The 108,338-nt window shown below is 64.0% G+C and carries 118 protein-coding genes, 5 tRNA genes and 2 pseudogenes (2 of these 125 cut by a window edge); 64 read left to right on the forward strand and 61 right to left on the reverse strand.

Annotation, left to right across the window (positions count from 1 at the left end; all coding sequences use genetic code 11):
- The 5 genes from NDI54_RS00600 to NDI54_RS00620 form a co-directional block, all read left to right on the forward strand.
- Positions 1-297, forward strand: the end of a protein-coding gene (locus NDI54_RS00600) for an ABC transporter ATP-binding protein (protein WP_310894559.1). 2,370 nt of this gene lie to the left of the window's left edge; the window shows 297 of its 2,667 coding nt (coding positions 2,371-2,667); its start codon lies beyond the left edge, outside the window; the stop codon is at positions 295-297.
- A 97-nt stretch (positions 298-394) separates the two neighbouring features.
- Complete coding sequence (locus NDI54_RS00605; RefSeq protein WP_310894560.1) at positions 395-2,134, forward strand: ABC transporter substrate-binding protein; 1,740 nt, start codon at positions 395-397, stop codon at positions 2,132-2,134.
- Between the two features lie 16 nt (positions 2,135-2,150).
- Positions 2,151-3,233: an ABC transporter permease gene (locus tag NDI54_RS00610; RefSeq protein ID WP_310894561.1), complete on the forward strand. Its 1,083-nt coding sequence runs from the start codon at positions 2,151-2,153 to the stop codon at positions 3,231-3,233.
- The gene (locus tag NDI54_RS00615; RefSeq protein WP_310894562.1) at positions 3,230-4,159 is read left to right on the forward strand and encodes an ABC transporter permease; all 930 of its coding nucleotides are present in this window, start codon (positions 3,230-3,232) and stop codon (positions 4,157-4,159) included. The genes NDI54_RS00610 and NDI54_RS00615 overlap by 4 nt, the downstream gene beginning before the upstream one ends.
- Positions 4,159-4,524 (forward strand): DUF7268 family protein, encoded by a 366-nt coding sequence (locus tag NDI54_RS00620; protein ID WP_310894563.1) that lies wholly within the window; start codon positions 4,159-4,161, stop codon positions 4,522-4,524. The genes NDI54_RS00615 and NDI54_RS00620 overlap by 1 nt, the downstream gene beginning before the upstream one ends.
- Here NDI54_RS00620 and NDI54_RS00625 read toward each other — a convergent pair.
- Together NDI54_RS00625 and NDI54_RS00630 are read right to left on the reverse strand one after the other, a co-directional pair.
- On the reverse strand, positions 4,516-5,847 hold the full coding sequence (locus NDI54_RS00625; RefSeq protein WP_310894564.1) for a dihydroorotase: 1,332 nt from the start codon (positions 5,845-5,847) through the stop codon (positions 4,516-4,518). The two genes, NDI54_RS00620 and NDI54_RS00625, sit on opposite strands and share 9 nt — an antisense overlap.
- A gap of 24 nt (positions 5,848-5,871) precedes the next feature.
- The gene (locus NDI54_RS00630) at positions 5,872-6,555 is read right to left on the reverse strand and encodes a lipoate--protein ligase family protein (protein ID WP_310894565.1); all 684 of its coding nucleotides are present in this window, start codon (positions 6,553-6,555) and stop codon (positions 5,872-5,874) included.
- A 227-nt stretch (positions 6,556-6,782) separates the two neighbouring features.
- Between NDI54_RS00630 and NDI54_RS00635 the strand changes: the two genes are divergently transcribed.
- Positions 6,783-7,640, forward strand: coding sequence for a hypothetical protein (locus NDI54_RS00635; RefSeq protein ID WP_310894566.1), 858 nt, complete (start codon positions 6,783-6,785; stop codon positions 7,638-7,640).
- A 103-nt stretch (positions 7,641-7,743) separates the two neighbouring features.
- Here NDI54_RS00635 and NDI54_RS00640 read toward each other — a convergent pair whose 3' ends face one another.
- A complete protein-coding gene (locus tag NDI54_RS00640; RefSeq protein ID WP_310894567.1) occupies positions 7,744-8,316 on the reverse strand; it encodes a cysteine hydrolase family protein in 573 nt (190 codons plus the stop codon).
- 76 nt (positions 8,317-8,392) lie between these two features.
- On the opposite strand from NDI54_RS00640, the gene NDI54_RS00645 reads away from it, so the two are divergent.
- Positions 8,393-9,850, forward strand: a complete 1,458-nt coding sequence (locus tag NDI54_RS00645) for an Hvo_1808 family surface protein (RefSeq protein ID WP_310894568.1) — start codon at positions 8,393-8,395, stop codon at positions 9,848-9,850.
- Entirely contained in the window at positions 9,843-11,198 is a 1,356-nt protein-coding gene (locus NDI54_RS00650; RefSeq protein WP_310894569.1) for an Hvo_1808 family surface protein, read from the forward strand. The genes NDI54_RS00645 and NDI54_RS00650 overlap by 8 nt, the downstream gene beginning before the upstream one ends.
- A 27-nt stretch (positions 11,199-11,225) precedes the next feature.
- On the opposite strand, the gene NDI54_RS00655 is transcribed toward NDI54_RS00650, so the two are convergent.
- Positions 11,226-11,978: a DUF3592 domain-containing protein gene (locus tag NDI54_RS00655; RefSeq protein WP_310894570.1), complete on the reverse strand. Its 753-nt coding sequence runs from the start codon at positions 11,976-11,978 to the stop codon at positions 11,226-11,228.
- Positions 11,979-12,151: 173 nt separating this feature from the next.
- On the opposite strand from NDI54_RS00655, the gene NDI54_RS00660 reads away from it, so the two are divergent.
- The 3 genes from NDI54_RS00660 to NDI54_RS00670 all read left to right on the forward strand — a co-directional run bounded on the left by NDI54_RS00660 (position 12,152) and on the right by NDI54_RS00670 (position 14,009).
- Entirely contained in the window at positions 12,152-13,315 is a 1,164-nt protein-coding gene (locus tag NDI54_RS00660; RefSeq protein ID WP_310894571.1) for a nicotinate phosphoribosyltransferase, read from the forward strand.
- A 34-nt stretch (positions 13,316-13,349) separates the two neighbouring features.
- Positions 13,350-13,634 carry a DUF6360 family protein gene (locus tag NDI54_RS00665; RefSeq protein WP_004590818.1) on the forward strand — a complete coding sequence of 95 codons (285 nt, stop codon included), beginning with the start codon at positions 13,350-13,352 and terminating at the stop codon, positions 13,632-13,634.
- A 75-nt stretch (positions 13,635-13,709) separates the two neighbouring features.
- The gene (locus NDI54_RS00670) at positions 13,710-14,009 is read left to right on the forward strand and encodes a CPCC family cysteine-rich protein (RefSeq protein ID WP_310894572.1); all 300 of its coding nucleotides are present in this window, start codon (positions 13,710-13,712) and stop codon (positions 14,007-14,009) included.
- Between the two features lie 13 nt (positions 14,010-14,022).
- Here NDI54_RS00670 and NDI54_RS00675 read toward each other — a convergent pair whose 3' ends face one another.
- Positions 14,023-14,877 (reverse strand): ZIP family metal transporter, encoded by an 855-nt coding sequence (locus NDI54_RS00675; RefSeq protein WP_310894573.1) that lies wholly within the window; start codon positions 14,875-14,877, stop codon positions 14,023-14,025.
- Between the two features lie 61 nt (positions 14,878-14,938).
- Entirely contained in the window at positions 14,939-16,075 is a 1,137-nt protein-coding gene (locus NDI54_RS00680) for a site-2 protease family protein (RefSeq protein WP_310894574.1), read from the reverse strand.
- Between the two features lie 97 nt (positions 16,076-16,172).
- Between NDI54_RS00680 and NDI54_RS00685 the strand changes: the two genes are divergently transcribed.
- Entirely contained in the window at positions 16,173-16,919 is a 747-nt protein-coding gene (locus tag NDI54_RS00685) for an MBL fold metallo-hydrolase (protein ID WP_310894575.1), read from the forward strand.
- Between the two features lie 41 nt (positions 16,920-16,960).
- Here the strand turns inward: NDI54_RS00685 and NDI54_RS00690 are convergent, their stop codons facing one another.
- From NDI54_RS00690 to NDI54_RS00705, 4 genes are all read right to left on the reverse strand, one after another.
- The gene (locus NDI54_RS00690; RefSeq protein ID WP_310894576.1) at positions 16,961-18,256 is read right to left on the reverse strand and encodes an NUDIX domain-containing protein; all 1,296 of its coding nucleotides are present in this window, start codon (positions 18,254-18,256) and stop codon (positions 16,961-16,963) included.
- 50 nt (positions 18,257-18,306) lie between these two features.
- Positions 18,307-19,410 carry an aminotransferase class V-fold PLP-dependent enzyme gene (locus NDI54_RS00695; RefSeq protein WP_310894577.1) on the reverse strand — a complete coding sequence of 368 codons (1,104 nt, stop codon included), beginning with the start codon at positions 19,408-19,410 and terminating at the stop codon, positions 18,307-18,309.
- A gap of 217 nt (positions 19,411-19,627) precedes the next feature.
- Complete coding sequence (gene rdfA / locus NDI54_RS00700; protein WP_310894578.1) at positions 19,628-20,245, reverse strand: rod-determining factor RdfA; 618 nt, start codon at positions 20,243-20,245, stop codon at positions 19,628-19,630.
- A 45-nt stretch (positions 20,246-20,290) separates the two neighbouring features.
- Positions 20,291-22,252: an archaea-specific SMC-related protein gene (locus NDI54_RS00705; RefSeq protein WP_310894579.1), complete on the reverse strand. Its 1,962-nt coding sequence runs from the start codon at positions 22,250-22,252 to the stop codon at positions 20,291-20,293.
- Between the two features lie 300 nt (positions 22,253-22,552).
- Here NDI54_RS00705 and NDI54_RS00710 point away from each other — a divergent pair, with 300 nt between their 5' ends.
- From NDI54_RS00710 to crcB, 3 genes are read left to right on the forward strand one after another with little or no spacing between them, the layout of a single operon-like run.
- Entirely contained in the window at positions 22,553-22,900 is a 348-nt protein-coding gene (locus NDI54_RS00710; protein WP_310894580.1) for a hypothetical protein, read from the forward strand.
- A gap of 3 nt (positions 22,901-22,903) precedes the next feature.
- Positions 22,904-23,287, forward strand: a complete 384-nt coding sequence (locus NDI54_RS00715) for a fluoride efflux transporter FluC (protein WP_310894581.1) — start codon at positions 22,904-22,906, stop codon at positions 23,285-23,287.
- The gene (gene crcB / locus NDI54_RS00720; protein ID WP_310894582.1) at positions 23,287-23,646 is read left to right on the forward strand and encodes a fluoride efflux transporter CrcB; all 360 of its coding nucleotides are present in this window, start codon (positions 23,287-23,289) and stop codon (positions 23,644-23,646) included. The genes NDI54_RS00715 and crcB overlap by 1 nt, the downstream gene beginning before the upstream one ends.
- On the opposite strand, the gene NDI54_RS00725 is transcribed toward crcB, so the two are convergent.
- Entirely contained in the window at positions 23,643-24,728 is a 1,086-nt protein-coding gene (locus tag NDI54_RS00725) for an ATP-binding protein (protein ID WP_310894583.1), read from the reverse strand. The two genes, crcB and NDI54_RS00725, sit on opposite strands and share 4 nt — an antisense overlap.
- A gap of 75 nt (positions 24,729-24,803) precedes the next feature.
- On the opposite strand from NDI54_RS00725, the gene NDI54_RS00730 reads away from it, so the two are divergent.
- A complete protein-coding gene (locus NDI54_RS00730; RefSeq protein ID WP_310894584.1) occupies positions 24,804-25,250 on the forward strand; it encodes a DUF7382 domain-containing protein in 447 nt (148 codons plus the stop codon).
- On the opposite strand, the gene NDI54_RS00735 is transcribed toward NDI54_RS00730, so the two are convergent.
- From NDI54_RS00735 to NDI54_RS00745, 3 genes are all read right to left on the reverse strand, one after another.
- Positions 25,247-25,978 (reverse strand): protein-L-isoaspartate O-methyltransferase family protein, encoded by a 732-nt coding sequence (locus NDI54_RS00735; RefSeq protein WP_310894585.1) that lies wholly within the window; start codon positions 25,976-25,978, stop codon positions 25,247-25,249. The genes NDI54_RS00730 and NDI54_RS00735 overlap by 4 nt on opposite strands.
- 61 nt (positions 25,979-26,039) lie before the next feature.
- On the reverse strand, positions 26,040-26,663 hold the full coding sequence (locus tag NDI54_RS00740) for a protein-L-isoaspartate(D-aspartate) O-methyltransferase (RefSeq protein WP_310894586.1): 624 nt from the start codon (positions 26,661-26,663) through the stop codon (positions 26,040-26,042).
- Position 26,664: 1 nt separating this feature from the next.
- A complete protein-coding gene (locus NDI54_RS00745; protein ID WP_310894587.1) occupies positions 26,665-27,318 on the reverse strand; it encodes an HVO_0476 family zinc finger protein in 654 nt (217 codons plus the stop codon).
- Between the two features lie 111 nt (positions 27,319-27,429).
- On the opposite strand from NDI54_RS00745, the gene NDI54_RS00750 reads away from it, so the two are divergent.
- The gene (locus NDI54_RS00750) at positions 27,430-27,834 is read left to right on the forward strand and encodes a DUF1648 domain-containing protein (protein ID WP_310894588.1); all 405 of its coding nucleotides are present in this window, start codon (positions 27,430-27,432) and stop codon (positions 27,832-27,834) included.
- A 74-nt stretch (positions 27,835-27,908) separates the two neighbouring features.
- On the opposite strand, the gene NDI54_RS00755 is transcribed toward NDI54_RS00750, so the two are convergent.
- The gene (locus tag NDI54_RS00755; protein WP_310894589.1) at positions 27,909-28,868 is read right to left on the reverse strand and encodes an aminopeptidase; all 960 of its coding nucleotides are present in this window, start codon (positions 28,866-28,868) and stop codon (positions 27,909-27,911) included.
- A gap of 179 nt (positions 28,869-29,047) precedes the next feature.
- On the opposite strand from NDI54_RS00755, the gene NDI54_RS00760 reads away from it, so the two are divergent.
- Entirely contained in the window at positions 29,048-30,112 is a 1,065-nt protein-coding gene (locus NDI54_RS00760) for a type II glyceraldehyde-3-phosphate dehydrogenase (protein ID WP_310894590.1), read from the forward strand.
- 3 nt (positions 30,113-30,115) lie between these two features.
- On the opposite strand, the gene NDI54_RS00765 is transcribed toward NDI54_RS00760, so the two are convergent.
- On the reverse strand, positions 30,116-30,607 hold the full coding sequence (locus NDI54_RS00765) for a metallophosphoesterase (protein ID WP_310894591.1): 492 nt from the start codon (positions 30,605-30,607) through the stop codon (positions 30,116-30,118).
- A gap of 108 nt (positions 30,608-30,715) precedes the next feature.
- On the opposite strand from NDI54_RS00765, the gene NDI54_RS00770 reads away from it, so the two are divergent.
- Complete coding sequence (locus NDI54_RS00770; RefSeq protein ID WP_310894592.1) at positions 30,716-30,967, forward strand: DUF7533 family protein; 252 nt, start codon at positions 30,716-30,718, stop codon at positions 30,965-30,967.
- Here the strand turns inward: NDI54_RS00770 and NDI54_RS00775 are convergent.
- Entirely contained in the window at positions 30,964-31,638 is a 675-nt protein-coding gene (locus tag NDI54_RS00775) for an RNA ligase partner protein (protein ID WP_310894593.1), read from the reverse strand. The two genes, NDI54_RS00770 and NDI54_RS00775, sit on opposite strands and share 4 nt — an antisense overlap.
- Before the next feature lie 96 nt (positions 31,639-31,734).
- Between NDI54_RS00775 and NDI54_RS00780 the strand changes: the two genes are divergently transcribed.
- Positions 31,735-32,847 (forward strand): RNA ligase, encoded by a 1,113-nt coding sequence (locus tag NDI54_RS00780; RefSeq protein ID WP_310894594.1) that lies wholly within the window; start codon positions 31,735-31,737, stop codon positions 32,845-32,847.
- Between the two features lie 21 nt (positions 32,848-32,868).
- Here the strand turns inward: NDI54_RS00780 and NDI54_RS00785 are convergent, their stop codons facing one another.
- The 3 genes from NDI54_RS00785 to NDI54_RS00795 all read right to left on the reverse strand — a co-directional run bounded on the left by NDI54_RS00785 (position 32,869) and on the right by NDI54_RS00795 (position 35,470).
- On the reverse strand, positions 32,869-34,710 hold the full coding sequence (locus NDI54_RS00785) for an ATP-dependent helicase (protein ID WP_310894595.1): 1,842 nt from the start codon (positions 34,708-34,710) through the stop codon (positions 32,869-32,871).
- Positions 34,711-34,791: 81 nt separating this feature from the next.
- Positions 34,792-35,091: a DUF7521 family protein gene (locus NDI54_RS00790; RefSeq protein ID WP_310894596.1), complete on the reverse strand. Its 300-nt coding sequence runs from the start codon at positions 35,089-35,091 to the stop codon at positions 34,792-34,794.
- A 28-nt stretch (positions 35,092-35,119) separates the two neighbouring features.
- Complete coding sequence (locus NDI54_RS00795) at positions 35,120-35,470, reverse strand: winged helix-turn-helix domain-containing protein (protein ID WP_310894597.1); 351 nt, start codon at positions 35,468-35,470, stop codon at positions 35,120-35,122.
- A gap of 132 nt (positions 35,471-35,602) precedes the next feature.
- On the opposite strand from NDI54_RS00795, the gene NDI54_RS00800 reads away from it, so the two are divergent.
- The gene (locus tag NDI54_RS00800; RefSeq protein WP_310894598.1) at positions 35,603-36,100 is read left to right on the forward strand and encodes a PadR family transcriptional regulator; all 498 of its coding nucleotides are present in this window, start codon (positions 35,603-35,605) and stop codon (positions 36,098-36,100) included.
- A gap of 269 nt (positions 36,101-36,369) precedes the next feature.
- Here NDI54_RS00800 and NDI54_RS00805 read toward each other — a convergent pair whose 3' ends face one another.
- Complete coding sequence (locus NDI54_RS00805; RefSeq protein ID WP_310894599.1) at positions 36,370-36,549, reverse strand: HVO_0416 family zinc finger protein; 180 nt, start codon at positions 36,547-36,549, stop codon at positions 36,370-36,372.
- 209 nt (positions 36,550-36,758) lie between these two features.
- Positions 36,759-37,331 (reverse strand): YbhB/YbcL family Raf kinase inhibitor-like protein, encoded by a 573-nt coding sequence (locus NDI54_RS00810; protein ID WP_310894600.1) that lies wholly within the window; start codon positions 37,329-37,331, stop codon positions 36,759-36,761.
- Positions 37,332-37,506: 175 nt separating this feature from the next.
- Between NDI54_RS00810 and NDI54_RS00815 the strand changes: the two genes are divergently transcribed.
- Complete coding sequence (locus tag NDI54_RS00815) at positions 37,507-39,789, forward strand: nitric-oxide reductase large subunit (RefSeq protein ID WP_310894601.1); 2,283 nt, start codon at positions 37,507-37,509, stop codon at positions 39,787-39,789.
- Between the two features lie 42 nt (positions 39,790-39,831).
- On the opposite strand, the gene NDI54_RS00820 is transcribed toward NDI54_RS00815, so the two are convergent.
- Complete coding sequence (locus NDI54_RS00820) at positions 39,832-40,203, reverse strand: hypothetical protein (protein WP_310894602.1); 372 nt, start codon at positions 40,201-40,203, stop codon at positions 39,832-39,834.
- 81 nt (positions 40,204-40,284) lie between these two features.
- Entirely contained in the window at positions 40,285-41,274 is a 990-nt protein-coding gene (locus NDI54_RS00825) for a ring-cleaving dioxygenase (protein ID WP_310894603.1), read from the reverse strand.
- Between the two features lie 129 nt (positions 41,275-41,403).
- Here NDI54_RS00825 and NDI54_RS00830 point away from each other — a divergent pair, with 129 nt between their 5' ends.
- Complete coding sequence (locus NDI54_RS00830; RefSeq protein ID WP_310894604.1) at positions 41,404-41,931, forward strand: phosphopantetheine adenylyltransferase; 528 nt, start codon at positions 41,404-41,406, stop codon at positions 41,929-41,931.
- 43 nt (positions 41,932-41,974) lie between these two features.
- Here NDI54_RS00830 and NDI54_RS00835 read toward each other — a convergent pair whose 3' ends face one another.
- From NDI54_RS00835 to NDI54_RS00850, 4 genes are read right to left on the reverse strand one after another with little or no spacing between them, the layout of a single operon-like run.
- Positions 41,975-42,787, reverse strand: a complete 813-nt coding sequence (locus NDI54_RS00835) for an energy-coupling factor ABC transporter ATP-binding protein (RefSeq protein WP_310894605.1) — start codon at positions 42,785-42,787, stop codon at positions 41,975-41,977.
- Complete coding sequence (gene cbiQ / locus NDI54_RS00840; RefSeq protein ID WP_310894606.1) at positions 42,784-43,575, reverse strand: cobalt ECF transporter T component CbiQ; 792 nt, start codon at positions 43,573-43,575, stop codon at positions 42,784-42,786. The genes NDI54_RS00835 and cbiQ overlap by 4 nt, the downstream gene beginning before the upstream one ends.
- A gap of 3 nt (positions 43,576-43,578) precedes the next feature.
- Positions 43,579-43,893, reverse strand: a complete 315-nt coding sequence (locus NDI54_RS00845) for a PDGLE domain-containing protein (RefSeq protein ID WP_310894607.1) — start codon at positions 43,891-43,893, stop codon at positions 43,579-43,581.
- The gene (locus NDI54_RS00850) at positions 43,893-44,531 is read right to left on the reverse strand and encodes an energy-coupling factor ABC transporter permease (protein WP_310894608.1); all 639 of its coding nucleotides are present in this window, start codon (positions 44,529-44,531) and stop codon (positions 43,893-43,895) included. The genes NDI54_RS00845 and NDI54_RS00850 overlap by 1 nt, the downstream gene beginning before the upstream one ends.
- A gap of 120 nt (positions 44,532-44,651) precedes the next feature.
- On the opposite strand from NDI54_RS00850, the gene nikR reads away from it, so the two are divergent.
- Positions 44,652-45,062, forward strand: a complete 411-nt coding sequence (nikR, locus tag NDI54_RS00855; protein WP_310894609.1) for a nickel-responsive transcriptional regulator NikR — start codon at positions 44,652-44,654, stop codon at positions 45,060-45,062.
- Positions 45,063-45,291: 229 nt separating this feature from the next.
- On the opposite strand, the gene NDI54_RS00860 is transcribed toward nikR, so the two are convergent.
- On the reverse strand, positions 45,292-45,735 hold the full coding sequence (locus NDI54_RS00860) for a hypothetical protein (protein WP_310894610.1): 444 nt from the start codon (positions 45,733-45,735) through the stop codon (positions 45,292-45,294).
- A gap of 3 nt (positions 45,736-45,738) precedes the next feature.
- Positions 45,739-46,260: a DUF7342 family protein gene (locus tag NDI54_RS00865; RefSeq protein ID WP_310894611.1), complete on the reverse strand. Its 522-nt coding sequence runs from the start codon at positions 46,258-46,260 to the stop codon at positions 45,739-45,741.
- Between the two features lie 440 nt (positions 46,261-46,700).
- On the opposite strand from NDI54_RS00865, the gene NDI54_RS00870 reads away from it, so the two are divergent.
- Positions 46,701-47,081, forward strand: coding sequence for a hypothetical protein (locus NDI54_RS00870; RefSeq protein WP_310894612.1), 381 nt, complete (start codon positions 46,701-46,703; stop codon positions 47,079-47,081).
- Between the two features lie 94 nt (positions 47,082-47,175).
- Complete coding sequence (locus NDI54_RS00875; RefSeq protein ID WP_310894613.1) at positions 47,176-49,026, forward strand: AAA family ATPase; 1,851 nt, start codon at positions 47,176-47,178, stop codon at positions 49,024-49,026.
- A gap of 311 nt (positions 49,027-49,337) precedes the next feature.
- Here NDI54_RS00875 and NDI54_RS00880 read toward each other — a convergent pair.
- The 3 genes and pseudogenes from NDI54_RS00880 to NDI54_RS00890 form a co-directional block, all read right to left on the reverse strand.
- Positions 49,338-49,469: pseudogene (locus tag NDI54_RS00880) on the reverse strand (sigma-70 family RNA polymerase sigma factor); the annotation flags it as partial.
- A gap of 399 nt (positions 49,470-49,868) precedes the next feature.
- A tRNA-Ile gene (locus tag NDI54_RS00885) sits at positions 49,869-49,943 on the reverse strand.
- A 133-nt stretch (positions 49,944-50,076) separates the two neighbouring features.
- A tRNA-Asn gene (locus NDI54_RS00890) sits at positions 50,077-50,149 on the reverse strand.
- Positions 50,150-50,244: 95 nt separating this feature from the next.
- Here NDI54_RS00890 and cca point away from each other — a divergent pair.
- On the forward strand, positions 50,245-51,696 hold the full coding sequence (gene cca, locus NDI54_RS00895; RefSeq protein ID WP_310894614.1) for a CCA tRNA nucleotidyltransferase: 1,452 nt from the start codon (positions 50,245-50,247) through the stop codon (positions 51,694-51,696).
- Here the strand turns inward: cca and NDI54_RS00900 are convergent.
- Genes NDI54_RS00900 through NDI54_RS00910 form a run of 3 tightly spaced genes read right to left on the reverse strand, consistent with a single transcriptional unit; the run spans position 51,675 to position 54,639 of the window.
- Positions 51,675-52,682 (reverse strand): histone deacetylase family protein, encoded by a 1,008-nt coding sequence (locus NDI54_RS00900; protein ID WP_310894615.1) that lies wholly within the window; start codon positions 52,680-52,682, stop codon positions 51,675-51,677. The genes cca and NDI54_RS00900 overlap by 22 nt on opposite strands.
- Positions 52,683-53,120: a histone gene (locus NDI54_RS00905; RefSeq protein WP_310894616.1), complete on the reverse strand. Its 438-nt coding sequence runs from the start codon at positions 53,118-53,120 to the stop codon at positions 52,683-52,685.
- 55 nt (positions 53,121-53,175) lie between these two features.
- The gene (locus NDI54_RS00910; protein ID WP_310894617.1) at positions 53,176-54,639 is read right to left on the reverse strand and encodes a single-stranded DNA binding protein; all 1,464 of its coding nucleotides are present in this window, start codon (positions 54,637-54,639) and stop codon (positions 53,176-53,178) included.
- A gap of 362 nt (positions 54,640-55,001) precedes the next feature.
- Between NDI54_RS00910 and NDI54_RS00915 the strand changes: the two genes are divergently transcribed.
- Positions 55,002-55,074 (forward strand) — tRNA-Arg (locus NDI54_RS00915).
- A gap of 123 nt (positions 55,075-55,197) precedes the next feature.
- Here the strand turns inward: NDI54_RS00915 and NDI54_RS00920 are convergent.
- On the reverse strand, positions 55,198-55,569 hold the full coding sequence (locus NDI54_RS00920) for a hypothetical protein (RefSeq protein WP_310894618.1): 372 nt from the start codon (positions 55,567-55,569) through the stop codon (positions 55,198-55,200).
- A gap of 84 nt (positions 55,570-55,653) precedes the next feature.
- Here NDI54_RS00920 and NDI54_RS00925 point away from each other — a divergent pair, with 84 nt between their 5' ends.
- Positions 55,654-56,265 carry a DUF309 domain-containing protein gene (locus NDI54_RS00925; protein ID WP_310894619.1) on the forward strand — a complete coding sequence of 204 codons (612 nt, stop codon included), beginning with the start codon at positions 55,654-55,656 and terminating at the stop codon, positions 56,263-56,265.
- 104 nt (positions 56,266-56,369) lie between these two features.
- Complete coding sequence (locus NDI54_RS00930; RefSeq protein WP_310894620.1) at positions 56,370-56,933, forward strand: diadenylate cyclase; 564 nt, start codon at positions 56,370-56,372, stop codon at positions 56,931-56,933.
- Between the two features lie 21 nt (positions 56,934-56,954).
- On the opposite strand, the gene azf is transcribed toward NDI54_RS00930, so the two are convergent.
- Positions 56,955-57,728, reverse strand: coding sequence for an NAD-dependent glucose-6-phosphate dehydrogenase Azf (gene azf / locus NDI54_RS00935; protein ID WP_310894621.1), 774 nt, complete (start codon positions 57,726-57,728; stop codon positions 56,955-56,957).
- A 74-nt stretch (positions 57,729-57,802) separates the two neighbouring features.
- On the opposite strand from azf, the gene NDI54_RS00940 reads away from it, so the two are divergent.
- The 4 genes from NDI54_RS00940 (at position 57,803) to NDI54_RS00955 (ending at position 60,929) form a co-directional block, all read left to right on the forward strand.
- Complete coding sequence (locus NDI54_RS00940) at positions 57,803-58,150, forward strand: dihydroneopterin aldolase family protein (protein WP_310894622.1); 348 nt, start codon at positions 57,803-57,805, stop codon at positions 58,148-58,150.
- 73 nt (positions 58,151-58,223) lie between these two features.
- The gene (locus NDI54_RS00945; protein ID WP_310894623.1) at positions 58,224-59,330 is read left to right on the forward strand and encodes a DUF7544 domain-containing protein; all 1,107 of its coding nucleotides are present in this window, start codon (positions 58,224-58,226) and stop codon (positions 59,328-59,330) included.
- Positions 59,331-59,435: 105 nt separating this feature from the next.
- The gene (locus NDI54_RS00950) at positions 59,436-59,882 is read left to right on the forward strand and encodes a DUF5790 family protein (protein ID WP_310894624.1); all 447 of its coding nucleotides are present in this window, start codon (positions 59,436-59,438) and stop codon (positions 59,880-59,882) included.
- 195 nt (positions 59,883-60,077) lie between these two features.
- Positions 60,078-60,929, forward strand: coding sequence for a DUF4399 domain-containing protein (locus tag NDI54_RS00955; RefSeq protein WP_310894625.1), 852 nt, complete (start codon positions 60,078-60,080; stop codon positions 60,927-60,929).
- 27 nt (positions 60,930-60,956) lie between these two features.
- On the opposite strand, the gene NDI54_RS00960 is transcribed toward NDI54_RS00955, so the two are convergent.
- The gene (locus tag NDI54_RS00960; RefSeq protein WP_310894626.1) at positions 60,957-61,481 is read right to left on the reverse strand and encodes a DUF6789 family protein; all 525 of its coding nucleotides are present in this window, start codon (positions 61,479-61,481) and stop codon (positions 60,957-60,959) included.
- 117 nt (positions 61,482-61,598) lie between these two features.
- Between NDI54_RS00960 and coxB the strand changes: the two genes are divergently transcribed.
- From coxB to NDI54_RS00975, 3 genes are read left to right on the forward strand one after another with little or no spacing between them, the layout of a single operon-like run.
- Entirely contained in the window at positions 61,599-62,399 is an 801-nt protein-coding gene (gene coxB, locus NDI54_RS00965; protein WP_310894627.1) for a cytochrome c oxidase subunit II, read from the forward strand.
- On the forward strand, positions 62,396-64,966 hold the full coding sequence (locus NDI54_RS00970; protein ID WP_310894628.1) for a cbb3-type cytochrome c oxidase subunit I: 2,571 nt from the start codon (positions 62,396-62,398) through the stop codon (positions 64,964-64,966). The genes coxB and NDI54_RS00970 overlap by 4 nt, the downstream gene beginning before the upstream one ends.
- 4 nt (positions 64,967-64,970) lie before the next feature.
- Complete coding sequence (locus tag NDI54_RS00975) at positions 64,971-65,237, forward strand: cytochrome C oxidase subunit IV family protein (RefSeq protein WP_310894629.1); 267 nt, start codon at positions 64,971-64,973, stop codon at positions 65,235-65,237.
- 28 nt (positions 65,238-65,265) lie between these two features.
- Here the strand turns inward: NDI54_RS00975 and NDI54_RS00980 are convergent, their stop codons facing one another.
- Positions 65,266-65,706: a hypothetical protein gene (locus tag NDI54_RS00980; RefSeq protein WP_310894630.1), complete on the reverse strand. Its 441-nt coding sequence runs from the start codon at positions 65,704-65,706 to the stop codon at positions 65,266-65,268.
- A 176-nt stretch (positions 65,707-65,882) separates the two neighbouring features.
- On the opposite strand from NDI54_RS00980, the gene NDI54_RS00985 reads away from it, so the two are divergent.
- Positions 65,883-66,314, forward strand: a complete 432-nt coding sequence (locus tag NDI54_RS00985) for a DUF7534 family protein (RefSeq protein WP_310894631.1) — start codon at positions 65,883-65,885, stop codon at positions 66,312-66,314.
- 244 nt (positions 66,315-66,558) lie between these two features.
- Here the strand turns inward: NDI54_RS00985 and NDI54_RS00990 are convergent, their stop codons facing one another.
- Both NDI54_RS00990 and NDI54_RS00995 read right to left on the reverse strand, forming a co-directional pair.
- On the reverse strand, positions 66,559-68,481 hold the full coding sequence (locus tag NDI54_RS00990) for an ABC transporter ATP-binding protein (RefSeq protein ID WP_310894632.1): 1,923 nt from the start codon (positions 68,479-68,481) through the stop codon (positions 66,559-66,561).
- 39 nt (positions 68,482-68,520) lie between these two features.
- Positions 68,521-69,090, reverse strand: coding sequence for a DUF192 domain-containing protein (locus NDI54_RS00995; RefSeq protein WP_310894633.1), 570 nt, complete (start codon positions 69,088-69,090; stop codon positions 68,521-68,523).
- Positions 69,091-69,187: 97 nt separating this feature from the next.
- Here NDI54_RS00995 and NDI54_RS01000 point away from each other — a divergent pair.
- The 6 genes from NDI54_RS01000 (at position 69,188) to NDI54_RS01025 (ending at position 73,241) form a co-directional block, all read left to right on the forward strand.
- Positions 69,188-69,261, forward strand: a tRNA-Val gene (locus tag NDI54_RS01000).
- 589 nt (positions 69,262-69,850) lie between these two features.
- A tRNA-Phe gene (locus NDI54_RS01005) sits at positions 69,851-69,924 on the forward strand.
- Positions 69,925-70,544: 620 nt separating this feature from the next.
- Positions 70,545-71,123 (forward strand): hypothetical protein, encoded by a 579-nt coding sequence (locus NDI54_RS01010; RefSeq protein ID WP_310894634.1) that lies wholly within the window; start codon positions 70,545-70,547, stop codon positions 71,121-71,123.
- Positions 71,120-71,917, forward strand: a complete 798-nt coding sequence (locus NDI54_RS01015) for a DUF6517 family protein (protein WP_310894635.1) — start codon at positions 71,120-71,122, stop codon at positions 71,915-71,917. Before NDI54_RS01010 ends, NDI54_RS01015 begins: the two co-directional genes overlap by 4 nt.
- Positions 71,918-72,324: 407 nt before the next feature.
- The gene (locus tag NDI54_RS01020) at positions 72,325-72,894 is read left to right on the forward strand and encodes a hypothetical protein (protein WP_310894636.1); all 570 of its coding nucleotides are present in this window, start codon (positions 72,325-72,327) and stop codon (positions 72,892-72,894) included.
- 101 nt (positions 72,895-72,995) lie between these two features.
- Entirely contained in the window at positions 72,996-73,241 is a 246-nt protein-coding gene (locus tag NDI54_RS01025) for a hypothetical protein (protein ID WP_310894637.1), read from the forward strand.
- On the opposite strand, the gene NDI54_RS01030 is transcribed toward NDI54_RS01025, so the two are convergent.
- Together NDI54_RS01030 and NDI54_RS01035 are read right to left on the reverse strand one after the other, a co-directional pair.
- A complete protein-coding gene (locus NDI54_RS01030) occupies positions 73,242-73,916 on the reverse strand; it encodes a class I SAM-dependent methyltransferase (protein ID WP_310894638.1) in 675 nt (224 codons plus the stop codon). It lies immediately after the preceding gene.
- Between the two features lie 137 nt (positions 73,917-74,053).
- Positions 74,054-74,566: an Hsp20/alpha crystallin family protein gene (locus NDI54_RS01035; RefSeq protein ID WP_310894639.1), complete on the reverse strand. Its 513-nt coding sequence runs from the start codon at positions 74,564-74,566 to the stop codon at positions 74,054-74,056.
- Positions 74,567-74,789: 223 nt separating this feature from the next.
- On the opposite strand from NDI54_RS01035, the gene NDI54_RS01040 reads away from it, so the two are divergent.
- Positions 74,790-77,855, forward strand: coding sequence for an FAD-binding and (Fe-S)-binding domain-containing protein (locus tag NDI54_RS01040; RefSeq protein WP_310894640.1), 3,066 nt, complete (start codon positions 74,790-74,792; stop codon positions 77,853-77,855).
- Here the strand turns inward: NDI54_RS01040 and NDI54_RS01045 are convergent.
- Both NDI54_RS01045 and NDI54_RS01050 read right to left on the reverse strand, forming a co-directional pair.
- Positions 77,847-78,374, reverse strand: a complete 528-nt coding sequence (locus NDI54_RS01045) for a hypothetical protein (RefSeq protein WP_310894641.1) — start codon at positions 78,372-78,374, stop codon at positions 77,847-77,849. The two genes, NDI54_RS01040 and NDI54_RS01045, sit on opposite strands and share 9 nt — an antisense overlap.
- Positions 78,375-78,411: 37 nt before the next feature.
- A complete protein-coding gene (locus NDI54_RS01050) occupies positions 78,412-79,620 on the reverse strand; it encodes an ATP-binding protein (RefSeq protein WP_310894642.1) in 1,209 nt (402 codons plus the stop codon).
- 225 nt (positions 79,621-79,845) lie between these two features.
- Between NDI54_RS01050 and NDI54_RS01055 the strand changes: the two genes are divergently transcribed.
- The gene (locus NDI54_RS01055; RefSeq protein WP_004515390.1) at positions 79,846-80,040 is read left to right on the forward strand and encodes a cold-shock protein; all 195 of its coding nucleotides are present in this window, start codon (positions 79,846-79,848) and stop codon (positions 80,038-80,040) included.
- A gap of 2 nt (positions 80,041-80,042) precedes the next feature.
- Complete coding sequence (locus NDI54_RS01060) at positions 80,043-80,237, forward strand: cold-shock protein (RefSeq protein WP_004515391.1); 195 nt, start codon at positions 80,043-80,045, stop codon at positions 80,235-80,237.
- 126 nt (positions 80,238-80,363) lie between these two features.
- On the opposite strand, the gene NDI54_RS01065 is transcribed toward NDI54_RS01060, so the two are convergent.
- Complete coding sequence (locus NDI54_RS01065) at positions 80,364-81,104, reverse strand: DUF429 domain-containing protein (protein WP_310894643.1); 741 nt, start codon at positions 81,102-81,104, stop codon at positions 80,364-80,366.
- A 120-nt stretch (positions 81,105-81,224) separates the two neighbouring features.
- On the opposite strand from NDI54_RS01065, the gene NDI54_RS01070 reads away from it, so the two are divergent.
- Complete coding sequence (locus NDI54_RS01070) at positions 81,225-81,581, forward strand: hypothetical protein (RefSeq protein ID WP_310894644.1); 357 nt, start codon at positions 81,225-81,227, stop codon at positions 81,579-81,581.
- On the opposite strand, the gene NDI54_RS01075 is transcribed toward NDI54_RS01070, so the two are convergent.
- Positions 81,582-81,767 (reverse strand): hypothetical protein, encoded by a 186-nt coding sequence (locus NDI54_RS01075; protein WP_310894645.1) that lies wholly within the window; start codon positions 81,765-81,767, stop codon positions 81,582-81,584.
- A gap of 1 nt (position 81,768) precedes the next feature.
- Complete coding sequence (locus NDI54_RS01080; RefSeq protein ID WP_310895153.1) at positions 81,769-81,966, reverse strand: hypothetical protein; 198 nt, start codon at positions 81,964-81,966, stop codon at positions 81,769-81,771.
- Positions 81,967-82,040: 74 nt separating this feature from the next.
- Between NDI54_RS01080 and NDI54_RS01085 the strand changes: the two genes are divergently transcribed.
- Both NDI54_RS01085 and NDI54_RS01090 read left to right on the forward strand, forming a co-directional pair.
- On the forward strand, positions 82,041-82,763 hold the full coding sequence (locus NDI54_RS01085) for a nucleotidyltransferase family protein (protein WP_310894646.1): 723 nt from the start codon (positions 82,041-82,043) through the stop codon (positions 82,761-82,763).
- A 64-nt stretch (positions 82,764-82,827) separates the two neighbouring features.
- Positions 82,828-83,430 (forward strand): DUF4864 domain-containing protein, encoded by a 603-nt coding sequence (locus NDI54_RS01090; protein ID WP_310894647.1) that lies wholly within the window; start codon positions 82,828-82,830, stop codon positions 83,428-83,430.
- Here NDI54_RS01090 and NDI54_RS01095 read toward each other — a convergent pair.
- A pseudogene (locus NDI54_RS01095) lies at positions 83,427-83,548 on the reverse strand (sugar ABC transporter permease); the annotation flags it as partial. The gene NDI54_RS01090 and the pseudogene NDI54_RS01095 overlap by 4 nt on opposite strands.
- A 94-nt stretch (positions 83,549-83,642) precedes the next feature.
- Between NDI54_RS01095 and NDI54_RS01100 the strand changes: the two are divergent.
- Complete coding sequence (locus NDI54_RS01100) at positions 83,643-85,736, forward strand: alpha-amylase family glycosyl hydrolase (RefSeq protein WP_310894648.1); 2,094 nt, start codon at positions 83,643-83,645, stop codon at positions 85,734-85,736.
- 35 nt (positions 85,737-85,771) lie between these two features.
- Here NDI54_RS01100 and NDI54_RS01105 read toward each other — a convergent pair whose 3' ends face one another.
- Entirely contained in the window at positions 85,772-87,790 is a 2,019-nt protein-coding gene (locus tag NDI54_RS01105) for a glycoside hydrolase family 15 protein (RefSeq protein WP_310894649.1), read from the reverse strand.
- A 175-nt stretch (positions 87,791-87,965) separates the two neighbouring features.
- Here NDI54_RS01105 and NDI54_RS01110 point away from each other — a divergent pair, with 175 nt between their 5' ends.
- Positions 87,966-89,018, forward strand: a complete 1,053-nt coding sequence (locus NDI54_RS01110) for a TrmB family transcriptional regulator (protein WP_310894650.1) — start codon at positions 87,966-87,968, stop codon at positions 89,016-89,018.
- Between the two features lie 43 nt (positions 89,019-89,061).
- On the opposite strand, the gene NDI54_RS01115 is transcribed toward NDI54_RS01110, so the two are convergent.
- Both NDI54_RS01115 and NDI54_RS01120 read right to left on the reverse strand, forming a co-directional pair.
- On the reverse strand, positions 89,062-89,565 hold the full coding sequence (locus NDI54_RS01115; RefSeq protein ID WP_310894651.1) for a type IV pilin N-terminal domain-containing protein: 504 nt from the start codon (positions 89,563-89,565) through the stop codon (positions 89,062-89,064).
- 75 nt (positions 89,566-89,640) lie between these two features.
- On the reverse strand, positions 89,641-90,639 hold the full coding sequence (locus NDI54_RS01120) for a glutathione S-transferase family protein (RefSeq protein ID WP_310894652.1): 999 nt from the start codon (positions 90,637-90,639) through the stop codon (positions 89,641-89,643).
- Between the two features lie 218 nt (positions 90,640-90,857).
- Between NDI54_RS01120 and NDI54_RS01125 the strand changes: the two genes are divergently transcribed.
- Entirely contained in the window at positions 90,858-91,391 is a 534-nt protein-coding gene (locus NDI54_RS01125) for a 50S ribosomal protein L16 (RefSeq protein ID WP_310894653.1), read from the forward strand.
- Positions 91,392-91,499: 108 nt separating this feature from the next.
- Here NDI54_RS01125 and NDI54_RS01130 read toward each other — a convergent pair whose 3' ends face one another.
- A complete protein-coding gene (locus NDI54_RS01130; protein WP_310894654.1) occupies positions 91,500-91,934 on the reverse strand; it encodes a universal stress protein in 435 nt (144 codons plus the stop codon).
- Between the two features lie 180 nt (positions 91,935-92,114).
- Between NDI54_RS01130 and NDI54_RS01135 the strand changes: the two genes are divergently transcribed.
- Positions 92,115-92,987 carry an ATP-grasp domain-containing protein gene (locus tag NDI54_RS01135; protein ID WP_310894655.1) on the forward strand — a complete coding sequence of 291 codons (873 nt, stop codon included), beginning with the start codon at positions 92,115-92,117 and terminating at the stop codon, positions 92,985-92,987.
- A gap of 39 nt (positions 92,988-93,026) precedes the next feature.
- Here the strand turns inward: NDI54_RS01135 and NDI54_RS01140 are convergent, their stop codons facing one another.
- A complete protein-coding gene (locus tag NDI54_RS01140) occupies positions 93,027-93,413 on the reverse strand; it encodes an Hsp20/alpha crystallin family protein (protein ID WP_310894656.1) in 387 nt (128 codons plus the stop codon).
- A gap of 190 nt (positions 93,414-93,603) precedes the next feature.
- Between NDI54_RS01140 and gap the strand changes: the two genes are divergently transcribed.
- Positions 93,604-94,608, forward strand: a complete 1,005-nt coding sequence (gene gap / locus NDI54_RS01145) for a type I glyceraldehyde-3-phosphate dehydrogenase (RefSeq protein ID WP_310894657.1) — start codon at positions 93,604-93,606, stop codon at positions 94,606-94,608.
- Between the two features lie 318 nt (positions 94,609-94,926).
- Positions 94,927-96,132 carry a phosphoglycerate kinase gene (locus NDI54_RS01150; protein WP_310894658.1) on the forward strand — a complete coding sequence of 402 codons (1,206 nt, stop codon included), beginning with the start codon at positions 94,927-94,929 and terminating at the stop codon, positions 96,130-96,132.
- Here the strand turns inward: NDI54_RS01150 and NDI54_RS01155 are convergent.
- Positions 96,129-96,278, reverse strand: a complete 150-nt coding sequence (locus NDI54_RS01155) for a hypothetical protein (RefSeq protein ID WP_310894659.1) — start codon at positions 96,276-96,278, stop codon at positions 96,129-96,131. The genes NDI54_RS01150 and NDI54_RS01155 overlap by 4 nt on opposite strands.
- A gap of 129 nt (positions 96,279-96,407) precedes the next feature.
- Between NDI54_RS01155 and NDI54_RS01160 the strand changes: the two genes are divergently transcribed.
- Positions 96,408-96,986: a riboflavin synthase gene (locus NDI54_RS01160; protein ID WP_310894660.1), complete on the forward strand. Its 579-nt coding sequence runs from the start codon at positions 96,408-96,410 to the stop codon at positions 96,984-96,986.
- On the opposite strand, the gene NDI54_RS01165 is transcribed toward NDI54_RS01160, so the two are convergent.
- Complete coding sequence (locus NDI54_RS01165) at positions 96,983-98,017, reverse strand: PrsW family intramembrane metalloprotease (RefSeq protein WP_310894661.1); 1,035 nt, start codon at positions 98,015-98,017, stop codon at positions 96,983-96,985. The two genes, NDI54_RS01160 and NDI54_RS01165, sit on opposite strands and share 4 nt — an antisense overlap.
- A 114-nt stretch (positions 98,018-98,131) precedes the next feature.
- Here NDI54_RS01165 and pdxT point away from each other — a divergent pair, with 114 nt between their 5' ends.
- From pdxT to NDI54_RS01180, 3 genes are all read left to right on the forward strand, one after another.
- The gene (pdxT, locus tag NDI54_RS01170; protein ID WP_310894662.1) at positions 98,132-98,725 is read left to right on the forward strand and encodes a pyridoxal 5'-phosphate synthase glutaminase subunit PdxT; all 594 of its coding nucleotides are present in this window, start codon (positions 98,132-98,134) and stop codon (positions 98,723-98,725) included.
- 36 nt (positions 98,726-98,761) lie between these two features.
- A complete protein-coding gene (hisE, locus tag NDI54_RS01175) occupies positions 98,762-99,058 on the forward strand; it encodes a phosphoribosyl-ATP diphosphatase (protein WP_310894663.1) in 297 nt (98 codons plus the stop codon).
- Between the two features lie 66 nt (positions 99,059-99,124).
- Positions 99,125-101,059 (forward strand): response regulator, encoded by a 1,935-nt coding sequence (locus NDI54_RS01180; protein WP_310894664.1) that lies wholly within the window; start codon positions 99,125-99,127, stop codon positions 101,057-101,059.
- A 5-nt stretch (positions 101,060-101,064) separates the two neighbouring features.
- Here the strand turns inward: NDI54_RS01180 and NDI54_RS01185 are convergent, their stop codons facing one another.
- Positions 101,065-101,190 carry a hypothetical protein gene (locus NDI54_RS01185; protein ID WP_310894665.1) on the reverse strand — a complete coding sequence of 42 codons (126 nt, stop codon included), beginning with the start codon at positions 101,188-101,190 and terminating at the stop codon, positions 101,065-101,067.
- Positions 101,191-101,291: 101 nt separating this feature from the next.
- Entirely contained in the window at positions 101,292-101,609 is a 318-nt protein-coding gene (locus tag NDI54_RS01190; protein ID WP_310894666.1) for an ASCH domain-containing protein, read from the reverse strand.
- A 94-nt stretch (positions 101,610-101,703) separates the two neighbouring features.
- On the opposite strand from NDI54_RS01190, the gene NDI54_RS01195 reads away from it, so the two are divergent.
- Positions 101,704-102,699, forward strand: a complete 996-nt coding sequence (locus NDI54_RS01195; protein ID WP_310894667.1) for an NOG1 family protein — start codon at positions 101,704-101,706, stop codon at positions 102,697-102,699.
- A gap of 414 nt (positions 102,700-103,113) precedes the next feature.
- Here NDI54_RS01195 and NDI54_RS01200 read toward each other — a convergent pair whose 3' ends face one another.
- Both NDI54_RS01200 and NDI54_RS01205 read right to left on the reverse strand, forming a co-directional pair.
- Positions 103,114-103,827: an SIMPL domain-containing protein gene (locus NDI54_RS01200; protein ID WP_310894668.1), complete on the reverse strand. Its 714-nt coding sequence runs from the start codon at positions 103,825-103,827 to the stop codon at positions 103,114-103,116.
- Between the two features lie 61 nt (positions 103,828-103,888).
- A complete protein-coding gene (locus NDI54_RS01205; protein WP_310894669.1) occupies positions 103,889-105,169 on the reverse strand; it encodes a TIGR00341 family protein in 1,281 nt (426 codons plus the stop codon).
- A gap of 132 nt (positions 105,170-105,301) precedes the next feature.
- Here NDI54_RS01205 and engB point away from each other — a divergent pair, with 132 nt between their 5' ends.
- From engB to NDI54_RS01220, 3 genes are all read left to right on the forward strand, one after another.
- Complete coding sequence (gene engB / locus NDI54_RS01210; RefSeq protein ID WP_310894670.1) at positions 105,302-105,919, forward strand: GTP-binding protein EngB; 618 nt, start codon at positions 105,302-105,304, stop codon at positions 105,917-105,919.
- A gap of 246 nt (positions 105,920-106,165) precedes the next feature.
- The gene (locus NDI54_RS01215) at positions 106,166-107,302 is read left to right on the forward strand and encodes a hypothetical protein (protein ID WP_310894671.1); all 1,137 of its coding nucleotides are present in this window, start codon (positions 106,166-106,168) and stop codon (positions 107,300-107,302) included.
- A 341-nt stretch (positions 107,303-107,643) separates the two neighbouring features.
- Positions 107,644-108,338: the start of a DNRLRE domain-containing protein gene (locus NDI54_RS01220; RefSeq protein WP_310894672.1), read on the forward strand. The gene runs 1,147 nt beyond the window's last position; only the first 695 of its 1,842 coding nucleotides appear in the window; it begins with the start codon at positions 107,644-107,646; the stop codon falls past the right edge of the window.

The raw sequence follows: 108,338 nt of genomic DNA on the forward strand, positions 1-108,338 counted from the left end.
GCAGCAGCGACCGACGGCGGGGCGGACCTCACCGAGCCGACCGATGACGCGGTGGCGGTGTCGGTCTTCGTCGACGCGATGTTCGACCGGTTCTTCGAGACGAACCCGACCGGTACGAACCGACGCGTCATCGAGGACTCGTTCGAACGCCTGGCAGCGTCCGACTGGGAGGGCGCGGCCGAACTCCTCCGGGAGCGGTTCGAAAGTGTCTGCGAGCGACGCCATCCCGAACTGCAGTCGAGTCCGCATCCGGCGGCGTGTCACCTCTACGGGCAGCCGAACAGTGACCGCGAGTAGGGAGTATTACTCAGCTGCACACCCTCCGTATTCAGTATAATGTATATTTATCTACCTGTCCAGTACTGTTATATTCAGTCTGGTTGAATGGTACCGTATGTCATCCGACAGGCAGATAGACAGGCGGAGTTTCCTCACGGCGGCGGGCGGTGCCGCGGCGGCCGCAACGCTTGCGGGCTGTTCCGGTGACGGTGGCGACGGGACCGACGGCGACGGTAATGGCGAGAGCGGCGGCAACGGCACTGATACAGGCGAAAGCGGCGGTGACGGAGCGAGCGATCAAACGCTCGTGTACGCCCGCGGCGACCACCCCGAGAACTACGACCCACAGCAGACGACCAGCGGTGAAGTCGCGAAGGTCACGAACCAGATATTCGACACGCTCATCCAGTTCGCTCCGGGAAGCGGCGGCCAACTGGAGGACGCGCTGGCGACCGACTACTCCCTCGACGGCACCACGGCGACGCTGACGCTCCGGGAAGGCGTAACCTTCCACAACGGGGAGGAGTTCACGGCGTCGGACTTCAAGGCGACCTGGCAGCGGTTCACCCAGAGCGGCTACCAGTACTATCTCGGCGACGAGACGCGGTCGGGGTACGGCCCGTTCACGCTGGGCGACTGGATCGAGAGCGTCGACGCGAGCCAGGACTACGAACTGTCAATCGAACTCACACAGCGGTACGCGCCGTTCCTGCGGAACCTCGCGATGTTCGCCGCGGCCGTCCTCTCGGAGGCCCAGATCGAGGCAATGGGCGACAATCAGGCGGACCTCGGAACCGAGCCCGTCGGGACCGGTCCCTTCCAGTTCGACACGCTGGACAACCCGAACGAACGCATCCGGCTGACGGCCAACGGCGACTTCTGGGGCGACGGGCCGAACGTCGGGACGGTCATCTTCAAGACCATCACCGAGAACAGCACCCGAGTACAGGACGTTATCAACGGGGCCTCACACATCACGGACAACCTCGACTCGTCGGGCTTCCAGCGCGCCGAGGAGAGCGGGACGGCGACGCTGTTGCGGAAGAACGGCATCAACCACGGCTACATGGCGATGAACATGGCCCGGTTCGAGCCGTTCCGGAACCGGACGGTCCGGCGAGCCATCGCCCACGCCGTCAACACCGAAGCCATCGTCAACCAGATTTACCAGGGCTTTGCCACGCAGGCCTCCCAGCCGCTCCCGCCGGACGTGCTCGGCCACAACGACGACCTCGACCCGTATCCGACGGACAAGGACCAGGCCCGGTCGATGCTCGAAGAGGCCGGCTACGGCGACGGCTTCGAGTTCGAACTCGCGATGTTCTCGAACCCCCGTGGGTACAACCCCAGCCCGGTTCAGACGGCGAACCAGGTCAAATCCGACCTGGAGGACATCGGCCTGACGGTCAACATCAACCAGTTCTCCAACTTCGGGCCGTACCTGGACTACACGTCCGCCGGGCGACACGACGCCTGCTTCCTCGGCTGGTACACCGACAACGCCGACCCGGACAACTTCATGTACGTCCTGCTGGACCCGAAAGTGTCGATGGACGCCGTCCCCGACGGGCAAGACTGGGTCAGCTTCGACACGGAGGGGTACTCGACGCTCAACGTCTCCGGGTGGGCCAACAGCGAGTACATGGAACTCGTCCGGGAAGCCCAGCGGACGTACACCGAAAGCGACCGCGAGACGATGTATCAGGAGGCCGCCCAGATCGCTCACGACGAGTCCCCGTGGGTGTTCATCGACTACGCCGAGACGCTCCGGGCAGTCAACGAGGCCGTCGTCGCGGATTCCTACACCGTGAGCTCCGTTGGCGGTCCCTACCTCAACACGGTCGAACTACAGTAGCGTCACCTGCCCCCGAATGAACCCGACACAGTTTCTCTTCAGGCTGGTCGAACCGGTGGTGCCGCCCCGGTTCGTCATCAAGCGGCTGCTGTTGCTCGTCCCGGTGCTGTTCGGCGTGGCGTCGGTCGTGTTCGCGATTCTCCACCTGGCCCCGGGGGACCCCGCCATCGTCATCGCCGGCCAGCGGGCCTCGACCGAGCAACTGGAACAGATACGGCAGGAACTCGGGCTGCGACGGCCGCTGTGGGAGCAGTACCTGAGCTTCCTGTGGGACGCGGCGCGGTTCGACTTCGGCCAGTCCTACAGCATCAGCCGCGGGAACTCCGTCCGGTCGGTCATCTCAGACCGGCTCCCAATCACGCTCGAACTCGCAATTTACGGCCAGGCAGCAGGCATCCTGCTCGGGCTGCCGCTGGGCATTATCTCCGCAGTCAAGCAGGATTCACTGACGGACCACATCACCCGAATCGGGGCGCTGACCGGTATCTCGGTCCCGATCTTCTGGTCCGGGCCGCTCCTCATCCTGCTGTTCTCGACGTATCTCGACGTGTTCCCGACCAGTGGCCGCATCAAATCGACGCTATTCCTGCCCGACACCTGGACGCTGTTGGGCCGTGAACTGCCTCTGACTGGGATGATAACCGTCGACACTATTCTGCTCGGGAACACCGAAGCGTTCCTCTCGGCGATCCATCACCTGTTCCTGCCGGCAGTGGTCATCGGCGTCTACTCGACGGCACTCATCTCCCGGATGATGCGCTCCTCGATGCTCGAAGTCATCCGGCAGGACTACATCCGGACCGCGCGGGCGAAAGGCCAGGGCGCGAAGATCACGTTGATGAAACACGGCTTCCGGAACGCGCTGATTCCGGTCGTCACCGTCATCGGCATCCAGTTCGGGACGCTGCTGGGTGGGGCAGTCCTGACCGAAACCGTGTTCGGCATCAACGGGATGGGACTGACCATCGTCACAGCCATCGGCGTCTCCGACTACCCGGTGGTCCAGGGGACGGTGCTCACCTTCGCGCTGCTGTTCACGCTTGTCAACCTCTTCGTCGATGTCACCTACAGCTACCTCGACCCACGGATTCAACAATGAGTACGGACACCGAGACGCGGGGCGCACTGGGACGCCTGCGGGCGTCCCCGTTCCTCGCCGACCTGCTGTCGAACCGCCTGGCCGTCGTCGGGCTGACCATAATCCTCGGCATGGCCGCAATCGCCGTCTACGCCCGCGTGACCTACGACTTCGGCGCGCTCGCGAGCTCACAGCTCGGGACCGATATCGTCGACCGCGCGCCGCCCGGCTGGCTCGGTCCCGCGCCCGCGACCCAGCAGCTGTTCGGCACGGATGCGGCGGCCCGGGACATCTACAAACGGTGCCTGTACGGCGCGTGGCTGGCCCTGAAGTTCGGGACGATTACGGTCGGCACCTCGACCACCGTGGGTGTCGGTCTGGGCATCATCGCGGCCTACTACGGCGATGTGACCGACAACGTCATCATGCGGACGATGGACGTGCTACTCGCGTTCCCGCCCCTGTTGCTCGCGCTCGCGCTGGTCGCCATCTTCCCGCGGGACCTGGGGCTCTGGCGAGCGGTGGTGGCGCTCGTGCTCGTGTACACGCCGCGGTTCGCCCGCGTCGTCCGCGGGGCCGCGCTCAAGGTGCTCGAAGACGAGTACGTCGACGCCACGGTGGCGCTGGGTGCGACCGACCCCCGGATTCTCGTCCGGCATATCCTGCCGAACACGCTCGCGCCGATCACCGTCCAGTCCACACTGAACTTCGGTCTCGCCATCATCGACCTCGCGGCGCTGTCGTTCCTCGGGTTTGGTGCGCAGGCAGGGACGCCGTCGTGGGGCCTGATGCTCTCTCGCGGCGTCGAGAACGGCCTCCTGACGGGGGAGTGGTGGCTCTCCTTCTTCCCGGGGCTGTTCCTCGCTATCACCGTGCTGGGGTTCAACCTGCTCGGTGACGGGATGCGCGACGCGCTCGATCCGCGGATGCGCGAAGCGGTCGACTGATGGCCCAGAGCGGTGAGCCACCTCGGCTCCGGCAGTACGTCGCGGCCCGGGCGCGACTGGTTGGGAGCGGGCTGGTCGTCGGCCTCCTGCTTGGCGGTCTCGGCATGGCGGGCTGGACGCTCTACACCGGTGATGCGCGGTCGAGCGAAGCGACTGTGTTCGCGCTCGGGGCACTGGTGTTCGGCGTTGGCCTGCTAGGCTGGTCGGGGTCGATACTCGCCGGCAACGGCATCGAGGCCATGCAAGAGCACATGGGCACGCGAAGCGACTGGACCGAGCGGGATTCGCGGCGCGCGATGGCCCGACTCTGTGGCGGCGGTGGCGGAATAATGGTCGGCACGTCCGTCGTCGCGGCGTTACTCTAACCGTTCGCTGTCCGCGCCGCGGACGTTCTCGCCCTGATGGTCGTAGAACACGTCCTCCTGCGGGGTTGCGTCGTCGGCATCCAGTGCCTCGCCGCGCTCGTAGACGACCGTCCCCCGGACCATCGTCCACTCGGGGAACACCGCGTCGCGGCCCTCGAATGGCGTCCAGTCGCATTTCGAATGCAGCCTCTCACCGGTAATCTCGGTCGTCTCGGTCGTGTCGACGAGCACGAGGTCGGCGTCCGTGCCGGCCTCGATGGCCCCCTTCTGTGGCAGGCCAAACACGTCGGCGGGGTTGCGTGCGGTGAGGTCCCGAACGCGCTCATAGGTGAGGGCGCTGTCCGGGTCCCGGGCTTCCGCCAGCAGGAGCGGGAGGACCGTCTCGACGCCGGGGACGCCCGACGGCGCGTCCCAGATGCTGGCGTCCTTCTCCTCGCGTGTGTGTGGCGCGTGGTCGGTCGCGATCATGTCGACGGTGCCGTCAACGACCCGCTCGTAGAGTTTCTGGCGGCGCTTCTCGCGGCGCAGGGGCGGGTTCATTCGCCCGAACGTCCCCAGTTCCGAGAGATCGCGCCGGGAGAGCAGCAGGTGGTGTGGCGTCACTTCGGTTGTCATTCCGGCCTCGCTCGCGATATCGACTCCTTCCGGCGTGGAGGTGTGCGCGATGTGAATGGTCGTGTCGTGTTCCTGGGCGACCGCACAGGCCCGCTCGACGGCCTTTGCTTCGGCTTTCGCGGTCCGGAACGCGCTCCAGGCGTCGGCGTCGTCGCGAGCCTTAGCGTCGTCATTGAAGTAATCGGCGTCCTCGGCGTGGACGGTGACCGGCACGTCGTTGTCGGCGGCGGCCTCCAGCGCGTCGGCGAACAGGTCAGCCTCGATGCCCATGTCGCCGGTCGAGTCCGCGAGAAACACCTCGCCGAGCGCGAACAGGCGACGGCGCAGGAGGACGTTCGGAATCCAGTCGGCCGTGACGCCGCCGTTGATGCCCCAGTCGACGACTGAGTCGGCGGCGAAATCGGCCTTCTGGTCGAACGCCTCACCGTCGATGGTCGGCGGGTCGGTGTTGGGCTGGTCGACGACGGTCGTGACGCCGCCGGCTGCCGCGGCCCGTGAGCCGGTTTCCCACGTCTCCTTGTGGGGATAGCCGGGCTGTCGGAAGTGGACGTGGGCGTCGACCATGCCCGGAAAGAGGCGTTTGCCGGTCGCTTCGATGACGTGCTGGTCAGTCGCATCAAGGTCGCGGCCGACCTCAGCGATGGACTCGCCACGCACCCGGACATCGCGTTGGTCGCCGTCCGGCAGCGTCGCGTTACGGATGAGCATACGCCCAGTCGGCCGGGCGCATCCCTAAGTCTCTCGGATAGCACTCACCGACACGTCACGGCCGTCGGCCAGCGCCCGCTCCAGCGCCGCGATGACCCTGTCGTGGTCGTCGTCCCCTCCAGCGTTGGCGACGCTCCCGACACTCTGTGGGTCGAACGGAACGTCGAGCGCCTCGTAGATGGGTGCCAGCACCCCGGCGATGGCCTCGTGGTCCCGAACGACGATGATGCCGCCGATGACAGCGACGGACTGGCGGACCCGCTGTGCGAGTCCGGCGATTTTACCCCCGGCTTGGAGCGAGTGGCTCCCCGGACAGAAGGAGGCGTCCGGTTCGCCCGTCTGAGCGATGATACCGCAATCGTCTAGCGCACGCTTCACAGCCGCTGTGGCCCATTCGTAGCGGGCATCGATGGTCTCACGGGGGCTCTCGGTCGGCTCCGCGAGGGCAAACGAGACGGTCGATCCTGTGTAGGCGACGGCTCGGCCTCCCACGGCACGTTCAATAACGGTGTACCCCCGGTCGCGGGCGGCCTGACGTGCTTGGTCGTAGCCGTCGCTGTTGGCGTCACGGCGGCCGAAGGCGACCTGTCTGTGCGGTCGCCAGACTCGCAGGGCCGTTTCGCGGTCCTCGGCGACGCGGTCCGCCATCCGGCGGGTCCGCTCGAAGTCGGTTTCGGGATCGACGGCGCGGCCCCGTAGCAGGCGCATAGTCGTGCAGTAGGGGTCGCAGGGCTAAAACGGTCCGCCGGGCCGGCGAATGGCACCCCCTCAGCGAAGGATAGCGAACAGGCGACACACAGCTATCGCGACGGGACGTGTCGCGCTCCCGCTGCCCCCGCCGCGGTCGTCGTCAGCGCACGCGAAGCGATGGCCCCATCACCGGACTTGAACCCTCGGACGACAGAGCCATACCGGTACACCCCTAATCGCCGCCGATGGCCGTCACGATACCGCGAGACGTACTCTTCCAGTACTATCGGTTCTCCCTGTACAACTCGCCGTTCGACGCCCACGACGAGGGGCGTGCCATCGACCTCTATCCCGACGGTGAGCGTGCGCCGTCGCCAGTCGCCGGAGAAGTGCTGGACACGAAAACGGTCCGGGCCCCGCCGAAGGCCTACGCCGCCGAGCACGACCACCTCATTCTGGTCGATACTGGCGACACTGTGGCACGGATGCTCCACGTCGACCCCGCGGTAGAACCCGGCGAGACGGTGGCCGTCGGCGACGACCTCGGGGAACTGGTCCGCGCGGGCTTTTTCGCGCCGTGGGTCCCGAACCACATCCATCTCGGGTTCCGCGACCCCGACGCGAACCCGTATCGGGCCTCGGGGTCGCTCCCGGTCGACGTGTCGGTGGACGTGACCCCGGTGTCGTGGGACGGCACCGGGACGGTCGCGGAAGCCGGCGAGACCTGGGTTCGGCTGGACGAGCCTGCACATCCGCAACTCGGTGGCTCCTTCGTCGGTATCGCCAACGATGTCGACGGCGACAGTTCGGGCGTTCTCGACGGCGGCTTGCCGCACTACTCGGGCGGTGGGCTGCTTGGCGGTGACGGAACCGACGCCGCGGTCCTCGCGGGCCAGCGTGTCGGGACAGCCGACGGTCGCACAGTCGCGTGGGACGACCTGACCGTGCTGGCAAACGGCGAGCGGATAACCGGCATCGCGCTGTTTTGTGGCCGCGAGCGCTTCGGCGCGAAACTCGTCGGTGAGGGTATCGACTTCGCTGTCGGCGACGAGGTTCGCGTGACTATCGAGCGGGCCGCGGTCGGTGACGAGGCGTCGCTGTAACTACAATGTCCCGTATCACTCGGGATACTCGCAGAAATCCAGGTCGTACTCGGGACCGTCCTCGACCTCCGGCACGTCGCCGCGAACGGGGTCGATCCTCATCTCAGGCGAACGCGATTTCGTCGCGGTCGGTCACCTCACCGAACAGCCAGTCGGCGTGCTCCAGGGCGTACTCGCGGTGGTCGTCCTCGATGTAGCCGACTGCGTCTTCGACAAGAATCGGGCGGTAGTCCCGCAGGCCGGCGCTGGAGGCAGTATGGAGCACGCAGACGTTTGCGAGCGTCCCACAGATGGCGAGGTCCTTGATCCCGTGGGCGTCGAGCCACCCTTCCAGTTCCGTCTGGTAGAAGGCGTCGTAAGTGTGCTTTTCGACGACCAAGTCCTCCTCCTGGGGGTCGAGGCCGTCGACGAGTTCGGTCTCCCAGGACCCCTCGACGACGTGTTCGCCCCAGCGGTCGAACTCGTCGTAGTAGTGGTTTCCGTCGAACTGTTCGGGCGGGTGGACATCGCGGGTGAACACCACGCTCGCGCCGGCCTCGCGGGCGCGGTCGACCAGTTCGGCACAGGGCTCGACGGCCGCTTCGCTGTCCGGTGCGTAGAGGCTCCCGTCGGGGTGACAGAAACCGTTCTGCATGTCGACGACGACCAGGGCGGTCTGTGCTGGGTCGAGTTCCATGAGCGAGCGTTGGGTTGGGTCGACTACGAAAGTTACCCCGTGTGACTTTTCACTGTGGTGCCCTACCCTCTGGTAGATGCGCCGCCCGTTCGCCCTCACTGTTCTCTGTGTCGCCGTGCTGTTGCTGGCAGGCTGTCAAGCGCCCGGTTCGCCGGTCGCCCAGACAGAGTCCGGTAGCGACGACCTGACGCCCGACGGTTCCCCGGTCGACTACGGGAACGACGGCTCCGCTCCACCGGCACCCGACGAAGATCGACTGGGCTACGAGAACGGCTACTGGTACAACGAGTCGCTGTCCGTCACGACTGACGACGGACTGAACGAGACGGAGCGGGACGCCGTCGTCGCCCGGACGATGGCCCGCGTCGAGCGGATCCGCGGCCTTGAGTTCGAAGAGACGGTCCCCGTCTCCGTCATTTCCCGGGCAGAGTACCGCAACAACACGGCCGGCAGCGAAGCCGGCGAGTCGCTGCGCCGGTTCGACAACGCGAAGTTCGAGGCGCTGTTTTTCATCGGCGAGAACCGCGACTCCATCGCCGTCCAGAACAGCAACCGAGGCGAAAGCGTCCTTGGCTACTACAGCAGCCGACGCGGCGAGATCGTCATCGTCAGCGACTCCGAGACGCCGACGATAAGCCGGGGGACGCTGGCCCACGAACTCGTCCACGCCCTGCAGGACCAGCAGTTCGGGCTGGCGAGCGACGCGCGAACGCGGGACGAAGTGCAGGGCCGGAACGGCCTCGTCGAGGGTGACGCCGTCGCGGTCACGCAATCGTACACTGGACGCTGTGGCGCGGAGTGGGACTGTATCGACAGGCCAGACACATCGAGCGGTGGCGGCGACCGCCACTTCGGCATCAACTTCATGCAGTATTTCCCCTACAGCGACGGTCCCGGGCTAATTTCGGAGCTCCGGGAGCGCGAGGACTGGAGCGCCGTCAACGGTGCTTACGACGACTATCCCGACGGAGCCACCGAAGTGATCTATCCCGAACGGTACCCGGAATGGGAACCCGAGTCCGTTTCACTTGCAGACCGGTCCAGCGACGACTGGGAGCGGGTCAGACCCTCGACCGACCGCGACCGACCCGACTACGCCGTCGTGGGACCGTCGGCCATCGCCGGATCGATGGCATACACCCTCGCCGACGATTACAACGAGTCGAGTGTCGTCCAGACTCGGGACGTGATCAACTACGAGGACGGATCGCTTGACAGCGACGACCCGTACAACTATGACCTCCCGGCGACCGACGGCTGGGCGGGCGGCCGAATGCACGTCTACGGGAACAGCGAGGAGACGGCCTACGTCTGGAAAACGACCTGGGACAGTGAGGCCGACGCCCGCGAGTTCGCCGACGCCTGGGAGGCGGTGATCGCTCACTGGGGCGGCACCAGAACCGCAGAGGGCCAGTGGGTCATCGAGGAGGACAGTCCCTACGCCGACGCCATCGCCGTCAGGGTCGACGGGGAGACGGTCACCGTCGTGAACGCGCCGACGGCCGACGAACTCGACGAGGTCCACGATGCGTAAGGAACTACTCCTCGCCGTTGCGATCGTCTTAGCGGGCTGTACGGTCCCGTCGTTCGGCGGCAGCGACCACCCCGAAACACCGGCCGGCGAGGACGCCATCGGCTACGAGAACGGCTACTGGTACGATGACTCGGTGTCGGTGACGACCGACGACGGCCTGAACGAGACGGAACGGGAGGCCGTCGTCGCCCGGACGATGGCCCGCGTCGAGCAGATACGGGACCGGGAGTTCAAGCAGACGGTCCCGGTGTCGGTCATCTCCCGGGCGGAGTACCAGAACCGCTCGCGGGGCAACGGCAGCGGCGGCGGTCCGCCGGAGGACCCCTGGAACGACCAGGTGTGGGAATCGCTCCTGCTGATCGGCGAGGATTCGGGCAGCAGCGAGGAGATAGACGACACGCTCTCGACGACGGTCCAGGGGTACTACTCGCCGAGCAACGACGAAATCGTCATCGTCAGTCCGACGGAGACGCCACAGATCGACCGGCGGACGTTGTCCCACGAACTCGTCCACGCCCTGCAGGACCAGCACTTCGGCCTGAACGGCTCCGCGAAGACCCAGGACACCCAGCTGTCCCGGCAGGGCGTCACCGAGGGGGAGGCCAACTACGTCCGCATCCTCTACGAGCGCCGCTGTGGCGACGGCTGGGGCTGTATCGCACTTCCAGACCGGACCAGCGACGACGGCGGAAGCAGCGACGACGGGGACACCAGCCAGGAGCCCAGCTACAACGAGGGGCTGTTCACTGTCCTCTACCAGCCCTACGTCACCGGCCCGCGGTTCGTCGACCAGATCCGCTCGGACGGCGGCTGGGACGCCGTCGACGCGCTACATGAGGACTTCCCAGACAGCACCGAACAGGTTCTTCACCCCGAGAAATATCCCGACGAGAAGCCTGTGAACGTCAGCGTCGCGGACCGCTCGTCCGACGAGTGGAGCCGCTTCGACCACGACCCGGTCGGCGATACGGTCGGGGAGACCTCGATTTACGCGACGATGTACCACAACGGGCAGACGGAGGGCGACCGCTACAGCTACGAGAGCGAGATTTCGGCGGGCTGGGGCGGTGACCTGGTCGTACCCTACCGCAACGGTTCGGGCGGCTACGGCTACGTCTGGGAGACCCGCTGGGACACCGAGGACGACGCCAGAGAGTTCGAACAGGCCTACCGGGCGGCGCTGACCGAGGAACACGACGCCGTCCAGCCCCGGACGAACGTCTACGTCGTCCCTGAAGACGACCAGTTCAACGACGCCTTCCGCGTGGTCCGCTCGGGCAAGACCGTCCGCATCGTCAACGGGCCAAAAACCGGCGACCTGGACGAGATTCACCAGGCAGCCGGCTGAGTGTGGCGTAGCGAGAAGCGGTGTTGCCTAATCGAGTGCATGACGATACGCGAAGCGGCCGAATCCGATGACAGTGACGATAGCTGTCGCGTAGGCCGTCAGGTCATGGGGTGGCCGCGAAACGGCGAGATAGACGGTGACCGTCCCGAGCGCGGCGAGGCCACAGACGGCCCAGAGGGTGACGGCCAAGCGACCACGGACCGGTGCGTCGGCGTCTGTCGTGGCGTCCTCGTGCTCGCCGTCAGCGGTATCCTGATCGAGAATCCGCGTCGGGTCGTCCGGAACGCCATCGCCGGACTCTGACGGTGAAAACGGGTCGTGCTCGTCCCGGTTCAACGGAATCCTCGAGAGGACGAAGCGGAGCCACCGCGTTCGCGGCGTCAGTGCGTCGCCGAGCAACAGGAGACCCAGCGCGATCAGAACGCCGGCCGGGAAGAAGTCGAAGCGCTGGACGAGGTAGGCATCTCGGGGGCTGTCCGGATCGTAGTAGACGGGAACCGACGCTCCCGTATCATAGTTCGACAGCACCCGTGCGGCCCGGTCCCGCCGGTTCGTGTCGACATCGGACCCGAAAGCGATGTCGTGGCCCGTGTAGGTCCGGTCGGCGACCCGATAGGTGTAGGTGACGTTGGGCCGGTAGTACTGGTTGCCACCCAGCTTCAGCCGTCCGATTTCAGTGTACGTGTCCATCTCGGCGGTCTGAACCGTGCCCGTCGTCGTGTCGTAGCCGGTCCCGGTACTGCGAGACGCCGAGAGCGGTGCCGGTCGCGAGCAGTGCAAGCGCTAACAGGAGGGCGACAGAGCGGCGGGGACTGAGCACGCCCGCGGCTACCTGCGGTACCGTAGAAAGCGTTACGAGTGTGAATCCCCGGAAAACCGCGACGTGCTGAAAACGGCGTCTCGCGGCCGCCAATCGGACCGCTTTTTCAGGCCCCCGCTCCTACGACTACCCAATGACCGAGCAGTTCGACATCGTCTCTCCGGAGGCGATTCGGGAGGGGCGGGCGACCGACGCCTACTTCGACCGGACGATGGAGGCGCTGGAACACGCAGGAAAGAACCCGGACGTGGTCGCCGAGGTGACGGCAAACCAGTTCGCGACGGGCCGGTGGAAGGTGCTGGCGGGGCTGAAAGACGCCGCCGCGTTGCTGGAGGGGCGACCCGTCGACGTGGACGCGCTCCCCGAGGGCCAACTGTTCGACGGCGGTCCGGTGATGCGTATCGAAGGTTCGTACCGGGAGTTCTGTCGGCTGGAGACGGCGCTGCTTGGCTTTCTCTCGCATCCGACCGGTATCGCAACGCGGGCGCTGGAAGCGCGCTACGCCGCACCGGAGTCGACAGTGCTGTCCTTCGGCTCGCGCCACGTCCACCCGTCAATCGGTGCGATGGTTGAGCGCTCGGCCTTACTGGGCGGGCTCGACGGTATCTCGAACGTCGCCGCGGGGGAACTCATCGGCCACGAGGCCGGCGGGACGATGCCGCACGCGCTGATGATCTGCTTCGGCCGTGGCAATCAGGAGAAAGCGTGGCAGGCCTTCGACGCCGCCGTTCCCGAGGAGACGCCCCGAATCGCGCTGACAGACACCTACAGCGATGAGACCGACGAAGCGCTCCGCGCGGCGGAAGCCATCGACGATCTCGCTGGCGTCCGACTGGACACGACCGGGTCCCGCCGCGGGGACTTCCGTCACATCGTTCGGGAAGTGCGCTGGACGCTGGATGCCTACGGCCACGAGGACGTGGACCTGTTCCTCTCGGGGGGACTCACTCCGACAACGCTCCGAGAGCTTCGTGACGTGGCCGACGGCTTCGGCGTCGGGAGCTACGTCGCCAACGCCGACCCGCTGGACTTCGCGCTAGATATCGTCGAACTGGACGGCGAACCGGCGGCCAAGCGGGGGAAGCTCACCGGCACGAAGTCGGTGTACCGCACCGCCGACGGCGGCCACCACGTCGGCCTGGCCGACCGCGACGGGCCGGCCGATGCCGAGTCGCTGCTGGAGCCACTGATTCGTGACGGAGAAATCGTCCGGGAGTTCGACCTCGACGCAGCCATCGACAACGCGGCGGCCGACGCCGAGCGGGTCGGCTACGAGGGCGTGACTGGCGAGGAGTAACGGGCGTTAAGTCGCCGGCCCGCGAACACGGGGTATGGTCGACCGCATCATGAAGGTCAACGCGTACACGACCTTCGACCTGCTCGACGGTGAGGTAGAGGGCCACGGCTTCGAGGAGGAGGCCCTGGCCGTGCTGAACGTGACCGCGCCGCGCAAGAACCCGGACCACGTCGAACTCCAGCTGGAGATGGACAACACCGACCTCGACGCGGTGAAGCCACACGCGGACTCGGTGACGCTGTCGGCGGCCCAGGCCCGTGAACTCGCCGCCGAACTGGAGGAGTACGCGGGGAAGGTCGAGGACGCACAATCGGAGTAGTCCGTCAGTCTCAGTGACAGTAATTCGTCACTACTGTCCGATAATTCTATGGTGTGAAGCCACATACCACGAAACATGTCGACCGAGACGCCCGGTAACCCAGCCGCACGGGAACTCGGCTACTGCCCGTGCTGTGGCTACCAGACGCTCCCGGAGGGCCGGCCGGGGTCCTACGAGATGTGCCCGGTATGTCACTGGCTCGACGATCCGATCCAGTTCGGCGACGCGGAATTCGTCAGCGATACCAACCACGTATCACTGACGGAAGCGAGAGGAAATTTCCGCGAACACGGAGCGTGTTGCCCCGATGAGGCCGGGGACTGCGAAGAGCCGACGGGCCTCGACCGCGACCCGAACTGGCCCTACGAAGAGTGACGGGCAGACGGCCTCAGGCCGCGAGCGCAATATCGAGGTACAGCATGACGATGACGCCGGCCATCAGTCCCAGCGTCGCAATCCGCTCGTAGCCGCGCTGGTGCGTCTCGGGAATTATCTCGTCGGAAATCACGAACAGCATCGCGCCCGCCGCAAAGCCCATCGCATAGGGCAGGAGCGGTTCGACAGTTACCACGGCGACAGCACCGAGCACCGCAAGCGGGATCTCCACGACGCCAGAGCGGATTCCGGTGAAAACAGCATACAGTCGCCGGTCCAGGCCCGCGTTGATCGCGGCGACGGAGACGGCCAGTCCCTCCGGGATGTTCTGGATGCCAATAGCGAGCATCAGCGAGAGCGCGCCCCCGATCTGGGCCGGGTTGCCGGCAGCCGCGCCGAAGCCGACACCGACGGCCAGCCCCTCCGGGATGTTGTGCAGCGTGATAGCGAGGATGAACAGAATGACCCCCGTCAGTTTGGAGTCGTCGACCGAGAGGTCCTGACTGGGGTTGGCCGCGTCGGACCGCCGACTGCCCGTCAGCAGGTAGTGAGCGTGCGGGACCAGTCCGTCCGCGCGGTCGAGAAAGAGCGCTCCGAGCGCGACGCCGACGAGCGTCGGAATCGGGTTCCCGCCCGAGTATTCCTCGATCCCGGGGATGATGAGGCTCGTGAACGCGGCGGCCAGCATCACGCCGGCGGCAAAGCCAAGTGCCGTATCCAGCGCCCGCTCCGAGGGGTTGCGCCAGACAAGCACGAGCGACGCACCAAAGAGGTTCATCGTGGCGATGATGACCCCGCCGACGAGGCCGTTTATCAGCGGGTCTGTTCCGACGAGGTCGACGAACAGGTCGACGAACCCGGATTGCATTATCCAGTAGTGTACGTCGCCCCCTCTTGGGTGTACCGACAGTCAATTGCGTCGTGTCCAGCTAGAACGGCTCCGGCGACCCGACCAGTCGCCGCATCTCCATCGCGCTGGAGAAGTCTTCCCGGGAGACAACACGAGTCCCCTCGGGACCGTCGACGAACGCAGCGGTGGCTCTGACGGTGTCGAGTTCGACGAGCGCGTCGAAGGCAGCCATAGTCGAGACGAATCGCGGGAGGTCTGTCTCCATCAGGTCGGCGACAGTGTCGGCCTCGCGTTCGGCCTTCGAGAGGGCCTTGAAATCGCCGACGGTGACGACGCCGACCACGTCGCCGTTGCGCGTGACCGCGAACTCCGTCCGGCGGTCGGCGAACATCCGGTCGACGAGGTCCTCGACGCTGGCGTTGGCCTCGATTGTCGCGTCGAGCGGGTTGGCGACATCGTCGACGGTCATCCCTTCCAGCAGCGCCGCCAGCGCAACTGTGCGGGACTCACTGGATGCGGCGGCGTAGACGAACAGCGCGAGCAACAGGAGCATCGGGGCGAAGAAGATGATACCGATGGCGGCGAACGCGATTGCGAACGCGGTGCCGATTCGGGCGGCGATACGTGTCGCCTGGGCGTAGGGTCGTTTCCGCGCGAGCAGCGCCCGGAGGACGCGGCCGCCGTCCATCGGGAACGCCGGCAGCATGTTGAACACGGCGAGAAAGAGGTTCGTGACGGCCAGCCAGCCGACGATAAACAGCGTCACCTGCGCGCTCGCGGGGAGGGCAAACAGCGCGGCGTAGCAGGCGAGGCCGGTCAGCACGCTCACCGCCGGACCGGCCAGCGCGATGACGAGTTCCCGGTCCCACTCCTTGGGCATGGATTCGAGGCTAGCGAGGCCGCCGAGAATCCAGAGCGTGATGGATTCGACTCGGAGCCCGTAGCGCATCGCCGCCCAGGCGTGGCCCAGCTCGTGGAGAGCGACGCTGGCGAACAGGCCCACCGCCGCGACGGTCCCGATGACCCATGGTGTCTGGCCCGCGGTCAGTACCGTCAGGTTGAGTGTCACGCCCGAGAGGGCGCTCACGATACCCGCGTACACGCCGATCTGTGCCCCGCTACCGATAATCCAGGCCAGCACCGGCAGGAAAATCAGCAGCGAGATGTTGACCCGTATCGGAATTCCCCAGACCGTCGTGATGTGGAAGTTTCGCACGGGCAAGCAAACGGACAGAGGCCGGGTATATCTTCTGACTGGGAGCGACGCCGGCGAGTAGCGGACTTATTCAGGGTGTAGCGTGTACGGATATCTAATGACAGTTCGACACGACGGACTGACCGTCGACTGGCTGGGGTACGCCACGCTCCGCTTTGCCGGCGATGATACTGTGGTGTACGTCGACCCGGGCCGATACGGCGTGCTCACCGGCGAGTGGGAGCCCCACAAAGACGGTATCGGCCATCCGCCGAGCAGCGACTATCGACCGGAAGACGGCGACGTGGTGTGTGTGACCCACGTCCACCACTACGACCCCGACGGGATCGAGCGCGTCGCGAGCGAGGACGCGACAATCGTCGCCTACGAAGGCATCGACGAGCGTGTCGGCGACCGTGACCTCCCGCCGCTGTCCTCGCTTCCATACGACGTGGTCGAGGTCGGCATGAAATCGCAAACGACAGTCAAGGACGTGCCGATCTGGTCGACGCCGGCGTACAACGAACCGGACGGCCCACACACGCTGCCGGACGGAACGCCCTACCACCCGGAGGGCTTTGGCTGTGGCTTCATGGTCGCCGTCGAGGGCACCAGGGCGTTCTATCCCGGCGATTCGGACGTGTTACCGGGCCATCGGACGCTGGAGGTATCGCTCCTGTGTCCGCCCATCGGCCCGCGGGCGACGATGGACCGCCACGAAGCCGCCTCGCTGGCCGCGACCATCGACCCGGACCTCGTGTTGCCGGTCCACTACAACACCTTCTCCAACCTCGAAGCTGATTCCCGCGAGTTCGCCGCCGACGTGGCCGAAGCCGGTGTGCCGGTCGTGCTAGACGAGCAGTGAGCAAACACCTGGGCAGCAGATGAACGACCGAAATCTCGCCATTAGCCACCGTCAGCCCATTCGCTCCGCTGTCGGTGTGCGTCAGCTATCTCCCCGATTTCGTCAGTATCCACCACGCCGCGTTCGGTGACGACCGTCACTGCCGACGCCGGGGTCAGGTCGAAGGTGGGATTCTCGACGGCTATGTCGGCACCACCGTCGTACACCTCCTGTGAGTCGCGTTCCTCGCAATCCCACTCGGAACGGGGCGCAATCTTGTCGGTGGCACAGACGGCGTAACAATCCGCGCCCGCGGCGGCCGCCGACAGCGCCGCCGAGCGGGTCCCGGCTTTGTTGACCACGCGCCCGTCCGGGAGGACACGGTCGGCTCCGACGACGAGCGCGTCGGCGTTCCATGCATCCAGTTCGTACCCAAAGGCCGCGTCGGTGGTCAGCGTCACCGCTGTGCTGTCGGCGAGCGCTTCGGCGACGCCGACACCCTCGCCGCCGGGCCGGGATTCGGTGACGAGCACGGCCTCGGGCGCGGCGGCGTCGACCACCGCACGGACCGTTCCAGAGCGCGACAGCGTGGCGAGGCGGTCCCCGACGCGCTCGGCGGCGACGGCGGCGGCGACCCGGTCGGCAGTCACCGCGTGAGTCAGCGCCTCGGTCGCGGCCCGCTCGACGGCCGCCGGCGACTCGTCGGTGACGGCGGCCATCGCTCGGTTGAGACGGTTGGCGACGACGACCATCGAGGGACGCGCATCGCGGATTTCGGCGGCGAGGGCGGCGAGCGCGTCCCAATCGTCGCTGTCCCGCTCGGCCGTCTCCAGGTCGTCAGTCCGTCCGGCATCGGCCAGGGTGGCTTCGTCACGCAGCACCTCCAGCGCCCGGAGCGAGAGCCATGCCGAGCCGTGGGTCCGGTCTTCGTGGACGGTGGCGACCCGCGGCCGAACGCGGTCCCAAGCGGTCCACAGCCGCGGGACCGTCTCGCGGGATAGTATCTCAGGCGGGTGGAGCCACGCTGTCTCAGTCGTCTCCTCGTTGGTCGTGACGCCGCGACCGTCGCAATCGAACAGGAACGGGTGGACGACCCATCGGACGCCCTGGTCGGCGTCGGCCACCCGAAACGAATCACCTCGCCGGACCAGCGTAACCGCGTCGTTCAGTCCGGTCTCCTCGCTGATTTCGGCCCGTGCGGCCGTCTCCGGGTTCCGGTCCCGTCCGGCGTCGTCGGCGACGTGTCCCGCGACCCCACCCCACTGGCCTCGGTACGAGCCGACAGCATCGCTCCGGCGCAACAGCAACACCGCACCCTCACTGCGCAGGAAGCACGTCACGACGGGACGGGTCTCCATGCGAAAATGAACGACCGGGCAGGGCAAGAAAGTCCGGGCGTGGGGGAGAGCTACAGCGCGTCGAGCAGCCGGTCGATGTCGTCGGCGGTGTTGAACGCGTGGACCGACGCACGGACCGCCTCGGGGTGGGGGAGGGACCTGATGACGATCCCCTCTGCCGCGAGCCGCTCAACGGTCACCTCGGGGTCGTTGGCAGTGAACGTCACCAGTCCCGACTCGTATTCGCGGGGGCTCAACAGCCGGTCGCCGAGGCCGTCCTTGAGCCGGTCGGTCAGCCGCTCGACGCGGGTCTGGATCGTATCCAGTCCGACGGCTTCGACCGTTTCGATGGCGTTCGCAAGTCCGACGTAGGGCACCGGCGAAGTAGTGCCGACTTCGAAGCGGCGCGCACCCGGGTAGTATTCGTACCCGTCCGCGCCAGGGTCCTCGATGCTGCGGTAGCCGATGCGGGTCTGGCGCAGTCGGTCGTAGGCGTCAGGGTCGACGTAGAGGAACCCGCCGCCCCAGATGCCCAGCAGCCACTTGTGGCCCGCCGCGGCGACGAAATCCGCGCCCCATTCGGTCACATCGACGGGATGTTGCCCGACGGACTGGACGGCGTCGACAAGCACCTGCGCGCCGGCATCGTGGGCCACGTCGACGACATCGGCGACCGGGAGTCGCGTCCCGTGGGTCCAGGTGAGCGAACTCAGCGACACCAGTCTGGCGTCGGCGACGGCGTCTTTCACATCGGCCATGTCGAGCCGACCGGCGTCGGTTTCCAGCACGCGGACCTCGATATCGTGGGTGTCGGCCAGCCGATCCCAGGGAAGTGTCCCGGCGGGGTGTTCGAGGTCGGTTCGGACCACTACATCGCCGGGCTGCCAGTCGATAGCCCCGGCAACCATGTTGACCCCGTCGGCGGTGCTGCGGGTGAACGCGACGTTGGCGGCGTCGGTTCCGATGTGACTGGCGACGATCTCGCGGGCCGCCGCGATAGCGTCCCACGCGACCGCGTAGGGGCCGTCGCCGGCCGGTGCGTCGAAGGCGTGGCGTTCGAGAAACGACGTTGCGGCGTCGACCACGGGGCGGGGTGTCGGTCCGCTCGCGCCCGTGTTGAAGTACGTACACCGTTCGAGCGCCGGAATCGACGCACGCAGTTCGGTCGGATTCATATCCCTGTCCACGAGCGCCGGAGGCTTCAGCCCTGTGTGACAGTTCAAACAGAGGGCGGCAGTGGTTTCAGGGACAGCTTCGGGTCTCTCCAATCGTGCCGACAGTAAATCCCCTCAGATTGTATTTCATTACGTTTCACAACCTCATTCGCTTGTATTGTATCGTATTACAGTTGGCTACGCCGCTACAGTCGAATCGAACTGTCCGAAAACCGACTCAGTCCTGCTGGCACTCACAGCCGCCCTGCTCAAAGAACTCCGCGACAGCGTACTGGCTGCCACAGGACTGACACAGCACCTGCGCGTCCAGGAACACCTCGAAGTCCTCGATGTCGATGCGGCCCGTGTCGCGCAGTTTCTCGATGCGCTGGTCGGTGACCGACAGCGTCCGCGTCAGCAGGCGCTGAATGCTTTCGAGGTCCTTCTCGATCTTCTCATCGTCGGATAGTCCCTGGTACTCCGCGCCGCGCCACTCTTTCAAATACGACCGAATAGCCTGGTACGTGACGAAATCCGTGTCGAGGCTATCCACGTCGATGCCGTTGCGTTCGAGTCGGTTGACGGTGTCCGTCCGAACACCTGTGCTGATGTCGTCGCCGGTGAGGTTCTCGTAGGTCGATTCTACGTCGCTTTCGAGCGCGCTCAGGCCGGCATCGACCAGCGCGCGTTCGAGGAGGCGCTTGTTGAAAAACTCCGCGAGGTCCCGGAGGCTCATGCGCTCTTCGCCGTCACCGGTCCAGCGAGCCTCCATCTCCGCACCGAGTCCGTCGAGTTCATACTCGTCGATGAGTCGAGCGACCTTGCTCGACGGGCGGCCGTCTGTCGTATTCGCCATTTGTTGTTCGCACGTACGGTAACCGGGAGTAAAAGACTACTGGGGTTAGATCGAGGTGATGCGGTTGAAGTCGTCGTCGAGCGCCTGGGCGTCCTCCGGCAGGAGTGCGACGACCAGATGCTCGGCGTAGTCGGCGAAGTACTCGACGAGTTCGGCGATCCGTGCCGAGTCGATGGCCTCCAGCGAGTCAAGCAGCATGAACGGGACGCTCTCGTGGAGGTCGTGGACGAGATAGCCCGCGAGCGCGAAGATGAGTCCAGTCACTTCGCGTTCGCTCTCGCTGAGGTGCTCGATGGTGTCCTCGTAGGCCGCGCCGTTCTCCGTGGTCCGAACGATGTGGAGTTCGAACACCGTTTTGTCGACCTTTTGGCGTCCCTCCCGGACGGTCTGCTCGACGCGCTCGATCCAGATGCGTTCGAGGTTCTCGTACTCCAGGATACCGAGAATCGCGTCCATGTGCTCGTTGAACTGGTCGACGGCGTTGCCCTCGATCTGGTCGATCTTCGTCCGCTTGTCGGTGAGCTCATCAACCAGTGCGTCACGCTCCTCACGGAGGTCGTCGGCCTGCTCGACCAGCTCCTCGATCTCCTCGATTTCGTCGCTCACGTCGTCGAGGTCGGACTCCAGGCTGTCGATCTCGAACTCCAGTTGGTTCGCCTCCCGGTGCAGCGAGAGGATCTCGTCGAAGTCTTCGGATTCGAGGTTGTCGACCTCGTCTTCCAGCGACTCGACCGTCTCTGTCAGCTCCTCACGTCGGTCCTTCAGGGAGGTGATCTGCTCGTCGCGGCGCTCGATCTCCGTTTCGGTCTCCTGGATCTTTCGCTCAACGTTCTCGCGGCGGCGCTGCTTTTTCTCGGCCTCCCGCTGATCGGCTTTGAGATCGTCGAGTTCCGATTTGATATCGTTGAGGTCCTCGACCTTCTGTCGGCGGAGGTCCTGGAGGCGGTCGACAGTGTCTTCGATCTGCTCGCGGTTGACTGTCGAACCACACGTCCAGCAGACGACGGATTCGCCGTCCTCGTCTTCGAGGAGTTGCTCCGTGACATCGCCGTCGGAGCCCTCCGGCGCGTCTTCCAGCGACTGGATGACATCGTAGTCCTCCTCTTCGAGCCGTTCCTCGTTGTACTGGATGAGGCTCTGGAGGTCGGATATCTCGCTGTTGAGCAGTTGGCGCTGGTCGCGCAGGGTTGCGATCTCGTCTTCGAGATGCTGCTGGTCGCCCATCGGCGTCTCCGGCAGTTCGTCCAGTTCGTCCTTGAGGTCGGATCGTTCGCGTTTCAGCGAGGCGATGCTCTCCTCCTGGGCCTCGATGTCCCGACGGACGGATTCGAGGTCCGACCGCGTCGAGCGCAGTTCGTCGAGCTTCTCTTCGAGAACGTCCTGTTCCTGGCGGCTTTCCTCGATGTCCCGGCTGCTGTTGTCGATCTCCTCCTCGCGTTCGGCCAGTTCCTCGCGTTTCTCTTCGATCTGCTCGCGAAGCTCGGTCCGGCGCTGTTCGAGGTCCGGGAGGTCGCGCTGGCGGGACTCGATGGTGGCGAGTTCGTCGTTGATGTCGCCTTTCTCCGCTTCCAGCTGTTCGACCTCCGACCGGATCGCGTCGATGTCGACCGGGCGCATGATGATCTCGCGGAGGTCGTCGCCGCGAGCCACGGACCGGCGCGCCTCGTTGGTTTCGAGCAGGAACGCGAACAGGTCGGCGACTTCGGGGTCATCGAGATACCCGTCACCGTCGAACTGGACGGCGTCCCCCGCTCGTGTGAGCGTCCGCTCGTATATTTCGTCCCCGTAAGTGAGGGAAACACTCCCCTCGTCGGCATCACCTTTCAGCGTCGCCTGTGTGCTCCCCATCGCTGCCATGATAGACTGCAGAAACGATGTCCGGTTTGTGGCGTTCTTGCCCGTCAGGACCGTTACCCCCGGTGGAATATCGACGGCTGTCTCGTCGATCCCACCGATATTGGTCACTTCGAAGTGGGCGACACTAGATTCTTGCTTTGATTCTGCCATTGGACTGGTGTTGTCGGAGTGGATATAAAAATAATTTCATTGCCGAAAGAACCGCTCGCCACCCCGAACGTGGGTCGACACACCGGATACACCAGCAGTATCGGTCGACGGCCAACGCAGAAACCGCCGGTCGGCAGAGGAATAACACCTGTACCAATATTATTCCGCCACTGGGACTGACAAGCGGATCAGCGGCGTTTCTCGCTGATATTGCTAGTCAGTTGTGTTTCGTAATATCTATCGCTTGTGAGGAGTATCAAAATATCAATCTATAAGTCACAGTGCTCGGAACCACGAGATATGACCAGGTACGAAACGCTGCTGGAAGTCGAGCTGGACGAGTGGGACAGTGGATACGGCGTCTTGCAGATCGTCGAGCCGGACAACAGCGACACCGCCGAGCTACGGTTCTGTTACTTCAACGAGAACGGGAAATTCACGAACCGGCCGCTAACGCTACGTCCCGGCGAGGAGACGCTGGACCGCACGACGCGGATGGTGGAGAACCTCGGCTACGTCGCCCGGACGTTCGACCCCGAGGAGATCCGCGAACTGGTCGACACGCTGGGCGAAGAGCGGGTCATCGAACTCGCACAGCTCGTCGACACGCTCGGCGAGGCGCGGCTGGCGGAGATACTCGGAGACTGACCGATGGGAGGGCGTCACCCGCTTGCAGCAATTGAAACCATTGTCCTCGTTGGTGTCGGGGGCTTCGCCGGCTCGAACCTCCGGTACTTCGTCGGCCTCTTTTTTCCGGGGTTGCAGGGGACGCTGCTTGTCAACGTCCTCGGCAGTTTCGCGCTCGGCGTCCTGGTTTACGAGGGGCTGCAAGTCGGTGCGCTGGCCAGCGAGACGAAACTGGCCGCTTCGACCGGCTTCATCTCGTCGTTTACCACCTACAGCACGTTCGCGGTGGAGACGGTGCTGACACCCGAGTGGGCCATCGCGAACGTCGTCGGCAGCTACGCCCTGGGCTTTGCCGGCGTCCTTGTGGGACGTGAGGCCGTTCGTCTGTTCGCCGGAGGTGAGCACTGATGGTCGCTATCGAGGCGGCACATCTGGTCGGAACCGGCGGGGCACTCGGTGCGCTCTGTCGCCACTATCTGACCCAAGCGGTCCAGCGAGAGACGTTTCCGCTCGGGACGCTGACGGTGAACACTCTCGGCAGTTTCGTCCTCGGGCTGCTGACGTTCGCCGGCGTCACCGGCGACGCGGCGCTGCTGGTCGGGGTGGGTGCGTGCGGGTCGTTCACGACGTTTTCCTCGTTTTCGGTCGAGACAGTACGACTGTGGGAGGACGGCTACGTGGCGCTTGCGGTGGGCAACGCCGTCGGGAATCTCGTCTGTGCGCTGGCCGCGATTGGGTTGGCCTGGGGCATCGTACAGGTCGTTTAATTCCCCGTCCACTCTCGGGTTTCAGACTCCCCGTTAACACGGGCTTTGGATCCCCTATCTCCCCCGAGGTCGCTGGCCCGTGGCGTCTCGCCACCGTGGGGCGTCCGCCGCTCGCGGACGGTCACGTGATGGACGAATTCGGTGCCGTCGTCGACGACGAGTGCGTCACCGGTCGCTTCGGGTAGCCGGGTCGCGAAATCACCGTCGAGATACGTCGGCTGGGCTGCCTGTAGCGCGTCGATGTCGGCCGTGCTCGTCAGTCTGTGGGCGACGAGCAAGTCAGTCTGTGAGACGGCCGTCGACGGAACGGCACTGGGTCGCTGGGTCGCCAGCACGCAACTCACGCCGGGCTGGCGGCCCCGGGTGACGAGCCGCCGGAGTGGACGCTGGGCGACCCCATCGGTGAACGCGTGGGCCTCGTCGACCAGTAGCCACGGTAGACGGCTCGTCCGGTCGGCCAGCCGAGCATCGTAGAGCGCGGTCGCAACGGCAGCGAGAACCGCACCGGCCGGCCGCGAAGCGAGTCCAGACAGATCGAGCACGGTCAGACCGTCGCTGCACAGCGTTCCCGTCTCGATACCCGCAGGGTCGAACACGTCCCAGGATGCAGCGAGCGCGAGGTGGTTCGCCGCCGCTCGGCCGGTGCTCGCCGCTGCATCCGCATCAGTCACCCACGAACGCATCTCGTCAAGCGTCGCGCATTCGCTCGCCGCACGCCACACGAGCGCGCCCGCGCCCTGCTCCGGGTCGAGTCCGAGCACCGTGCACCACTGACGTGGGTCGAGCGCGTCCGCGCGAACGCTGGGATCGACCACCGTCGCCGACACGTCCGCAGTATCCAGCGGCGTGAACGCCCCCATCGGATCGGCGACGACTGGCGCGACGCCCTCGGCGTCAAGTAGTCCTTCGGCCAGGACGCCGAGCGTGTACGTCTTCCCCGACCCGCGTTTCCCGACGACGAGGCCGACGTGTGGCCGGTCGACATCGAGGTCGACCGCAGCGCCGCAGCTCCCGTCGCGGGCCCGGTAGTGGCCCAACCGCGTCGTCGCTCTGTCCCCTCCGTCGCGTCCGATAACCACCATGCCGGCGGTTGTTCCGCTCTGGTATTTGAACGTTCGTCCGAGAGTTCAAGTGCGAAGCAGTGACCATCCCTGCCCATGTCAGATTCGCTGTGGCGTGACGAACGTGCTATCGAGGGGCTCCCGATCCGCCTGGTCATCGCACTGGTGGTCGGCGTCGCCTGCCTCTCCGTAATGATGAGCACCATTTCCGGCATCGAGACGCTGCAAGTGACAGAAGTCGACGTAGAGCCACATCCTGAAGTGACTGACCCGGGAACGCAGGACGTGGTCGTCACCGTCGTCGATTCGAAGGGGTCGCCCGTCTCCGGCGCAACGGTGGTCGCGAAAAGCGGCACGGCAACGCTCGCATCGGTCACGACGGGGGAGACAGACGGCGCGGGGAACGTGACCCTCTCGCTGTCGCCGTCGCTCGGGCCGAATCAACAGGACGGAACCGTCGTCTTCGAGGTGAAACCACCGGCGGGTAGTAACTACGAGGACGCCCGCTCGAACACAGATATGCTGGTCGTCGAGTCGCCCTAGCCCTCCCAGTCGATCCACTCCTGCTCCCACCCGGCGCGGGACTGGGCTGCCCGCCGAGCGTGTTCGCGGTCCTCGCGGTGGGTCCGATTGCGCTCGACGGTGTCGGCTTGCTCGCCCTCGACGAGCATCGGCTGGAACGCGACTGTCCCGTGTCGCTGGACCGAGCCGTCGGCTTCCACGACAGCGAGGGACTGCTCGCCGGTGCCGAGTGGCATCACCAGCCGTCCGTCCTCGGTCAGTTGCTGGAGGAGCGCCCGAGGCGGATCGATTGCGGCGGCTTCCAAGAGGATTCGGTCGTAGGGCGCGTACTCGGGGAGGCCGTCCGCCCCGTCACGGCGGTCCACGAGCACGGCGTCGTAGCCCGCTTTCGCAAGGTTCTGGCGGGCCTCGATGACTAACCGGCGCGTGATGTCGATTGCCTGCACGTTGGCCGCACCGACGTGTTCTGCCAGCACCGCGGCCGTGTAGCCGACACCGGCACCGACCACAAGCACGTCGTCGTCCTCGTCAGGAGCCAGCGCTTCGAGCACCCGACCGACGGTACTTGGCGAAAGCACGCGCGTACCGAGACGTTCGAACGGGCGGTCGGAGTAGGCCTGCTGCTCGCCGACGAAGGCCTCTCGGGGAACGGCACGCATCGCTGTCGACAGCCACGCACTCCGGACGACACCCTTGCTCTCGTGTTGCAGGCTGTCGACCATGTCGTCCCGTAGTACCGCCGGGTCCATATCGAATTATTCGGCCGGAGCTATATCAATGGCGCGACAACGGCCACGTCTGTCGAAAGCCCTACTGTAGCGGCACGAAGCGGACGCCGCCGTGGTCGGCTCTATCGAGCGTTCCGTCGGCCCGTTTTTCCGCCCGGATAAGTCGCTGTTGCCCGTCACCGATGGGTGCGAGGAGAATGCCACCGCTCCGGGTCTGGTCGACGAGCGGGGCGGGGAAATCCGGCGCGGCACAGGTCAGATACGTCCGGTCGTATGGTGCGTGCTCGGGCCACCCCTTCTTGCCGTCGCCGGTTCGGACGGAAACGTCGCCGTAGCCGGTTGCGTCCAGCGTCTCCCGTGCCTCGGCGGCCAGCGACGCGTGATACTCTACGCTGTAGACGTTCTCGGGACCGACAAGTTCAGCGGTCACCGCGGCGTGGTAGCCACAGCCCGTCCCGATTTCCAGTACCCGATCCCCCGGCGAGAGGTCCAGTAACTCGGCCATGATTGCGACCATGTGCGGGGCCGAAATCGTCTGGCCCGCGCCGATGGGAAGCGGACGGTCGGCGTAGGCGTCGTGGCGCTTATCGTCCGGGACGAACTTATGCCGGGGAACCGACGCTATTGCCGCGAGAACGGGCTCGGTGGAGACGCGAGAGCGGAGGTGGTCGGCCAGCCGTGACCGCTTTCGGTCCCAGTCAGCCATCCTACCACGCCGACCACGCCGTGGTCGACTCGTCTCTGACGTACAGTCGGTTGATGTCTTTCGCGATGCCCATGTCGCCGTCGTGGTCCATGTTCTCGTGGTCGTAGCCGTGGGCGTCGTCGCGGACGTGAATCCCCTCGACGGTGAACTCCTCCTCGCCGAACTCCTCGGTTTCGCCGACGACGAACTCGTAGTCGCCGGGGACGTGAAGCTTGAAGCTCTCGGTCTCGTCGTGGGTCCCGTCTTTCGGATGCATCGTGACGTTGACCGAGACGTTCCCGACGGCGCGGGACCAGATTGTCTCGACGGCCTCGGCGGCCGCGTCGTCCTCGCGGCCGTCTTCGGTCTCCAGACTGGTGATACGCGCCGTCACGACGGCCTCCTCGGTCTCCAGCAGGAACTCCTCGCCGACGGACAGTTCTTCCTCGGCCGGCACGTTGACCTGTGCGGTGAAGGAGTCCCCATCCTGCGAGACGACAACGCTGCGCTCCAGCGTCTCGTCCTCGGGCAATTGCTCCTTGTGCACGTGGTCACAGTCCGTACAGCGAACCGTCACGTGGCCGCCCGGCTTCAGCACCTCGTGGACCGTTTCCAGGTCCGGCGAACAGGCCGGACACGGGAGGGCGATGCGGTCGCCCGGTGTAGCGTCTGTCATATGTCGGATTTGACCGCCCACCCCTAAATGGTCGTCGCCACGGCGCTGCTCGTGGTTCTGTTTCGCACGGCAGGGGAGCGTTTATTGAGTTGCCGAAACGAAACGCCAACAATGGCCCTCCGTCGGAACCAAGCCGACATCGCGAGCGGTGTCCTCATCGGCCTGACAGCCCTGGCCGGCGTGGCGGTCTGGTCGCAACTCCCGGCCGAGGTCGCGATACATTTCTCCGCGTCGGGCACACCCGATAACTACGTCTCGAAACCCGTCGGCGTCGTGCTACTGCCAGCGCTAATGCTCGGTACGCTCCTCATTCTGAAGGGTGCGTTCCGATACGACCCCCCGGAGACGCCGCAGGTGGCTGCTGCCATCACCGTCGCAACGATGGCGTTCATGGGCGCGATTCACGGGCTCGTGCTTGCGTGGAATCTCGGCTATCCCGTCCCGTTCGACCTCGTCCTCGGCGGATCGCTCGTCTGGGCGGTTTTCATCGTCGTGTACGCCAGGCAAGCGGCGTAGCTGTCGCAGTTCAGGGTTTCGACACTCACTCAACGCGAGGAAGTTCCACTTCCTCGCCGTCCTCACGGCTCCCGTCAGTCGCCGTTCGTCTTTGGGAGATCTACGATCTCCCCATCCGCATACACGGTCGGTTCCGTCAGAATCCCGTCAAGGTGAATCGGTGCATGCACGTCGCCGCCCATCGCGTGGTCGTCGCCGATGGCGATGTGGACCGTGCCGCCGGCCTTCTCGTCAAGTAGAACGGAGCCGACGAGTTCGGTCACGGCGACGTTCGTCCCGATGCCGAGTTCGGCGAGGTTGTACGCATCTCGGCCGACCTCCTCGGCGGCGTCCTCGACCTCCGCGCGGATGTCGGGGTCGTCGATGTCCGTGACATAGCCGTCCTCGACCTCGAACGTGAGGCGTTTGCCGTCGAGTTTGCCGTGGGGGCGCATTGTCCCGTCAACGACGAACGTGCCGTCGGCCGTCTCTGGGGCGAGGAACACCTCGCCGGCGGGGAGGTTCGACATCTCGCCGGGTTCGTGGACGATACCGGTGTCCATGTGCCACTCACGGGTCCCGATGCCGAACGTGATGTCGGTCCCCTGGGGCGAGGTGACCCGGATTTCGTCGGCGTCCTCGACCTGTGCCAATACGTCCTCGCAGTGCTGTTTGATGCGCTGGTAGTCGGTGTCTAACCCCATCAGGAACACGCCCTCGCTGATGCCGGGCAGCGTCGCCACGCGAGCGCCGGCGTCGTTGGCGTCGGTCCGGGCCTCGGTGTGGCTCAGGCTCTTTGTCGTCGGCGCGAGCACGACATCAGCGGTTCGCATCGCACCGGCGACCGGCGCGGGCGGCTCCGCGCCGTGTTGCTCGCCCGGCGGGTAGCGCACGAAAACTGTATCTTCGGAAATCTCTGCGGCGACGCGGTACAGCGCCTCACCGATTGACTTCCGCTGGTCGTCGGTGATTATCGCACACGACTCGTCGGGCTGGAGATTCAGGCACTGTCTGACGGCGGTCTCTGCGGGCGCACGAAGCGACGAATTGTCCATACGAACGGTTCCGTCCTCCGGCTGAATAACTCTTGATGGACCGTCGAAACACGATATATCTCAGTGTTTTTCGCAAATTTATGCGAAAAGTTCACATTCGCCAGTGGTACAACGATCTGAGTTAATTTCTCCAAATTTTAATCACAAAGAATATACTCTCCCCGGAGGTACAGTCGTGTATGCTCCACGTGGGCATCAACGGCTTCGGCACCATCGGGAAACGCGTCGCTGACGCGGTGCGTGTCCAGCCAGATATGACAGTTGCGGGCGTCGCGAAGCGCTCGCCGAATTTCGAGGCAACTATCGCAGACGACCGCGGCTACGACCTCTACGCCGCGGACGGCCGCGAACCGTTCGACGAAGCTGAGCTCGCGACGGCCGGCACAGTCCATGACCTCATTGAAACGAGTGACGTGGTCGTCGACACGACGCCGGGTGGGGTCGGCGAGGCCAACGCGCCACTGTACGCCGAACATGACACGCCTGCCATCTTCCAGGGTGGGGAAGACGCCGACCTAGCGGACGTGAGTTTCAACGCTCGCGCCAACTACGAGAAGGCGGTCGGCGCGGACACCGCCCGCGTCGTCTCCTGTAATACGACCGGACTCTCGCGCCTGCTCGCCCCACTCAAGGAATCCTACGGCGTCGAGAAATCGCGCGTGACACTGGTCCGGCGCGGTGCCGACCCCGGCCAGACCGGTCGCGGCCCGATCAACGACACGCTTCCCGACCCCGTCGAAATCCCCTCTCATCACGGCCCCGACGTACAGACGATTTTCCCCGACCTCGACATCGACACGATGGGGATGAAAGTCCCGACGACGCAGATGCACACCCACAGCGTCAACGTCACGCTGGAGAGCGAGCCCACGACGGAAGAAGTCACGTCCCTGCTCGCCGATGAGTCGCGTCTGTTCCTCATCCCTGAGACGCTGGGCATCGACGGCGCGGGAAAGCTCAAAGAGTACACCCGTGACGCCGGCCGCCCGCGCGGTGACGTGTGGGAGAACTGTATCTGGGCCGAATCTATCACGGTCGAGGGCCGGGATCTCTACCTGTTCCAGGCCATCCACCAGGAAGCCGACGTGGTGCCGGAGAACATCGACGCCGTTCGCGCACTGTCCGGACGAACCGCAAGCGCCGAGAAGAGCATCCGCCGGACCGACGAAGCACTCGGTGTCGGCCGCGGACTCGTCGAACACGACGGTAGCCCACAGCGCGTCGACGGCCACGCCGACGACTGATTCTCACCCGAGTTCGTGGAACTTCACTTCGCCGGTGTCCGTCGAGAGCGTCGCAACGGAGAACGGCTCGGGCGCGGGCGGGATCGAGATGCCGCCGGGATTGATTCGGTCCGTACCCTCGCGCTTCTCGTGACCACGTTCGTGCGTATGCCCGTGAAAAACGTAGTCGTAGGTCCCGCACTCGACCAGTGCGTCGACGATCTCCCCGCTAGTCCCGTGATACACCGCGATGGCGTGTCCATCGATGGTCAGCTCACCCATTTCACCGACGTACGTACCGAACTCCTCGACAGTAGACTGGACTGCCCACTCGCCGTCGTTGTTGCCGCGGACGGCGTAAAACGACCAGTCGCCGTCGAACGGCGTCACCGAGAACGGGGCGACAAAGTCGCCACAGTGGACGACCGTCTCACAACCCAGATCTGCGAACGTCTCGACCGCGGCTTCGACCTGCGCGGCGTTGTCGTGCGTGTCAGAGACAATACCGATTTGCATATCAGCGACGTTCAGTTGGCAGCGACTTGAACGTGTGTCCTCGACCTGTGGGGACGCGGTCATCAGGCAGGCGCGATACTTTTGTTTAGTCACCGCCTACGACGGCCGATGGCACGGGGACTCATCGGGACAATCGAGCTGATGGTCGCGGTCGTACTCGCCGCACGGGTCACCCTCCTTGGGGTCGACAATCTCGCTCGCGGCCAGACGGCGATTGGCGCGGTCTTTCTCGGGTTAGCCGCCGCCTTACTCGTCATCGAGTGGGTCGCTCCCTCCCCGACGGACATTCCCGGCGCACTCGCCGGCCGGGCGCGCAGCGCGCTCCCCGGCGGGAAGCCGTCGGACGGCGACGACGACTAGGTCTCGTCGCGCCAGCGGTCCGGGTCGTCGGCGGCGAGATACTCCCTGAGCAGCGGTGGGAAGTTCCGCCCCTTGAGATACCGCAGTCCGAAATCCTCCGCCCAGTTGATGATTCCCTGGTCCTCCGTGACGACGCCGGCGTCCAGTTCCTGTGCGAGTATCAGGAGGTCGAAGTCCTCGCGGGAGTCGAGCACGCCCTGTCGGAGCGTGTCCCGGTACTCGTCGCGCAGGTCCGAGATGACCTTGTCCACCTCCGTCATGTGGTCGTGTTCCTCGACGGTTTCGGCCCGTGACTCCTCGGCTTTCCGGACGGCTTTCTCCGAGACGCGCAGACCGCGGTCGACCCGCTCTGACATTTCGTCGATGAACTCGTACACCAGATCCGCCGGAATCCGCACCTCGTGGTGGGCCGGGGACTTCGTAATGACCCACGTGTCCAGTTTCGTCAGCACATCGTCGCTGATGGCCCGATCCTCCAGCATCGTCGTCAATTCGGCCTGTATCGACGGCGGCATGTAACAGGAGATGTTGTGGACCAGTTTCGCCTCCGAAATGAGGTCGAGCAGTTCCAGACAGGCCGCCTCCAGGTCCTCGTCGTCGCTTCTGATTTCCGGGGTGAGAAACAGCGACGTGTCGAGGACGAACCGTTGCTTGAGCGGGCGGTCGACCATACTGTTGCTACGATAGCCTGCCACTAATGCGCTCTGACGGGTGCGGCGGTGTCACGCGCCAGCAGAATTTTAGTGTCATGTCAACAAGGGCCACATATGTCGAGAGACTGGGGGTCGCTGTTCGACGTGGACACCGACCCCGAGGACCTGCTGGAACATTTCGATACCGAGTGGTTCCGGGGACAGCGATACCGGCATCTCAGCGACGAGCGCCACGGCATCGAACGCGGGACGGCGGTCGTCGGCGACACGGTCGTCCGGGGCTATCCGTCGATGCCGCGCGCGCTCGTTCTCGAACCGGCGATCCGGAAGACATTCGACGGCCCCGTCGCCATCGAGGAGAAGCTCAACGGCTACAACGTCAGGGTCGCGCGGATCGATGGCGACCTCCTGGCGTTCACCCGGAGCGGGTTCGTCTGTCCGTACACCACGCGGAAGGTCGAGGCGCTACTGGACGCGGATGCGTTCTTCGACGACCACCCCGAGCAGATGCTGTGTGGCGAACTCGTCGGTCCGGAGAACCCCTACACCGACCACGATTACAGCGAGGTCGAGGGGGTCGGCTTCTACGTGTTCGGCATCCGCCACCGCGAGAGCGGGACGCCGATGGGCGTGGAACGGCGGCTCGACCAGTGTGCGACTTACGGGCTCGACAGCGTCGACCACTACGGGACGTATACCCCGGGCGCAGCCGTCGACGCCGCCCGCGAGCGGATCGACGACCTGAACGCCCGTGGTCGGGAGGGCGTGGTCCTGAAATCGACAGACGGGGAGACGGCACTGAAGTACACGACGAGCGCCATCCACCGCGCCGACCTCGAACACGCGTTCGAACTGCCCTTCGACTACGGCCGGGACTTCGTCTTCACGCGCGTCATACGAGAGGCCTTCCAGGCCGTCGAGCGCGACGCATCGCCGGAGTCCGTCAGCGAGCGGGCACAGGAACTCGGCGAGGCCATTCTCGAACCCGCAGTCGAAACGATACGGGCGGTGGACGCGGGCGAGCCGGTCGGCGAAACGCACACCGTTCGCGGCGACCCGCAAGTCCTCGACGACCTGCTGTCGTACTTCCGCGAACAGGGGCTGGAACTCCACGTCGAACGCGACGACACCGACGGGGACCAGGGGGTCGTCACGTTCACCAAGATCGCACAGTCGACGCGGGACAAGACCCGGTACTACCTCGAAGGCGGGACGCTCGACGAATAAGGAGAACGGGAGCCGACTGCGTCAGTCAGCCGCGATGGTCTCGCTGGCGTCGTCGAGCAGTTGCTCGATGGAGCGGTCGCTCGGCTCGTTTTCCAGCAACACATCGATGGGTAGCGTCGGCGCACCGTCTACCAGGTTCTCAAGCAGGACGAGCCGTTCGCGGGCACGGGACATGCCGACGTAGAACACGCGCCGTTCGTTGTCGGTCAGCGTCGGTACGGGACTGGTGTGTTTGGTGAACTCCTCGACGCCGGGCACCTCGATGCCCTGCTGGTCGACGGTCGCGGCCATCTGCTCGACGACCTTCTCCGTGAGGTCGGTCGCCACGAACACGTGGTCGGCCTCGCGACCTTTGGCGGAGTGGATAGTCCCCACGCGGACGCGGTCGGCGTCCATCCCGGTGTAGTCGCCGGTGAAGTACGCATCGACGGTCCGTTCCTGGAAGTTGGTCACCTTCCGGAGCATGTCGCCCGCCGAGGCCGCGTCCGGGAGGAACGGCACGTGGTCGCGGACCACATCGGGGTCGATTTCGATGTCGGCGATGTCTTTGTCCTCGTGTGATTCGTCGATTTCTTCGAGTGCATCGAAGAGTTCGTCGCGCTCGCCCGTTCCGAAGGCGGAGTCGACGAGCATGTCGGCGAGTCGGCGCGCTTCCAGCACCGTGAGCGGTTCGTCGGCTTCGACGGCTTCGAGCCCGTTGACGTACTGAGTGAGCCGGTCGGTCCACATCCGCTGGTCGGTGAGACAGGAGAAGGGAATCCCGTTGTCGATGAACTCGTCGATGAACTGGAACATCTGGTACCGGGCCCGAAACAGCACCATCACCGTCTCATCGGACTGCTCGATTGTCCGCGTGACGTTCCGGGAGAGGTCGAACATCGAGGGGTTCTGAACCGCCTCGACGCGGCCGCCCTCCTTGCGTGGATTGAGATCTTTCTCCTGGCGCTTCTCGATGTGGCGCACCTCGCGGTTGACGACGTTGAGGATGCGCGAGGGGAGCCGGTAAGAGTTGGGCAGCACCTCGTCCTGAGTGACGACTTCCTCAAGCAGGAGGTCGGGATCCGCGCCCTGCCAGGCGTAGACGACCTGGTCGTCGTCGCCGGCGATGAGCACCCGGTCCATGTGGGGCTTCCACTCGTCGTACACGTCGTACTGCAGCGTCGTGATGTCCTGAAACTCGTCGATGATGAGGTAATCGACGTTCGGCAGCAGCGAGCGCTGGGCGACCCGTTCGAGCATGTCCGCGAAGCCAGTCAGGTCGTTCTCACCCTTGTAGGTGCGCCAGCCGCGGATGACGCTTGGCACGTCGACGCGGTCGTCGTCGGTCGGCCACGTCGGCGTGTACTTGTTGCCGGTCTGGGCGTTGTCGTCGATCTCCGGCGGCAGTCGGACCTCCTCATCGTCCCACTTGAACGGCACGTCGTACCAATCGGCCACGTCGCGGCGGGTCCGCTGGAGCCACTGGCTCGTCGCGATGATCTTGTTCCCGAGGGTGGTCGAGCGGGCCGAGCGGCGGCGCGAGCCCTCGTACTCGTCCTCGTATTCGATGCCGAACTCCTCGCAGAAGGCCTCCTTGTCGTCCTCGCCGACAACGTCGCCCCGAGAGAGGTTCAGCAGTTCGTATGCCTTCGCGTGCATCGTACAGACATTCCCGCGGAGTGCGCGGGGTGACAGGTCGAGGCGCTCCGCGAGTCGCTCGCGGATCTCCGCGGCCGCCGCACGCGTGTACGAGACGACCAGTACGTCCCGGAAGTCCACGTCGTCGTCTTCCAGCAGTTCGTCGACGCGGTCGAGCAGCGCCGTCGTCTTCCCGCTACCGGGCCCACCGAACAGGCGGACAACCTCGGTGGTCGAATCAGTCATTGAACATGTAGTGGGACCGCGGCCAAATAAACAACGTGCTTTACCGGGACGACAACTGACCGGCGAACCGGATCGATGTTCTCACCGGTACAGCGACACGTACAGCATCGCGAACCCGATAATGAACGGGATCGTCTCGGCCATCTGGAAGAAGACGCGAACGATGGCACCGGTCTCGCCGGCGCTCAATTGCGTGATGACACTGGAGATAGCGACGCCCATACTGATGAACGCGAAGCCGACGAACGCGGACTGTAACCGGTCAGAGGGCCGTTTTCGATAGGCCTGGAAGCTAATGAGCGTAATCCCGAGCGTCAATCCGAACACGACCATCCGCATCAGAATGAGCACGCCACGTGCGATGGCCACACCGGTCGTCATGCTATCGCCTCACCAGTAGACAGCGGACTCATTCGGGGTTCAGCTCGTCCCAGAGCTGGCTGAACCGGTCCGGGAGGTTCTCCTCCCGGTAGATGCGTACTTTGTACTCCTCGTCTTCGAGCGAGATGACCGTCGACTCGAAGTTGGACTCGTACACCTTGTAGTGGTTCCCGTCCTCGGCGACGAGCGTCCGGTCGGTGACAAGGTCGTACTCGTCGAGCAGTTCGATACGTCGATACACGGTCGGCAGCGAGAGGTCACACTCTTCGGCGAGGTCCTTTGCCGACTGCGGTTCCCGACTGATCGCGGCGAGCACGCGGCGCGCGTGCTTGTCACCGATAGTATCGAGAACCTCCTCGATGCTCTGTTCCTCAGCCACTACCCCATGATTTGCGTCATATTATATAAGCGTTTTCGAGCACTGTAGTGGTTTCACGTTCAGAAAACACTGCCCCGTTTATATGATGATAGCCCCTGTAGCAGCCACTGCGGATCGCGTTCAGGTGAGACGATGTCCGGAGACAACCTCCGTCGCGTGACGACGGGCAAGATGCAGGGCAAGACAGCCGACGAGCGAGTGACCGACCTCGGCGGTACAGAGCGCCCGGAATCGCATGACCCACCCAGTCGTGACGCCATCACGGAGTCGCTGTTGGACCCGGTCATTGACGATGTCGTCGACGGCGAGATGGCGGTTGACGACGGCCTGGTCACACAGAGTCTGGAAGAGATCCTCTTGGCGATGATCGCAGTCGCCGATGGTGGTACCCACGGCACCGGACTGATGGAGGAACTGGAAGACCAGTTCGGGGCCGAGTTGAGTCCGGGGACAGTGTACCCCCGGCTGCACGATTTAGAGGCAGACGGCACGCTCCAAATGCACGAACTCATCCAGACGAAGCAGTACGGAATCGCGGACTCGGCGGCTGCAGAGGAGCAGATCGCGGAGTCGGCGTCCCAACATCTCGCGCTCGGGCTGTTCCTCCATGCGTCGCTTGATGCGCTGTAACCACCACGAAGCGGTCACAGGCCGACGGACACGACCCCCCAATCGTCGGCTGCGAACCGGTCGGCCCGCTGACACACCACCCCCCAACTGTCGGCTGGCCACGCAACGACTTCCCACTTCCTTTCGGCACACGTGAGACAGTCCTGACTGGCTGGGCCGTTGCTGTCTCGACACGGGACGGAGTGAGGCACGCTCCGGCAGAGAGCGAACTGTCGATTCTGCAGGTCGGTGCTGTCGCTACCGGATGAAAAGCGAAAAACGGGGTCTCCTTACCGTACCGGTGCCCAACCACACACCGAGCACTGTGCTGCTGTCGACTCGTGAAGGCCGCCACAGTCAGGGCACTGCTTCTTGTTATAGCTCTCTTCCCAACCACTCTGGTCCACGTCGTGACCACGCTGGGAGAGGAACTCGTCGAACATATCGTCACTACTCGGTGCGGACGCCATACATGCTATGGTATATCACACCAGTATATAGGTTTAATGGTATTGTGAAACATTGCCATGCATAGCTCTGCCCACAGACGGCTGTTTTTGCGAAACCGCGTATTCGCGGCAGTACGCGGTTTTCTTCGGGTTTTACAGTATAAGACACGCAGTTCCGAACGGAGATAGGGTCGTCATGGGGTCCCACTCGAACGCTGAGCGGCCCGGGGTCAGCTATCTGTCGCTGCTGGGTGGGTGTAGTTGACGGTAATACGAGTGCTCGCGAGAAGGGCGTTTGCGATAGCCTCCGTCGCCGGTTCTTGCTCCGAACCGCCTTCGAGGGACAGTTCTTCGCCGAGCGCGAACACCTGAAACCGGTGTTCGTAGGGCTGTCCGGCCGGCGGACACGGCGGTTCGTACCCCGGCTCGCTGGCGGCCTGTTTGCCCTGTCGAGCGCCGCCGAGCGTATCGAGGGTCGGTTCGCGCGGAAGTCCGGCCGGGATACGCTCTGTTTCCGGCGGGACGTTCCACAGCGTCCAGAACACCGGCTGGCTGAACACGCCGCCGTCGTACTCGGCAGTGACGGCGAGCGCCGCCGTCGGCTCTGGGACACTCTCGATGACGAACGGCGGCGAAACGCCGTCACCGTCGCAGGTGAACCGCGCCGGAAGCTCGTCCCCGGAATCGAACGCGGGACTCGACACGTCGAAGACCGGCGTTGTGTCGTCCGACTGCCCGGTACAGCCCGCGCTCCCGACGAGTGCTGACACACCGAGCGTCTGGACGAAGTGGCGACGGCGCATATCTGAGTGGGAGGGACAGGTCGTAATCTACCTTGTGATACCCCGCCACGTACCGCGTCGAATCCGGGGACAGGAGACCACTGGTCCCTATCAGGGCGAACATGTTCCCGTCCGTCGCCAGCGACTGGGAACGTCTTACCCCCTTCTTATTTTGGGGTACTAGAGTTCCACCCACATGGAACTCAAACGCAAAACGATCGCGAAGGTGATCGCCGCCGCGTTCGTCTTCAACCTCGTCGTTATGGGGGCCGGCGCGTGGATCGCGTATCAGGAAGCGCCACCCATCCCGGAGCAGGTCGTCGGACCCGACGGCGAGACGCTCGTCACGGGTGAGGACATCCGCGACGGGAAGAAGGCGTTCCAGAAGAACGGGCTGATGAACCACGGCTCGATTCTCGGCAACGGCGCGTACTACGGCGCGGACTACACCGCCGACGCGCTGGAGTTGAAAACCCAGCACATGCGGACGTACTACGCCGAGGAGCGCTACGGAACCGAGTACGAGTCGCTGTCGACGGCCGAGCAGGCCGCCGTCGATGACGACGTGAAACAGGACCTCAGTGGGGAGTACACCGGCGGGAACATCGAGTACTCCGCCGCGGAGCTGTACGCCCACGAGCAGGTCCGTCAGGAGTACGTCGAGCGATACCACGAGGGGAGCCACGAACGGGGCGTCCCCGAGGGGATGATCGACTCCGAGGCCGACGCCCGGCAGTTCGCCGACTTCGCCATGTGGACGGCGTGGTTCTCCCACACTGACCGTCCGGACGGTGACCACTCCTACACGAACGACTGGCCCTACGAGCCGGCCGCCGGCAACGACGCGACCGGCGCGGCGATGACCTGGAGCGTCATCGCGATGGTGCTGCTCGTCGCCGCTGCCGGTGGCGGCATCTGGCTCTACAGCGCCGTCAGCCTCCCGGAGCCGTCCGCCGCCGACCTCTCGGTTCCCGAGCCGGGCGACGTGAGCGTCTTCCCCAGCCAGCGGGCCGCCCTGCGGTTCATCCCGGTCGCCGCCGGGCTGTTCCTCGCGCAGGTGTTACTCGGGGGGCTGCTCGCCCACTTCTACATCGAACGGGCCGGGTTCTTCGGCATCGAGGAAATCTTCGGCGTCCACATCCTCCAGATACTGCCCTTTGCCATGGCGAAGACCTGGCACATCGACCTGGGCATCCTCTGGATCGCCGCGACGTGGCTCGGAGCCGGACTGTTCCTCCCGCCGCTGCTGACCGGCCACGAGCCGAAACGCCAGTCGACCTACATCAACGTCCTGCTCGGGGCCATCGTGGTCGTCACCGTCGGTGGCCTCGGCGGCATCTGGCTCGGTTCACACGGCTACTTCGGCGATCTCTGGTGGCTGTTCGGCAACGAAGGGCTGGAGTATCTCGAAGTCGGGAAGGTCTGGCAGTTCGGACTGCTCGTGGGCTTTGGCCTGTGGGCCGTCCTCTCGATTCGAGGGCTGAAGCCGCTGCTTGACCGCGAGCCGGTGTTCGGGCTCGCACACATGATCCTGTACGCCGGCGGCTCCATCGCCCTGCTGTTTACCGCCGGGTTCTTCTTCACCCCCGAGACGAACATCGCCGTCACGGAGTTCTGGCGCTGGTGGGTCGTCCACATGTGGGTCGAAGGGGCCTTCGAGTTCTTCATCGTCGCCATCGTCGGGCTGACGCTGGTGTCGATGAACCTGCTCAGCCGCCGCAGCGCAGAGAAGGCGGTCATGCTCCAGGCCTTGCTGGTGATGAGTACCGGCGTCATCGGCGTCTCCCACCACTACTGGTGGGTCGGCATGCCCGACATGTGGGTCCCAATCGGGAGCGTGTTCTCGACGCTCGAACTGCTCCCGCTGGTGTTCATCCTCTACGAGGCGCTGGGCCAGTACCGGGCGATGTCCGAGACCGGCGGGTTCCCCTACAAGCTCCCGTTCATGTTCATCATCGCCAGCGGCGTCTGGAACTTCGTCGGGGCCGGCGTGCTCGGCTTTTTCATCAACCTCCCGCTCATCAACTACTACGAGCACGGGACCTACCTCACGGTCGGCCACGCCCACGCAGCGATGTTCGGAGCCTTCGGCTTCCTCGCACTGGGGATGGTCACGTACATGCTCCAGCTCGCCATCAAGCCCGAGCGCTGGGACGAGTCCTGGCTCCGGGCGGCGTTCTGGTGCTGGAACGTCGGCCTGGTGCTGATGGTGTTCGTCTCCGTGCTGCCCGTGGGCTTCCTCCAACTGGAGGCAGTGTTCACCGGCAGTTACGCCGCCGGCCGGAGCGTGGCGTTCTACAACCAGCCGCTCGTCCAGACGCTATTCTGGGCGCGGCTCCCCGGTGACACGCTCATCATCCTCGGGACGGCCATCTACGCGGCTGACCTGATCCGCAAGCGGTTCGTCCTCCGGGCGTCCGAGGACGACCCCACGGTGGAGGACATGGCCGTCGCGGAGGGTGTGATGAGCGACGACTAACGACGGCGTTCCGACCGGAGTGCGGTTCGGGCCGCCAGGCCACTACGCGCTGCCGAGTTCGTCGGTCCAGAGTTGTTCGATGTCGTCTTCGAGATCCGCCGTATCGAGTACTTCTACGCCGGACAGGTACTCACGAGCGTCCGTGAGGTGCTGCTGGACGGCGGCCACGTCCTCAACCGACTTCGCGGCACGGATGGAAATTCGCGCCCGGCTGATCTCCAGGCGTTCCCCAAGCACCTGTGCCACCGGGATGTCGTGTTCGTCGCTGAGTTGTGCCATGCGGTCCAGCACGGTCGTCGGTACCTCCAGTTGGACCGTGAGGTCCCGGGACGGCAGGTCGACCGTGACGACGGTCGTCTCACACTCACCCTCCCCCCACGGCGCAATGACGTACGCTTGCCCGTCAGTGGACATGTTCCACGGGATACCCCAGACACGCATATTTACTCACAGGCTAACAGGAAGAATGGAGCGTATACCGCGTGGCGGTCGGCGTTAGTCGTCGGCTTCGGCCGACTCCGCTCGGGGAATCATCACGTCCGTAAGTCCCGCTTCGATCTCTTCGCGGCGGTCCTCGAACTTCCCGGGCAAGACCAGTCGGCCGCCCAGGTCATCGAGCGGTTCGTCGCTGTCGTAGCCGGGGCCGCTCGTGGCGAGTTCGAACAGAACACCGCCGAACTCCCGGAAGTAGACCGAGCGGAACCAGTGGCGGTCGATCTGTGCGGTGGGGCGCAGTCCCGCACCGCGGACGGCCTCGCGCATCGCCTCCTGGTCCTCGTCGGTCGGTGTCTGGAAGGCGACGTGGTGGACTGTGCCGTGACCCTGCCGGCCACCCTCGATAGTTGGCAATACGTCAACGTACTTCCCGACGGTGCCTGTCGCGGCGAAGCGCGTCCGCTCGTCGCCGGGGGTGTCGCCCTGTGCCTGCTCCGTGCCGACTTCCTCGAAGCCCATCTTCTGCAGCAGGTCCTCGGTCGGTTCGGGGTCGGCGAGCCACAGCGTCACCGAGTGGAAGCCACGGATAGCGGCGTCTTCGGGGACGAACTCTGTCCACGGTTCGGTCGGGTCGTCGTCGGGAACCTCGACTGCGACCAGTTCGACCGGGAGCCCGTCCGGATCGCGGAACGGGAGGACGGTCTCGCCGAACCGCTCGACGCGGTCGTCGTAGTCAACGCCGTACTCGTCGAAGCGGCCCTCCCAGTAGTCGAGGCTCCCCTCAGGAACCCGGAGCGCGGTGCGTGAGACCTGTCCGGAGCCGACCTTCCCCTGCGAGTGGTCCTCCCACGGGAAGAACGTCATGCTCGTGCCCGGATTCCCCGCGGCGTCGGCGAAAAAGAAGTGGTACGTGCTCGGGTCGTCCTGGTTGATCGAGCGCTTGACGAGCCTGAGTCCGAGCGTCTCGACCCAGAAGTCCATGTTCTGTTGCGGGTCGCTGGCGATACACGTGACGTGGTGGATGCCCGGTGTGGGAGTACCGTCTGTCATTACTACAGATACGTACCGGAGGTACTTGAGTTACTGCTGACGCGAGTGTTACCGGGCCATGGTCACTGAGCACCGAGCGCGTTATCTCGTGGACAGTATCTATATATGACACTGGGGGCACATTCGCGTATGGCTGACGCGGACCGCACCGCGATTCTCGGCGGGACATTCACACCGATCCACAACGGCCACCGGGCGCTGTTGCACAAGGCCTTCCAGACCGCGAGCCACGACGGCCCCGGCGACGGGCACGTCATCGTCGGTCTCACCAGCCCAGGACTGGCAACGGAGACGCGCAGCGAATCCGCCCATGCCGACCAGTTGGGTGCCTACGACGACCGCCGGAACGCACTCGATGCCGAACTGCGGGAGTTGCGCGAGGCGTACACCGCAAGCTACGAAATCCTCCAGTTGGAGGACACGCAGGGACCGGCTGCGACCCGGGCAGACGTGAACGCGCTCGTCGCCTCGCCGGAAGCGAAGGCACAGCGCCGCGCCCACCAACTCAACCAGCGGCGGCGGGACGCGGGGCTCCAGCCGCTCGAAATTCACACGCCCCCGTTCGTCGTGGCCGAAGACGGGACGCGAATCAGCAGCACCCGGATTCGGAACGGCGAGATCGACGTGCACGGCCGTCTGCTCGACACGTCGGAGTAACACGGCTGCTTCGTCAGTCACCGGTATTCTGTCGCTTTAGACTTCACTCGACAGAATCCAAACCACCCGCGTCCAGCCGCTCGGCGGCCTCCTCGACGGTCAGTGGGACGCCCTCCGTCCGGCCCGAGAACAGTCTGACGACCTGTGGCGGGCGCAGGTCGCAGTCCGCCAGCAGATCGGTGTCGGTCAGAATGTGTCGAGTGGCTCCCCTCGCGGCAATCGTCCCGGTGTCGTCGACCAGCAGCACCCGGTCCGCGACGTGTGGGACGAGTTCGGTATCGGGCGTCGAAACGATGAGCGTGACGCCGTCGGCCGCGAGTTCCTCGAGCAGGTCCAGAACCGTCGCCCGGTTCGCGGCGTCGACGTTGCTCACCGGCTCATCGAGGAGGAGCACGTCCGGCTCAACGGTGAGCGCGCTGGCGAGGGCTGCCCGGCGCTGTTCCCCGCCGCTGAGCCGGAACGGTGGCTTCGACAGGAGGCCGTCGAGGTCCAGTCGGTCCGCGACCCGCTCCACGCGGCGGTCGACTTCCGCGCGGTCGCAGTCGAGTTGCGCCGGTCCGTAGGCGAGGTCCTCCCGAACGGTCGGATTGAACAGGTAGTCCGCGGGGTTCTGCGTGAGAACACTCAGGCGACTGCGGACGGTATCGGCATCGGTCGTCGCCTCGAAGTACCGAACCTGTCCGCTGTCGGGATCGACCAGGCCGCCCAGCAGTTCCAGCAGCGTCGATTTGCCGGCCCCGTTGGGACCCAGCAGCGCCACGCGTTCACCGCGTTCGATGGACACGTCGACGCCGTCGACGGCCAGCGTCCCGTCGGGGTAAGCGTATCGGAGGTCGGTGGCCTCAATTACGGTCATGCGACCACCACCGCGACGGCAAGCGCGACGACCAGTCCGAACGCGAAGTCGGCCCGCCCGAGCGGTTCCCGGGGCTGTGCCGGCGTCGGGCCGGTCCCGCCGCGGGCGCGAGCAGCCCGCTGGACCCGCTCGCCGCGTTCGAGGCTCCGGACGAGAAACGAACCCACGAAATGCCCCGAGTCACGCCAGTTGCGACGGAGGCTCGGCTCGGCGATGGTCCGGCTCCGGCGCGCCCGGACCATGCGTTCGAGTTCAGCAAAAAATAACAGGAGATACCGGTAGGTTATCGCCAGGAGCGAAACGGCAATAGTGGGGGCTCTGAGACGGCGGAACGCCCCGAGCAGATCGGCAAAGCGCGTCGTCACCAGCAACACCGACAGGAAGCCGACACACGCCGTCACACGGACGACGAAAGTGAGCACGTAGTCGACGCCGGCGGCCGAGAGTGGGAGCGACCCCAGCGAGGGACCGCCCATCAGGAATGCTTGCGGGGCGACGACGACCAGCGCAAACGCCGGTGGCCCGGTCAACCGGCCCAGGAACGTACGGGCAGGAATCCGGGACAGCGCCGCGAGCGCCGCGGCGAGGATGGTGAGGGCAGCGACTGTCGACAGCGTCCGCTGTGTAACGGTGAGCGCGACGAGCGCGGCGATACCGACGAGCTTGACCGTCGGCGTGACGGTCTGGAGAAACCCGTTTCGGTCCGGCAGTTCCTCGGCGAGCAGGAACCACCGGGCGCTGGCCGCGATTGCTGCGACGGTCCGATCAAGCAGGTCGCTGCCAGCCATGCGCTACTGCCGCCTGTCGGTATCCGCCCCGAGCACGCGACCGATGGCGGCACCGATCAGGAGCGTCAGTGCGGTGCCGACGACGGCCGACACGAACGTTCCGGTCGCGCCGCCGAGGCCGGGAACGCCGTAGTCGGTGAACAGCGCGGTGCCGACAGCGACGGCGTGCTCCGTCGCACCCGTCGTCTCGGCGGCGTTCTCAAGCGGTTCGGCGTAGCCGACCTGGCCGGCCGCCCACCCGAACACCGGCGCGAGCAGCGTCAGGACCACCAGCGCGGCGATAGCACGGGGCAGCCAGTCGGGGTATTCCCGGGCCATCACGCGCTCACCTTCCGAGCGGCGCTCGGTCTGAGGTCGGGACGAGCACGAGCGAGGTAGCGATAGACCGCGGCGGTGATCGCTCCCTCGATCAGCCCCAGCGCCAGGTGCCCGACACCCATTATCGACAGCGTGGTCAGTAGCTGGTACTGGAACGCCGAGGAGAGCCCGAGCTGGAGCGCGGCTGTCAGCGCGCCCGCCGTGATTCCCAGCCATCCGGCGGCGAAGGCGGCCCGAAACTCGCCGTAGGGGACGAGCAGGCGATAGATGGCGTAGCCGACGTACACCTCGACGATAGCCATGTTGAACACGTTCGCGCCCAGCACCACGAGGCCGCCGTCGCCGAAAATAAGGGCCTGAATCGTGACGACAGTCGCGACACAGAGTGCGCCCAGATGCGGCCCGAGGAGAATCGCCGCGAACGCACCTCCGACGAAGTGGGCGCTGGTGCCACCGGGAATCGGCCAGTCGAGCATCTGTGCGGCGAAAATGCTCGCCGCGACGACGCCCAGCAGCGGTGCGCGGGCGTCGGAGATCTCACCGTTGACCCGCTTTGCCGCAACGCTCAAGACGACGACCGCAAGCACGCCAAACAGCAATGCAAGCGGTAGATCGATGTACCCGTCCGGAATGTGCATGCTACCCAAGCCTGGACCCGGCGCGCTAATAATACTTTTTCATCGCACAGTATTATCGCCAGCGGGTGAGTATTACCGAAGCCCGGGTATCCATATGCCGGCCCGTCCCTATCGACACACATGAGTGAGGATCTCGACCGGATCAGCCTGACACTCCCGTCGTCGATGGTCGACCGGCTCGACAGCATCGTCGACGACTGGGAGTACGCGAGCCGGTCGGAGGCGATACGCGACTCGCTGCGTGACTTCTTTGCGACCTACGAGTGGGAGTCCGGCGACGAGCAACACCACCACGGGACCATCGTCATCGTCCACGACCACCACGTCTCGGGCATCGCCGACGACCTCCAGACGGTCCAACACGAGATGGCCGACATCATCACGTCCGTCCAGCATATCCACCTCTCGCATGACACCTGTATGGAGACGCTGGTCGTCGAGGGCGCGGGCGGCAAAATCACGGAACTGGCGAATCGGCTTCGAGCAATCGGTGGTGTTCAGCAGGTCAAGGTCGTCGTTGTCGACGAGTAAGCCGCGGTGGTGTGGGCCGAGTGACTCTCGAAGAACTGAAAGTCGACAGCGTGCAGGCCGCTCTTCCAGAGGGGTTTCTCTATGTGTCAGAGATGGACCCTACCGGGGAGTAGCCAGAAAGTGCTGGGCCGTCAGCTGGCTTTCTGTCGCACTTGTACGCTCTTAGCGAAGAGTTTAAACATCTGGTGTGGTGACAGATGGCGTCAATATCCGAGTGGTTTCTGAGAGACTATGGTGGATTCGACTGCGTGTTAACGAATGAGGGATCACCACGTTCGAGTGCTGTGCGCCAGCATTTCAAGACGGCTCGCGTGACGACTTCGATCTGTTCGACTTCGATACACGAGGGACCCCTCGCATCTGCATCCGGTGGTTCGTGGAAATGCTTCTCTTGCGCGTTCGGTTCTGGGTGGCGGTCAAAACGGAAGTCGACGCCGTCTGGCTCGGTGTAGTGGAAGTTGTAGCAGTCCCGTTCGGTCCAGACGATATCAAACCGGCCGGATGGACTGGATCCGAATCCCTCGCCGACCGTGATATTTAGTTCGGGCTGTGGATCGAGTCGGCCACTGAGATCGTGATGCGTGACGAGTGGTTCATTTGTGAGGAAGATGTCACGGATTCGTTGGAGTGCCTCGTAGTCGGTCGGCCCCGTATTGCCTGTGAGATACGACATCGCTCAGACGACCACTTTTTCGGCGTCGTAGAAGCTAATCGCTGCCTTGGCTAGATAGAGGTTCTTCTGAGCGGTTTGCCACGTCGTGTGGTCTTCCCATCCGTCGTGGTCGTTCGGGTCGAGTTGCTGGGCGAGCTCTGCGGGCGATTCAACCCCGTGTTTCGTTCTGATTTCGCTGACCGTCTGTTTCAGGTCCTGCAACGTCTCGACCAGTTCGTCCTCAGAGTACTCACTCTGGAGTTTCAGCACCTGCCGATAGATGTACATCTGGTCGTTGCGCTTGTACAGCGCACCCCGGCCACCGTCGATTTTCTCGACGAGTCCAATTTCCGCGAGTTCGGTGAGTTCATCGCGGACGACCGGCTCGCTCGCTCTCGCTTTGTCGGCAATCTCGGACGCTGGCGTGGGTTCCGTCGTGCGCGTGATGACGGACTTAATTCGCTCCCGCGTTGTCGTTTCGCTCTTCCAGTCAGTGACTGCTGCCTCGTTGACATCGTCGTATTCTTCGATTGAATCGGGGTTCATGTATTCTCAGAGCCGCTGTTTGTGGGGCCACCCGTTCGCGTATGCATAATATGTTATTTCCGTCGCAAATATATCTTATGTCGGATTCGGTTATGAACTCCGATCAGTGACTGAGACAGAATCGCCACAGATAGAACCAATAGATCCTCTGAGTGGTCGAAATATGGTAGCTCACAGTGCCGCAATCTATGGGTGAGCCTATGGTCCGCCAGCGCTGGAACGAGTATCAGGACGACGGGAAGCACCGAAACGTAGTTGGTGAGGTGACGAAGCTAACCGCATGACAGCGACAGGATTTGAGCAACCCAACAACAACCAACCCCCCGACGTAGCCCTCTTATTGGCCCATGGCATGCGCTCGCGGTGCGAGCACGCGCGAGCCATGGGCAACGGCCGCGAACAACCCGGAGGTCTATATATGACGCACGCGGGGTGCGCGAATGAGTCGAAGCCATAAGGCCAATCACTACGGCACGCTCGTCGAGCGGAAAGCTGCCGAGCGGTACGATCTTGAACTAGATCGGTGCAGTTGGCACAACGCGAAGCGGCCCGACGGGAAGCCTGTGGAAATCAAGGCCGCGATGTACCGGCATTCTGACGGTCAGCCAGAGGCGTTCAAACTCTACGATCAGTACCACGAAAAACTAAGCGTGGCGAACGGATGGTATGCTTTCGGTATCTATCGGATTCGTGGGCAAGGTGTCGAAGTGCTGGAGTGGGAGATGCGCCACTCTTCGCGGTTACCAAGAATAGAGTGGCACGGTGGTGGTAAGCACCGAAATGCCCAACAAACTAAAATATCAATAGAACAACTTTTCTAAGAGAATAGTCATTGTGTCCGAGACTGGGAGTTTGTTTGTAAGTTTGAATAATCCATGGAAAATTAAAAGACTATAGAAATAGGGACATATGCCAATGAAGATTGATTCGGCACATGTCGAAAACTATCGAAGTATCTCAAGCGCGAAAGTTCCCTTATCTGAATTGACAGTGATTATCGGCCGAAACAATTCTGGCAAGTCGAATTTTCTTGAATCGCTGCACAGTTACCGATCATACATATGTGGTGGCAAATTACCTACACATGAATATGATTCAGTCATTCATAATGGGCAAGACAGCGGAGATATCCAGTTTGAAGTAATATTCGAGTTAGATGACGCAGAGCGAGACGACGTGTTTGAGTCACTTCATCGCCGATTTGACACTGGAGTCTCATTTATATTGAACGAGATCGACGAATATTGGTTAACCTACATTAAACACGATTTTGCATTTAATTCGAGTGGGATCGTGTGCAACCGAATTTCGATTAATTATCAAGATAACTGGTTTCCCATTTCAGCAGATCATCAAAGTATACCAACTGACAATTCTGATCTAAGAGACCCCATATTACCGAGACACACGGACCACTACGGAGAAAGTGTCTATTGGACAGTCTCGGCAGGTGAGATTGGCTTTGACGATGAAATTGAGGAAGGGGTATATGAACTGAACTTCTCACACTTCCCCGACTTGGTTGAGTTTAATCAGCAGGTAGGGTATGCCGGTGAAGAAACTGTTAGTGACATTTTCCCGGAATACCTCAACCATCACATATTAGATTTTCTTGATCAGTGGTCACGGACAGGTGCATTCAGAAAACCCCTTGATGAAGTTCCAATCACGAAAGATACCAAACTCAGCGATTCTGGTGATAATCTCGCGCGGGTTCTGCTAACTATCAGCCAAAACAGGAAGTCTTCATTCAAAAAGATTGTCAGCAGCTATGTGGATATTATGGAAGGAGTGGTCGATATTCGAGCACCAATCTCGCCTGCAGAGGATCCGAAAGTAACGCTTGAGATAGATGAAGAATCATCAGGGGAGTCTATACCGCTCTCAGATATTTCTTCAGGTTCCAAGGAGATTCTAACTTTAATCACAAAGGTAGTGCTGTCTTCGAATCAGACGAATATTCTTACTTTAGAGGAACCTGAACTCCACCTACATCCTTCCGCCGAACAAAAAGTATTGAGATTGATTGAAAAAACTGTAGAAGAGAATAATATACAGATTATATCATCAACCCACTCAGAAACATTTGTTGATAAAACAGATCTTGCATCCATTATAAAGACAGACCGTTCACCTGATACAGAGTTCCGAAAAGTTTCAGACGAAGACCTGTCTGCAGAACTTGAGGATTTAGGCTACTCAAAAAGTGAATTGTTCCAGTCTGAAGCAGTTCTATTTGTAGAAGGACGATCTGATAAGACAATTCTTGAGATAATCTCAGAAAAAATCGGATATTCTTTTGAAGATAACGGTATTGAAGTTGTTGTTGGGCATGGTGATCAACTTGAGTCAGATATGAACTCAGTTGGTAGTGTTCTCAGCCAGATGAGAATTCCGTATACTGTACTACTCGACTCTGATGGAGAAAATTCCGAAGAAAAAAAGAATATGTCAGCCGAAAAGATGGGGATTTCTCCAGCTGAAGTTCTTGTGTTAGAAAAGTATAGTATAGAGTCATACTTGACAGATGCACCTTCCGCAATTTCTCGGACAATTGGGGAAAGTCCAGAGGAAATTCGCGAATATCTCGACGGCAAAAATTCAGATAATAAAAAAGGAGTGTTGGACGACCTATTTAAGGAACTTGTTGGGACTGGATACCATGAAGAAAAACATGGTGCAACCATTGCTAAAAACCTGCAGAAAAGGGAAATTAGCGATGAATTAGTAGAGAAAATCAAAAAGATATCTTCTCTAACTGATTAGTTAATGACGATCCGGCCGTGCCGATAACCATGCTGTACGGTGTATTTTGGAGAAGTGGCCTTAGCCGCGCGACACGCGATTTTCGGGGAAAGAGCACAGTATTGCCGCAAAATCAGTGTGTTGGACAGTGATGCCTCTACGCAGGTAGCACGCTACCCGCCGTGCCACTCGTCAGCTGGCGGGCAACCAGCCGCTCGCCATGCCTCGAAGTCGAAGCCCTCGCGGCCCTTCTCAGCCGCCCGCGCTTCGCGGAGGTAGTCACCGGAGCGGTATGCTGTCTCGAAGGCTTTCGAGAGGGCACGGAACCGCTCACGGCCAGTCTGGCGGGCGTACTCACGCGGCCCATACTGGCCCATGCCCACAGCCTCATACACCTCTCGCTCGGCGTCAGTCAGCTGCGATAGGTCCGGTTCGTAGTCGAACAGCGATGACTGGGGGCTCACCGCCAGTCACCTCCGAAACACTCCGGGTTCCCACAGAGTTTGTAGTGGGGTCGATACGCGGCAATGGGAACCTCCGTGAAGTCCGCGTCACTTCGGTAATCTGCTTCGGGACAGGCGGGTGTTGGTTCATCAGCGTCCGGATCGGGTCGGTGTAGCGTATCGGCGTACTGCGAACGGTTCCGTACGCCCGTCTCAGGCAGCGTAGTGGACGCTGACGCCTTACTCATCGCCCGCACCTCCGGATCGCAAAATCGCCGGACAGCGGCGACCCCCAACAAGATGCTTGTTGAACTCAGAATTTAGCGCGGGTATCTTCGCGCCCCGATTCCGCTGTTCTCCACCCGTTCGAACACCTATCGTTGCCGATTCGTGTGGGATACGGTTCGGGCAGAAACTGGATGGGCCCTGCCGGATTTGAACCAGCGCTCAATCGGTTATGAGCCGATCGCTTTAACCAGACTAAGCTAAGGGCCCTCAGAATGGTGTTGATGAGTCCGCATCTTTAGCCTGTCGGGTTGGAGTGGTGTGATTTCGAGAACACAAGCAGGCACCAAGACGGGCATGCACATCGATCTGCGGTGCTCGCCGATTTCGAATGGAAGAACGACGCCACCGCCAGGGCTCGAACCTGGGACAACCTGGGTAACAACCAGGTGCTCTACCAACTGAGCTACGGCGGCGCGAACGCATCTATGGATTGCCAGAGTTGGTAATTAGGGCTTTCGTTTCCAGTCGGCATCGACACGCTTTCACGCACTTGTGCGTAATCGGCGGTATGAGCGATGAGTTCGACGCCGTCGTCGACGACGTGCGGGCGCGGGTCTCGCCCACTGACGACGAGCGGGGGCAGTTACAGCGGGTCGCCGACGCGGTGATAGCCGACGCCGAGGCGGCCGTCGCCGACTTGCCGGTCGATGCCGAAGTCGTGCAGGTCGGGTCGACGGCCCGCGGAACGTGGACCGCTGGCGACCGGGACGTGGACGTGTTCGTCTGCTTTCCGCCGTCACTGGACCGTGAGGAACTAGAGACGTACGGGCTGACTGTCGGGCACGAAGTCTTACCCGAAGGCCGCGAGGAGTACGCCGAACACCCCTACGTCGTCGGCGAGCGCGAGGGGTACGCCGTGGACCTGGTGCCCTGTTACGCTGTCGAGGACGCGACCGAGATCCAGTCCGCGGTGGACCGGACGCCGTTTCATACCAGATATCTGCAAGAGCGACTGGACGACGACAGCGCTGGCGCGGTCCGGGTGGCAAAGCAGTTCCTGAAAGGCATCGGCGTCTATGGGAGCGATCTCCGGACACGTGGCTTCTCGGGCTATCTGACGGAGCTGCTGGTGCTTGAATACGGCAGTTTCCGGGCGTTCGTCGAGGCGGTCGCGGACTGGCATCCACCGGTACGGCTGGACCCCGAGGCCCACGGGACCGAGACGTTTGACGACCCGCTGGTCGTTATCGACCCGACCGACCCGGAGCGCAACGTCGCGGCGGTACTGTCGGCGACGAACGTCGCCACACTCCAGCACTACGCCAGGGACCTGCTCGCCGAGCCGCGGGTATCGCTGTTCACCGAGCGTGAGCCGAACCCGTTCTCGCCGGCAGACATCGAAGCCGCGGTGTCTCGGCGGGACACGACGCCCGTTGCGCTTCGCTTCGCAGCCCCGGACATCGTCGACGACCAGCTCTGGCCCCAGCTTCGGAAGTCCCTCGACGGGCTCTGCAGTGAACTCGACCGTCGCGGTTTCGAAGTCTTGCGGTCGGCTGCGTTCGTCGAGGCCGGTGCCGCGGCAGATACAGACCGCGGCACTGGAGGGGAGCGCCGACCCATCGAGGACACGATGGCCGACGGCGACAGTGGACCAGCGTCACAGCGCGACGCCGTTTTGTTGCTGGAGTTTGCCGTCGCCGAGCGACCGGCCGTCGAGCGCCACGAGGGGCCGCCGGTCCATGTCCGCGCGCATGCGAGCGGCTTCTTCGAGAAGTACGACGACGACCCCGAGGTGGCCGGCCCCTTCATCGACGGCGACCGCTACGTCGTGGAGCGTCCCCGAGCAGTCACTACAGCTGTCGAGTTTCTATCGAGCAGCGCTGTCTTCGACGTGGGACTGGGGCCGCGCATCGAGTCGGCGCTTGGGGAGGACTACGAGGTGCTGGTCGGGGCAGAGCTTGCGGCACTTGCTACCGGCTTCGGCGTCGATCTGGCAGACTACTTCGATCCAAAGCCCTGAGCGGCGAGTTCATCAAGGACATCGCGGGCGTCGTCGCTGACATCGTCGTCCGGCTCCATGGGCTGGTAGCCGTCGAACACCTCGTGGACGGTCGTAATTGAGTCCGCGAGCGTATCCAGGCCGTAGCCCCCTTCGAGCACGAACCCGAGCGCAGCGCCACAGGTGTCGGCGAGCGAGCGCATACGGTCGGTCATCGCCCCGTACCCCTCCGTCGAGACACGCATCCGTGAGATCGGGTCGTGTTCGTGGGCGTCGAAGCCGGCGCTGATGAGCAGTAGGTCGGGGGCGTAGTCCCGGATCGCCGGCGCGATGCACTCGTCGATTGCGGCGAGGTAGTCGGCGGTGTCGGCTCCCGGTTTGTACTTGACGTTGAGGTTCGTACCGTCGGCGTCGTCAGCCCCGGTCTCCGCAATGTCGCCGGTGCCGGGGTACAGTCCGTCTTCGTGTATCGAGGCGTAGAACACGTCCGAGCGATCATAGAAGATGTCCTGCGTGCCGTTGCCGTGGTGAACGTCCCAGTCGAATATCGCGACGCGCTCGGCATCCGCTTCGAGGGCTGCCTGGGCGGCAACGGCCGCGTTGTTGATGAAACAAAAGCCCATGGCGTCGTCACCGACGGCGTGATGGCCCGGTGGTCGACCGAGGGCAAACGGCGTATCGCGGCCGGCGTTGCCGTCAAGCGCCGCTTTCGCCGCCCAGACCGAGAGCCCGGCCGACGCGAGCGCGGCGTCCCACGTCTCCTCGACCGCGACGGTGTCGGCGTCCCAGTTCCCGCCGCCGTCGTCGCAGAACTCGCGGAACTCCGAGATGTAGTCTGGGTCGTGGACCGCACGGACGAGGTCGATGTCGGCGTCGTTGGCGGCGACGTACTCGACACTGTGGTGTTCTTTGAGCGCACGTCGTATCGCTCGAAGTCTGTCGGGACTCTCCGGATGTCGCGGCCCGGTGTCGTGGTCCAGACAGACCTCGCGGTAGCCGAAGTTCATTCAGTAGTACTGTTCGAGTTCGAAGTACGTTTCTACGTCAGCCGCCTTGATCGTCCGGCGGTCAGCGTGACGAGCCAACGTGGCGGCCGCGGCGGCCGTCTCGTCGGCGTACGTTTCGAGGATAGACGCGAGGGCAACGCGGGCGTCCATCGCGACGCGATAATCGTCGTCGATGTCGAGCCGTGCGATGCGGTCGACGGGTGCGACGGGGAGTTCGAGGCCGTCTTTTTCCGGGACCTGATCGATACCGAAATCGGACGGCATCAGCGTCTTCCGCCCGTCCGTGGTGGCCTCTGTGGCTGCCGTGACAGCCAGCGAGGCGCCGTGCTCCTGTATTCGACGAGCCAGTTCCTCCGCAGCGTCGGCACTCACCCGGAGTCCGTCCGCGTTCCGCCGAATGACAGCATCCACCGGTGCGAACGGTAGCTCGACACTCATACCCAAACCCGGGAGTGTTGCGGTCTTAAGAGTTTCCGTAGCGTCGCTCGCCGACTCAGAACACGTCCTCAGCGTGGAGCCGGTCCTCACGGAGTTCACCACGGACCGTGATCTCCTGGCCTAACTGCACGCGCTCGCCGGTTTCGACGCTCATCGTCTGCTCGCCGTCATCGAGAACGACGGGATCACCGGTCTGGACGACGGTCCCCGTGAACTCCGCCTGCTGCCCGGCGCTCTGTGTATCGCCACCTGAGGAAGTGTCGCCGGTACCGGCGCTGACAGCGGCCGCCCCGTCACCGCTGCTGCCAGCGTCACTGTCAGTGTCATCTGCACCATCACCGAAAGAAGACAGCCCGGCGTGTTCGGCGTCGGTCGTCTCAGCGCCGGCTCCCCCGCCAGTCGCAAGGTCCGCGCCGTCGTCGAGGACGACGACCGTCGAGTTCCAGCTTGCCGAGGCTTCCTTGTCGTCCTGCCAGCCGTCCTGGATTTCAACATCGGCCACCAGGACCTCGTCGCCCGGCGCGATGTCCTTGTCCGCCTTGTCGCCCCACAGGGCCACCCGGATGTCGCCCGTTGCGTCCTGGATGCGGACGTTCCGGACCTGGCCTTCGCTGCCGTCGTCGCGGTCGAACGTCCGCTTGGGGTCGGCCGAGCGCACGACGCCGGCGATGTCGACCGTCTCGTCGAGTTCGACCTCGGCGATGGGGTCGGCGTCGGGCTCGAACGACACGTCGTCCTCGACCTCGTCGACGGCCCCCTGGTCGCCGACGTGGAGTTCCAGCGAGCCGTCCCGCTCGCGGACGTACCCGTCGACGATTTCGACGGCCGCGCCCGCGTCGAGTTCCTCGGCGCGGTCGGCCCGGTCGTCCCACAGCGTCACCCGAATGCGCCCCGTCTCGTCGCCGAGCGTGAGATTCGAGACGCGGCCCTCGCTGCCGTCATCGCGGTCGAAGGTCCGTATGGTGTCGGTGTCGAGGACGAGCCCGCGCAGCGACACGTCGGACTGGCCCATGGTCAGTGAATCGATAGCGGAGCCAGCGCCCGGCTCCACGTCGATTGTGGCGTCCTCGTCCGGTTCCGCTTTGTCGACGGACACCTCCAGCCCGTTGTAGCCGTCCTTCGGCCGGCCCTTGACCCGGAGCACGTCGCCGACTTCCAGTTTCCCGTCGTCGATGTCGACGGCCTGGCCGTCCCAGAAAGCGAGCCTGACGCTGCCGCTCTCGTCGGCGGCCTCGACGTTGATGACCCGACCGTCCTCGTCCTCCTCGTCGCGTTCGAAGGTCTTCAGGTCGCCGACGGCCATCACTTTGGCGAGGAACTTCACCTCGTTCATGCCGGGTTCGATGTCGGCAATGGCGTTGACCTCGTTCTCGTTGAGTTCGTGGGCCAACAGCATCGCGGCCGTCTCCTCGTCGGCGAGCCCACCCATCTGCTCGACCTTCTCCTCGACGGCCTCGCGGAACTCCTCCTCGGGAACGTCCGTCTCTAAGTCCTCGTAAATGTCCTCTATCGCACCCATCTATCTATGGGACGCTGGGCTGGGGCGCGCTTAAGCGTTGTCGTTGGGCGAGCGAGCGGGCGCTGTCGGGTGATTTCGATGTCGTCTCGTCCATCGAATCAGAGTGGCCGCGGGATCGGTTATAAACCCTCGTCCACAGGGGTGCCGGGTCAGCGTGTCGACCTGCCGCGCCAGTCACTGCCGGACGACCGGTCAGCGCGTCGCCGTCGCCACGTCGGTCGGGCCGTCGCCGCTGTCGCGAATGGGCAATCATCGGTGTTTCCGAGGAGTCAAACGCGCCTTGCAGCGAGGTATGTCGACCCACCGCGTGACGGCACTCGAACCGTCACCCTTTTTAGATGCACCACCCTCTCTGGAGATGAGTCCGGATAGGGTAGTGGACTATCCTCTTGGCTTGCGGAGCCAGGGACCGGAGTTCAAATCTCCGTCCGGACGTTTCTGCCGACGCAAACCGCTGAGCGTTGCGAGCGGTCAGTGCCGCAGGAATTTCTGTGCGAAGATCTACGTCCAGCGCGAGCGAAATGAATGACTGTCTGTCGCGGTCTCCGTTCGACCGAGTCAGTCACGAGTGGTCGTGCCGTCCTCGGCCGACGCTATCGTCAGCGCGCTCCCGACGGCCAGGCTAAACGAAGCGAGGCCGAGAACGATGAGCGACACGACGAACGCCCGATCACTGGGGAGCGCAAGCCGCTGCTGGAGCGTCACGACGACGTAGGTCGTGACGCCGGCGAAGGCCCCACCCCACGTACCGCCCCTGCTGAATATCGGAAGAACGGTTCGTTGCGTGTAGAGGGCGACGGTGGCGGCGAACAACGTCAGGGCAAACGTCGACAGGAGCACGGGGTCGGTGACCAGGAACTGCCAGACGAAAGCCGTCAGGGCGGCTGCGCTGGCCGCACCGAACAGCCATCGACGCCAGAATCGTGGCATGGGCTAGCTTGCAGTGTCGGTGACAAACCGATTTGGGTACACGAGCGCCGATGTGGTTTTCCGACACCGAACCCAACCCACCGTGTGCGCGACTATCTCCGGGCCGGCATCGCCGTCTACAACGAGGGGCGCTACCACGCCGCCCACGACGCGTGGGAGGAGCACTGGCTGGACCTCGACGATGGCGACGACGAGCGGTTCCTGCACGGCCTCATTCAGTTCACGGCAGTCGTTTACCACGCCAGCGAGGAGAACTGGTCGGGCGCACAGGGGTTGGCCGAGAGCGCGATAGAGTACCTCGATGGCCTGCCCGACCCGTATTCCGGGGTCGCACTGGACGAGGTGCGGTCGTTTCTCGCTGCGACAGCAGCTGACCCGCACCACGCCGCAGCGGTTGACCCGCCAATGCTGACTCACAGGGGAGACGCCATCGGCTACGATGACCTCGACTTCGACGCGACGGCGGTCGCTGCGGAGGTGCTGGCGGAGGCCGGCCGCTACGACGAGGCAGTCATCGACGCCGCTGTTGGGTACGCGCGTTCGGAACTCGACACCGCCGGCGGGTCCCAGTTCGTCGGGATGCTGTTCTCCTTCGTCCGCGAGCGTGACCAGCGCCCGGTCGTCTACCAGCGGCTCCGGGACCACGTCGAACTGGAACAGCAGAAAGACGCCGACGTGCGGAGCCTGTTCGAGTAGCCTGGCGTCGCTGGACTGGTGGGTGACTCACTTAATCAATACACAGACTTTTCCGGAAATTCGGGCCGACTATGCCTGCGACGCCCCAACTAACAGGCAATCAGATGAGCGACTCGATTGAACTTCCGAGGCCCGCGGACGCGGACAGAGAACCCACGCCAGACTGCAGTGCCGTCCTCGACAGAATCGAGTGGTGCGTCGAGAGCGTCAGCCTGGCTTTCGAACGGTGGGACGACGCCCACGTGCGGGGGCCGGGGCTGTACTTCGTCGTCGAGCGCGACTCGACCGCGGCGTTTTCGGACCCGATGGGGGCGAACCACTGGCCGGTCGAGGACTGTGCGAGCGTGTTCGACTCCATCGGGCCGCTGTTCGAGGCGGCCCGGTCGGTCGCAGTCACGAACGACGGCGCAGTCGTCGTCCACAGCGACGGCACAATCTGTCCGGAGATGGTCCGGCTGAAGCAGTTGAGCGCCACGGAGGAGGACGCAGTCGGCCCGCTCCCGTACGCGGACTGGATGGGCGCGCGGCACATGAGCGCGCTTGAGACCTCGACTCGTGACGCAGTGTTTGCTGTGGTGACGCTGAGCGAGGAGAACGGGCGGGTAACGGTCTTCAGAGACGGGGCCTACGAGGACCGCCATCGGAACGCGCTCAGCGAGAAGTGGTAGGCGAACGCGGGTCGCGGTCGGCTAGATGTCCGGTTCCGCGACGCGCTCTTCGCCGTCGAAGTGCGCGGAGTTGTCCTGTGGGTCGTAGCCCAGCACCTCCTTGGCGCGCTCGATGGAGTAGTACTTGCGGTCGTTGTCGGAGATACCGTAGACGATTTCGTACTCGTAGTCGGCCTGCAGCGCGCAGTCGTGGATATGGGCGCAGTCCCGGTAGGAGAGCCACATCGCCTGCCCGCGCTCGTAGTCGATGGGCGGGTGGCCGCGCGTGAGGTTGCCGATGCGGATGTTACAGACGGAGAGGCCATACTGGTCGTAGTAGTAGCGGCCCAGCACTTCGCCGGTGGCTTTCGAGACGCCGTAGAGGTTGCCGGGGCGGGGGAGTTCCGTCCCGTCGAGGCGGTACTGGTCGTCCGGGCGATACATCTCGGGCGTGCGCTCGTCCGTTTCGAAGGAGCCGACGGCGTGGTTCGAGGAAGCGAAGACGAACTTCTCGACGCCCTCGTCGACGGCGGCTTCGAACATCTTCTGGGTGCCGTCGATGTTGTTTTCGAGGACGGAGTCCCAGGGGGCCTCCGGCCGGGGGTCGCCGGCCAAGTGGATGACAGCGCCGACGCCGTCCATCGCCGCGGCCACGTCGCCCTCGCTGGACACGTCCCCGACGAGGTACTCGTGGTCGGGCTCCTCGGCGGGTGGGCTGTGGAACATGAGCTGCCACTCGTAGTCGTCCTCGAGGCCTTCGAGGATGGCCGCCCCGACAGCGCCGCCAGCGCCGGTGAGCAGAACCGGGTCGTCCATTCGTATGAGAGGATACGTCGCCCCCAATAGGTAGCTTGCGGTTCGCTTTTGTGTCGTCCAGCCGAGCCGAGTGTATGGCTCCAACAACTTCCCAGCAAGCGTGTTTCGAGGCTGGCATCAAGTTCGGGTCTCTGTATCATCAGTTCGCCGGGACGCCGATCAGCCCGGACAGCGCCGACTCGCTCGCGGCGGCGATGGAAGAGGCCATCGAGAATCAGCCCTTCTGTGAAACCGTTACCGTCAGCGTCCGAACGGCGGCGCTAGAAGACGCTATCGCCGAGGCGGGCGCGGAGTACACGGAACTCACCGGCTGGCTCATCGATGTCGAGATGGTCATCGAGTACGAGGGCGTCACCGTCGAGACGAGCATGGCGATGGACGACGGCTACCCGCTGATGCAGGTCGACGCGGTGCAGGAGTGAATGGCTGGAGGGCAGCCCGAATCCCTGCCACGACCCCGAAAATTTTACCAGAGGGGGCTGTGAGGCTTCCGACATGGCCCTCCACGCAGTCGACGATATAGACGATGCCATCGACGCGACCAAGTCGTTTCTGTTCCCGTTCGAAAAGGGAATATGGCTCCGAATGGCGTTCGTCGTGTTCTTCATCGGTGGTGGCGGCGGCGGACTGAACAGCGCCCAGTCGTTCAGCAACTTCGGCGACTTCACCGGCGACGGCGGTCCCGGCGGCCCCAGCGGCCCTGGGAGCGAGTTCCAGCTGACCGCCCCACTCGAAACGGTGGCCTCCCTGCCAGGGGACCTCGCTATGCAAGTCTCCGGGCCCGGTGTCCCGTCCGGCGCGCCCGATGAACTACTCGCCGGGGCCGGGCTCCTCGTGTTCGCCGTTATCGGCCTGTTCATCCTGCTATGGTTCGCGTACGCCATCCTGAGTAACTTCATGGAGTTCGTGTTGACCCAGGCGCTCATCGACGAGGAGATTCACGTCCGGCGGTATTTCAGCGACCATGTCGGGAACGGAATCCGGCTGTTCCTGTTCCGGCTTGCACTCGGAATTATTTGGCTCGGCATCGCGGTCGTACTCGGTGCGGCCGTGTTCTTCCTGGCGCTCGGTGGCGAGGCCGCAAACATCGGGGCGGCGAGCCTCCTCGGGCTATCGGGGGTACTCATCGCCGTATTCGCGGTGCTTGCCATCAGCTACAGTCTCGTCTTCGGCTTCACGTCGGTGTTTGTCGTCCCGCTGATGACCGCTGACGGCGACGGCGTTCTCTCCGGTTGGTCGCGGCTCTGGGGATCGATGAAAAACCAACCAAAGCAGTACCTCGCCTACCTGTTTTTCTCCATCGTCCTCCAGATCGGAGTCGGGATCGTCGGCGCGATTCTCGGTATCGTCGCGTTCCTGGCCGTCCTGATCCCGTTCGGGCTCGTTGCGGCTGCGCTGTATCTCGCGCTCCACAATACTGTCGGCGTGGTCTTGGCGGGCATCGTTGGCCTGCTGGGACTGCTGGTCCTGCTCGTCATCAGTGCGCTCATTCAGGTGCCGCTGACGACGTTCCTGCGGTACTACGCGATGCTCGTGCTGGGTGACATCGACGCCGACCTGGATCCGATACCCGAGGTGCGCTCGGCCATCCGGGCCGAGTAACGACAACGGTTTTTCGGTTTCGCGAATCACCACCCTGTCACGTCCTGCGGTTTCACTTTCACTTTCAGGCGGGCTTTTAATCCCTCACCGCACCAACGGTTCCGTATGAGTCAGTCAAGTCTGGACGACGACGAACTGTTCGGTGAAGCCGCAAACGAGATGCGGACGGATGTCGAGGACTCGCTCGCAAAGGCCCTCGATGCGCTCCCCGAGGCCGATTCGGTCTGGGACGTGGCGGCCGACAACACGCTCGGCGTCCTCAACGCACTCAAGACAGCACTCGACGTGGGCGACGCCGAGGACCACCTGCGGGACGCGAAGAAGTGGTACACGATGGGCGAACGCGCCGACGCCTTCGAGGACGCCGACGACCTCGCCGAGGAGATCGAGACCATCGCGGACCTCATCGACGACGTTGACGACGCCCGTGAGCAGGTCGGAGACCTCACGGCGACGATCCCGCAACTGCGCAGCACGCTCGAAGAGTTCGAGGGCGAAGACGGTGCAGACGCCGAGGCGGACGGCGACGCCGACGCAGAAGCCGAAGCCTGAGCACTCGTCGGTCGGTACGTACCCGAAGGACCGCCGCCAGCGCGTCGCTTGCGTCGTCCAGCGGCTTTTACTGTGATTGGCTACAGCGACAGGGCCTGACAGCTGATCCTGGCCGAGCGACATTCTATGCAAAGGCGTATTTACGCCCGCTCAGCCGCTTAAGTGTGTGAAGTTCGATAGGTTCTCCGACACAACATGGTCGACAGACACACACGCCGGACGTTCATCTGTGGCGTCTCGGCTGCCGTAGCGACCGGTCTCGCGGGCTGTAGCGACGAGCAGGCGGGCGGGGGCGCAGGGACGCCCACCCGGACAGAGCCCGAAACCGACGCGGCGGAAACGACAACCGAGGAGTATCGGAACGGTGTCGAACCTGACGCCAACGTCTCCGTCGCGGTCCCGGAGGGCGGCGCGACCCTGACAAACCCCTCGGTGCAGTGGCGGGCAACTGCTGAGGGCGTCACCATCGAAGCAGCCGGCGAGGTGACCAGCGGGGCCGGGCACTACCACGTCATCGTCGACACCGACCCCGTGACGCCGGGCGAGACGATTCCGACCGACGACGCACACATCCACTACGGGACCGGGCAGCAAGACGGCGTCCTGGAACTGGAACCCGGCGAGCACACGCTCCACCTGCAGGTCGGGGACGGCGCGCACACGGCGATGGCGCTAACCGACAGCGTCGACGTGACCGTCAGCGACGAGGCCAGTCTCAGCGTCGAAACGAGCCTGGACGGGAGCGTAGTCGAGTGGGAAGCGAGCGCCGAGAACTACACTATCGGGCCGACCAGCGACGGCGTCGCGTCGAACACCGGACACCTCCACGCGATCATCGACACCGACCCGGTGCCGGTCGGCGAGGTCATTCCGAGCGATGCCCGGCACGTCCACTACGGGGATGGATCGACGAGCGGGAGCCTCGACATCGCCGAGCAACTGGGCGACGCGTACGAAAGCGGCGAGCACACGGTTCACTTCCAGATCGCGTCCGCGACACATCGTGCGACGGCGCTCACTGCATCGGAGACGGTGACGACTGAATAGCCCGCAGTCGCAAACGGTTCCGCGGCCTCAGACGATCGAGTCCGGGCGCGTCGAGAAGTAGTTGAAGACCGCCCCGAGGCCGATCCCGTAGACGACGTGGGCGACGAGCGTCAGCACCGCGTACAGCACCAGCATCAGCCCGGACTGGCCGGTATAGAAGGCGAGCACGAACCCGGTCCACATCGCGCCGCCGAAGTAGGCCCCACTAATGGGGTCCGTCTTGCCCGGGAGATACGCCTTCAGCGAGGCAAACAGCAGTGGCCACGGAAACATCCCGCCACCGAGGAAGATGAAGAAGCCAAACAGCACCTCCGGAACGTAGCCGGTCAGGCCCACGAGTTCGGTGAGGACGGCGAAATCATCGAGGTTGAACGCGCCCAGCGACTGCGCGATGAGGAACACGACGGTCATCATCGCTGTCCCGACCAGACCCCCGGCCGCGCCAACGACACCATCGGCGAGAATCCCGGCGAGACTATCGAACTCTTCGGCCTCTGTGAGGCCATCCTCGTTTATCGGTGGGTCCTCGACGCCGGATGACGTATCTTCCATGGTGTGAGATAACATGGCAGTGGATAAAAAGGTTCCCGCACACGTTAGGGTCGGGAAGATAGTGTGTCAGTGATTTGACCGCAATACCTATTACAAGGTGGAAAAAATCATGAGGAAATGTCGGTAGCCACGATAACATGTACCGCGTCTGTGTTTCCCTTGCACGGTGGCGACATCAGGGCACCCAGCGCGGTGTTCGACCAGATCTTCGAGGTGTTTCTGCTGCTGGGAACAGCCGTCGGGGTAGTCGTCGTGGCGTACACGATGTACCACGCGCTCAAGTACCGCGACGACGGGAGCGACGAGGACCCGTACGCGGACAAGGTGGAGCGCCCGCAGATGGGCGAGATGCCGACCGGGGGAACGGGCGGCCGGAAGGTGTTTTACTCCTTTAGCATCAGCGCCGTCATCGTCGTGTCGCTCATCGCCTGGACGTACTCGCAGTTGCTGTATATCGAACAGGGACCGGACCCGGCACAGACTGACGCGCTCGAAATCGACGTGGAGGGGTACCGCTTCGGCTGGGACTTCATCTACCCGAACGGGCACACGACCAATACGCTCTACGTGCCACAGGACCGGGTGGTCAGATTACAGGTAACCTCGACGGACGTGTTCCATAACTTCGGGATACCGGAGTTGCGAGTCAAGACCGACGCCGTCCCAGGCCAGCACACTTCGGCCTGGTTCACAGCCAACGAGACGGGGACCTACACCGCCAAGTGCTACGAGCTGTGTGGTAGCGGCCACTCGCTGATGACGACGGACGTGGTTGTGATGCCACAGGACGAGTACGAGGAGTGGTACGCCGGAACGAACGGGACGGACGCAGGCGGCAACGAGACGGCGACCGCTGCCGAGACGGGCCAGCGAATCGCGGCTGACGCGCCCGCCACCATCGGAGGTGCCCCGGCATGAGCCAGGACCACGAACACGGGCTGCCGCCCAAATCCTCGGTCAGCCGGTGGTTCCTCACGACCAATCACAAGGACATCGGCGTCCTGTATCTCATCACCGCGCTGTTTTTCCTGCTTTTCGGCGGCGTCCTCGCCCTGCTGTTCCGTCTTGAACTCATCACCTCCGGCGCTGACCTGCTGGGGTCGATGGGGTACAACCAGGCGGTGTCGACCCACGGCCTGCTGATGGTGTTCTGGTTCATCTCGCCGTTCGCTTTCGGCTTCGCAAACTACGTCGTCCCGCTCCAGATCGGCGCGGACGACCTCGCCTTCCCGCGGCTGAACGCCCTGTCGTACTGGCTGTATCTGTTCTCGGGCATCCTGATGGGCGTCTCCTTCTTCCAGGGCACCACCTTCGCGGGCGGGTGGACGATGTACGCCCCGCTGAACACGCCGGCGTACATCCCCGGTGAGGGCCTGGGCGCCACCTCGGTCGTACTGGCGCTCATCATGTTCACCGCCGCGGTGACGCTGGGGTCGGTGAACTTCCTGACGACGATGTACCGCATGCGTGCCGAGGGGCTTCGGATGCGGGATATCCCCATCTTCTCGCTGTCGATCAACCTCACCGTCTGGATGATGCTGTTTGCCTTCGCGGCGCTGCTTGCGGCGCTGATGATACTCGCTTCGGACCACATCCTCGGGACGACCTACTTCCAGTACTCCATCGACGGGACGACGATGGCGACCGACGCGGACAACCCGGGTGCGTCGCTGCTGTGGGCGCACCTGTTCTGGTTCTTCGGCCATCCGGAGGTGTACATCGTCTTCTTCCCGGCGCTGGGCGTGATGGCCGAGTGCTTCCAGACCTTTACCGGCCGCCGGCTGGTCGGCCGCAAGTGGTTCATCATCTCGATGGTGCTGGTGGCGCTCCAGAGCTTCGTCGTCTGGATGCACCATATGTTCCTAACCGGCATCAACCTCCCAATCAAGACCATCTTCATGGCGACGACCATCGGCATCTCGCTGCCGTTCGACCTGATGGTGTTCTCGCTCATCTACACGATGGCGAAGGGGCGGGTCCGGTTCACGACGCCGTTCCTCTTCTCGCTGGGCGCGCTCATCCTGTTCATCATCGGCGGCATCACCGGCGTCTTCCTCGGCGCGATCGTGCTTGACTACCAGTTCCGGGGGACCTACTGGGTCGTCGCGCACTTCCACTACGTGATGGTGTCGGGCGCGACAGCCCTCTTTGGCGGCCTCTACTACTGGTACCCGAAGATAACTGGGAAGATGTACAACGAGCGTCTGGGGAAGATCCACTTCGGCGTCTACTTCCTCGGGTTCAATCTGCTGTACTTCCCGATGTTCATCGCCTGGGAGACGCCCCGTCGCGTGTTTGTCTACTCTGAGGGCCTGCAAATCTGGCACTCGATGGCGACCGTCGGGGGGTTCATCCTCGGTGCGAGCTTCCTCATCATGTTCTACAACCTCTTCGTGAGCCTCTGGCGCGGAACGGATGTCGGGCCGAACCCCTGGGAGTACGCCACCTCCGCCGAGTGGGCCGTCTCCTCGCCGCCGTCACTTGAGAACTTCCCCGGCGTACCGAGCTACGCCACCGGCAAACTGGAGTTCCTCGACGACGAGACGGTGACTGAGCGGACCGACAGCACGCCCGGGGCCGCGGCGCATGGCCACGCCGCAACCGACGGCGGGACCGCGACGGATGGCGGCGCGGTGACGGCAAGGGCCGCCGCGACGGCCACCGCGGTAGAGCCGGCCCACGAGGTCGGCGACGAGGAACACGCCAGCCACGCCAGCTTCTGGCCGTTCCTCGTCAGCCTCGCCGGCTTCGTCACGTTCCTCGGGCTGTCGGGCGTGCGGACGGGCAGCGTGTTCTACCTGTCGCTGGCGGCTGTCGGCGGGCTAGGGACGTTCGGCTCGCTGCTGGGGATGACCCGCGAGCCCTTCCACGCGCCGGAGATGGCCATCGCCGAACGGTGGCCCTTCGAGCGCGTCGAGAAGATGAAACTCGGGATGTGGACGTTCCTCGCCAGCGACATCGTCCTGTTCGGGGCCTTTATCGGCTCGTATGCCTTCGTCCGGGTCGCCTACGGCTGGACGGCCTGGCACCACGACCTCATCCCCGCCGAACACGTGACGATGCCCGGCCTCATCAACACGTACCTGCTGCTCACGTCGAGTTTCCTCGTCGTGCTGGCGATGGTCGCTGCCGAACGCGAGAGCAAGCGCGGGACCGTCGCCGCGCTGGTCGGGACGTTCGCGCTCGGCGTCGGCTTCCTCATCAACAAGGGCCTGGAGTGGCAGCACCTGTTCCACATCAGTACGGAGGCGTTCCCCAACGGGTGGAACCTCTCGACGAACATCGCGTCGTCGACGTTCTACCTGACGACGGGACTGCACGGGGCCCACGTCACCATCGGGCTCATCATCTGTGCGTACATGACCGTCAGGGCCTGGAACGGGGCCTACCAGGGCGACGACAGGGCCATCGAGTACTTCGGCCTGTACTGGCACTTCGTCGACATCGTCTGGCTGTTCCTGTTCCCGCTGTTTTACATCCTCTAGAACAATGGACTGGAAAGGCTACACCGTGATATACGTCGTACTGTTCGTGTTCGCAACCGCACAGGCGGTCGTCGAGTTCACCGGCCTCGTTGACAGCGCCTACTGGCTCGCCTTCGCGCTCATCATGGTGCTGTCGGTGATCAAGGCCGTCGGCGTCGCCGCGTACTACCAGCACCTGCGCTGGGAACCGCGGGCCGTCACGTACCTCGTGCTGGGCGGTACCGTCGCCGCGCTCGCGCTGACCGGCGCGGCGGCGTACTCGATACTGTGACCGGCGGTACAGAACTGAGTCGGGAAAATCAGGCCAGCAGTTGGAGGCTGACCGCGATAAGGAAGAGCACGCCCGCGACCGTCGCGGATTCGGCGACGGCCAGCGAGCGGGGGTGGCCCCGGCGCGTGGCCGACAGATACACCCCAAACAGCAGGTAGCCACAGAGGATCGCCCCGCCAGCGACGGCGACCGCCACCCCGGCTATCGCCTGCGTCTCGACGGGGCCGGAGATAGACGCGACGACGCCGACCAGGAGGCCGACGACCAGCACGGCGAACGCACCGACCCAGGCCATCGGCTGGTCAACGAGCCTGTCAGACTTGCTCTCGCCCTCGACCGCTGCAGACCTGCTGCTCCCCGATGCTCGTGGGCTGTACTGATACCAGGCGCGCCCGCGGACCATCCATGCCACCATCGCCATCACTAGCACGCCCATTAGTGCCGTGCTAGCGAGGTACGCGGTTGTCATGTGACAACGTTACAAGACAATGCGTAATAATCGTTTGTGCCCGGCCGGCTCGAAATCGGAGTTATCGCCGTTTTCGTCTTCCGCAACTGCTGCTAACGGACAGCTGGCGCTTTTGACCAGCGGCGGTGTCTCTCTCCGACAGAACATCTATGCTTGTCTAAGAACAACTGGGATCTGTGCAATTCGTCCCGTTCGCCGGTGAACAGCCATTGATCGGTGCCGGTTTTGCGCTTTCCGTCGTCATCATCATCGGGAATCTGATCGCACTGGGCTACTGGGCCAGTGCGGAGGCCAGCGCACGTAACGGGTCAGCTCTCTGGACGTTCATCTTTCTCTGGACGGGGTTTGGGCTGGTCTACTACGTCTGGGTCCGCTATGTCCGAGACGACTGGGAGCCGCGTACGGAGCCAGCCGACCGGCGTGAACGGGTGGTCACTGCCTACTCACTGGCCGTCCTGCTGGCGTTCGTGGTCGGCGCGTTCGTCACGCCACCAGATCCGATGACGCAAGTTCTGGCCCTCCCACCGCTGTTTGCGGTCTCCTTTGCCGTCTCGTATCTCTTTGTCACGCGAGGGTCGGTCGGCGGTAGCGGCGAAACTGCTGCCTGAGCGGTGAGGGTGTTATGTAGTCCGTGAGTGTGGAGCAGCTAGCACTACCACGGACCGACAGGCCAGAGTGACAGAATGGAACGCTGGCTGCGGGGCATTCACATTCAGTGACCGGCTGTCAGCCGGCATCGTGTCTGGAGAAACGGCTGTCGACGGTGCCTAACGGCTCGAACAGAGCGCTCTCGCCGCTTCAGTCAGCAGCTAATGCGACCACTGACGGCTCGGACAGGGAGTCCGCGCCGCTTCAGTCGTCGGCATCCGTCCGCGCCCGCCGCTGAATCGCCCGCTCGACGAACTCCTCGGGGAGCTCGTCGATCTCGCCGGCCTGGACCGCCCAGAGGTTGGCGTAGAGCCCGTCGGCGGCGAGCAGGTCGTCGTGGGTCCCGCGTTCGACGATACGACCGTCCTCGACGACGAGAATCGTGTCGGCGTCTTTCACCGTCGAGAGGCGGTGCGCGATGGCGAAAGTGGTGCGGTCGGCGGTCAGGTCGTCGAGCGACCGCTGGATGAGCATCTCCGTCTCCGTGTCCACGTCGCTTGTTGCCTCATCCAGGATGAGAATTTCGGGATCTTTCAGAATGGCCCGGGCGATGGCGATGCGCTGGCGCTGGCCGCCCGAAAGCTTGACGCCGCGTTCGCCGACCATCGTGTCGTAGCCGTCCGGGAGGTTGCGGACGAACTGGTCGGCTTCGGCGGCCTTTGCAGCGGCGACGATCTCCTCGTCGGTGGCGTCGAACGTCCCGTAGGCGATGTTCTCCCGGACCGTGCCATAGAAGAGGAACGTCTCCTGGCTGACGTAGCCGATGGCTCGCCTGATGCTCTGAATCTGAACGTCTTGGACGTTCTGGTCGTCGATCCGGACCGCACCGGAGTCCACGTCGTACATCCGGAGTAGGAGCTTTAGCACGGTGGATTTCCCCGCACCGGTCGGACCGACGAGGGCGACCGTCTCGCCACCGTCAGCTTCGAAGGTGATGTCCGAAAGCACCGGGTCGTCGTCGCTATCGTAGCTGAAGGACACGTCATCGTACTCAACCCGGCCCTCAGTCACGTCGAGTGGCGGCGCGTCCTCGGCCTCTTCGAGGCGGCCAGGGGTGTCCATCAGCCCGAACACGCGCTCGGCGGAGGCGTAGGCTCGCTGGTACATGTTGATTATCTGTCCGAATTGCGCCATCGGCCAGACGAACCGCTGGGTGTAGATGATGAAGGCGACGAACTGCCCGCGGGAGAGGGGGGCCGTCAGCGGCCCGGGAGCCTGGCCGGTGACCATCAGCCCGCCGACGATGAACGTGACGACGAAGCCGATGCCCGAGACCAGCCGGAGGCCGGGGAAGAAGGTGATACGCGTCTCGATGGCGTCCCAGTTGGCGTCGAGATAGTCCGCGGAGGTGTCCTCGACCCGGTCGGCCTCGTAGGGCTCGGTGTTGGCGGTCTTGATGATCTGAATGCCGCTGAGATTGTTTTCCAGTCTGGAGTTGAGCTTCCCGACCGTCGAGCGGACCTCGGCGTATTTGGGCTGGATGATGTCGATGAACCGCTTGGTGAACACGGCGATAATCGGGACCGGAAGCAGGGCCACCAGAGCTAGCTGCCAGTTCATGTAGAACAGGTACGTGGCGATACCGAGGACCATGATTATCATCCGCGAGGCGGAGTTGAGGCCGTCGTTGAGGAACTTCTCCAGCCGGTTCACGTCATTGGACAGCACCGACATCATCTCGCCGGTCTGCTTGTCGGCGAAGAAATCCATGTTCAGCCGCTGCATCGTCTCGTAGGTGTCCGTCCGGACGGCGTGTTGGACGTGCTGGGCGAACTTGTTCCAGCCCCAGTTCCGACTCCAGTGGAAGACGGCCCCGATACCGAACGACGCGGCGATGATGCCGCCCGTGAGCCACAACTGCGGCCCCTGGCCGTCGGGAATCCAGGCGTCGGGCACCAGAAAGAGGCTATAGGCGGCTTCGTCCAGGAAGATAGCGTCGATAGCGAGTGCCAGCAGAATCGGCGGCAGCAGGTCCAGCATACGGGCGACGATGGAACTGAACAAGCCGATAACGAACGCTCCCCACTGGCCCCGCCCGTAGCCGGTGAACAGTCGAAGCATCGGCCGGTCGACGCGGTCCCTGGCGTCCTCGAACACGTCGTCGTCCGAACCCGCGTCGAAATCCATTGTCGGAGCCAGGGGCCGAACCCGCAAAAGGCCGTCGGGCTACGCGACTTCGGGCGGCAGTTCGACCCGGTCGCCGACCTCGACGCCGGTCCGGTTGGTCCACCCGCGGTTCACTTCGAGGACGTACTTCCCGTAGCCCGGATACTGCTCGCTGTACTGTTCGCCCTCTGGAGGCGTCGGCGCGTGGTGAATGGTCGTGATGGTCCCGTTGGCGTCGATGAAGATGATATCAATCGGAAACGACATGTTCCGCATGACGTAGGTGTGCTGGCCCTCGTCGTCGTGGACGAACAGCATTCCCTCATCGGGTCCGAGCGATTCCGTCTCGCTCAGACCGACATAGCGCTGCCTACTATTATCCGATATATTGACCGTGACAGTCGCCAGTTGCCGGGAGTCAGCACAGGCAACCACCTCCGTCGCATTGGGCGAGCGATCACATGACACCGGGGTCGCCGTCTCGGGCATTGTATTGTCATGGACCGTCACTGTGCCCTGTTCGTACTCGCCGGTCCCCAATACTTCGACCCAGAGGCCGGTCTGGAGGACCACGGCAGCGGCGACGAGAAGGCCGACGAATCCGAGAACGATCACGGCAGGGCGCTGCATACTCCGTGTGAGGGGCAGGCCGTGGGTAATACTGTCGGTGCCCACTGTCGGCCGAGAGAGAAAGCGTTATTCCTGCCGATGGAAAACGGTGGGATACGGGTCCGTGGTCTAGTTGGTTATGACGTGGCCTTTACAAGGCCGAGGCCGGTGGTTCGAATCCGCCCGGACCCATCGATTCTATCGCGAACGATACGTGAGCGATGAATCTATCCTTCGGGCGGTTCGAACCCTGGAAGACGAACGCAGTGAGTCTTCCTTCGGTTCGAATTCGCCCGAACCCATCCTGCGACGAACGGACGTGAGGAGCGGATAGTCCACGAGGATTCGATTCCTGCCAGTCGCGCGCAACGCAGTGAGCACGTCTGGCTTCAGTTCGAATCGTCGGGAGAGCACAGCTGCCCTCGTTCGCCCTGTTCACGAGGACGCCCGCACTCGCTAAATTTTTCGCCGTGTGAACGACCGAGTACCGCGTCCGATGTGGCATCCGCAGATCAGCACTGCCAGCCGACAGGTCCCGAAAGACATTTATCGGGTGTTGTGTTACCGCAGGCCATGATAGATGGCTCGACGTGTCCGGCCTGTAGCGGGGACGTATCGACGGCTAACGGGACGGAATACGAATGCGAGGACTGTGGGAAGACGTTCGACAGCGCCGACCTGTTTCTTCCGTAACCGGGTTTGGCATCGCAACCAGTTTTCTCAGAACCTGCGCCGGCTTTCGAAATCCTTTTTTCTACCCTCGTCGTCGCTTGGAGTGCGCGCCGCCTTAGCTCAGACTGGGAGAGCACTCGACTGAAGATCGAGCTGTCCCCGGTTCAAATCCGGGAGGCGGCATTTTCCTGCGAACGAAGTGAGCAGTGAAACTGCTTCCGAGCGCGATTTGAACCCTGGAAGTCGCAGTGCCGAGCGAGGCGACCGTCTTCCTCTGGTTCACCGTCCGGGAGGCGGCATCCGGCTTCTACACGATGTTCATTGGAGAGCGTTACGTACTCGACTGAAGATCGAGCTGTCCCCGTTCCCGCGAGCGCAATGAGCGGGAAGTCGGGAGACGAGCGAAGCGAGTCTCCCGGGAGTTCACAATCCGGGAGGTGGCATACCGTTCTCGGCCCGTATTCCCGAATACCATGCCTTAGTAGGAGAAGTACTCGTCCGACCACAGGTCGGGGGTGGTCGGCGTGAGCGCTGGTGTCGATGCCGTCCCGAAGGAGTTCGACGGTATGCGTCGTTCGATTTAGCCCAGTGTTAGACCCTCGAAATCGGCCGTTTCGCGGCCCTCAAATCGTTCTGAGCGCGCATTTGCGCTTCTTGGACGCTAAGAAAACGTCTGTTACCATGTCATCTATCTATAGTATTCGTATACATATATTTAAATACTTTTAAATACTATATAATATGTGAATTCTCAAAGTAACGCTAGCGAAAAGAGAGCGACACTTACCCGGCGTAAATTACTCTTGGCGGCCAGTGTCGCCGGCGCGGCCGGGTTGGCTGGCTGTAGCAGCATCACGAATCGGAGCTACACCGCCAGCGGCGTGCAGATGGGCGATACGATGTCCGAACTCGGCTTTGAAGAAGGCGAGGGCAAGACGTTCACGAACAAGGAAGAGCGGGAGGTTGGCCCCCTCTCGGGCTCCGTGACCGCTGAAAGCAAGCTCACCGTGTTCGCTAGCGCGGAGTCGACGCCCGACCCCACCGAAGCGGAGCGCTGGGAAGACAGCGACTCGCTGATGGCCGAGTGGTCGGACGGCAAGCCGGTGCGAGCGGTTCGTGGCTCGGGCGTCCTCGACGGCGACGGTATCACGCCCGCCGAGGGCGACCAGTTCGAGTCGATACCGGCCGCGTCCACGACGCTGCTGGTCCCCGAGACCGAGGGCGAACCGGACAGCCTTCTCTCGGCGACCCCGATGGCCGACATCGACTTCGGCGACAGGGTGACTGACGGCGAGGTCAGGTTCGACCCACCGGTCCCGTACGCCGAGGGCGAGTCGTTCACGCCGGCTGGACTCGCGTTCGTCTCGGAGGACGGCCAATGAGTCACGGTGTTGGCCCGCTGTTCCTGACTGCTGCAAAGAGTAATAATGTAGTGTACCCCCCCGACACCACACGCAGAGAGCGTCCCGATTCCCCCAATCTGGGCCTGGGCCTTAGTAACAAGACCGATGGCGACACCACAGTCGGGTCGACGACCATCGATACCGAAACGATCCCGAGCCTGCCCACTCTATCCAAGATATACTGGAACCACCTCGACGAAGACTGGGCCGCGGACACCCAGATGACGGTGGCGGTATTCACCACGCCGTCGGCGTCGGTCGGCGGGCAGTCGCTGAACCCGCTCGACGAAGTCGACGAGGAAGGGTTCGTCACCGCCGATGGTGGCAAGTACCTCGAAGAGTCGGGCATCCGTGAGGCCGCCGGGCTCGGCAAGAACCTCTCGTGGACGGTCCCGCCGGCCGAGGTCGCCTCGCGGTCGGTGACGTTCCTCGGGAGCCAGACGACCATGCGGACCTACGTCGGCTACGCGAAGACCGCCGATTCCGCGATTCCACGGACACTGCTGATCAACTTCGCGAAAACCACGACCGGCGACGACATCGCGTTCGGCGTCACCGTCCAGTACCGCGCCATGTTCAGTATGAACGAGGACGGCAGGCTACCGACCGACGGGATACTGTCGGCGATGTCGGTGCCGGACCTCGTCGGGACCGAGGCGAACAACGGCCTCAGCGTCAGCGCAGGCGACGACATCACACTTATCCTCGAAGACGGTGTCGCTGCCAGCGCCGACCTCGCGTCACAGGCGATCGGGGACCTTTCGCTGGCGTAGGCCACCTGTCGGACCCCATTTTACCGCCCACGAACGCGTACACGAGAGCTCTCTGTCCGAACGGCGAGCGGTGCGAGACGCGAGCGAAGGGAGTCTCGAAAGGGCAAACGGCAAAGCCGTGAGCCAGCGAGCCACACGCTCGGAACGTCTAGTCGACGAGGCCGAGTGTCAGCGACGGCGTGAGAACGGCCACGGCCGTGAGAAGCAGGACCGCCCCGACCCCGGAAAGCGTGCTGCGTTCGGCTTTCATTGTGGTGCCACCCAGTGCCCCACGCCACTTCATGCAGGAACACCGTCAGCCCGTCTTACCGTCGTTTGTGGCCGAATTAAACCGATTTACACGGAATTGGCCTCAATTTCAACTGTGGACACCCGCCGGAACAGGTAATTCCGTGGCGACAAGTGGCATGGGTATGCCAGATGAACCAGCACACGAGCAGATGGAACGCCACGCGGCACTGACCGACGAACTCACAGCTCTCAGCGAGGAGCGGGACGCCGTCGCAGCGTCGGTTCGGGACCGCCTCGCTGACGCCATTGCGGAAGCAACAGTCGATACGGGCGCGAACATCGGGAGCCTCGGGCAGTCGAAGGACGGCAAGCGGTTCCGGTTCGAGGCGCGACTCGACCGGGCGGCGCTGGTGGCGGCGGTGACGGAGACGTTGCCGGAGGGGTTTGTCGTCTCCCACGTCAACGAGGACGGGACGCTGAGCGTGGACTGGACCGGCGACAGCACCACGCCATCGAAGCGCGAACACGGAGCGATCCTGAAAGCGATCATCGCCGAGGAGACAGAGACGGACAGCGACGGCTTCATCGAGTCCGTCCCCAGCCGTGACCGAGTGCTGGCGCGGGCAGTCGAATTGGGCGTCGACGAGGGTGATGCGGCGGACCGCCTCAGCCGACTGGCGACGCTGGACGTTGTCGATATCACCGACGAGGGGATCTACCCTGACGAGAACTTCTCGCGGTACTAGGGGCAAAGCGAATGTCGGCCGACGGCAACTGGCGGACGCAGGCGGACCGAGTCGGCGTAACCGACGTTTATTACTTTGTCCGGCTTGTGCTGTCAGACGAAATGGCAGTTTTATCGACAGAAGACGAGGGGAAGTTCCTCATGGATGCACAGGGCGAGCAGATCGGGATCGTGACCCAGGTCGACCCGAACGAGCAGGTCGCGTACGTCGAACCGGAGCCAGACCTCACGGAAGCCTGGGTGCAGGGACTCGGGTTCGGGGACGCCGACGAGAACGACATCGAGGTCGCTGCCGACAGCATCGAGACGATAACCGACAGCGAGCTGCGTGTGGCTGTCGACCTGTAGTCACGCCACAATGTCTGGCTGCTCGCCCACCACGAACGTCCACCACTTGACGTACTGGGTCCGTTCGTAGAGGTCGAGCAGCCGCGCTGACGCGTCCGATTCAGAGATGCTCGCAAGCATCAGCGGCGATCCCAGCGTCCGTTTCTCGACGACATCGAACGAGCCGTCGACGAGGGCCGTGACAGTGTCTTCCGAGAGGTGGCCGTAGATATCGGTGTCTTCCTCCAGCAGGCCCAGCCGAAATGCAAGACCCTTGGTGAGCGTCCGGTACAGTCCCGGCGTCCCTTCGAGCAGGATGACGCGGCCACCGGGGCGGAGAACGCGAGCGGTTTCCTGAACGATTTCAGGACGGTCAGCAGGTGGAACGTGGTGGAGGAACCGGCGACCGACGACGGCGTCGAAGGCGTCGTCGGCGAACGGCAACGCCCGGGCGTCACCGGCCAGCGCCGGCTTGCGGACGGTTTCGGCGTTGGACGGCCAGCCTTCGAGTCCGATATCGGCGCGGGGGTGCATGTGCTGGCCAAACGCTATTTCGAGCGTCCGCCCGGCCGGGAGGTGCTCGGCGATGAGGTCGTCGTGACGTTCGTAGATTCGGTTCAACAGCGGGTGTTTCCGGACGTTCCGCGGCCGCTCGACGATAGCGCCGTCCTGAACGTCCCAGGTCGCTTCGGACATGTTACGGCCTCACAGCACGCAGTCGACGGCGGTTGTACGAGACTATAGACGAGGTAAGAGAGACTATTAAGCGGGTACGGACGCGGTGAGGGTGATTAATACCCGATTAGAAAACCGCGACCAATCGACCGCGACGCCTACTCGATCTCGATTCGGTTCGAGTCGTCAGCGTCGTCCGCACGCGGGAGCGTTACTTCGAGGACGCCGTTGTGGTAGGTGGCGGTGATGTCGTCGTCTACCACGGTGTCGGGAACGGTGACCCGTTCGGCGACCCGTCGGCTGTGTCGGCGAGCGCCGTTGTCGGTCTCCTCGGCAACCGTGGTTTCGCCCTGGATGCTGAGGACGCTGTCTTCGAATCGGACGACGAGGTCATCCTGCTCGAAGCCCGGGAGGTCGACCATCACGACGTACCCGTCGTCGGTTTCGTCGACGTGGAGGTTCGTGTCGATGCTGTGTCGGCCGTGACCGCTTTGGCGTGTATCCGTGACCGGTCGGTCGTCGCGGCGTGACGGACTGTCGTTCAGCCGGTGTCTCGAACCGCCGTCCATCCGGCGTCCGGTCTCGCCAGCCATCCTGTCGTCCATCATTGTCCGTCGCGTCTGTGCGAAGAGTCGGAGCATCGTCTCGAACGGGTCGTTGCTGTGTGTCATAATCACCTTATATAGGCTAGTACTGATATTAACAGTTGCGTAACACGTGCTATCACGGGCGAACGGGTAAACGCTGTCCCGCAGTCGGCTGGTCGACCGAGCGAAAAGTGCGTGATGGGATACCGTAGCGGAACTATTTTGATAGCCGTACGGCTAGAACAGCCACGACACACCGCCGAGTACCCGGTCCGTCGGTGGCCGGGCAAGGGACATGAAACACACTATGGCAACCGATTCCGGCACCCGGATAGATCCGTCGGCCGACGAGGCATCGAACTACGACTATCAGAACGACAACGTCGCTCGCTCGGGCCTCGTTGACGACCTACAGACACGGATCGACGGCGAGGTCCGGTTCGACGAGTACTCGCGGCAACTGTACGCGACCGACGCCAGCCTCTACGAAGTGCTGCCCATCGGCGTCGTCTACCCGCGCTCGACCGGGGACGTGGCCGCCGTCATGTCCTACTGCGCTCAGCGGGAAATCCCGGTGCTGCCCCGCGGTGGCGGGACGAGCCTCGCCGGCCAGACCGTCAACGAGGCCGTTGTGCTGGATTTCTCCCGGTACATGAACGACCTCGTCGAAGCACGGCCCGGCGACCGGCGAGCGCGTGCCCAGCCGGGCATCAAGCTCGGCGACCTGAACGGAGAACTGGCCGACCACGGGCTGAAGTTCGCGCCGGACCCCGCGTGGGGCGACAAGAGCGTCCTCGGCGGCGCTATCGGCAACAACTCCACCGGCGCGCACTCCCTGCAGTACGGCAAGACCGACGCCTACATCGAGGAATGCGAAGTCGTCCTCGCTGACGGCACCGTCACGACCTTCGGCGAGGTCACCCGTGAAGAACTGCGCGACCGGGCGGACTCCGACGGGGACCTCGAAGCCCAGATTTACGCCGAAATCGAGCGGATACTCACGGAGGAGAGCGAAGAAATCACGAGCCACTACCCGGACCTGAAACGCAACGTCTCGGGGTACAACCTCGACTGGGTCCTCGAAGACGCACAGGACGGGACCGTCAACGTCGCGTCGCTGCTGGCCGGCAGCGAGGGGACCCTCGCCATCGTCACCGAGGCCGAGGTGTCACTGGAGCCGATTCCCGAGACCAAGTCGATGGCCCTGCTCGCCTACGAGGGGCTTATCGAAGCCATGGAAGACGTGTCGGACATCCTCGAACACGACCCGGCGGCCGTCGAGGTGCTCGACGGCGTGCTCATCGACCTGGCTCGGGACACCGCCGAGTTCGAGGACGTTGTCGGGATGTTGCCCGACGGGACCCGAGCGGTGCTCATCGTGGAGTTCTACGCCGACGACGAGGAGAGCGGCCGGCGGAAGGTCGCCGATCTGCTGGCGGACCGAACCGAGGGCGTCGACCCCGCCGCCGACCCGACTGCGGACCGGGCCGTCGTCGACGCGCCGATCCGGGCGTTCGACGCCATGGAGGCCCACGACGAGGCCAAACGCGAGAAGTTCTGGAAGATGCGCAAATCGGGCCTCCCGATACTGCTCTCGCGGACGACCGACGAGAAACACGGCTCGTTCATCGAGGACACCGCCATCCCGCCCGAGAACCTCCCGGAGTTCGTCGCCGACTTCCAGGAGATACTCGAGGAACACGGCACCTTCGCCTGTTTCTACGCCCACGCCGGCCCCGGCGTGCTCCACATCCGCCCGCTCATCAACACCAAGACCGTCGAGGGCGTCGAGACGATGGAGTCGATCGCCGACGCGGTGACCGATCTCGTGGTGAAATACGGCGGGAGCGTCTCGGGCGAACACGGGGACGGCCGCGCTCGCACGCAGTGGAACGAGAAACTCTACGGCACGGACCTCTGGGAGACGTTCCAGGAGCTCAAATCCGCGTTCGACCCCGACTGGCTGCTCAACCCCGGCCAGGTCGTCGGGGTCGATGCCGCCGCTGTCGAGTCCGGCGCGAAACCCGAGCGGGCGCGTACGGTCGACATGACCGAGAACCTCCGATTCGATCCGGCGTACGAGTTCAACGCCGGCTTCGACCCCGCACTGGAGTGGGACAACGACAACGGGATGCAGGGGATGGTCGAACTCTGTCACGGCTGTGGCGGCTGTCGCGGCCCGCAGGAGACCACCGGCGGCGTGATGTGTCCGACCTACCGCGCGTCCGAGGAGGAGATGACAACGACCCGCGGCCGTGCGAACATGCTCAGGCAGGCCATGAGCGGCGACCTGCCGGAGGACCCCACCGACGAGGAGTTCATGCACGAGGTGCTCAACCTCTGTATCGGCTGCAAGGGGTGTGCGAAGGACTGCCCGAGCGAGGTTGACATGGCGAAGCTCAAAGCCGAAGTGACCCACGCCCACCACCAGGAACACGGCTCCAGTTTCCGAGACAAAATCTTCGCCAACGTCGACGCACTGGCGGGGTTAGGAAGTGCCTTCGCACCGCTGTCGAACCTTGCGACGAAGGTGCCGGGCGCTCGCACAGTGCTGGAAAAGACGGTCGGCATCGCCATGGACCGGACGCTGCCGAGCTTCCAGCGGACGACGTTACAGGACTGGTTCGACGAGCGCGGCCCGCAAGTCCCGGCGGACGAGGCCGAGCGCAAGGCCGTGCTGTTTCCCGACACGTACACCAACTACAGTCACCCCGAAGTCGGGAAGGCTGCCGTCCGCGTGCTCGAAGCCGCGGGCGTCCACGTCCAGCTAGCCAACCGGACCGACAGCGGGCGACCGGCCCACTCGAAGGGCTTTCTGGACCAGTCCCGAGCCACTGCGCGGGACAACGTCGACGCGCTCGTCCCCGCAGTCGAGGAGGGCTGGGACGTGGTACTGGTCGAGCCAAGCGACGCCGTGATGTTCCAGTCGGACTATCTGGATCTGCTCTCGGGCGAGGACGTGGCGACGCTCGCGGCCAACGCCTACGGCGTCTGCGAGTACCTCGACACCTTCCGGCTGGACGAGGGGGCCGACTGGGACGCCCCCACGGAGACGTTGACCTACCACGGCCACTGCCACCAGAAGGCGACGAAGAAGGACCACCACGCCGTCGGCGTCCTCCGGCGGGCCGGCTACGACATCGACCCGCTGGACTCGGGCTGCTGTGGCATGGCCGGCTCGTTCGGCTACGAGGCCGAGCATTTCTCGATGAGCAAAGCCATCGGCTCGATACTGTTCGACCAGATCGGGGAGAGCCGCGGCGACACCGTGGTCGCGCCCGGCGCGTCCTGTCGCACGCAGCTAGAGGACTGGGACGAAAGCGACGGCGAGCCGCCGCATCCGGTGGAGAAGCTCGACGCGGCGCTATCCTGACGGCGTCTCCCGCGGCTGGCGAACCGCCTGCGCGATGCCGACCGTCTGGCCGACCAGCGCCAGGCCGATGCCGGCGAGCAGCGCGGCGTTCGTCGCCGGGAACAGCCCGCCGGCGTAGACTGCCGCACCGAGAACGCTCAGCACCGCCCCGGCCGTGTACGCCCGCTGGCCTGTCACCACGCGCTTACCGGTGTAGTAGAGGCCGATTCCCGGGACGACCATCCACCCCAGTATCGTCGTCGTCAGGAACGGGTCTCGAAGCTGGACGACGAGCAGCCCCACGATACCGCCGACGGTTAGCAGGAGGCCGACGAGCAGGATGTCGCGCCAGACTCGGAGAACGTCGGTCTCCATCTCGTCCCACGAGAGGGCGGCGAAGGCGGCAATGAGGACGGCAGCGACGACGTGGAAGATCAGCACCGCCCGGTCAGAGACCACATCGAGATGGGCCAGCCCCACGACTGCCCACGCAAGCGGGATGAGGACAGTCGGTCCCTGGGCACGCAAGCGAGGAAACATACCACCCACTGTGCCCCCCACGGTCAAGAAACGTCGGTCATGCGGGCTGTTCCCATGTCCGCGGGAGTTCCACGACGAAATGCGCGCCATCGAGGCCTGTGTCGGGGTAAGCCGCGTCGGCCCCGGCAGTGTCGGCGAGGTAGATGTCACCACCGAAACTCTCGACGAGCGTCCGGACGAGGTGGAGTCCCCCGCCGTGGGTGTCGCCCGCCCGCGGGTCGAAGATGCTGTCGCGCTGGTCGTCGGGGATGCCCGGGCCGTCGTCGACGACGTGGGTCTCGACGATATCGTCGCGCTTGCGGATTGCGACGATCACTGACGGGCGGTCGATCTCGTCTGCCGTCGGCTGGGTCGTGTCCATCTGGTGCCCGTCGCCCTGCAACGCGGCCCCGTCCGTTGCGGTCCCCTCGGCGGAGAGTTCGGCTGCCGGCGTCCCGTGTTCGATAGCGTTTTCCAGGAGGTTCCGCAGCACCGAGCGGGCGGCCTCGTTGGCGTGCACCATCGCGCGGTCCGGACCGCGGAGTTCGATTTCGACGTTGTGTGTCTGTTCGATCCCCCGGGCCACCGTCTCGGCGATTGCCACAATGTCAGTCGGCTTGTACTCCGGGTCCGTGCCGAGCGTTTCGGCGACGGCCCCGGCGTTGTCCACCAGGCTTTCGAGTGTGGACACCTGTTCGTGGATCGCGTCCGCCGCTGTCTGTACCATCTCGGACTCGGCGTTGCGCTGGAGGATCGTCGCCCGACCGTCGATGACGACCAGCCCGTTTGCGATATCGTGTCGGAGCAGGTCGTTGACGAACGACAGCGTGTTCGCGGTTCGGGTCGCACGGCTGGCGTCCTGGCGGGCCCGGATCGCGAACGTTCCCGCCGCCAGACCCGTGACAGCGCCGGTCTCTACCGCCAGGAGCGTGACGAACACCGGCTCGGCAATCACCCGCCCCTCGATGGTGCGAATGAGGACGCTCAGGCCGATGATGGTCCCGACTGCGAGACTCCCGGCGACACTCCAGCCGAACACCGTCCAGATCTGCTCCCCCGGTGTCGATGACGAGACGAGCCGATAGCTCCCATACACCAGTACCAGCGGGAGCAGGCCATCGAGGGCCAGTGCGAGTGCGGGGCCGCCAAGCTGCCCGATACGCTGTGCCTCGATCCCGAGGTGCCAGACGACAGCCACGCCAGCAAGAGCGAGACCGAAGCCGGCGAGCAGCCACGGCGCGAGACGGGCCCGCACGCCACGGTACATAGTTACGATTCGGATTCACGCGCCTAATTCCATTTGGTTAGTGAGACAATAAGATCGAATACGGGCCAGACGTTGGGACGGCCTGTCTTGCAAAGTGGCCGGATGTGTGGTGCATGCCAGTATTACACACTACATAATCACCGGACTGCGGCCGATTCGGTCAGTTAGCCACTCCATAGTCGTACCGACACCGTTATCCGTGGTGCAGGCTTCTCTTTGGTTGCAATGGCGAAAGGAACGGTTGATTTCTTCAACGACACTGGCGGTTACGGTTTCATCGACACTGAGGACGCGGACGAAGACGTCTTCTTCCACATGGAAGACATCGGCGGCCCGGACCTCGAGGAAGGACAGGAGCTCGAATTTGACATCGAGCAGGCGGACAAGGGTCCGCGCGCCAACAACGTCACACGGCTCTAACAATGGCGGAAGGCACTGTCGACTTCTTCAATGACACCGGCGGGTACGGCTTCATCGAGACTGACGATGCGGACGAAGACGTTTTCTTCCACATGGAAGACGTCGGCGGCCCTGACCTCGAAGAGGGGCAGGAAGTCGAGTTCGACATCGAGCAAGCGGACAAGGGTCCGCGAGCGACCAATCTCACGCGACTGTAAGACGGCTTCTGTCTACAGTCCAGCAATATAAACTCTGTCAGCGACGCCCGCGTGCAGCGAGCACGGGGCCGCGTCACTGACATCAAACGAGACTCGGCGAGCGACTGCGTTCGCCCAGCGCCGGTACTACGCGACCAGTGGCGACGCCGCTCGGTAGACGATTTCCATCGGTAATCCGGTCGAGTCCCGCGGGGGCTCCGGCGGGAGCGTCTGCAGGTCCCCGTCGCCGGGCTGGGCCGTGTACGCGAGAGCGACGGCATTGAGCACGTCGTCAACAGTCACCGCCGCACCGCCGGTCGCTTCGGCGGCGTTCTGGACCGTCGGTGCAGCGTCGCGGTCGTAGTGTGCGAGAACCCGCATCCGCTCGGCGTACCCTCCCGCAGTGTGCTTCGAATAGCTGAGCGGCTCGCCGGCGAAAGCCCGGAAACAGACCTCCGGGTGGGACTCCCGGATGACGGCGGCGGCCTCGGGCAGTTCCTGCAGGAGCTCGTCGACCCGCGCGAGACTGTCACTGAGTGCGAACGCCGCCTTGGAGAGTTCGCTTCCGCTCTTGCGCTTGTGGACGCGGTTAGCCGTCGAGTACCGCTGTTTCCGGGTCGCTTCTCGCACCGGCGGTGTGCAGATCGTCGTGCGACGGTCACCGAGGACCGACCGGGCGAGGTCGTCACACCGGCGGTCCGGGTCGCCCGACTCCACGAGTCCGATCGGGACACCGACCAGGATCCGGCGGGCGCGCTCCTCGTAGGCTGACCAGCACGCGCCGATGCCGTCGAACACCGACGCGTGGTCGAAGCCGTCGCCGGTGAACGCGACAGCGACCCAGCCCCCGTCGCTCCGGTCGACACCGACGTACAGCGGTTCGGCCATTACCGGTACTCGGTCGGACGGGCGCAAAAGTGTATCCCGAGATGTTTCCTGAGCGAATAGTCACGCCCCGCGCACTGCCGCCCGGGGTTCCTATGTGTTTCCCGCGCAGTCCGAGATGTAATGGCAAACGCTGCGTTCATCATCTTCGCCGGAACGGAATCGCCGTCTGACCTCGGTCGCGTCGTCAACGCACTCGAAGGCGCAAAGGAGTTCGCCGAGACGGAGGGAGACAACATCGAGGTCATTTTCGACGGCGGCGGGACGCAGTGGATTCCCGAACTCGAAGACGAGGACCACGACTACCACGACCTCTATGCGGCCGTCCGCGACAAGGTTTCAGTGTGTGATTACTGCGCCAGTGCCTACGACGTGTCCGAAGCCGTCGACGAGGCCGGTCTCGCGACGCTCGCCGAATACGACGGGCATCCCAGTATCCGGTCGCTGGTCGACGACGAGTACGAGATTATCACGGTCTGACTACGTCCCGCCGAACTTCGTGAGGTCCTGCAGCGGTACGAGTCGGTGTTCCATCGCCGGTTTGGTGTAGCCGGCCGATTCCTCGGAGACCCCGCTGGTGAACACCAGCAGCTTCTGCTGGAGGACGTGGGGGACGCCGTCGTTGTCCCGGATGATCTCGACCGAGCGCCACGCTTCGTCTTCCATGCTACGACAGCACACGCCAGAGCCACCTGTCTCTTTCCCCGTCAAGAGTCCGGCCGACGAAGGTTGTCTGGAACCGTGCACCGTAGTCCAGACGGCACAGCGTCTGCCAGCGGTCGTTGTCGAGATCGCCAAACGTCTCCCGTCGGATTGCCTCGTCGACAGTGACCGACCGACCGCAGGTGTCACACTCCTCGGCCATATGGGCCGTTGGTGGGCTAAAATCAAAACCCGCTCGCCCACAGGCATTTAGTCGGCGCAAGCGTGGGGCCGGCTATGGACGGCGTCGTACTCGCTGCCGGCGAAGGGACGCGAATGCGCCCGCTGACCGTGGACATGCCGAAAGGACTTGTCGAGGTGGCCGGAAAGCCGCTACTCACACACTGTTTCGACACGCTGCTGTCCGTCGGCGTCGACCGCCTGGTCGTCGTCATCGGCTACCGCGGCGACGACATCGTGGCCCGCTACGGAGAACGGTATAGTGACACGCCGATAGCGTACGTCCGGCAGGACGACCAGTTGGGACTGGCCCACGCGCTCGAACAGGCCCGCTCCGCCGTCGACGGAACCTTCGTCGTGCTGAACGGCGACAACGTCTGCCGGGCGAACCTGGGCGACGCGGTCGACCGCCACCGCGCGACCGACGCCAGCGCGACGCTGCTCGTCGAAGACGTGTCGCGGGCCGAGGCCAGAACGACCGGCGTCGTCAGGACGGACGACAACGGGCGAGTGACCGGTCTCATCGAGAAGCCGTCTGACCCCCCGTCGACGCTGGTCACGCGGGGCTTTTTCGTGTTCGACCCGGCTATCGGCCACGCCTGCGCGCTGACCCAACTGTCCGAACGCGGTGAGTACGAACTCCCCGACGCAATCGACCTGTTGCTGCGCGCCGGCCACCGCGTCGAGGCAGTCGAACTAGAGGGGTGGTGTCACAACGTCAACGAGCCCAACGACATCAATGCGGTCGAGCAGCGGCTTGACGAGGGCATGAACCGCTGACGTGCGGGCCAACGCCCGGCACCGGCGACAGAACACCGAAAAGGGTGCGCGCCAATACAGGGGTATGACAGCCGTTCGCTCCCTCGTACTCGTCGCACTAGCCACGCTCGTCGCACTGGCGGGCTGTGGGGCGCTGTTCGGCAGCGGCGGCCAGGCGGAATCCGAGGCGACGGTGACGCCCGCCGACGTACCCACAGAGGACCCGCAAGCGGTAGAACCGACAGGGGGCGACCGGGAGTACTGGGGGAACGTCTCCGTCGACGCCAACCGGTCGGCGGTGACACAGCCGCGGGTCCTCGGACTGCGACCCAACTGCGAGCGGCCGCCGGGGCTGGTCGTCCACATTCAGGTTCTGGCGCTCCAGAACAACGACCCGGCGACGAACGAGGGTATCAACACGACCTGGCGGTTCGCGTCGCCGTCGAACCGGGACCTGACCGGGCCGTACTCGAACTTCGTCCGGACCATCCGGAGCGGGTTCGAGCCGCTCCTGAACGCGACGGGCGTGCGGTACGGGGCGCTCGAACGCGACGGCGACACCGCGTCACAGCCGGTGACGGTCGTGGACGCGAACGGGACGACGACGAGCTACCGATGGACAGTCGAGAAGCAGACCCAATCGCCTTACGAGGACTGCTGGATGACGGCCGGCGTCGCGCCGGCTTAGCCTTCCATCCCGCTGAACGAGCGACCGCCTCGAAGTAGCGCTGGGCGAACAGGTACGCCAGCATGATCGGTAAAAGGAAGGTGAGCGCGAATGCAGCGAGGCGCGCCCACGGGATGGCGTCGCCTCTGTTCGATAAAATGCGAGGTATTAATCATTCCTAATTTTCGTCGGAAGCGTAACACTAACCGTCCCGACCCCCGCACCGTAGGCGTATGCACCATCCAGGACCGCCGCGGTTCGTGGCTGTCGGGGAATCGGTCGAACTGGCCCCGCGTCAGCCCGACCCCGACATGGCTGCCGAGTGGCGGCTACACGAACGACCGGCAGCGAGCACGGCGGCCCTCAGCGACGGCCCGGTCTGTCACCTCGAACCCGACGCACCGGGCACCTACCGGGCCGAGCTAACTGCACCCGACGGCACGCACGAACAGGTCGTCCGCGCGTTCCCGGCAGTCACCGAGACGGCCCGGTTCAGCGTCACCGAGGACGACTTCGGCCACGACGACCTCACCGTCGCCGACCGCGCCATCGTCATCGGGACGTTCAACGACTTCACGACGGGAACACACTGGGCCGAGCGCGACGGCGACGAGTGGGTCATCGAGACCGACCTGCCGCCGGGGACCCACCACGCCATCTTCAGCTTCGACGGCTCCTTCGAAGCGACCGCGACCGACGCGGTCACCGTGGACGGTCCCGGTCGCCCGCGGGTCGAACTCACCGGCGAGACGGTCGGCGACGATCTCGTCGTCACTGCGGACGCCCGCGCGGCCCCGTCGGGGAGCGAGCCGGAAGTCGAGTTCCACCTCGACGGCCGCGACGCGCTGGCGGCCTCGGCTGTGACCATCGACGGCGACGAACTCCGGGTGCCACGCGACGCCTTGCCCGAGACGGCCCGGATTCACGCTGTCACCGTCGCCGAGCGCCACAGCGTCGCGGACACGCTGGTCGTGGAGCGCGACGGAGGGATCGGGGACAGGGAGACGGTCACCGGCGATACAGTGACCGTCTCGCGGCCCGCCGACCCACCGGCCTGGACCGGCGACGCCACCATCTACGAGATATTCGTCCGGTCGTTCGCCGGCGAAACCGTCGACACGACCTTCGAGGCGATCGAGCGGCGGGTCCCCTACATCGAATCGCTGGGCGTCGACGTGGTGTGGCTTACACCCGTTCAGGCGAGTCCGACCCGCCACGGCTACCACATCACGGACTTCTTCGACACCGCCACGGACCTGGGAACGCGTGCGGCGTTCGAATCGCTGGTCGACCGGCTCAACGACGCCGGGATTCGGGTCGTCTTCGACCTGGTTATCAACCACAGCTCGCGGGACCATCCGGCCTTCCAGCTCCACCAGGCAGGTGTCCCCGAGTACGCCGACTACTACGAGCGGATTCCGGCCGAACAGGACATCTCCGGGGTCGACTGGGCGGGCGAGGACGCGCCGGGCCACTACTTCAACTGGACGCGGATTCCGAACCTCAACTACGATTCCCTAGCCGTCCGGCGCTGGATGCTCGACGTTGTCGAGGAGTGGCACGACCTGGTCGACGGGTTCCGCTGTGACGTGGCCTGGGGCGTGCCACACGGATTCTGGAAGGAAGTCCGTGAGCGGGTGAAAGCCGACGACTCCGAGTTCCTGCTGCTCGATGAGACGGTCCCGCGCAACGCCGCCTTCGCCGAAAACGAGTTCGACATGCATTACGACACGGACCTGTTCGACGCGCTCCGTGACATCGGGACCGGCGAGGCACCGGCGTCGGCGCTGTTCGAGGCGCTCGACGCGACGGTCGAGCACGGCTACCCCGACCGCACCGCACACATGCGATACGTCGACAACCACGACGAGAACCGCTACATCGACCACTGCGGGGCCGCACCGCTTCGGGCGGCCGTCGGGGCCACGTTCACGCTCCCCGGAACGCCGATGATATACGCCGGCCAGGAACGGGGCGTCGAAAAGCAGCGCGGGACAATGCGCTGGCACGACGGCGACAACGCCTTGACCGACTTCCACCGGCAACTGGTTGATCTGCGAGCGGACCACGCTGCACTTCGCGCGCACGGTGTGCGTCCGATTCCCCACACTACCGAGGCAGGCGATTCAGAGGCAGTCGTGGCTTACGAGCGCACCGACGGCGATGAGACGCTGGTGGTCGTCCTGCACTTCGGCGAGGGAACGGCGGCAGTCTCGCTCGACGCCCCAGTCGAGGACACTGACCTGCTCAGCGGTGACCGGGTCGAAGTGGATGGGCTGGTCGAAGTCGGGGACGTTGTCGTGGTACCGGCGGCGAGAAATCGCTGACGGCTCTCGGTTTCACGACGCTTCGACTGCCTTATTTACTCGCGGACGCCCAGCGGCTCGGCGGTCAGTTCTCCGGCGTCAGCGAGGTGGGCAACCGTCGCCAGCCGGAGTGCGTGGGGCCAGCCAAGTGGCGTGCCACAGTCCGGCGTGCCGTCGTCGAACAACTGCTCGGGGAGGTAGCCACTGGACTGGACGAGCGAGCCGCCGGGGAGGATTTCACCGAGGAGGTCCCGAGAGCGGGCGTAGACCGCTGCCGCTCGGGTGTCGTCGGCGTCACGGAGGAGCGCCCCCAGCTGTGCGGCCCCGTTTGCGCCCCACGCCGTCGAGACGGTCCAGACTTTTTCGTGGGTCTGCGAGCCGCGCCGCCAGTCGTCGCCCTCGAAGCGGATGAGCCCGCGGATGTCGCCGGTATCCCGTTCCAGACCGTCGAGCGTCGTCTCGACGTGCGTACAGAGCCGGTCGCGGGTCTCCGCCGGCAGGTCGACGGCTGTGGCGGCGACGCGACAGGCCGCAGGGAGGGCCAGCGTCGCGGAGTCCAGTCGGTCGTCGATGGTCCCGTCGTGTTTCCGGAGCGCGTAGCGGTCACCGGTCCACAGAATGTCCAGCGCGGACAGCACCGTCTCGGCCTGTGACCGGGCGTGATCCCGAAGCGTGGCGGAAACGGGTGCGCGGGCGACCGCCGCGTAGGCATGCAGGAAGGTCGCGGTAGTGTGTGTGAACCGTCCCTGCATGTTCTCCCAGGCGTTCTGGCAGGCGACGGGGAGGCCGTCGTCGGCCAGCGTGTCGTCGATGCTCTCGACGGCGCGCCCGAGCGTAGCTTCGATTCGCCCCGGCTCGGCCGGCTCGCCCGTACGGAGGTACGTCGCCAGGAAGGCGGTGACGCTCGCGGTCTGGTCGGCCTGGTAGTCCGCGTCCGAGCCGCTTTCGAGGCGGGCGTTCGCCCAGCCCGGAGCGAGCGTCTCGTCGCCGGGCCAGACCCGGTGGGGCCAGCTGCCATCGGATTGCTGGGTGCGACAGTAGAACTCCGCTGAGCGCTGGTGCCACGGCTGGAGTTCGAGGTCGAAGGTCCCGTCGGCTTCGAGCAGGAACGCCGAGATTTCGGCGTCGTCGCGGAACCACGTGTAGCCGTAGCCGCCGGAGGTGACGTAGTACGGATCGAAGTCAGGGGCGGCGATTCTGGCCCCGTTCGCGGCTGAAAGCAGCGAAAGGACCCGGAGGTCGGCGACGACGCTCTCCCGGTTCGACGTGTCCGCGGGGACGGTCCACTGTCGCTGTGCCTGGCCCGCTTCCAGCAGCGTCTCCGAGGTGTAGTGGTCGCTCACCAGCCGGTCGATAGTCGACAGCGCCGCGTCCCGGCCGGTGTCGTTCGTGTCCGTCAGCAGCGTCGTCAGCGTGACGCCGCCGTCGACGAACGGCGCGGTTAGCACGACGCCACCGGTCAACGTCGTGTCCTCGTACCGTCGCCCGCCGGTCGCCCGGGGGAACGAGACCGGGTCGTCATCGACGAGTTCGGGGAACCGCTCGGGAATCTGGCCCTGCACGGCGTCGAGTTCGGTCGAGACGCCGACGAAGTCGTGTTCCGACCGGTGGTAGGCTTCAATGGTGTTGCCATGCATCAGCAGGCTCTGTTGCCCGTCCCGTCCGTCGGGTGCGAAGTCGACGAACGCTCGCAGCGACACGTCCGCGGGCGCGTCGCCGCGGAGTTCGAACCGGGAGACGTGAGCCCGTTCGATGGTACAGTCCGTCTGGACGACGGCCCAGTCGCCGCAGTCGTGAATCGTCTCGACGACGCCGGCGTCGCCGCGATACCGCTGGTCGGCGTCGGCACTGAACCACGTGGTCGACTCTGTCTCGACGCCAAAGCGCGAGCGATCGATCCCCGTGAGTCCACACAGCGGATAGGAGTAGTCCCGCAGCGAGCCATCGCTGTCGACGTGGACCAGCCTGCTGTCGAGTCCAGAGAAAAGGCCCGTCGTAGAGCGGAGTTCACCCGGGAACTGGTGGCTTCGGTCCCGCGTTCGCTTGAAATCGTTGAGCGCCGTCCGGAGCGTCATTGGCAGAAGTCACCACCGCAGAGAATATAAAATATGGTGTAATAGTTTTTCAATCTTATAACCGTCGAGCAGCCGGACGGTTCGACAGCGGAGACGCTAGATGGAGTTGTGCGGGCGTTGGCGGTTACAGGGCACCGAAACACAGTTATTCGCCGCCGGTGCCAGATGTGAACAGATGGATGATTCGACACTCAGGGACAGGCTGGGGCAGCTGGGCCTGTCGGAGAAGGAAGTCGACACGTACCTGTCGATCCTCGGGAGCGGCGAGGCCACGGCGAGCGAGATCGCCGACGACACCGGCGTCTCCAAACGGTACGTCTACAGCATCAGCGAATCGCTCGAAGACCGCGGCTTCGTCGAGGTCAACGACCACGTCGTGCCGACGACGATACGCGCACGGCCGCCCGAGGAAGTCATCGACGCGCTGACCGACCGACTCGAAGAGATGAGCGGAGCGCTCGACTCCCGGTACTCGGCGAGTGCCCGGGAACCCCAGCAGTTCGATGTCATCAAATCGCGGGTTACGGTCATCAAGCGGCTCACGGAGTACATCAGGAACGCGGAGCGCGAGATCATGCTGTCGGTCCCCCAGCAGTACCTCCCGGAGATCTCGGAAGAACTGTCGGCGGCCGTCGACCGCGGCGTCCTCGTGATGCTCGTCGTCAACAGCGCTGACGACCTGAACCCGGACGACGTGGCCGGGCTGGCCTCGGTCGTCCGGTCCTGGGACCGCGCGATGCCGATCATGCTCACCGTCGACGCCCAGTTCGGGCTCGTCTCGCCGGCGGAGATGGTGACACGCACCAACTCAGACCAGCGGGCCATCGCCTTCGTCCAGCAACAGCTCGTTCCGGTGCTGTCGGGATCGTTCCTCGGGAACTACTGGCTGATGGCCACCGAGGTGACCGTCACCGACCCGGCCCCGCTCCCGGCGACGTACCTCGACTTCCGCCACGCCGTCCTCCAGGCGACGCTGCACCTGCGTGCCGGCCACGACGTACAAGTCTCCGCGGAGGTGCGGCCGGTCCAGCCCGGGGACGACACCACTCACATCGAAGGGGCCGTGGTCGAGACGAAACAGGGGGTGGCCGAGCCAGAGACCAACTCATACCCCATCGAACACACGCTGCTCGTAGACATCGGCGACCGGACCGTCTCGCTTGGCGGCTCCGGGTCGTTTATCGAGGACTACGAAACCGACGAAGTCACGCTGTCGCTGGCCGAGTAGCGAGAGACAGTCCGACAGCGGCCACTGGCTCCGAAACGGCCGTTCAGTTGCGCTGGCTCGGGTCCGGCCAGCGGTAGATGACGTACGTTTCCGATTCCTGCTCGTCCGCTGGATTCCAGACGAGGCGAAGCGTCGCGTCGCTCAGGTCCAGATGCTCGCCGCTCCCGATGCCGGTAAACTGGCCCTGATGGATCGTGATCTGGGTTCCCGACGTGATCTGCGTCGATGCCTGTGCCTGTATCGGGTCGGTATCAAGCGTCACGTCGCTGCCGTCGGAGCGTTTCGCACCCGACATGACGACGGACAGGTTGTCCCTGTAGACGGTCTCGCCGCTGCTGAAGCTGAGATTCAGATACTCCCCGTTGCCGGTAGTTCGCTCGCTGTAGTCGGCCACGATAGCGACCTGGGGCGCCTGCGTCGGTTGCTGGTCGCTGAAACCGAGCGCGAACACGCCGATGGTGGCGGCGAGAATCGCGACGATTCCCACCAGAATGACGACGCCGATGACCGGACTGACGCCCCGCGTTCGGTCCGACACCCGACTCATTGCCCACAGTGGGAACCGGGCATATAAAAGGAACAGCGTCGACTCAATGTTCGATATCCGCCTCAATACTGTCGCTTACGCCGTCGGGAACAGCGTCTCGGGGAGATCGCCCGGTAGCTCGTCGCGGTCGTGGTCGGCCTCGAAATCTGGATCGGGACCCATCGGGATGATGCGCTTCGGGCTCACGTCGGGGTGGGTAGTGTAGTAGTGCTCCGTGATGTGGTCCATGTTCACCGTCTCGGCGACGCCGGGGAGCTGGTACAGATCGCGCAGATACGGCCAGAGGTTGTCGTACTCGCGGATGAGCTTGTGGTTGCACATGAAGTGGGTGTGATACACTTCATCGAAGCGCACCAGCGTCGTGAACATGCAGATGTCCGCCTCAGTCAGGCGGTCGCCGGCGAGGAAGCGCTGGTCTTCGAGCACGCTGTCCCAGTGGTCCAGCGCGTCGAACAGCTCTTCGACGGCCTCGTCGTAGGCCGACTGGCTGTTCGCGAAGCCACAGCGGTAGACGCCGTTGTTGATGGGCTCGTAGATGTCGTCGATAATCTGGTCGACCTCGTCCTGGTAACCCTCGGGATAGAGATCAACGTCGTTGGTCGACACGTCGTCGAACTCCGTGTCGAGCATCCGAAGGATCTCCTTGGACTCGTTGTTGACGATGGTCTCCTCCTGCTTGTCCCACAGCACCGGGACCGTCACGCGACAGGTCGCGTCGGGGTCGGCTTCGACGTAGACCTCGCGGAGGTAGTCCGACCCGTTGACCGTATCCGGCGTACACCCCTCCTTCTCGGGCGTGAACTGCCAGCCGTCCTCGGCGCGGAACGGGTCGACGTAGTCGACGGTGATGGCGTCTTCCAGTCCCAGCAACTTCCGGGCGACCAGAATCCGATGAGCCCACGGACAGGCACGGCAGGCGTACAGGTGGTACCGGCCGGCCTCGGGCTGGAACCGCGCGTCGGGGTCGTCCTCGACCCGGTCACGGAAGGTGGTGTCCTGCCGGTTGAAGGCCCCATCCTCGTTCGTCGTTTCGTAGGCATCGGTCCGCCACTCGCCGTCGACGAGCATATTCATGGTAGCAATCATACGCGCGCGAAACCTAAAAGAGCGCGGTGACAGTGGTGTTACTGGGCTAACAGTCGAGCCGAGAGCAGGTGACCCAGACACCACAGCAACGGTCGCCTGACGGGCGTTCGCGGTCTCGGGCCGCTGCATGCGACACCACGGCACGCCGTCGGGCGGGTTCGAAGCCCTTATTGGGCCGCTCGGCGACGTATTCTCCAAGAGTACCTATGTCGGACAAACCAGCCTCAATGTACCGGGACATCGACAAGCCCGCGTACACCCGACGCGAATACATCACGGGCATTCCCGGCTCGAAGATCGCACAGCACAAGATGGGTCGCAAGCAGAAGGACGCCGACGACTACCCCGTCCAGATCAGCCTCATCGTCGAGGAGACCGTCCAGCTCCGTCACGGCTCGCTGGAGGCCTCCCGCCTGTCGGCCAACCGTCACCTGATCAAGGAGCTCGGTGAAGAGGGTGACTACAAGATGACGCTGCGGAAGTTCCCCCACCAGGTCCTGCGCGAGAACAAGCAGGCGACCGGTGCCGGGGCCGACCGTGTCTCCGACGGGATGCGCGCCGCCTTCGGGAAGATCGTCGGCACCGCCGCCCGCATCCAGGCCGGCGAGCAGCTGTTCACCGCCTACTGCAACGTCGAAGACGCAGAGCACGTCAAGGAAGCGTTCCGCCGTGCCTACAACAAGATCACGCCCTCGTGTCGCATCAAGGTCGAACGGGGAGAGGAACTACTGATTGCGTAAGTCAATCAGCAACGTCCTCTCGCCGTTCGCAGAGCGCGGCGAGGAACTGCTGATCGCGTAGGCTGTCGGTCTTTTCCACCGTTCGAGTGTCCGTAGCGACTGCACTGATTACGACTCGGCGTCCGAGAGTCGCACTGTCAGAACGGGCACGTCCGCTGTCCGAACGACCTTCTCGGTGACACTCCCCAGGAGATACCGGTCCAGGCCGCTCCGGCCGTGGGTCCCCATCACGATCATATCGCTACCCTCCGTCTCGGCGTAGTCGATGATTTCCTCGTAGGGGTCGCCCATGCGGCGCTCGGCGACGACGCCCGCGCCGTGGTCGGCGATATCGTCGACCGTCTCGTCGACGACCTGTTCGGTCTGTGCTTGCAGCGATTCGATGGTCGTCGCTTCCGCTGCGGCGCTCCCGAGATACGTCGAATCGACGACAGAGAGGACGTGAATCGTCGAGTCGTGCGTCTCCGCCAGTTCGAGCGCGTGTGCAAGGGCTTCGTCCGCGCCATCGCTCCCGTCCGTCGGGAAGAGAATGTCGTCGTACATGCGTTTCCTCTCTGCCGCAATATACTTAGATTTTGTCCAGTAATACCCATGTTTTTTACCGAAGTAGCTGTTTACACCATTATTTTGTGGGTAGATATATTGATCAATGTCCCAGTAATGGGTCGTCCATCACAGCAACGGCTGCGAGCGTGTTTTATCCCTCCAAGACAACTGCGGACTATGCGCAGGCTGGCCGTCGCCACGAACGCCGAGACCTACGAGCGGATGCAGGCCCCGCTGGCGGCCCGGGACATCGAGGTGGGCCACGTCGAGACGAGCGAGCGGACGCTGGCCCTCGACGAGAACCCCTTCGACGAGTACGACGTGGGCTTTGTCTATCCCTCCCGACTCATGGAGGGGGCTGTCGCCGACGCCATGCTGGACGTGCCGTGGGTCAACGACCGCGAAGCCATCCTCCGCTCGCGAAACAAGGCCGACGTGCTGGCGCGTCTCGGACGCGCAGGGATTCCAGTTCCCGAAACCGTCGTCGTGTCGAACCCGGCAAGCGAGGCCGAGCTAACGGCGGCCTTCGAGCGGTTCGAGCCACCCGTGGTCGTGAAGCCAAACTCGACGACCCGCGGCGTCGGCGTGACGACGGCCCACGACCTGGATTCGTTTCTCGGCATCGTCGACTACCTCGATCTGGTCCACGACTACCGCGCGGTCGGCGACCAGTCGTTTCTCGTCCAGGAGTACCTTCCCGACGCGGCCGACTACCGCGTGATGGTCATCGACGGCGAGTACGTCGGCGCGGTCGAGCGCCGCCTCCCCGAATCGAGCCGGGAGCGAGGGCGGTGGAAGCACAACGTCCACCGCGGGGCCGAAGCCGAAGGGCAGGAACTGCCAGCGGCACTACGGGAACTGGCAGAGGACGCGGCCGACGAACTGGAAATTCCGTATCTCGGCGTCGACCTGCTGGTGACCGAGGACCGCGCGGTCGTCAACGAGACGAACGCCCGCCCGACCATCGACTCGGCGACGAAGTACGAGGACGGCTTCTGGGACGACCTGGCGGCAGTGATACGGCAAACGGCGGACCGGGTGAACGACTAACCGGACTGCGCTGTAAAATCCAAAAAACGTGCGGGCCAGCTACAGTTCGATGTCCGCGGAGTCTTCTTCAGGGTCGAAGGTGACTTCGAGGATGCCGTTGTTGTATGTCGCGGCGGCGGAGTGTTCGTCGACGCGGGTCGGCAGCGTCAGTCGCTCGTGGTATTCTCGCTCCGGGCTCTCAGCGTTAATTGTGAGCACAGTGCCGTCGCATTTGAGATCGATGGCGTCCTTGTCGACGCCCGGTACGTCGGCGACGACGCGGATCTCCTCGTCGGTTTCGTGAACGTCGACGTGGAGGTCGGCCCCGCCGCCACTGGCGTCCCGGTCGATGTGGACATCGCCCTCGGCCCCCATCATCTCGTCCATCATCCGCTCTATTTCCCGGAAGAACTCGTCGAACGGGTCGTCACTGTCATCGCGTCTCATTCCTACCGGGCAGTACGTCCGTCCGTTTCAAAAGCCTTCGGACCAACTCAGTACCTGCCCCGCCGGTGTCAACAGGGGCGAGCGATCACTATCACCATTAATCATTCGTGCTCGAACACGCATAAACAAACACAAATTTACAACAAATCCGAAAACATTTTACACTGACCGACTGCCTCTCTAGACACCAATGAGTGAGCCAGTTCGCGTCGGCCTGAACGGCTTCGGCCGGATCGGCCGGAACGTCTTCCGCGCATCGTTAGAAAACGACGACATTGAAATCGTCGGGATCAACGACGTGATGGACGATTCGGAGATCGACTACTTCGCCCAGTACGACACCGTCATGGGCGAACTCGAAGGTGCAAGCGTCGACGACGGCGTCCTCACAGTCGCGGGCACCGACTTCGAGGCGGGCATCTTCCACGAGACCGACCCCACACAGCTCCCCTGGGACGACCTCGACGTGGACGTGGCTTTCGAGGCGACCGGCATCTTCCGCACCAAGGAGGACGCGGGCCAGCACCTCGACGCGGGCGCTGACAAGGTCCTCATCTCCGCGCCGCCGAAGGGCGACGAACCGGTCAAGCAGATCGTCTACGGCGTCAACCACGACGAGTACGACGGCGAAGATGTCGTCTCGAACGCCTCCTGTACGACCAACTCCATCACGCCGGTCGCGAAGGTCCTCGACGAGGAATTCGGCATCAACGTCGGCCAGCTGACGACCGTCCACGCCTACACCGGCTCCCAGAACCTGATGGACGGCCCGAACGGCAAGCCACGACGCCGCCGCGCGGCCGCCGAGAACATCATCCCGACCTCGACCGGGGCCGCGCAGGCGACGACCGAGGTCCTGCCCCAGCTCGAAGGCAAACTCGACGGGATGGCCATCCGCGTCCCCGTTCCGAACGGCTCCATCACGGAGTTCGTCGTCGACCTCGACGACGACGTGACAGAGAGCGATGTCAACGCCGCCTTCGAAGAAGCCGCCAACGGCGAACTCGAAGGCGTGCTGGGCGTCACGAACGACGAGCTCGTTTCCTCGGACATCCTCGGTGACCCGTACTCCACACAGGTCGACCTCTCCTCGACGAACGTCGTCAACGGGCAGACGAAGATCCTCACCTGGTACGACAACGAGTACGGCTTCTCGAACCGTATGCTCGACGTGGCCAAGTACATCACCGAGTAGTCGCCGTTCGGCCGTTTCGCCGGAAAACTGCTGGCAACGTTAGAAATGTTTATAATGATTGTTCACCAAGGACAGAGCACACACAGAGTGCGAACCACCCCCACACGGGGCTGACTCTGTGTGTCAGCGCAATCAGCCGTCATCCCGTGATCCGGTAACGGCTGTCGAGATACCCCCACCCCCACCCACTCCCACCCCTTCTCTCCCTCTCTCTCGTACTGTGTCAGCAAGCGAGATAGAGACCGAATAGCACTGTGGCGCGGCCCCGCTGTTCGAACTCGGAAACCGTTAAGCGGACGGCAGGTTTCCTCCCGAGTGATGACCTTCCAGACGCTCGACGACCTCGACGACGGACAGCGCGTCCTCGTCCGGCTCGACCTCAATTCACCGGTCGAGGACGGCACGGTACAGGACAACCGACGGTTCGACCGCCACGCCGAGACCATCAGCGAACTCGTCGACCGCGGGTTCGAGGTCGCGGTGCTGGCCCACCAGGGTCGCCCGGGCCGCGATGATTTCGTCTCGCTGTCCCAGCACGCCGACATCCTCACCGAGCACATCGACCACGACGTGGACTTCGTCGACGAGACCTACGGCCCACAGGCGATCCACGACATCGCCGATCTGGATGCCGGCGACGTACTCGTCCTAGAGAACACCCGAATGTGTGACGACGAACTGCCGGAAGAAGACCCCGAAATCAAATCTCAGACGGAGTTCGTCCAGACACTCAAAAACGAGTTCGACGCCTACATCAACGACGCCTACTCGGCGGCCCACCGCTCGCACGCCTCGCTCGTGGGCTTCCCCCTGGTCATGGACGCCTACGCCGGCCGCGTGATGGAGACCGAGTACGAGGCCAACACCGCAATCGCCGAAAAGGAGTTCGACGGGCAGGTGACGATGGTCGTCGGCGGGACGAAGGCCACTGATGTCATCGACGTGATGACCCACTTAGACGAGAAGGTCGACGACTTCCTGCTTGGCGGCATCGCCGGGGAGCTGTTCCTGCGGGCCGCGGGCTATCCGGTCGGTTACGACATCGACGACGCGAACCTCTACGACGAGCAGTGGGAAGAAAACAGCGAGAAGATCGAGACGATGCTCGAAGACCACCGCGACCAGATCACGCTCGCGGTCGATCTGGCCTACGAGGACGAGCACGGTGACCGCGCCGAGCAGGCCGTCGACGACATCGACGAAAAGACCGTCTCGTACCTGGACGTGGGCAGCGAGACCGTCATGGAGTACTCGCCGATCATCCGCGATTCCGAGGCCGTCTTCGTAAAGGGAGCACTGGGAATGTTCGAAGACGAGCGGTTCTCCGTCGGGACTGCCGGCGTGCTCGAAGCCATCGCCGACACCGACTGCTTCTCCGTCGTCGGCGGCGGCGACACCTCTCGGGCCATCGAGATGTACGGCATGGAAGAAGACGAGTTCGGCCACGTCTCCATCGCTGGCGGGGCCTACATCCGGGCGCTGACCGGCGCAGAACTGGTCGGTGTCGAAGTGCTACAGCGCTAACTGCGGCCTTTCGTCTCGGCGTGTCGCAGGTCCCAATCTTCAATTACGGCGTCGGACACCTCGACGATTCGGCCGGTTTCGGTCGGCTCCGTCCGTGCGTGACGGGTGGTCCAGTCATGGTCGGTCCCATCGGAGGCGGCTGCCATACGCCGTGATACCGGCGGCAAGTGTAAATTACTTCTGATTAGTGCCTGGAAATTAATTACTCGGTTTCGAGTATGTAGTAGGCTATCGGGAAGCGAAGCGCTTTCCGCCGGCCGTGTCGTATCCGAGATATGTTCACCGGAATCGTCGAGACGACCGGCGAAGTCCAGGCGGTTATTGACGACGAGGGCGGCCGCCGGATGCGGATCGGCGCGCCGTTCGAGGGGCTTGACCACGGCCAGTCGATCAGTGTCAGCGGTGTCTGTCTCACCGTCGAGAAGGCGGCCGACGGCGAGTGGTTCGAGGTGTTTCTGGCCCGCGAGACACTTGCACGGACGTTCTTCGACGATCTCGCGGGCGGCGACCGGGTGAACTTAGAGCGGGCGATGCCCGCCGACGGACGCTTCGACGGCCACATCATCCAGGGCCACGTCGACACGACGGCCGAAATCGTCGGCATCGAACAGGAGGGCGAAGACTGGACGTTCACGTTCTCGCTGCCCGAGGCCCACCGGGACTATCTGGTCGGGAAAGGGTCGATAACGGTCGACGGTATCAGCCTGACTGTCGCCGACCGGCGGGCCGAGGAGTTCGACGTGGCGATCATCCCGACGACCTACGCCGAGACGACGCTGTCGGAGAAGTCGGTCGGCGACCCGGTGCATCTGGAGGTCGATGTGGTCGCGAAATACGTCGAGCAGTTGGTCTAGGGGTCGAACTCGGTCTGTTCTGCGTGGATCGCGGTCTCGTCTTCATCCGCATGAGCGCGGTGGTAGGCCTGCCGGTAGGCGTCGATTTTCTTCAGCAACAACAGGCCGAAGATCGAGTCGTACACGATGACGAACCCGAAGAAAGCGACGAGGAAATTGACGTTGTAGATGCCCGCCAGAATCGCCGTCACAGGGCTGGACAGCGTGTTGTAGACGGCGTGGATCAGCGAGGCGATGAGCAGTCCCTTCAGGACGATGGGGCCGGCATCTTCGGGGTTGAACTTCGCCAGGCCGAGGTAGTAGCCGGCGAAGGCCGAGTAGATGACGTGGCCCGGCCCCGCGAGCGCGCGGACGGCGGTGATGTCGCTGCTCGCGGCGAGCAGTTGTAACGACCCATTGACCATCTCGGTGTTCTGGGTGATGTACAGCGCGTTCTCGATGGTCGCAAAGCCCAGGCCGGCGACGGCACCGTACACCGCGCCGTCGATGACCGCATCGAAGCGGTCGTCGCGGAAGGCATACAGGCGAACCGCCAGCAGCTTCACCGTCTCCTCGACCGGCCCGACGATGAGGAAAAAGAAGAACACCTGGCCGAGAAACGGCACCAGACCGAACCCGGAGCCGATTATCTGCACCGGATCGCCAAGGAACCCGTTGAGAATGCCGGCGAAGCCGGCGAACAGCACGCCCAGGAGGAACGTCCCCACGAGCAGCGTCAGCGGTTCCTGCGTGGTCACGTCGGCGTAGTAGATGTAGGCCGCGAGACCGAGCGCCGGGATGGCAGAGAGGATCGCCATCCCGGCAAACAGCGGCTGGTTGCCGAGCGCACCGAGGCTCCCGAAGGCCAACTGCAGGAGGAGAATCGCGATAGCGACGATGATGACAAGATACCGTAGCGTGCGTATGCCAATGTGGTAGAGCCAGTGGGCGAATCGGTCCAGTGTCGACCGCGTTTCCCAACTCGATATCTCGTAGAGATCAGCCGACCCGTCCGCGTTCACTTCGACCGGGTCCTGCCGTCGCTTTCCCATATCACACGTCTGCATCGCGTCTCACCTAACCGTTTGGTTCGGTTGCACCCGAGCGAGTGCCGGACACTTGCAGGAGACGAGAGGCTTTTCGCACCGGCTCACTAACGTGATGGTATGACACTACGCGCGGGTGTACTCGCGGTTCAGGGCGATGTCTCTGAACACGGGGACGCGATCAGGCGGGCGGCAGCGGCCCACGACCAGACCGCGGAGGTCGTCGAGATACGCGAATCCGGGCTGGTCCCCGACTGCGACGTGCTGTTGCTCCCGGGCGGGGAATCGACCACGATTTCTCGGCTCATCCACCGCGAAGGCATCGCCGACGAGATCGAGGCCCACGTCGAGGCCGGCAAGCCCGTGCTGGCGACGTGTGCCGGCCTCATCGTCAGCGCGACCGACGCACAGGACGACCGCGTCGATACGCTGAACGTCATCGACGTTTCTGTCGAGCGCAACGCCTTCGGCCGGCAGAAAGACAGCTTCGAGGCCCCGCTGGAAGTCGAGGGTCTCGACGACCCGTTCCCGGCGGTGTTCATCCGCGCACCCGTCATCGACTACGTCGGCTCGGACGTGGAGGTGCTGGCGACGTGGGACGACCGCCCGGTCGCGGTCCGTGACGGCCCCGTCGTCGGCACGTCCTTCCACCCGGAACTGACCGAGGACCCGCGCATCCACGACCTGGCCTTCTTCGACTCGGTGGAGTCGTAGCGACGGCCTGAAGGCCCCGCTCACCGAACCACGGCTATGAGCGACGACACCGGCGACGTTATCGACGACCTGTTCGCCGTCATCGAGGACCGCAAGGCGAATCTCCCCGAAGATTCCTACACGGCCTCACTGTTCACCCACGAGAAGGGCGAAAACGCCGTGCTGGAGAAACTCGGCGAGGAGACGACGGAGCTAATTCTGGCGGCCAAAGACGACGACGCCGAGGAACTGGCCCACGAGTCGGCCGACATCGTGTATCACCTGCTGGTCCTGCTGTCGATGAAGGGGATGGACGTGGATGACCTGCGGGACGAACTGGCCGAGCGGCGGTAAGACAACGCATCATCGAACCAAGGGGTCGCGATAGATTGACACCAGCACGGGTCTTATTGGGGTGGTATGGATCACGTGGCGTCGGGCATCACAGTCCTCTGTGTCGATGACGAGCCGTCGTTCGCTGACCTGATCGCGACACACCTCGAACGCAACGAGGAGGGGATCGACGCCACCGGGATCACGAGTGCCGCGGACGCACTGTCGTATCTGGACGAGCACGAGGTCGACTGCATCGTCAGTGACTACCACATGCCGGATATCGACGGGATAGCGTTTCTGGAGGCCGTCCGCGCTAAAGACCCGAACCTGCCGTTCCTGCTGTTCACCAGCGAGGGGAGCGAGTCGCTCGCGAGCAAAGCGATTGCGGCCGGTGTCACCGACTACATCCAGAAGACCCGCGGAACCCAGCAGTACGCCGTGCTCGCACGACGGGTCCGGAATGCGGTCGAACAAGCGAGAGCGAAAGCGACAGCTGACGACGCGCAGAAACAGACGAAGCGGATTCTCAATGCGGCGAGCGATGCGGTTCTCATCAGCGTCACCGACACCGTCGTGTACGCAAACCCGGCGGCGGTGGAGCTTTTCGGCGCGGCAGACAGCGCCGACCTCTGTGACCGGGTGCTGACCGATCTTATCGAGGTGCCGGCGGAGAGCGGGACCGGGCCCGTCCACGCCGTTATCAAGGAGGAACGGACCGCCGTCCAGGTCGGCCGGACGATACGGACGCTCGCGGGCAACAGCGTGCAGGCCAGCGTCACGGCGTGTAATCTGACCTGGAACGGCGCGGACGGCACGGTGACGATCGTCAGCAACCGCAACGAGACCGACGAACGCGAGCGGCGGCTCGAAGCGCTGCACGAGGCGACACGGCAGTTGATGGGCGCAGAAGTCCGCAACAAGGTCGCCGGCATCGGCGTCAACGCCGCCGCCGAGATCATCGGGCTCGACGCCAACGCTGTGCATCTGGTCAACGAGGACGGACACCTGGAGCCCGTCGCCGCGACCGCGTCGCTCCGGAAACTCGTCGGGGATATCCCAGCGTTCGAGCCGGGCGACAGCATCGCCTGGCGGGTGTACGAGAGCGGCGAGGCGACCGCGATTCCCGACGTGCGACTGGACGACGACGTGCAGAACCGCGAGACGCCGATACGCAGCGAGCTGTACCTGCCACTCGGGGACTACGGTATCCTCATCGCGGCGTCGGCGACCGTCGACGCGTTTACCGAGACCGATGTCGTCGCTGGGCGAGTCCTGGCGGCAAACATGGAAGCCGCCCTCGCTGCTGTCGAGCGCGACGAGCAACTCCGAGACCGTGAACGGGAACTGTCGACGCAAAACGACCGGCTGGAACAGTTCGCGACGGTCGTCAGCCACGACCTCCGCAACCCGCTGAACGTCGCTATCGGTCGCCTGGAGGCGCTGAAGCAGCGGCATGACGATGACAGTATCGCTGCGATAGATCAGGCCCTCGACCGGATGCAGGCGTTGATAGACGACCTCCTGTTGCTGGCCCGGACCGGTGACAGCATCGCGGAGACGGAAACGGTGGCACTGGCAACGGCAGTCAGGGACTGCTGGGAGGTCGTCGAAACCGGTGACGCGGCGCTGGTCGTCGAAACCGACCGTAAAATCCGAGCGGACATGACGCGACTCCAGCAGTTGCTGGAGAACTTGTTCCGGAACGCGGTGGAGCACAGCGCCACAGACAGCCAGAGTCGGACCGACGACGGAGAACACGGCGTTTCGGGCGTGACAATAACGATTAGCGATGTTCCGGGCGGGTTCGCCGTCTCTGATGACGGTCCGGGAATCCCCGAAGCCGACCGGGAGACGGTGTTCGAAAGCGGCTACTCGACGGCCGGCGACGGCACCGGGTTCGGCCTCTCGATCGTGTCACAGATCGCTACCGCTCACGGCTGGACGGTCACGCTCACCGAAAGCGACAGCGGCGGTGCACGCTTCGAATTCACCGGCGTAGACGTGGCTTCTGAAAAGTAGGGCGCTCAGTCGTCGTCGCGGGCTTCGCTCATGTGCTCCCAGATCTCGGTACAGCCACAGCCGTCCTCGACATCCGCAAGGTGTTCCCGCTCTGGGTCGTCCGCTTTCGACGTGGTCATCGTCTCAGGCATGTAGTTACGATTGGTTACTATCGCGTATAAGGGTTGTCTGAGACGCAGTGACAGCCCGTTTTCGCGCCGGTTTCGGTCGGATAGGTGCGACGGAGACGGTGTTACTCCTCGACAGGCGCGAACCGATGCCGAACCACTTCGCTGTCGTCGTCCCATTCGAAGCTCCCGTGAACCTTTTTCATCCGTTCCTTGTACGCCTCGAGGTCCTCCGACCCCTCGCGCTGTGCGTCCTCGTCAGTCATGTCGCCGAGCGTCCGGTGAGTCACGTCCGTCACTTCGAACTCGGTGCCGTCGATTTCGAAGGTGTCGCCCTCGTCGGCGTACTGGTGGCCCCGATGCATCTGGGTGACCCGTCCCGCGGCGGCCATCTGCTGGACGTGGTCGTTGGGGAGAATCTCGCCGGCGTCGATGTGTGCCATACCGTAGCTGTGGCCGGGACGCTCAAAAGCGTGTCTCGCAACAGTTTGGGGAACGATTGAACGCGCTTTTACGCTCCGGCCGTCAACAGGAGCTATGAGCCATCCCTTCGAGGGTCTGCCGACGACGCCTACCGCCGAGGAGCTCGTGGACAAAGCCTTCTCGCGGGCGTCGCGCGCCGGCGGGGCCAAGGACGGGAACGAAGCCCAGCAGTCGATGCTGATGACGGCGTCGAACATCGCCTCCGACAACATGGAGAACGTGGTGACCACGTGGCCGACAATCGACGACCTGGACCCCTTCTACATCGAACTCGCCGACGCAGTTATCGGCGAGTCATACCCCGCAGACAACGACCCCGGTATCGACGCGCTGAAACAGCACCTCTCAGAGATTTCGTGGGCCGCCGACAAGGTCGTCGAGATCCGCCAGGAGTACGAGAGCCGCGTCGCCCGCGGCGACATCGACACCGCCCGGAAGCTCCGCAAGCAGGCCTTTGCCCGCATCGCCGACGTGGTCGAGGAGGTCGAGGACAACCTCGCCGCCGTCTCGACCGCGCACAACGCCCTCAAAGACATCCCCGACATCCGACCGGACGAGCCGGCGATTGTCGTCGCCGGCTACCCCAACGTCGGCAAGTCGTCGTTCGTCAACCGCGTGACGCGGGCCGACAACGAGATCGCCTCGTACCCGTTCACGACGACGCAGATCCGCGTGGGCCACTTCGAGGACCAGCGCATCCGCTACCAGCTGGTCGACACGCCCGGCCTGCTCGACCGGCCGCCGGAGGACCGCAACGAGATCGAGTCACAGGCAGTGAGTGCGCTCGAACACCTCGCCGACGCCGTCCTCGTGTTCATCGACCCCAGCGGTGAATGCGGCTACCCGCTCGCGGACCAACTGGAACTGCGCAACGACATCGAGGCCCGCTTCGACGTGCCGGTGCTGACCATCGCGAACAAGAGCGACCTCTCGACGGACGTGGAGGCCGACTACTACATGAGCGTCACCGAGAACGACAACGTCGATACCGTGTTGCAGGCCGCTATCGACGCGGTGGACTACGAGATCGAATTGCCGTTTGACGAATAGCAAAACGTAGCGAGACGTAGCGAGACGCCGACCACCGGGAGGCGTCTCGAAGACTCCGAGCGGGGAGCGTAGCGACCCGTGAGGACTGCGGTCACCACTGGGAGGCGTCTCGAACAATCCGAGCGGGGAACGCAGTGACCCGTGAGGTCTGCGGTCACTACCGGGAGGCGTCTCGAACACTCCGAGCGGGGAGCGTAGCGACCCGTGAGGACTGCGGTACACCACCGGGAGGCGTCTCGAAGACTCCGAGCGGGGAGCGTAGCGACCCGCGAGGACTGCGGTCACCACCGGGAGGCGTCTCGAACAATCCGAGCGGGGAACGCAGTGACCCGTGAGGACTGCGGTCCTACCGGGAGGCGTCCCGAACAATCCGAGCGGGGCACACAAACACAGTGGCCCGCAAGTAAGACCGGCTTACGCCAGTTCGTACGTGACGCTAACGGAGGCGTCGACGGTGACCTCACCGGGTTCGATGCTTGTCTGTCCGCCAGCGTCGCCGGCGTAGGCCGCCGCCTCGTATACGACGGGGCGGCCGTGATTGCTGGTCTGAATGGTGACGGCGTCACCGATGGCCCGGTCCTCCGCAGCGGCGACGACTTCAGCGTCCGTTCGGGCGTTGTCCATCGCGGTCGTCAGGGCCTCTTCGCGGGCGTTCTGTCGAGTCTCCTCGCTCAGCGAGTAGCGCACGCCCTCGACGCGGTCCGCGCCGGCATCGACCGCGGCGTCGATGAGTGTCCCGGCAGTTCCAACGTCGCTCGTTTCGGCTTCGACGGTGTGAATCGCCACGTAGCCGACCTGTTCGCGGCCCTCTCTACTCTCTTCGTACTCGGGGCGGATCTGGAACCGCGAGGAGGTCACGTCTGCGCCCTCGTCTTCCAGCGCCGACGTGATGGCGTCGGCATCGCCGCTGAGGTTGTTGCGCGCCGCTTCGGCCGTCTCACCGCGACCGACTGCGGCCACGGTGACGGTTGCGCGGTCAGGCGCGCGTTCGACGGTCGCATCGGCGTTGACGCTTACAGTCGAGTTTGTCGACGGCGCGGCGGTTCCGGTGTCTGCGAGTGCAAACCCGACGCCACCGGCGACGAGCAGTGCCAGTACGCCAGCGATTGCGAGTGGTCGTGATACCATATCAGACCCAACACGCCGGGGCGTATTTATGTCATCGTACGTTCAAACGCGTTTTTGAGCGTCAGCCGCGGCGTTCGATGGTGACGTAGTGGATTTCCGTCGCAACGTCCCGGCCGGCCGCGTCGTCGGCCACCGTGTCCAGTCGGTCGATGAGCGTCGGCCGCTGTGCGTCGGGCGGCAGGCCAATGGTGACGACGACACGGCGCGGTTGCTGGAAGATCGCGGTGTTGGTGGACTCGACTTCGACAGACAGCACGCGGGCCGGCGGGTCGACGCTTCCTTCGATACCCTCGCGGATGTCCGACTCCGTCGTCGCCTGCTGGTAGGAGTCGAAGGTGACGCCGCCGAGAAACGCCGACAGGACGAGTATCGACAGGACGAGGACGCCGATCCGTTTGACAGTCGCCGACCGGGCGTCGCTCTCCCGGAACCAGTGTTCCGGGCGGTAGCCCTGGTACCAGAGCCCGACGAGCACCGCGAGGTTGATCGAGAGGACGTTCACGAGCAGGAGGACGGCAGAGCCGAGACTGACGAGGGGTTGGCCCCACGCGATGCCGATGCCGACCGTCGCCGCGGGCGGGATGAGCGCAACGGCGATCATGACGCCGACCAGCGCTGTCGAGACGCCGCTAGTGAGACTGACCACGCCGGCCGCGCCAGCGCCCAGTGCGACGATCAGTGAGAGGAAGTCAGGAGCGACACGCTCGCGTATCTGCCCGACCGAGGTTACGTCGGCCAGCGGCGGGATGACGTTGGCGTACCGGACGAGGAGGGCGAAGACAGTGGCACTCGTCACAGCGAGCCCCAGCCCGATAGCCTGGAGTTTGACCCCCTGGACGAACATCTCTTGGTCGTCAACGACGGTGCCGACGTTGGCGGTCATCGCCGGGCCGATAAGCGGCGCGATGACCATGGAGCCGACGACGACAGCCGGCGAGTCCAGTAAGAGTCCGGCAGTGGCAATAATCGCACTAATGACGGTCATGAGCGCGTAGTTCGTCATCGAGGGGGCGAGGTCGTTGGCCTTCGAGGTGAGTTCCTCCCGGGCGATGCGGTCCTCGTCTTCCTCCTCGGCATATTTCTCCTCTAGCTCCTCGAACTGGCTGGAGATGACGGTGTTTGCGTCCACGACAACGGTATAGCCGTCGTCAGTGATACCGACGTTCCGCAACTCTTCGAGGATCGGTTCGAGCGCGTTGGTCGGGACCGGGAAGGTGACGACAGCAGTGAACTCCCGACCGCTCGCCTCGTCAGTGAGGACGTAGTCGATGCCCTCCTCGGCCAACACGCCCAGGACGGCGTCGCGCTTCCCTGTCGGAATCAATATCTGTACCAGCCGCACGGCTCCCGGTGAGAGCGCCGACGGTAAAAAGCCGGCTAGTCAGCCGGCGCAGCGAGAGCATGAAATGACGCCGTGACGTGCCGACCCCCGCGAAACGAACGCGCTTTTCCCCGCCGATGGAGTACAGGACGTATGTTCGAATCACGACCCGATCGGGACGCCGAAATAGTGCTCGTCGGCCGGTCCAACGTCGGGAAATCCACGTTGATGCGCGAGATAACGGGCCACACGTTCGATACGGGCCAACGCCCCGGGGTCACGCGCTCGCCCAACCACTTCGACTGGGCCAGCGCCGACTTCGTCATCAGTGACCTCCCCGGCTTCGGCTACATGAAAGGCGTGCCCGAGGAAGTCCGCGAGGATATCAAGACCGACGTGGTTCAGTACGTCGAGCGGAACGCCGAGAAGATCCTCGTCGGCATCCTCGTCGTGGACGGCAAGTCGGTCATCGACATCATCGACCGCCACTCCGGCCCCGACGAGATCCCCCACGACGTGGAGATGTTCCATTTCCTCCGGGAGGTCGGCGTCGAGCCAGTCGTCGCCGTCAACAAGATGGACAAGGTCGAGGACGAAGAAGAGCGGCTGAACGAACTCTGTGACCGCCTCGGCCTCCACCCGCCGTGGCAGCAGTGGCAGGAGACGGTCGCACCGATCAGCGCGAAGCGCGGGTCCATCGAGCCGCTGAACGAGGCCGTCCGGCACCACCTCCACGAGGCCCAGCGCGACGACCTGTTCCAGTTTTTTTGAGTTGCTAAACCGTTCATAGCCCGATCTTACCCGGGATAGACGTGAAATACCGACCCCCCGGCGCACCCGATTGGGGCCGTCCGAGAGCGCGTGTGCCGCTGCTCGCCAGTAGGTTGTCACCGAGGATCAACGTTGTCATATTGTCGCATATATAACAATATACAGGACTCACGTACAGGTTCGAACGATGAGTCAAATACCTGATCATCTCGGTTCGTCGAAACGTCGCCACTCGTTGAGGTGGCTATGAGCCGACGCTCCTACGACTTCTTCGGCGACCTAGAGGTGACGGTTCTCGGAGACGGCGGACGAACGAGTCGGCAGTACCACAGGATGTACGACAAGTTCGAAACTGACACGCCGGTGGACAATCCTGACATCGTCATCGAGGAGACGACAGACGAGGTCCAGCCGGAGGTCGTCCTCGGCGACCCCGACGACCACTACGCCTGGACGGGCACGGAGTTCGTCATTCAGAACAGGGCGGATTTCATGGCGGTCACACCGGGCTGGCAACACATCAGAGTGACGCGGGGCTTCGAGCCGTTCTACACCATCTATCCGGTCGAGTTCCGCATCCGACAGCAGCGGGTCGCGCGACAGCAGGCACTAATACACGCCTCCGGGGTGCGCCTGGACGGCCAGACGACGCTGTTCCCGGCATGGCGCGGTGCCGGCAAGACCAACACCCTGCTGTCGCTGCTGCGCGAGGGCGCGGACTTCCTCTCGGACGACCGGCTCTGGGTCGGTGCGGACGGCACGGCCGTCGGCTACCCGCTGGGCGTGAATCTCCAGCCGTACAACGTCGAGTCCTTCCCGGAGATCGAACTCCAACACGAGACCTCGAAGGACCGACTGCGCCACGAGGTACACGAGTATATCGACGCGCGGATCGACAATCACGGATCGTTCCCGGAGACAGCGGCCGGCTTCCTGAACGACAGGTATCTCGACGACAGCAGCCGGGACTTCACGAACGTCTCGGACCTGTACCCGCGCGCGGAACACATCGAACAGGCGACCGTCGACAACGTCGTGTTTCTCCAGGCCGCCCCGAACGTGGACACGATCACTGTCGAGGGCATCGCCACCGAGACAGCGATGTCGGCCACGTCGGCGATCTGTAACTTCGAGTGGGACGGGCGGCTCAGGGAGTACTTCCATGCCTACGACTCCCTCGTGGACAACGGCTCGATGGTCGCCGCCCTGGATACGGTCACCGAACGGGAACAGGAGATATTCCGTGACCTGTTCGACGGGGTCGCGATCTACCGTGCACAGATTCCCCGACAGCGGGACTGGGGCGAACACAATCTCGACACTGCTATCGCCGAGGCCGTCAAGTCGCTCGATTCATCGCGCGTGATACAGGCGATGAACTGACGATCACAGATCGCTGCTGCGCGCAAACCGAGCGAAGGCAGTTGGTAGACGGCGTCGATACCCGTGGTTATCGGCGAACGTCCGCTGAATGACACACAGGCACAGCGACGGTGAACTGCCGGTACGGTGCCCGAAACCGCACCTTAACAGAGTCATAACTAATCGCCGTCCTGTGAATGTGGACCTGTCTGAGAGACTAGCAATGTATCTATTACAGGTCGATACGGCTGGCCGATGGCAGATAGGGAGTCGTCATCGTCACGAGCGGGACAGCGGATGGGGGACGGTAAAACGGCCGAGTTGTGCCCTGTCCCACCGCAGGACCGGGTTCGGGTGTGAACATGGACGGTAGGGCAAACGGGGCCGCGCGTCCGGCTGCCACGACGAGGCGGGGGCTGCTCAAAGCCATCGGTGCCGGTGTCAGCGTGACGGCGCTGGGAACGGCCGTCAGTACCGCCCAACAGTCGGATTACTGGACGGTCGTCGCGCTGCCGGACACACAGATGTACGCCAAGAACCAGACGGCGTACGCCACCGACCAGACGCGATGGATCGCCGACAACGTAGACGCGGAAAACATCGCGTTCGTCAGCCACGAGGGCGACGTGGTCGATCACGGCGACGACGACGCGGAGTGGCAGTACATGGACGAGGCCATGGCCACGCTCGATGGGACGGTCCCCTACGCCACCGTAACGGGCAATCACGACTACGCGACGCTGTGGGACCGCCAGTCCTCGGTCGCCAAGTACAAGGAGTACTTCGGTCCCTCCCGTTACGACGGCCGGGACTGGTTCGGCGGCGCAGGCCCGTCTAACGGGGACGAAAACCGGGACAATCTCAGTACGTACCAGCTGTTTTCGGCCGGTGGCTACGACTTTCTCCATCTCGCCTTGGAGTGGGAACCGCCGGGAGCAGTGGACGACCCGGCGACGCCGCTGGGGTGGGCCCAGAACGTCCTCGACCAGTATCCCGACCGGGCAGCGATACTCACGACCCACTCGTATCTCCGCGATTCCCCGAAACGACGGGCGCA

Source organism: Haloarcula terrestris (genome assembly GCF_031624315.1).
In the GTDB taxonomy this organism is placed as follows: domain Archaea; phylum Halobacteriota; class Halobacteria; order Halobacteriales; family Haloarculaceae; genus Haloarcula; species Haloarcula terrestris.

What these genes read in the sequence shown, in the direction of transcription:
- NDI54_RS00670 (WP_310894572.1), top strand. Translation starts at nt 13,710, where the DNA reads ATGTCGACCGAGACGCCCGGTAACCCAGCCGCACGGGAACTCGGCTAC.
- NDI54_RS01130 (WP_310894654.1), bottom strand. Translation starts at nt 91,934, where the DNA reads ATGTACGACGACATTCTCTTCCCGACGGACGGGAGCGATGGCGCGGAC.
- NDI54_RS01075 (WP_310894645.1), bottom strand. Translation starts at nt 81,767, where the DNA reads ATGGAAGACGAAGCGTGGCGCTCGGTCGAGATCATCCGGGACAACGAC.
- NDI54_RS01135 (WP_310894655.1), top strand. Translation starts at nt 92,115, where the DNA reads ATGCGCAGGCTGGCCGTCGCCACGAACGCCGAGACCTACGAGCGGATG.
- NDI54_RS01180 (WP_310894664.1), top strand. Translation starts at nt 99,125, where the DNA reads ATGGATCACGTGGCGTCGGGCATCACAGTCCTCTGTGTCGATGACGAG.
- engB (WP_310894670.1), top strand. Translation starts at nt 105,302, where the DNA reads ATGTTCGAATCACGACCCGATCGGGACGCCGAAATAGTGCTCGTCGGC.
- NDI54_RS00815 (WP_310894601.1), top strand. Translation starts at nt 37,507, where the DNA reads ATGGAACTCAAACGCAAAACGATCGCGAAGGTGATCGCCGCCGCGTTC.
- NDI54_RS00675 (WP_310894573.1), bottom strand. Translation starts at nt 14,877, where the DNA reads ATGCAATCCGGGTTCGTCGACCTGTTCGTCGACCTCGTCGGAACAGAC.
- cca (WP_310894614.1), top strand. Translation starts at nt 50,245, where the DNA reads ATGAGCGATGAGTTCGACGCCGTCGTCGACGACGTGCGGGCGCGGGTC.
- NDI54_RS00920 (WP_310894618.1), bottom strand. Translation starts at nt 55,569, where the DNA reads ATGCCACGATTCTGGCGTCGATGGCTGTTCGGTGCGGCCAGCGCAGCC.
- NDI54_RS00610 (WP_310894561.1), top strand. Translation starts at nt 2,151, where the DNA reads ATGAACCCGACACAGTTTCTCTTCAGGCTGGTCGAACCGGTGGTGCCG.
- NDI54_RS01060 (WP_004515391.1), top strand. Translation starts at nt 80,043, where the DNA reads ATGGCGGAAGGCACTGTCGACTTCTTCAATGACACCGGCGGGTACGGC.
- NDI54_RS00800 (WP_310894598.1), top strand. Translation starts at nt 35,603, where the DNA reads ATGTCCGGAGACAACCTCCGTCGCGTGACGACGGGCAAGATGCAGGGC.
- NDI54_RS00725 (WP_310894583.1), bottom strand. Translation starts at nt 24,728, where the DNA reads ATGGTGGTTATCGGACGCGACGGAGGGGACAGAGCGACGACGCGGTTG.
- NDI54_RS00765 (WP_310894591.1), bottom strand. Translation starts at nt 30,607, where the DNA reads ATGCAAATCGGTATTGTCTCTGACACGCACGACAACGCCGCGCAGGTC.
- NDI54_RS01085 (WP_310894646.1), top strand. Translation starts at nt 82,041, where the DNA reads ATGGACGGCGTCGTACTCGCTGCCGGCGAAGGGACGCGAATGCGCCCG.
- NDI54_RS01165 (WP_310894661.1), bottom strand. Translation starts at nt 98,017, where the DNA reads ATGGGAAAGCGACGGCAGGACCCGGTCGAAGTGAACGCGGACGGGTCG.
- NDI54_RS00865 (WP_310894611.1), bottom strand. Translation starts at nt 46,260, where the DNA reads ATGAACCCCGATTCAATCGAAGAATACGACGATGTCAACGAGGCAGCA.
- NDI54_RS00695 (WP_310894577.1), bottom strand. Translation starts at nt 19,410, where the DNA reads ATGAATCCGACCGAACTGCGTGCGTCGATTCCGGCGCTCGAACGGTGT.
- NDI54_RS00875 (WP_310894613.1), top strand. Translation starts at nt 47,176, where the DNA reads ATGAAGATTGATTCGGCACATGTCGAAAACTATCGAAGTATCTCAAGC.
- NDI54_RS00685 (WP_310894575.1), top strand. Translation starts at nt 16,173, where the DNA reads ATGACAGTTCGACACGACGGACTGACCGTCGACTGGCTGGGGTACGCC.
- NDI54_RS00845 (WP_310894607.1), bottom strand. Translation starts at nt 43,893, where the DNA reads ATGGCCCGGGAATACCCCGACTGGCTGCCCCGTGCTATCGCCGCGCTG.
- NDI54_RS01055 (WP_004515390.1), top strand. Translation starts at nt 79,846, where the DNA reads ATGGCGAAAGGAACGGTTGATTTCTTCAACGACACTGGCGGTTACGGT.
- NDI54_RS00980 (WP_310894630.1), bottom strand. Translation starts at nt 65,706, where the DNA reads ATGACAACCGCGTACCTCGCTAGCACGGCACTAATGGGCGTGCTAGTG.
- NDI54_RS01030 (WP_310894638.1), bottom strand. Translation starts at nt 73,916, where the DNA reads ATGTCCGAAGCGACCTGGGACGTTCAGGACGGCGCTATCGTCGAGCGG.
- NDI54_RS00705 (WP_310894579.1), bottom strand. Translation starts at nt 22,252, where the DNA reads ATGGCAGAATCAAAGCAAGAATCTAGTGTCGCCCACTTCGAAGTGACC.
- NDI54_RS00860 (WP_310894610.1), bottom strand. Translation starts at nt 45,735, where the DNA reads ATGTCGTATCTCACAGGCAATACGGGGCCGACCGACTACGAGGCACTC.
- NDI54_RS00870 (WP_310894612.1), top strand. Translation starts at nt 46,701, where the DNA reads ATGAGTCGAAGCCATAAGGCCAATCACTACGGCACGCTCGTCGAGCGG.
- NDI54_RS00945 (WP_310894623.1), top strand. Translation starts at nt 58,224, where the DNA reads ATGGCCCTCCACGCAGTCGACGATATAGACGATGCCATCGACGCGACC.
- NDI54_RS00735 (WP_310894585.1), bottom strand. Translation starts at nt 25,978, where the DNA reads ATGGACCCGGCGGTACTACGGGACGACATGGTCGACAGCCTGCAACAC.
- NDI54_RS00910 (WP_310894617.1), bottom strand. Translation starts at nt 54,639, where the DNA reads ATGGGTGCGATAGAGGACATTTACGAGGACTTAGAGACGGACGTTCCC.
- NDI54_RS01140 (WP_310894656.1), bottom strand. Translation starts at nt 93,413, where the DNA reads ATGAGACGCGATGACAGTGACGACCCGTTCGACGAGTTCTTCCGGGAA.
- NDI54_RS00730 (WP_310894584.1), top strand. Translation starts at nt 24,804, where the DNA reads ATGTCAGATTCGCTGTGGCGTGACGAACGTGCTATCGAGGGGCTCCCG.
- azf (WP_310894621.1), bottom strand. Translation starts at nt 57,728, where the DNA reads ATGGACGACCCGGTTCTGCTCACCGGCGCTGGCGGCGCTGTCGGGGCG.
- NDI54_RS01025 (WP_310894637.1), top strand. Translation starts at nt 72,996, where the DNA reads ATGGCAGTTTTATCGACAGAAGACGAGGGGAAGTTCCTCATGGATGCA.
- NDI54_RS00805 (WP_310894599.1), bottom strand. Translation starts at nt 36,549, where the DNA reads ATGGCGTCCGCACCGAGTAGTGACGATATGTTCGACGAGTTCCTCTCC.
- NDI54_RS01190 (WP_310894666.1), bottom strand. Translation starts at nt 101,609, where the DNA reads ATGGCACACATCGACGCCGGCGAGATTCTCCCCAACGACCACGTCCAG.
- NDI54_RS00740 (WP_310894586.1), bottom strand. Translation starts at nt 26,663, where the DNA reads ATGGCTGACTGGGACCGAAAGCGGTCACGGCTGGCCGACCACCTCCGC.
- gap (WP_310894657.1), top strand. Translation starts at nt 93,604, where the DNA reads ATGAGTGAGCCAGTTCGCGTCGGCCTGAACGGCTTCGGCCGGATCGGC.
- NDI54_RS00835 (WP_310894605.1), bottom strand. Translation starts at nt 42,787, where the DNA reads ATGACCGTAATTGAGGCCACCGACCTCCGATACGCTTACCCCGACGGG.
- NDI54_RS00990 (WP_310894632.1), bottom strand. Translation starts at nt 68,481, where the DNA reads ATGGATTTCGACGCGGGTTCGGACGACGACGTGTTCGAGGACGCCAGG.
- NDI54_RS00900 (WP_310894615.1), bottom strand. Translation starts at nt 52,682, where the DNA reads ATGAACTTCGGCTACCGCGAGGTCTGTCTGGACCACGACACCGGGCCG.
- NDI54_RS01070 (WP_310894644.1), top strand. Translation starts at nt 81,225, where the DNA reads ATGGCAAACGCTGCGTTCATCATCTTCGCCGGAACGGAATCGCCGTCT.
- NDI54_RS00780 (WP_310894594.1), top strand. Translation starts at nt 31,735, where the DNA reads ATGTCGAGAGACTGGGGGTCGCTGTTCGACGTGGACACCGACCCCGAG.
- NDI54_RS01040 (WP_310894640.1), top strand. Translation starts at nt 74,790, where the DNA reads ATGGCAACCGATTCCGGCACCCGGATAGATCCGTCGGCCGACGAGGCA.
- NDI54_RS00850 (WP_310894608.1), bottom strand. Translation starts at nt 44,531, where the DNA reads ATGCACATTCCGGACGGGTACATCGATCTACCGCTTGCATTGCTGTTT.
- NDI54_RS01035 (WP_310894639.1), bottom strand. Translation starts at nt 74,566, where the DNA reads ATGACACACAGCAACGACCCGTTCGAGACGATGCTCCGACTCTTCGCA.
- NDI54_RS00790 (WP_310894596.1), bottom strand. Translation starts at nt 35,091, where the DNA reads ATGACGACCGGTGTGGCCATCGCACGTGGCGTGCTCATTCTGATGCGG.
- NDI54_RS00710 (WP_310894580.1), top strand. Translation starts at nt 22,553, where the DNA reads ATGACCAGGTACGAAACGCTGCTGGAAGTCGAGCTGGACGAGTGGGAC.
- NDI54_RS01185 (WP_310894665.1), bottom strand. Translation starts at nt 101,190, where the DNA reads ATGCCTGAGACGATGACCACGTCGAAAGCGGACGACCCAGAGCGGGAA.
- NDI54_RS00770 (WP_310894592.1), top strand. Translation starts at nt 30,716, where the DNA reads ATGGCACGGGGACTCATCGGGACAATCGAGCTGATGGTCGCGGTCGTA.
- NDI54_RS00940 (WP_310894622.1), top strand. Translation starts at nt 57,803, where the DNA reads ATGGCTCCAACAACTTCCCAGCAAGCGTGTTTCGAGGCTGGCATCAAG.
- crcB (WP_310894582.1), top strand. Translation starts at nt 23,287, where the DNA reads ATGGTCGCTATCGAGGCGGCACATCTGGTCGGAACCGGCGGGGCACTC.
- NDI54_RS00645 (WP_310894568.1), top strand. Translation starts at nt 8,393, where the DNA reads ATGCGCCGCCCGTTCGCCCTCACTGTTCTCTGTGTCGCCGTGCTGTTG.
- NDI54_RS00650 (WP_310894569.1), top strand. Translation starts at nt 9,843, where the DNA reads ATGCGTAAGGAACTACTCCTCGCCGTTGCGATCGTCTTAGCGGGCTGT.
- NDI54_RS00830 (WP_310894604.1), top strand. Translation starts at nt 41,404, where the DNA reads ATGGCTGACGCGGACCGCACCGCGATTCTCGGCGGGACATTCACACCG.
- NDI54_RS00665 (WP_004590818.1), top strand. Translation starts at nt 13,350, where the DNA reads ATGGTCGACCGCATCATGAAGGTCAACGCGTACACGACCTTCGACCTG.
- NDI54_RS00640 (WP_310894567.1), bottom strand. Translation starts at nt 8,316, where the DNA reads ATGGAACTCGACCCAGCACAGACCGCCCTGGTCGTCGTCGACATGCAG.
- NDI54_RS01155 (WP_310894659.1), bottom strand. Translation starts at nt 96,278, where the DNA reads ATGGCAGCCGCCTCCGATGGGACCGACCATGACTGGACCACCCGTCAC.
- NDI54_RS00960 (WP_310894626.1), bottom strand. Translation starts at nt 61,481, where the DNA reads ATGGAAGATACGTCATCCGGCGTCGAGGACCCACCGATAAACGAGGAT.
- nikR (WP_310894609.1), top strand. Translation starts at nt 44,652, where the DNA reads ATGAGTGAGGATCTCGACCGGATCAGCCTGACACTCCCGTCGTCGATG.
- NDI54_RS00810 (WP_310894600.1), bottom strand. Translation starts at nt 37,331, where the DNA reads ATGCGCCGTCGCCACTTCGTCCAGACGCTCGGTGTGTCAGCACTCGTC.
- NDI54_RS00635 (WP_310894566.1), top strand. Translation starts at nt 6,783, where the DNA reads ATGGCCGTCACGATACCGCGAGACGTACTCTTCCAGTACTATCGGTTC.
- coxB (WP_310894627.1), top strand. Translation starts at nt 61,599, where the DNA reads ATGTCGGTAGCCACGATAACATGTACCGCGTCTGTGTTTCCCTTGCAC.
- NDI54_RS01080 (WP_310895153.1), bottom strand. Translation starts at nt 81,966, where the DNA reads ATGGCCGAGGAGTGTGACACCTGCGGTCGGTCGGTCACTGTCGACGAG.
- NDI54_RS00975 (WP_310894629.1), top strand. Translation starts at nt 64,971, where the DNA reads ATGGACTGGAAAGGCTACACCGTGATATACGTCGTACTGTTCGTGTTC.
- NDI54_RS00950 (WP_310894624.1), top strand. Translation starts at nt 59,436, where the DNA reads ATGAGTCAGTCAAGTCTGGACGACGACGAACTGTTCGGTGAAGCCGCA.
- NDI54_RS01215 (WP_310894671.1), top strand. Translation starts at nt 106,166, where the DNA reads ATGAGCCGACGCTCCTACGACTTCTTCGGCGACCTAGAGGTGACGGTT.
- cbiQ (WP_310894606.1), bottom strand. Translation starts at nt 43,575, where the DNA reads ATGGCTGGCAGCGACCTGCTTGATCGGACCGTCGCAGCAATCGCGGCC.
- NDI54_RS00825 (WP_310894603.1), bottom strand. Translation starts at nt 41,274, where the DNA reads ATGACAGACGGTACTCCCACACCGGGCATCCACCACGTCACGTGTATC.
- NDI54_RS01045 (WP_310894641.1), bottom strand. Translation starts at nt 78,374, where the DNA reads ATGTTTCCTCGCTTGCGTGCCCAGGGACCGACTGTCCTCATCCCGCTT.
- NDI54_RS00625 (WP_310894564.1), bottom strand. Translation starts at nt 5,847, where the DNA reads ATGCTCATCCGTAACGCGACGCTGCCGGACGGCGACCAACGCGATGTC.
- pdxT (WP_310894662.1), top strand. Translation starts at nt 98,132, where the DNA reads ATGACACTACGCGCGGGTGTACTCGCGGTTCAGGGCGATGTCTCTGAA.
- NDI54_RS01115 (WP_310894651.1), bottom strand. Translation starts at nt 89,565, where the DNA reads ATGAGTCGGGTGTCGGACCGAACGCGGGGCGTCAGTCCGGTCATCGGC.
- NDI54_RS00750 (WP_310894588.1), top strand. Translation starts at nt 27,430, where the DNA reads ATGGCCCTCCGTCGGAACCAAGCCGACATCGCGAGCGGTGTCCTCATC.
- NDI54_RS01020 (WP_310894636.1), top strand. Translation starts at nt 72,325, where the DNA reads ATGGGTATGCCAGATGAACCAGCACACGAGCAGATGGAACGCCACGCG.
- NDI54_RS01090 (WP_310894647.1), top strand. Translation starts at nt 82,828, where the DNA reads ATGACAGCCGTTCGCTCCCTCGTACTCGTCGCACTAGCCACGCTCGTC.
- NDI54_RS01160 (WP_310894660.1), top strand. Translation starts at nt 96,408, where the DNA reads ATGTTCACCGGAATCGTCGAGACGACCGGCGAAGTCCAGGCGGTTATT.
- rdfA (WP_310894578.1), bottom strand. Translation starts at nt 20,245, where the DNA reads ATGGCGAATACGACAGACGGCCGCCCGTCGAGCAAGGTCGCTCGACTC.
- NDI54_RS00605 (WP_310894560.1), top strand. Translation starts at nt 395, where the DNA reads ATGTCATCCGACAGGCAGATAGACAGGCGGAGTTTCCTCACGGCGGCG.
- NDI54_RS01100 (WP_310894648.1), top strand. Translation starts at nt 83,643, where the DNA reads ATGCACCATCCAGGACCGCCGCGGTTCGTGGCTGTCGGGGAATCGGTC.
- NDI54_RS00995 (WP_310894633.1), bottom strand. Translation starts at nt 69,090, where the DNA reads ATGCAGCGCCCTGCCGTGATCGTTCTCGGATTCGTCGGCCTTCTCGTC.
- NDI54_RS00760 (WP_310894590.1), top strand. Translation starts at nt 29,048, where the DNA reads ATGCTCCACGTGGGCATCAACGGCTTCGGCACCATCGGGAAACGCGTC.
- NDI54_RS00755 (WP_310894589.1), bottom strand. Translation starts at nt 28,868, where the DNA reads ATGGACAATTCGTCGCTTCGTGCGCCCGCAGAGACCGCCGTCAGACAG.
- NDI54_RS00660 (WP_310894571.1), top strand. Translation starts at nt 12,152, where the DNA reads ATGACCGAGCAGTTCGACATCGTCTCTCCGGAGGCGATTCGGGAGGGG.
- NDI54_RS00970 (WP_310894628.1), top strand. Translation starts at nt 62,396, where the DNA reads ATGAGCCAGGACCACGAACACGGGCTGCCGCCCAAATCCTCGGTCAGC.
- NDI54_RS00745 (WP_310894587.1), bottom strand. Translation starts at nt 27,318, where the DNA reads ATGACAGACGCTACACCGGGCGACCGCATCGCCCTCCCGTGTCCGGCC.
- hisE (WP_310894663.1), top strand. Translation starts at nt 98,762, where the DNA reads ATGAGCGACGACACCGGCGACGTTATCGACGACCTGTTCGCCGTCATC.
- NDI54_RS00930 (WP_310894620.1), top strand. Translation starts at nt 56,370, where the DNA reads ATGAGCGACTCGATTGAACTTCCGAGGCCCGCGGACGCGGACAGAGAA.
- NDI54_RS00785 (WP_310894595.1), bottom strand. Translation starts at nt 34,710, where the DNA reads ATGACTGATTCGACCACCGAGGTTGTCCGCCTGTTCGGTGGGCCCGGT.
- NDI54_RS00955 (WP_310894625.1), top strand. Translation starts at nt 60,078, where the DNA reads ATGGTCGACAGACACACACGCCGGACGTTCATCTGTGGCGTCTCGGCT.
- NDI54_RS01015 (WP_310894635.1), top strand. Translation starts at nt 71,120, where the DNA reads ATGAGTCACGGTGTTGGCCCGCTGTTCCTGACTGCTGCAAAGAGTAAT.
- NDI54_RS00905 (WP_310894616.1), bottom strand. Translation starts at nt 53,120, where the DNA reads ATGAGTGTCGAGCTACCGTTCGCACCGGTGGATGCTGTCATTCGGCGG.
- NDI54_RS01150 (WP_310894658.1), top strand. Translation starts at nt 94,927, where the DNA reads ATGACCTTCCAGACGCTCGACGACCTCGACGACGGACAGCGCGTCCTC.
- NDI54_RS01120 (WP_310894652.1), bottom strand. Translation starts at nt 90,639, where the DNA reads ATGAATATGCTCGTCGACGGCGAGTGGCGGACCGATGCCTACGAAACG.
- NDI54_RS01125 (WP_310894653.1), top strand. Translation starts at nt 90,858, where the DNA reads ATGTCGGACAAACCAGCCTCAATGTACCGGGACATCGACAAGCCCGCG.
- NDI54_RS00615 (WP_310894562.1), top strand. Translation starts at nt 3,230, where the DNA reads ATGAGTACGGACACCGAGACGCGGGGCGCACTGGGACGCCTGCGGGCG.
- NDI54_RS00620 (WP_310894563.1), top strand. Translation starts at nt 4,159, where the DNA reads ATGGCCCAGAGCGGTGAGCCACCTCGGCTCCGGCAGTACGTCGCGGCC.
- NDI54_RS00630 (WP_310894565.1), bottom strand. Translation starts at nt 6,555, where the DNA reads ATGCGCCTGCTACGGGGCCGCGCCGTCGATCCCGAAACCGACTTCGAG.
- NDI54_RS00775 (WP_310894593.1), bottom strand. Translation starts at nt 31,638, where the DNA reads ATGGTCGACCGCCCGCTCAAGCAACGGTTCGTCCTCGACACGTCGCTG.
- NDI54_RS01105 (WP_310894649.1), bottom strand. Translation starts at nt 87,790, where the DNA reads ATGACGCTCCGGACGGCGCTCAACGATTTCAAGCGAACGCGGGACCGA.
- NDI54_RS00820 (WP_310894602.1), bottom strand. Translation starts at nt 40,203, where the DNA reads ATGTCCACTGACGGGCAAGCGTACGTCATTGCGCCGTGGGGGGAGGGT.
- NDI54_RS01195 (WP_310894667.1), top strand. Translation starts at nt 101,704, where the DNA reads ATGAGCCATCCCTTCGAGGGTCTGCCGACGACGCCTACCGCCGAGGAG.
- NDI54_RS01110 (WP_310894650.1), top strand. Translation starts at nt 87,966, where the DNA reads ATGGATGATTCGACACTCAGGGACAGGCTGGGGCAGCTGGGCCTGTCG.
- NDI54_RS00690 (WP_310894576.1), bottom strand. Translation starts at nt 18,256, where the DNA reads ATGGAGACCCGTCCCGTCGTGACGTGCTTCCTGCGCAGTGAGGGTGCG.
- NDI54_RS01050 (WP_310894642.1), bottom strand. Translation starts at nt 79,620, where the DNA reads ATGTACCGTGGCGTGCGGGCCCGTCTCGCGCCGTGGCTGCTCGCCGGC.
- NDI54_RS01200 (WP_310894668.1), bottom strand. Translation starts at nt 103,827, where the DNA reads ATGGTATCACGACCACTCGCAATCGCTGGCGTACTGGCACTGCTCGTC.
- NDI54_RS00715 (WP_310894581.1), top strand. Translation starts at nt 22,904, where the DNA reads ATGGGAGGGCGTCACCCGCTTGCAGCAATTGAAACCATTGTCCTCGTT.
- NDI54_RS01065 (WP_310894643.1), bottom strand. Translation starts at nt 81,104, where the DNA reads ATGGCCGAACCGCTGTACGTCGGTGTCGACCGGAGCGACGGGGGCTGG.